This is a genomic window from Cellulomonas sp. 73-92, from assembly GCF_001898175.1.
GTDB lineage: Bacteria > Actinomycetota > Actinomycetes > Actinomycetales > Cellulomonadaceae > Cellulomonas.
On record NZ_MKTH01000018.1, the window covers coordinates 1 to 112,167 of the forward strand.

The 112,167-nt window shown below is 74.4% G+C and carries 109 protein-coding genes, 5 tRNA genes and 1 riboswitch (1 of these 115 only partly in view); of the genes, 41 read left to right on the forward strand and 73 right to left on the reverse strand.

From position 1 onward, the window contains the following. The first annotated feature begins 165 nt into the window (after positions 1 to 165). The 6 genes from BGO37_RS12690 to BGO37_RS12715 are packed head-to-tail and all read left to right on the forward strand — an operon-like array spanning position 166 to position 6,277. Positions 166 to 1,098, forward strand: coding sequence for a carbohydrate ABC transporter permease (locus tag BGO37_RS12690; protein WP_291755424.1), 933 nt, complete (start codon positions 166 to 168; stop codon positions 1,096 to 1,098). Continuing rightward, entirely contained in the window at positions 1,095 to 1,931 is an 837-nt protein-coding gene (locus BGO37_RS12695; RefSeq protein WP_291755426.1) for a carbohydrate ABC transporter permease, read from the forward strand. The genes BGO37_RS12690 and BGO37_RS12695 overlap by 4 nt, the downstream gene beginning before the upstream one ends. 43 nt (positions 1,932 to 1,974) lie before the next feature. Further along, positions 1,975 to 3,273, forward strand: a complete 1,299-nt coding sequence (locus BGO37_RS12700; protein WP_291755428.1) for a D-tagatose-bisphosphate aldolase, class II, non-catalytic subunit — start codon at positions 1,975 to 1,977, stop codon at positions 3,271 to 3,273. Next, a complete protein-coding gene (locus BGO37_RS12705) occupies positions 3,270 to 4,460 on the forward strand; it encodes an SIS domain-containing protein (RefSeq protein ID WP_291755430.1) in 1,191 nt (396 codons plus the stop codon). Before BGO37_RS12700 ends, BGO37_RS12705 begins: the two co-directional genes overlap by 4 nt. Before the next feature lie 3 nt (positions 4,461 to 4,463). After that, positions 4,464 to 5,438 (forward strand): N-acetylglucosamine kinase, encoded by a 975-nt coding sequence (locus tag BGO37_RS12710; protein ID WP_291755432.1) that lies wholly within the window; start codon positions 4,464 to 4,466, stop codon positions 5,436 to 5,438. Next, positions 5,435 to 6,277: a class II fructose-bisphosphate aldolase gene (locus BGO37_RS12715; RefSeq protein ID WP_291755433.1), complete on the forward strand. Its 843-nt coding sequence runs from the start codon at positions 5,435 to 5,437 to the stop codon at positions 6,275 to 6,277. Before BGO37_RS12710 ends, BGO37_RS12715 begins: the two co-directional genes overlap by 4 nt. A 2-nt stretch (positions 6,278 to 6,279) precedes the next feature. Here BGO37_RS12715 and BGO37_RS12720 read toward each other — a convergent pair whose 3' ends face one another. The 17 genes from BGO37_RS12720 to BGO37_RS12800 form a co-directional block, all read right to left on the reverse strand. Continuing rightward, a complete protein-coding gene (locus BGO37_RS12720; RefSeq protein ID WP_291755434.1) occupies positions 6,280 to 6,888 on the reverse strand; it encodes an alkylhydroperoxidase domain protein in 609 nt (202 codons plus the stop codon). A 1-nt stretch (position 6,889) separates the two neighbouring features. Next, positions 6,890 to 7,474, reverse strand: a complete 585-nt coding sequence (locus BGO37_RS12725) for a CMD domain protein (protein WP_291755436.1) — start codon at positions 7,472 to 7,474, stop codon at positions 6,890 to 6,892. After that, positions 7,467 to 8,483, reverse strand: coding sequence for a putative FMN-dependent luciferase-like monooxygenase (locus BGO37_RS12730; protein WP_291755437.1), 1,017 nt, complete (start codon positions 8,481 to 8,483; stop codon positions 7,467 to 7,469). Before BGO37_RS12730 ends, BGO37_RS12725 begins: the two co-directional genes overlap by 8 nt. Beyond that, positions 8,480 to 9,208 (reverse strand): ABC transporter ATP-binding protein, encoded by a 729-nt coding sequence (locus BGO37_RS12735; protein ID WP_291755440.1) that lies wholly within the window; start codon positions 9,206 to 9,208, stop codon positions 8,480 to 8,482. Before BGO37_RS12735 ends, BGO37_RS12730 begins: the two co-directional genes overlap by 4 nt. Next, entirely contained in the window at positions 9,205 to 10,056 is an 852-nt protein-coding gene (locus BGO37_RS12740; protein WP_291755442.1) for an ABC transporter ATP-binding protein, read from the reverse strand. The genes BGO37_RS12735 and BGO37_RS12740 overlap by 4 nt, the downstream gene beginning before the upstream one ends. Beyond that, on the reverse strand, positions 10,053 to 11,855 hold the full coding sequence (locus BGO37_RS12745) for an ABC transporter permease (RefSeq protein WP_291755444.1): 1,803 nt from the start codon (positions 11,853 to 11,855) through the stop codon (positions 10,053 to 10,055). Before BGO37_RS12745 ends, BGO37_RS12740 begins: the two co-directional genes overlap by 4 nt. 6 nt (positions 11,856 to 11,861) lie before the next feature. Then, positions 11,862 to 13,022 (reverse strand): ABC transporter substrate-binding protein, encoded by a 1,161-nt coding sequence (locus BGO37_RS12750; RefSeq protein WP_291755445.1) that lies wholly within the window; start codon positions 13,020 to 13,022, stop codon positions 11,862 to 11,864. A gap of 189 nt (positions 13,023 to 13,211) precedes the next feature. Further along, a riboswitch (SAM riboswitch) is annotated at positions 13,212 to 13,323 on the reverse strand. Positions 13,324 to 13,460: 137 nt separating this feature from the next. After that, the gene (locus BGO37_RS12755; protein ID WP_291755446.1) at positions 13,461 to 14,384 is read right to left on the reverse strand and encodes an EamA family transporter; all 924 of its coding nucleotides are present in this window, start codon (positions 14,382 to 14,384) and stop codon (positions 13,461 to 13,463) included. A 107-nt stretch (positions 14,385 to 14,491) separates the two neighbouring features. Further along, on the reverse strand, positions 14,492 to 14,989 hold the full coding sequence (locus tag BGO37_RS12760) for a hypothetical protein (RefSeq protein ID WP_291755447.1): 498 nt from the start codon (positions 14,987 to 14,989) through the stop codon (positions 14,492 to 14,494). Positions 14,990 to 15,099: 110 nt separating this feature from the next. Then, complete coding sequence (locus BGO37_RS12765; RefSeq protein ID WP_291755449.1) at positions 15,100 to 15,483, reverse strand: RidA family protein; 384 nt, start codon at positions 15,481 to 15,483, stop codon at positions 15,100 to 15,102. Between the two features lie 77 nt (positions 15,484 to 15,560). After that, on the reverse strand, positions 15,561 to 16,364 hold the full coding sequence (locus tag BGO37_RS12770) for a putative protein N(5)-glutamine methyltransferase (protein WP_291755450.1): 804 nt from the start codon (positions 16,362 to 16,364) through the stop codon (positions 15,561 to 15,563). Between the two features lie 216 nt (positions 16,365 to 16,580). Further along, positions 16,581 to 16,654 (reverse strand) — tRNA-Pro (locus tag BGO37_RS12775). A gap of 93 nt (positions 16,655 to 16,747) precedes the next feature. After that, entirely contained in the window at positions 16,748 to 17,743 is a 996-nt protein-coding gene (gene dhaK, locus BGO37_RS12780; RefSeq protein WP_291755829.1) for a dihydroxyacetone kinase subunit DhaK, read from the reverse strand. An 86-nt stretch (positions 17,744 to 17,829) separates the two neighbouring features. Next, on the reverse strand, positions 17,830 to 18,456 hold the full coding sequence (dhaL, locus tag BGO37_RS12785) for a dihydroxyacetone kinase subunit DhaL (protein WP_291755451.1): 627 nt from the start codon (positions 18,454 to 18,456) through the stop codon (positions 17,830 to 17,832). Between the two features lie 24 nt (positions 18,457 to 18,480). Next, entirely contained in the window at positions 18,481 to 19,272 is a 792-nt protein-coding gene (locus BGO37_RS12790; protein ID WP_291755453.1) for an HAD-IA family hydrolase, read from the reverse strand. Then, complete coding sequence (locus BGO37_RS12795) at positions 19,269 to 20,153, reverse strand: class II fructose-bisphosphate aldolase (protein ID WP_291755455.1); 885 nt, start codon at positions 20,151 to 20,153, stop codon at positions 19,269 to 19,271. Before BGO37_RS12795 ends, BGO37_RS12790 begins: the two co-directional genes overlap by 4 nt. Positions 20,154 to 20,217: 64 nt before the next feature. Then, the gene (locus BGO37_RS12800) at positions 20,218 to 21,501 is read right to left on the reverse strand and encodes a transaldolase family protein (RefSeq protein ID WP_291755456.1); all 1,284 of its coding nucleotides are present in this window, start codon (positions 21,499 to 21,501) and stop codon (positions 20,218 to 20,220) included. A gap of 69 nt (positions 21,502 to 21,570) precedes the next feature. Between BGO37_RS12800 and BGO37_RS12805 the strand changes: the two genes are divergently transcribed. Further along, on the forward strand, positions 21,571 to 22,305 hold the full coding sequence (locus BGO37_RS12805) for a GntR family transcriptional regulator (protein ID WP_291755457.1): 735 nt from the start codon (positions 21,571 to 21,573) through the stop codon (positions 22,303 to 22,305). A gap of 25 nt (positions 22,306 to 22,330) precedes the next feature. Here the strand turns inward: BGO37_RS12805 and BGO37_RS12810 are convergent, their stop codons facing one another. Beyond that, positions 22,331 to 23,329, reverse strand: coding sequence for a LacI family DNA-binding transcriptional regulator (locus BGO37_RS12810; RefSeq protein ID WP_291755459.1), 999 nt, complete (start codon positions 23,327 to 23,329; stop codon positions 22,331 to 22,333). A gap of 309 nt (positions 23,330 to 23,638) precedes the next feature. On the opposite strand from BGO37_RS12810, the gene cysK reads away from it, so the two are divergent. From cysK to BGO37_RS12835, 5 genes are all read left to right on the forward strand, one after another. Then, entirely contained in the window at positions 23,639 to 24,574 is a 936-nt protein-coding gene (cysK, locus tag BGO37_RS12815; RefSeq protein ID WP_291755461.1) for a cysteine synthase A, read from the forward strand. 1 nt (position 24,575) lies between these two features. Then, positions 24,576 to 25,154: a serine O-acetyltransferase EpsC gene (epsC, locus tag BGO37_RS12820; RefSeq protein WP_291755462.1), complete on the forward strand. Its 579-nt coding sequence runs from the start codon at positions 24,576 to 24,578 to the stop codon at positions 25,152 to 25,154. Between the two features lie 59 nt (positions 25,155 to 25,213). After that, complete coding sequence (locus tag BGO37_RS12825; RefSeq protein WP_291755464.1) at positions 25,214 to 26,230, forward strand: DUF1648 domain-containing protein; 1,017 nt, start codon at positions 25,214 to 25,216, stop codon at positions 26,228 to 26,230. Between the two features lie 42 nt (positions 26,231 to 26,272). Beyond that, positions 26,273 to 27,535, forward strand: coding sequence for a GNAT family N-acetyltransferase (locus BGO37_RS12830; RefSeq protein ID WP_291755466.1), 1,263 nt, complete (start codon positions 26,273 to 26,275; stop codon positions 27,533 to 27,535). Positions 27,536 to 27,614: 79 nt separating this feature from the next. Then, entirely contained in the window at positions 27,615 to 28,607 is a 993-nt protein-coding gene (locus BGO37_RS12835) for an FKBP-type peptidyl-prolyl cis-trans isomerase (RefSeq protein WP_291755468.1), read from the forward strand. Between the two features lie 6 nt (positions 28,608 to 28,613). On the opposite strand, the gene BGO37_RS12840 is transcribed toward BGO37_RS12835, so the two are convergent. Together BGO37_RS12840 and BGO37_RS12845 are read right to left on the reverse strand one after the other, a co-directional pair. Next, a complete protein-coding gene (locus BGO37_RS12840; protein WP_367188110.1) occupies positions 28,614 to 28,904 on the reverse strand; it encodes an MGMT family protein in 291 nt (96 codons plus the stop codon). A 56-nt stretch (positions 28,905 to 28,960) separates the two neighbouring features. After that, positions 28,961 to 29,410 (reverse strand): ribose-5-phosphate isomerase, encoded by a 450-nt coding sequence (locus BGO37_RS12845; RefSeq protein WP_291755470.1) that lies wholly within the window; start codon positions 29,408 to 29,410, stop codon positions 28,961 to 28,963. Positions 29,411 to 29,468: 58 nt separating this feature from the next. Here BGO37_RS12845 and BGO37_RS12850 point away from each other — a divergent pair, with 58 nt between their 5' ends. After that, positions 29,469 to 31,451, forward strand: coding sequence for a M13-type metalloendopeptidase (locus BGO37_RS12850; protein ID WP_291755471.1), 1,983 nt, complete (start codon positions 29,469 to 29,471; stop codon positions 31,449 to 31,451). 41 nt (positions 31,452 to 31,492) lie between these two features. On the opposite strand, the gene BGO37_RS12855 is transcribed toward BGO37_RS12850, so the two are convergent. After that, positions 31,493 to 32,065 (reverse strand): hypothetical protein, encoded by a 573-nt coding sequence (locus tag BGO37_RS12855; protein WP_291755472.1) that lies wholly within the window; start codon positions 32,063 to 32,065, stop codon positions 31,493 to 31,495. 25 nt (positions 32,066 to 32,090) lie between these two features. Then, complete coding sequence (locus BGO37_RS12860; RefSeq protein ID WP_291755473.1) at positions 32,091 to 32,708, reverse strand: DsbA family protein; 618 nt, start codon at positions 32,706 to 32,708, stop codon at positions 32,091 to 32,093. A 181-nt stretch (positions 32,709 to 32,889) separates the two neighbouring features. Here BGO37_RS12860 and pepN point away from each other — a divergent pair, with 181 nt between their 5' ends. Then, positions 32,890 to 35,493 (forward strand): aminopeptidase N, encoded by a 2,604-nt coding sequence (pepN, locus tag BGO37_RS12865; protein ID WP_291755475.1) that lies wholly within the window; start codon positions 32,890 to 32,892, stop codon positions 35,491 to 35,493. 7 nt (positions 35,494 to 35,500) lie between these two features. On the opposite strand, the gene malQ is transcribed toward pepN, so the two are convergent. The 3 genes from malQ to BGO37_RS12880 are packed head-to-tail and all read right to left on the reverse strand — an operon-like array spanning position 35,501 to position 38,384. Then, on the reverse strand, positions 35,501 to 37,636 hold the full coding sequence (gene malQ / locus BGO37_RS12870; RefSeq protein ID WP_291755476.1) for a 4-alpha-glucanotransferase: 2,136 nt from the start codon (positions 37,634 to 37,636) through the stop codon (positions 35,501 to 35,503). Positions 37,637 to 37,688: 52 nt separating this feature from the next. Next, on the reverse strand, positions 37,689 to 38,144 hold the full coding sequence (locus BGO37_RS12875) for a PTS glucose transporter subunit IIA (RefSeq protein ID WP_291755478.1): 456 nt from the start codon (positions 38,142 to 38,144) through the stop codon (positions 37,689 to 37,691). Between the two features lie 9 nt (positions 38,145 to 38,153). After that, a complete protein-coding gene (locus BGO37_RS12880) occupies positions 38,154 to 38,384 on the reverse strand; it encodes a PTS glucose/sucrose transporter subunit IIB (RefSeq protein WP_291755479.1) in 231 nt (76 codons plus the stop codon). 78 nt (positions 38,385 to 38,462) lie between these two features. On the opposite strand from BGO37_RS12880, the gene BGO37_RS12885 reads away from it, so the two are divergent. Both BGO37_RS12885 and BGO37_RS12890 read left to right on the forward strand, forming a co-directional pair. Continuing rightward, positions 38,463 to 38,846, forward strand: coding sequence for a globin (locus BGO37_RS12885; protein WP_291755481.1), 384 nt, complete (start codon positions 38,463 to 38,465; stop codon positions 38,844 to 38,846). Between the two features lie 26 nt (positions 38,847 to 38,872). Then, positions 38,873 to 39,709, forward strand: coding sequence for an acyl-CoA thioesterase II (locus BGO37_RS12890; RefSeq protein ID WP_291755483.1), 837 nt, complete (start codon positions 38,873 to 38,875; stop codon positions 39,707 to 39,709). A gap of 11 nt (positions 39,710 to 39,720) precedes the next feature. Here BGO37_RS12890 and BGO37_RS12895 read toward each other — a convergent pair whose 3' ends face one another. The 7 genes from BGO37_RS12895 to BGO37_RS12925 form a co-directional block, all read right to left on the reverse strand. Beyond that, positions 39,721 to 40,188 (reverse strand): thioesterase family protein, encoded by a 468-nt coding sequence (locus tag BGO37_RS12895; protein ID WP_291755485.1) that lies wholly within the window; start codon positions 40,186 to 40,188, stop codon positions 39,721 to 39,723. 92 nt (positions 40,189 to 40,280) lie between these two features. Next, entirely contained in the window at positions 40,281 to 41,897 is a 1,617-nt protein-coding gene (locus BGO37_RS12900) for a GTPase (protein ID WP_291755486.1), read from the reverse strand. A 46-nt stretch (positions 41,898 to 41,943) separates the two neighbouring features. Beyond that, on the reverse strand, positions 41,944 to 43,743 hold the full coding sequence (locus tag BGO37_RS12905) for a GTPase domain-containing protein (RefSeq protein WP_291755487.1): 1,800 nt from the start codon (positions 43,741 to 43,743) through the stop codon (positions 41,944 to 41,946). Between the two features lie 49 nt (positions 43,744 to 43,792). Beyond that, on the reverse strand, positions 43,793 to 45,475 hold the full coding sequence (ettA, locus tag BGO37_RS12910) for an energy-dependent translational throttle protein EttA (RefSeq protein WP_291755488.1): 1,683 nt from the start codon (positions 45,473 to 45,475) through the stop codon (positions 43,793 to 43,795). Positions 45,476 to 45,549: 74 nt separating this feature from the next. Further along, on the reverse strand, positions 45,550 to 46,107 hold the full coding sequence (locus tag BGO37_RS12915; protein WP_291755489.1) for a single-stranded DNA-binding protein: 558 nt from the start codon (positions 46,105 to 46,107) through the stop codon (positions 45,550 to 45,552). A 182-nt stretch (positions 46,108 to 46,289) separates the two neighbouring features. Then, positions 46,290 to 47,786, reverse strand: a complete 1,497-nt coding sequence (locus tag BGO37_RS12920; RefSeq protein ID WP_291755490.1) for a GTPase — start codon at positions 47,784 to 47,786, stop codon at positions 46,290 to 46,292. After that, entirely contained in the window at positions 47,783 to 49,486 is a 1,704-nt protein-coding gene (locus tag BGO37_RS12925; RefSeq protein ID WP_291755491.1) for a GTPase, read from the reverse strand. The genes BGO37_RS12920 and BGO37_RS12925 overlap by 4 nt, the downstream gene beginning before the upstream one ends. Positions 49,487 to 49,706: 220 nt before the next feature. On the opposite strand from BGO37_RS12925, the gene BGO37_RS12930 reads away from it, so the two are divergent. Further along, positions 49,707 to 49,871 (forward strand): hypothetical protein, encoded by a 165-nt coding sequence (locus tag BGO37_RS12930; RefSeq protein ID WP_291755492.1) that lies wholly within the window; start codon positions 49,707 to 49,709, stop codon positions 49,869 to 49,871. Positions 49,872 to 49,930: 59 nt separating this feature from the next. On the opposite strand, the gene BGO37_RS12935 is transcribed toward BGO37_RS12930, so the two are convergent. The 7 genes from BGO37_RS12935 to BGO37_RS12965 form a co-directional block, all read right to left on the reverse strand. Then, complete coding sequence (locus BGO37_RS12935; protein ID WP_291755493.1) at positions 49,931 to 52,558, reverse strand: family 78 glycoside hydrolase catalytic domain; 2,628 nt, start codon at positions 52,556 to 52,558, stop codon at positions 49,931 to 49,933. A gap of 8 nt (positions 52,559 to 52,566) precedes the next feature. Further along, the gene (locus BGO37_RS12940) at positions 52,567 to 53,607 is read right to left on the reverse strand and encodes an NAD-dependent epimerase/dehydratase family protein (protein ID WP_291755494.1); all 1,041 of its coding nucleotides are present in this window, start codon (positions 53,605 to 53,607) and stop codon (positions 52,567 to 52,569) included. Next, a complete protein-coding gene (locus BGO37_RS12945; protein WP_291755496.1) occupies positions 53,604 to 53,972 on the reverse strand; it encodes a tautomerase family protein in 369 nt (122 codons plus the stop codon). The genes BGO37_RS12940 and BGO37_RS12945 overlap by 4 nt, the downstream gene beginning before the upstream one ends. Before the next feature lie 18 nt (positions 53,973 to 53,990). Beyond that, positions 53,991 to 54,779 (reverse strand): carbohydrate ABC transporter permease, encoded by a 789-nt coding sequence (locus BGO37_RS12950; RefSeq protein WP_291755497.1) that lies wholly within the window; start codon positions 54,777 to 54,779, stop codon positions 53,991 to 53,993. Next, positions 54,779 to 55,717: a carbohydrate ABC transporter permease gene (locus tag BGO37_RS12955; protein ID WP_291755498.1), complete on the reverse strand. Its 939-nt coding sequence runs from the start codon at positions 55,715 to 55,717 to the stop codon at positions 54,779 to 54,781. The genes BGO37_RS12950 and BGO37_RS12955 overlap by 1 nt, the downstream gene beginning before the upstream one ends. Before the next feature lie 75 nt (positions 55,718 to 55,792). Continuing rightward, a complete protein-coding gene (locus tag BGO37_RS12960) occupies positions 55,793 to 57,175 on the reverse strand; it encodes an ABC transporter substrate-binding protein (protein ID WP_291755499.1) in 1,383 nt (460 codons plus the stop codon). 362 nt (positions 57,176 to 57,537) lie between these two features. Then, a complete protein-coding gene (locus BGO37_RS12965) occupies positions 57,538 to 58,545 on the reverse strand; it encodes a LacI family DNA-binding transcriptional regulator (protein WP_291755501.1) in 1,008 nt (335 codons plus the stop codon). Positions 58,546 to 58,655: 110 nt separating this feature from the next. On the opposite strand from BGO37_RS12965, the gene BGO37_RS12970 reads away from it, so the two are divergent. The 5 genes from BGO37_RS12970 to BGO37_RS12990 are packed head-to-tail and all read left to right on the forward strand — an operon-like array spanning position 58,656 to position 64,340. Then, positions 58,656 to 59,645 (forward strand): Gfo/Idh/MocA family oxidoreductase, encoded by a 990-nt coding sequence (locus tag BGO37_RS12970; protein WP_291755503.1) that lies wholly within the window; start codon positions 58,656 to 58,658, stop codon positions 59,643 to 59,645. Next, on the forward strand, positions 59,645 to 60,388 hold the full coding sequence (locus BGO37_RS12975) for an SDR family oxidoreductase (RefSeq protein ID WP_291755505.1): 744 nt from the start codon (positions 59,645 to 59,647) through the stop codon (positions 60,386 to 60,388). The genes BGO37_RS12970 and BGO37_RS12975 overlap by 1 nt, the downstream gene beginning before the upstream one ends. A gap of 12 nt (positions 60,389 to 60,400) precedes the next feature. Beyond that, on the forward strand, positions 60,401 to 60,772 hold the full coding sequence (locus BGO37_RS12980) for a tautomerase family protein (protein WP_291755507.1): 372 nt from the start codon (positions 60,401 to 60,403) through the stop codon (positions 60,770 to 60,772). A 4-nt stretch (positions 60,773 to 60,776) separates the two neighbouring features. Then, positions 60,777 to 63,050, forward strand: coding sequence for a glycoside hydrolase family 3 N-terminal domain-containing protein (locus BGO37_RS12985; protein ID WP_291755508.1), 2,274 nt, complete (start codon positions 60,777 to 60,779; stop codon positions 63,048 to 63,050). A 12-nt stretch (positions 63,051 to 63,062) separates the two neighbouring features. Then, positions 63,063 to 64,340 (forward strand): endo-1,4-beta-xylanase, encoded by a 1,278-nt coding sequence (locus tag BGO37_RS12990; protein WP_291755510.1) that lies wholly within the window; start codon positions 63,063 to 63,065, stop codon positions 64,338 to 64,340. Positions 64,341 to 64,417: 77 nt separating this feature from the next. Here BGO37_RS12990 and BGO37_RS12995 read toward each other — a convergent pair whose 3' ends face one another. Next, complete coding sequence (locus tag BGO37_RS12995; RefSeq protein WP_291755512.1) at positions 64,418 to 65,791, reverse strand: gluconate:H+ symporter; 1,374 nt, start codon at positions 65,789 to 65,791, stop codon at positions 64,418 to 64,420. A 30-nt stretch (positions 65,792 to 65,821) separates the two neighbouring features. Beyond that, positions 65,822 to 66,310: a gluconokinase gene (locus BGO37_RS13000; RefSeq protein ID WP_291755833.1), complete on the reverse strand. Its 489-nt coding sequence runs from the start codon at positions 66,308 to 66,310 to the stop codon at positions 65,822 to 65,824. 220 nt (positions 66,311 to 66,530) lie between these two features. Here BGO37_RS13000 and BGO37_RS13005 point away from each other — a divergent pair, with 220 nt between their 5' ends. After that, positions 66,531 to 67,223, forward strand: a complete 693-nt coding sequence (locus BGO37_RS13005) for a FadR/GntR family transcriptional regulator (RefSeq protein WP_291755513.1) — start codon at positions 66,531 to 66,533, stop codon at positions 67,221 to 67,223. Positions 67,224 to 67,271: 48 nt separating this feature from the next. Continuing rightward, complete coding sequence (locus BGO37_RS13010) at positions 67,272 to 68,783, forward strand: phosphatase PAP2 family protein (RefSeq protein WP_291755514.1); 1,512 nt, start codon at positions 67,272 to 67,274, stop codon at positions 68,781 to 68,783. Here the strand turns inward: BGO37_RS13010 and BGO37_RS13015 are convergent. Both BGO37_RS13015 and BGO37_RS13020 read right to left on the reverse strand, forming a co-directional pair. Beyond that, positions 68,768 to 69,541 (reverse strand): DUF1206 domain-containing protein, encoded by a 774-nt coding sequence (locus BGO37_RS13015; protein ID WP_291755516.1) that lies wholly within the window; start codon positions 69,539 to 69,541, stop codon positions 68,768 to 68,770. The genes BGO37_RS13010 and BGO37_RS13015 overlap by 16 nt on opposite strands. A gap of 139 nt (positions 69,542 to 69,680) precedes the next feature. Beyond that, positions 69,681 to 70,169 carry a hypothetical protein gene (locus BGO37_RS13020; protein ID WP_291755518.1) on the reverse strand — a complete coding sequence of 163 codons (489 nt, stop codon included), beginning with the start codon at positions 70,167 to 70,169 and terminating at the stop codon, positions 69,681 to 69,683. A gap of 355 nt (positions 70,170 to 70,524) precedes the next feature. Between BGO37_RS13020 and BGO37_RS13025 the strand changes: the two genes are divergently transcribed. The 3 genes from BGO37_RS13025 to orn all read left to right on the forward strand — a co-directional run bounded on the left by BGO37_RS13025 (position 70,525) and on the right by orn (position 71,546). Continuing rightward, a tRNA-Arg gene (locus BGO37_RS13025) sits at positions 70,525 to 70,597 on the forward strand. Position 70,598: 1 nt separating this feature from the next. Continuing rightward, complete coding sequence (locus tag BGO37_RS13030; protein WP_291755519.1) at positions 70,599 to 70,871, forward strand: hypothetical protein; 273 nt, start codon at positions 70,599 to 70,601, stop codon at positions 70,869 to 70,871. 30 nt (positions 70,872 to 70,901) lie between these two features. Then, a complete protein-coding gene (gene orn / locus BGO37_RS13035; protein WP_291755520.1) occupies positions 70,902 to 71,546 on the forward strand; it encodes an oligoribonuclease in 645 nt (214 codons plus the stop codon). 6 nt (positions 71,547 to 71,552) lie between these two features. Here the strand turns inward: orn and BGO37_RS13040 are convergent, their stop codons facing one another. The 6 genes from BGO37_RS13040 to BGO37_RS13065 all read right to left on the reverse strand — a co-directional run bounded on the left by BGO37_RS13040 (position 71,553) and on the right by BGO37_RS13065 (position 75,148). Continuing rightward, positions 71,553 to 72,134 carry a GNAT family N-acetyltransferase gene (locus tag BGO37_RS13040; protein WP_291755522.1) on the reverse strand — a complete coding sequence of 194 codons (582 nt, stop codon included), beginning with the start codon at positions 72,132 to 72,134 and terminating at the stop codon, positions 71,553 to 71,555. Positions 72,135 to 72,192: 58 nt separating this feature from the next. Further along, a tRNA-His gene (locus BGO37_RS13045) sits at positions 72,193 to 72,268 on the reverse strand. A gap of 66 nt (positions 72,269 to 72,334) precedes the next feature. Beyond that, the gene (locus BGO37_RS13050) at positions 72,335 to 73,270 is read right to left on the reverse strand and encodes a hypothetical protein (RefSeq protein ID WP_291755524.1); all 936 of its coding nucleotides are present in this window, start codon (positions 73,268 to 73,270) and stop codon (positions 72,335 to 72,337) included. A 50-nt stretch (positions 73,271 to 73,320) separates the two neighbouring features. After that, entirely contained in the window at positions 73,321 to 74,484 is a 1,164-nt protein-coding gene (locus tag BGO37_RS13055; protein ID WP_291755525.1) for a pyridoxal phosphate-dependent aminotransferase, read from the reverse strand. Positions 74,485 to 74,727: 243 nt separating this feature from the next. Beyond that, positions 74,728 to 74,803 (reverse strand) — tRNA-Lys (locus tag BGO37_RS13060). Between the two features lie 48 nt (positions 74,804 to 74,851). After that, positions 74,852 to 75,148, reverse strand: a complete 297-nt coding sequence (locus BGO37_RS13065; RefSeq protein ID WP_291755834.1) for a co-chaperone GroES — start codon at positions 75,146 to 75,148, stop codon at positions 74,852 to 74,854. 107 nt (positions 75,149 to 75,255) lie between these two features. On the opposite strand from BGO37_RS13065, the gene bcp reads away from it, so the two are divergent. The 3 genes from bcp (at position 75,256) to panD (ending at position 76,253) form a co-directional block, all read left to right on the forward strand. Further along, positions 75,256 to 75,735, forward strand: a complete 480-nt coding sequence (gene bcp / locus BGO37_RS13070) for a thioredoxin-dependent thiol peroxidase (protein WP_291755527.1) — start codon at positions 75,256 to 75,258, stop codon at positions 75,733 to 75,735. Between the two features lie 13 nt (positions 75,736 to 75,748). Then, positions 75,749 to 75,834 (forward strand) — tRNA-Leu (locus BGO37_RS13075). Positions 75,835 to 75,869: 35 nt separating this feature from the next. Beyond that, positions 75,870 to 76,253 carry an aspartate 1-decarboxylase gene (gene panD / locus BGO37_RS13080; protein ID WP_367188111.1) on the forward strand — a complete coding sequence of 128 codons (384 nt, stop codon included), beginning with the start codon at positions 75,870 to 75,872 and terminating at the stop codon, positions 76,251 to 76,253. Positions 76,254 to 76,317: 64 nt separating this feature from the next. Here panD and trxA read toward each other — a convergent pair whose 3' ends face one another. Next, a complete protein-coding gene (gene trxA, locus BGO37_RS13085) occupies positions 76,318 to 76,689 on the reverse strand; it encodes a thioredoxin (protein ID WP_291755528.1) in 372 nt (123 codons plus the stop codon). 122 nt (positions 76,690 to 76,811) lie between these two features. Here trxA and BGO37_RS13090 point away from each other — a divergent pair, with 122 nt between their 5' ends. Beyond that, the gene (locus BGO37_RS13090; RefSeq protein WP_291755530.1) at positions 76,812 to 77,375 is read left to right on the forward strand and encodes an NUDIX hydrolase family protein; all 564 of its coding nucleotides are present in this window, start codon (positions 76,812 to 76,814) and stop codon (positions 77,373 to 77,375) included. A 14-nt stretch (positions 77,376 to 77,389) separates the two neighbouring features. On the opposite strand, the gene BGO37_RS13095 is transcribed toward BGO37_RS13090, so the two are convergent. From BGO37_RS13095 to murI, 6 genes are all read right to left on the reverse strand, one after another. Further along, positions 77,390 to 79,018, reverse strand: a complete 1,629-nt coding sequence (locus BGO37_RS13095; protein WP_291755531.1) for an ABC-F family ATP-binding cassette domain-containing protein — start codon at positions 79,016 to 79,018, stop codon at positions 77,390 to 77,392. Continuing rightward, positions 79,018 to 79,635, reverse strand: coding sequence for an RdgB/HAM1 family non-canonical purine NTP pyrophosphatase (gene rdgB / locus BGO37_RS13100; RefSeq protein WP_291755533.1), 618 nt, complete (start codon positions 79,633 to 79,635; stop codon positions 79,018 to 79,020). The genes BGO37_RS13095 and rdgB overlap by 1 nt, the downstream gene beginning before the upstream one ends. Next, complete coding sequence (gene rph / locus BGO37_RS13105; RefSeq protein ID WP_291755535.1) at positions 79,632 to 80,414, reverse strand: ribonuclease PH; 783 nt, start codon at positions 80,412 to 80,414, stop codon at positions 79,632 to 79,634. Before rph ends, rdgB begins: the two co-directional genes overlap by 4 nt. 190 nt (positions 80,415 to 80,604) lie before the next feature. Beyond that, positions 80,605 to 81,522 carry a hypothetical protein gene (locus BGO37_RS13110; RefSeq protein WP_291755537.1) on the reverse strand — a complete coding sequence of 306 codons (918 nt, stop codon included), beginning with the start codon at positions 81,520 to 81,522 and terminating at the stop codon, positions 80,605 to 80,607. Between the two features lie 171 nt (positions 81,523 to 81,693). After that, entirely contained in the window at positions 81,694 to 82,485 is a 792-nt protein-coding gene (locus BGO37_RS13115) for an MBL fold metallo-hydrolase (RefSeq protein WP_291755538.1), read from the reverse strand. Then, entirely contained in the window at positions 82,482 to 83,294 is an 813-nt protein-coding gene (murI, locus tag BGO37_RS13120) for a glutamate racemase (RefSeq protein ID WP_291755541.1), read from the reverse strand. Before murI ends, BGO37_RS13115 begins: the two co-directional genes overlap by 4 nt. A 90-nt stretch (positions 83,295 to 83,384) precedes the next feature. On the opposite strand from murI, the gene BGO37_RS13125 reads away from it, so the two are divergent. Then, positions 83,385 to 84,725 (forward strand): nicotinate phosphoribosyltransferase, encoded by a 1,341-nt coding sequence (locus tag BGO37_RS13125; protein ID WP_291755543.1) that lies wholly within the window; start codon positions 83,385 to 83,387, stop codon positions 84,723 to 84,725. Between the two features lie 125 nt (positions 84,726 to 84,850). Here BGO37_RS13125 and BGO37_RS13130 read toward each other — a convergent pair whose 3' ends face one another. From BGO37_RS13130 to BGO37_RS13175, 10 genes are all read right to left on the reverse strand, one after another. Continuing rightward, a complete protein-coding gene (locus tag BGO37_RS13130; protein ID WP_291755545.1) occupies positions 84,851 to 85,000 on the reverse strand; it encodes a hypothetical protein in 150 nt (49 codons plus the stop codon). Positions 85,001 to 85,118: 118 nt separating this feature from the next. After that, positions 85,119 to 86,942: a DEAD/DEAH box helicase gene (locus tag BGO37_RS13135; protein WP_367188112.1), complete on the reverse strand. Its 1,824-nt coding sequence runs from the start codon at positions 86,940 to 86,942 to the stop codon at positions 85,119 to 85,121. Then, positions 86,939 to 87,304: a DUF3039 domain-containing protein gene (locus BGO37_RS13140; protein WP_291755546.1), complete on the reverse strand. Its 366-nt coding sequence runs from the start codon at positions 87,302 to 87,304 to the stop codon at positions 86,939 to 86,941. Before BGO37_RS13140 ends, BGO37_RS13135 begins: the two co-directional genes overlap by 4 nt. Before the next feature lie 31 nt (positions 87,305 to 87,335). Then, a complete protein-coding gene (gene nagB / locus BGO37_RS13145; RefSeq protein WP_291755548.1) occupies positions 87,336 to 88,118 on the reverse strand; it encodes a glucosamine-6-phosphate deaminase in 783 nt (260 codons plus the stop codon). Continuing rightward, entirely contained in the window at positions 88,118 to 89,092 is a 975-nt protein-coding gene (locus BGO37_RS13150) for an ROK family protein (RefSeq protein ID WP_291755551.1), read from the reverse strand. The genes nagB and BGO37_RS13150 overlap by 1 nt, the downstream gene beginning before the upstream one ends. 1 nt (position 89,093) lies before the next feature. Then, positions 89,094 to 89,954 (reverse strand): carbohydrate ABC transporter permease, encoded by an 861-nt coding sequence (locus BGO37_RS13155; protein ID WP_291755552.1) that lies wholly within the window; start codon positions 89,952 to 89,954, stop codon positions 89,094 to 89,096. After that, positions 89,951 to 90,949 carry a carbohydrate ABC transporter permease gene (locus BGO37_RS13160; protein WP_291755553.1) on the reverse strand — a complete coding sequence of 333 codons (999 nt, stop codon included), beginning with the start codon at positions 90,947 to 90,949 and terminating at the stop codon, positions 89,951 to 89,953. The genes BGO37_RS13155 and BGO37_RS13160 overlap by 4 nt, the downstream gene beginning before the upstream one ends. A 76-nt stretch (positions 90,950 to 91,025) precedes the next feature. After that, positions 91,026 to 92,405 (reverse strand): extracellular solute-binding protein, encoded by a 1,380-nt coding sequence (locus BGO37_RS13165; RefSeq protein WP_291755555.1) that lies wholly within the window; start codon positions 92,403 to 92,405, stop codon positions 91,026 to 91,028. A gap of 83 nt (positions 92,406 to 92,488) precedes the next feature. Beyond that, positions 92,489 to 93,664: an ROK family transcriptional regulator gene (locus BGO37_RS13170; protein WP_291755557.1), complete on the reverse strand. Its 1,176-nt coding sequence runs from the start codon at positions 93,662 to 93,664 to the stop codon at positions 92,489 to 92,491. A 217-nt stretch (positions 93,665 to 93,881) separates the two neighbouring features. Then, positions 93,882 to 94,790 carry a PfkB family carbohydrate kinase gene (locus tag BGO37_RS13175; protein WP_291755558.1) on the reverse strand — a complete coding sequence of 303 codons (909 nt, stop codon included), beginning with the start codon at positions 94,788 to 94,790 and terminating at the stop codon, positions 93,882 to 93,884. A gap of 100 nt (positions 94,791 to 94,890) precedes the next feature. Between BGO37_RS13175 and pgi the strand changes: the two genes are divergently transcribed. Together pgi and BGO37_RS13185 are read left to right on the forward strand one after the other, a co-directional pair. Next, the gene (gene pgi, locus BGO37_RS13180; protein WP_291755559.1) at positions 94,891 to 96,570 is read left to right on the forward strand and encodes a glucose-6-phosphate isomerase; all 1,680 of its coding nucleotides are present in this window, start codon (positions 94,891 to 94,893) and stop codon (positions 96,568 to 96,570) included. Between the two features lie 185 nt (positions 96,571 to 96,755). Beyond that, positions 96,756 to 97,133 carry an RNA-binding S4 domain-containing protein gene (locus BGO37_RS13185; RefSeq protein WP_291755561.1) on the forward strand — a complete coding sequence of 126 codons (378 nt, stop codon included), beginning with the start codon at positions 96,756 to 96,758 and terminating at the stop codon, positions 97,131 to 97,133. A 175-nt stretch (positions 97,134 to 97,308) separates the two neighbouring features. Here the strand turns inward: BGO37_RS13185 and BGO37_RS13190 are convergent, their stop codons facing one another. Further along, positions 97,309 to 98,136 (reverse strand): DUF72 domain-containing protein, encoded by an 828-nt coding sequence (locus tag BGO37_RS13190; protein WP_291755565.1) that lies wholly within the window; start codon positions 98,134 to 98,136, stop codon positions 97,309 to 97,311. A gap of 51 nt (positions 98,137 to 98,187) precedes the next feature. Between BGO37_RS13190 and BGO37_RS13195 the strand changes: the two genes are divergently transcribed. From BGO37_RS13195 to BGO37_RS13210, 4 genes are all read left to right on the forward strand, one after another. Next, entirely contained in the window at positions 98,188 to 98,640 is a 453-nt protein-coding gene (locus tag BGO37_RS13195; protein WP_291755837.1) for an S-ribosylhomocysteine lyase, read from the forward strand. Then, a complete protein-coding gene (mtnN, locus tag BGO37_RS13200) occupies positions 98,637 to 99,407 on the forward strand; it encodes a 5'-methylthioadenosine/S-adenosylhomocysteine nucleosidase (RefSeq protein ID WP_291755566.1) in 771 nt (256 codons plus the stop codon). Before BGO37_RS13195 ends, mtnN begins: the two co-directional genes overlap by 4 nt. 44 nt (positions 99,408 to 99,451) lie before the next feature. Continuing rightward, on the forward strand, positions 99,452 to 101,194 hold the full coding sequence (locus BGO37_RS13205) for a PQQ-binding-like beta-propeller repeat protein (protein ID WP_291755567.1): 1,743 nt from the start codon (positions 99,452 to 99,454) through the stop codon (positions 101,192 to 101,194). A 442-nt stretch (positions 101,195 to 101,636) separates the two neighbouring features. Further along, positions 101,637 to 102,947: a PQQ-binding-like beta-propeller repeat protein gene (locus BGO37_RS13210; RefSeq protein WP_291755569.1), complete on the forward strand. Its 1,311-nt coding sequence runs from the start codon at positions 101,637 to 101,639 to the stop codon at positions 102,945 to 102,947. Positions 102,948 to 102,978: 31 nt separating this feature from the next. On the opposite strand, the gene BGO37_RS13215 is transcribed toward BGO37_RS13210, so the two are convergent. The 4 genes from BGO37_RS13215 to BGO37_RS13230 are packed head-to-tail and all read right to left on the reverse strand — an operon-like array spanning position 102,979 to position 106,000. Next, positions 102,979 to 104,250 (reverse strand): MFS transporter, encoded by a 1,272-nt coding sequence (locus BGO37_RS13215; protein ID WP_291755570.1) that lies wholly within the window; start codon positions 104,248 to 104,250, stop codon positions 102,979 to 102,981. Then, positions 104,247 to 104,714: an NUDIX domain-containing protein gene (locus tag BGO37_RS13220; protein WP_291755572.1), complete on the reverse strand. Its 468-nt coding sequence runs from the start codon at positions 104,712 to 104,714 to the stop codon at positions 104,247 to 104,249. Before BGO37_RS13220 ends, BGO37_RS13215 begins: the two co-directional genes overlap by 4 nt. An 11-nt stretch (positions 104,715 to 104,725) precedes the next feature. Continuing rightward, entirely contained in the window at positions 104,726 to 104,995 is a 270-nt protein-coding gene (locus tag BGO37_RS13225) for an acylphosphatase (protein WP_291755573.1), read from the reverse strand. A gap of 18 nt (positions 104,996 to 105,013) precedes the next feature. Beyond that, entirely contained in the window at positions 105,014 to 106,000 is a 987-nt protein-coding gene (locus tag BGO37_RS13230; RefSeq protein WP_291755575.1) for a GGDEF domain-containing protein, read from the reverse strand. A 147-nt stretch (positions 106,001 to 106,147) separates the two neighbouring features. Between BGO37_RS13230 and BGO37_RS13235 the strand changes: the two genes are divergently transcribed. Further along, on the forward strand, positions 106,148 to 107,467 hold the full coding sequence (locus BGO37_RS13235; protein WP_291755576.1) for an NYN domain-containing protein: 1,320 nt from the start codon (positions 106,148 to 106,150) through the stop codon (positions 107,465 to 107,467). Here the strand turns inward: BGO37_RS13235 and BGO37_RS13240 are convergent. Further along, on the reverse strand, positions 107,461 to 108,141 hold the full coding sequence (locus BGO37_RS13240) for an alpha/beta hydrolase (RefSeq protein WP_291755577.1): 681 nt from the start codon (positions 108,139 to 108,141) through the stop codon (positions 107,461 to 107,463). The genes BGO37_RS13235 and BGO37_RS13240 overlap by 7 nt on opposite strands. A gap of 84 nt (positions 108,142 to 108,225) precedes the next feature. Further along, positions 108,226 to 109,359 carry a 23S rRNA (uracil(747)-C(5))-methyltransferase RlmC gene (gene rlmC, locus BGO37_RS13245; protein WP_291755579.1) on the reverse strand — a complete coding sequence of 378 codons (1,134 nt, stop codon included), beginning with the start codon at positions 109,357 to 109,359 and terminating at the stop codon, positions 108,226 to 108,228. A 94-nt stretch (positions 109,360 to 109,453) separates the two neighbouring features. Between rlmC and BGO37_RS13250 the strand changes: the two genes are divergently transcribed. Next, entirely contained in the window at positions 109,454 to 110,386 is a 933-nt protein-coding gene (locus tag BGO37_RS13250; RefSeq protein ID WP_291755580.1) for an aldo/keto reductase, read from the forward strand. Between the two features lie 159 nt (positions 110,387 to 110,545). Further along, on the forward strand, positions 110,546 to 112,167 hold the 5' portion of the coding sequence (locus BGO37_RS13255; protein WP_291755582.1) for an accessory Sec system translocase SecA2. The gene runs 511 nt beyond the window's last position; 1,622 of the gene's 2,133 nt are visible here — the first part of the coding sequence; the start codon lies at positions 110,546 to 110,548; its stop codon lies off the right edge, out of view.

Here is a 112,167-nt window from a genome sequence, read left to right on the forward strand (position 1 = left end):
GTTCTCCAACGCCGTCTACACGAACCTGCACGCCGCCGCCACCGGCTCGATGAGCGTCGCCGACGCCATCAAGGCGATCTCCGACGTCGCGAACCAGCAGGCAGGCAATTCGTGATCCCCGCCCCGCGGAGGTCGGCCACGCCGACGCCGCGGGCGGACGACACCGTGCGTGACGAGGTGGTCCTGGCCGGTCGCAACGACCGGCCGGCCCGGACCACCCGTCCGCTGGTGCGGCGCTTCGACGCGCTGCCCTACGTGCTCGTCGCCCCCGTGGCGATCTTCATCGTCGGCCTCGCCATCGTCCCGGCGCTGTTCACGATCATCGAGTCGTTCTTCACGGTCGACGAGCTGAACCCGCCCACGCGCTTCGCCGGCCTGGGGAACTTCGTCCAGCTGCTGCACAACCACGCGGTGACGAACAGCGCGGTCAACACGGCGCTCTACGTCGTCGTCGGCGTCACCCTGTCGACGGTGCTCGGCATGGCCATGGCGGTGCTGCTGCAGCGCCCGTTCCGGGGCCGGGGCCTCGTCATCGCGATCCTCATCCTGCCGTGGGCCCTGCCCGGGGTCGTCGAGGGCATCCTCTGGTCCGGCATCTTCGATCCCAACGCGGGCCTCATCAACTCCCTCATCGCCACGTTCCACCTGGGCGCCGGCGACGGCGTCCTGCTCGGTCAGAACCGGCTCCTGACGGTCGGCCTCATCGGGCTGGTGCAGGTGTGGCAGATGACCCCGCTCTCGACGCTGCTGATCTTCGCCGCGCTCCAGCTGATCCCCGAGGAGCTCTACGAGGCGGCGGTGGTCGACGGCGCGAACCAGTGGCGCCGCTTCACGGCCATCACGCTGCCGCTGGCACGGCCCGGCATCGCGGTCGCGATGGTCCAGGCGCTCATCGCCACGCTCAACATCTTCGACCAGCCCTACGTGCTGAACGGGGCGGCCTCGACGGGGTCCTCCGTGACGATGGAGACCTACTTCGTCAGCTTCCAGAACCTCAACTTCGGTCAGGGCTACGCGCTCTCGCTCGTCGTCGCCCTCGTGACGGTCGCGCTCTCCCTGCTCGTCGTCCGCTTCATCTACCGGAAGGTCGAGCTGTGAAGTCGCGACGCCACCCGCTGCGCACGGTCGGGCTCGTGCTGGTCATCCTGTGGTCGATCGTCCCGATCTACTGGGCGACGAAGTCCAGCCTGCAGACCGAGAGCGCCGCCCGCTCCCGCCCCACCCAGTACGTGCCGCTGCACCCGACGCTCGCCAACTTCCGCGCCCTGCTCGTCGGGCAGGGCAGCGTCGCCACCGGCATCCGCCACTCGCTGGTCAACATCGTCATCGAGTGCGCCGCGGCGACGGTCGTCACGGTGACGCTCGCCGCCCTCGCGGCCTACGCCTTCGCGCGCTTCCGCTTCAAGGGGCACACCGTGCTCTTCTACACGGTGCTGGCCACGATGGCGTTCCCGCCGTACACGACGCTGATCCCGCTCTACCGGATCATGAGCGCGTTCAACCTGGTCAACACCTACACGGGCATCGTCCTGGTGTACGTGTCCGGCTTCCTGCCGCTGGCGGTCTGGGTGCTGCACAACTACTTCGCCAGCATCCCGGCCAGCATCGAGGAGGCCGGCCTCATCGACGGCGCCGGCCGGCTTCAGGTGTTCTGGCACCTCGTCCTGCCGCTGGCGATCCCCGGCGTGATCTCGATCGCCCTCATCACGTTCCTCTTCGGGTGGGCGCAGTTCCTGTTCCCGCTCGTGCTGTCGACCGACCTGTCCACCCAGCCGCTGACCGTGCTCATCGCGGCGCTGCAGGGCCGGCACATCGTGCCGTCCACGCTGATGAGCGCCGCCGGGATCCTCGCCATCGCGGTGCCCGCCGTCATCGCCCTGGCGTTCAACCGCTACATCGTCAACGGCCTGCTCGCCGGGAGCACCAAGTGACCCGGCGGCCGGCCACGGCGACGCACCACGAAGGAGACCTGGCATGACCGACGCCCTCGACGACATCCTCGGCCGCCACCGCGGCGGCGAGGCGGTCGGCATCACCTCGGTGTGCTCGGCCAGCCCGCTGGTGCTGCGGGCCGCCTGCGAGCAGGCCGTGGCCGACGAGGCCGCCGTGCTCATCGAGGCGACGAGCAACCAGGTGGACCAGTTCGGCGGCTACACCGGGATGACGCCGGCGGGCTTCCGGGACCTGGTCGGCGACATCGCCGACCGCGCGGGTCTGCCGCGCAGCCGCATCGTCCTCGGCGGCGACCACCTGGGCCCGAACGTCTGGCGCTCGCGCCCCGCCGCCGAGGCGATGGACCGGGCGGACGACCTGGTGCGCGCCTACGTCGAGGCCGGCTACACCAAGATCCACCTCGACTGCAGCATGGCCTGCGCCGACGACACGCTGCCGCTGACCGACGAGGTCGTCGCGGGCCGCGCCGCACGGCTGGCCCGGGTCGCGGAGGACGCCGCCGAGCGCGCCTTCGGACGCAGCGAGCTGCGGTACGTCGTCGGCACCGAGGTCCCCGTGCCCGGCGGCGCCCACGAGGAGATCGCCGCACTGACGCCGACGTCGCCCACCGCGGCCGCCGCCACGATCGAGGCGCACGCCAAGGCCTTCGCAGCCGCCGGCCTGCACGCCGCGTGGGACCGCGTCGTCGCCCTCGTCGTGCAGCCCGGGGTCGAGTTCGACGCGGTGCAGGTCGTCGACTACGACCGCACCCGGGCGCGCGACCTCAGCCGGATGATCGAGGGCCGGCCCCTGGTCTTCGAGGCGCACTCGACCGACTACCAGACGACCGCGAACCTCGCGGCGCTCGTCGAGGGCCACTGGGCCGTCCTCAAGGTCGGCCCGGGCCTGACGTTCGCGCTCAGGGAGGCGCTCTTCGCGCTGGCCGCCGTCGAGGCGGAGCTCGTGCCGGTCGGCGAGGCCTCGCGGCTGCCCGACGTCGTCGACGACGTGATGGTGCGGCAGCCCGGGTGGTGGCACGGCTACTACGAGGGCGACGAGTCCGCGCAGCGGCTCGCCCGCCGGTACAGCTACAGCGACCGCCTCCGCTACTACTGGCCCGACCCGCGGGTGTCCGCCGCCGTCGAGCGGCTGGTCAGCAACCTGCGCGCGACCCCACCTCCCCTGCCGCTGCTCAGCGCGCACCTGCCCGAGCAGTACGCCCGGGTGCGCGCCGGCGCCCTGTCCCCCGACCCGGTCGCCCTCGCGCTCGACCACGTCCGCGACGTGCTCCGCGCCTACGCGACCGCCTGCACCGCCGAGACCTCTAGGAGACTGTCGTGACCACTCCCTCGAGCACCACCGCATCGGACGGCGCACCCCTCGCCGCGCTGCGGTCGGCGGGCCTGCGTGACGCCCGGGCCGGGGCGACGGGCCGCGAGATCGCCCAGCAGCCCGCGATGTGGCGCCAGGTCGCCGCCGACCTCGCCGCGCGGCGCGACGCCGTCCAGGGCTTCCTGGAGCCTCTCCTGGCGCTGCGGGACCTGCGCATCGTGCTCACGGGCGCGGGCACCTCGGCCTTCGCGGGCGAGCTGCTCGCCCCGGCGCTGACCGCGCGGCTGCGCCGCCGGGTCGACGCCGTGGCCACCACGGACATCGTGTCCAACCCGCGGGAGGCGTTCGCCGAGGACGTCCCGACGCTGCTGGTCTCGTTCGCGCGGTCGGGGGACAGCCCCGAGAGCGTCGCGGCGACGCTGCTCGCCGACCAGTCGCTGCGCGTCGTGCACCACCTCATCGTCACGTGCAACCCCGACGGCGAGCTGGCCCGCGTGCACGGGGACGCCGAGCGCTCCCTCGTGCTCCTCATGCCGCCGGAGACGAACGACGAGGGCTTCGCGATGACCTCGAGCTTCACCTCGATGGTCCTGGCGACCTGGCTCGCGCTGACGGCGGGCGACGGGGCCGACCTCGTCGACCGCGTCGCCGACGCCGGTGCCGGGCTGCTGCGCGAGCGCGCGGACGCCGTGGCCGAGCTCGCGGCGCGGCGCTACCGGCGGATCGTCTACCTCGGCAGCGGCCCCCTCGCCGCGCTGGCACGGGAGTCCGCGCTCAAGGTCCTCGAGCTGAGCGCCGGGAGCGTGATCAGCTACTTCGACTCGTCCCTCGGGTTCCGGCACGGGCCGAAGTCGGTGATCGACGGCGAGAGCCTGGCGATCGTGTACCTGTCCAACGACCCGTACACGCGCCAGTACGACGAGGACATCGCCGCCGAGCTGCGCCAGCAGATGTCGGACGAGCACGTCCTCGTCGTCGACGCGCGTCCCGGCGCAGGTGTCGGGCGCGAGTGGACCGTGCCGGGGCTCGAGGACGCCCCCGACGTCCTGGTGGCCCTACCCTTCCTGCTCGTGGCCCAGCTCTTCGCCCTCGACACGTCGTTGGCGCTCGGGCTGACCCCGGACTCCCCGTCGCCGTCGGGCCAGGTGAACCGCGTCGTCAAGGGCGTCACGGTGCACCCCTACGACGGGCGGTAGCCCGTGTTCCTCGGCGTCGACGGCGGCGGGACCAAGACCGCCCTCTGCCTCGTGGCCGACGACGGCCGGGTGGCGGCCCGGCTGCGGGCGCCCAGCTGCTACTACCTGGGCAAGCGAGAGGGCATCGGCCTGGTCACGCGCGTGCTGACCGAGGCCGTCGCGGAGGTGTGCGGCCTGGCCGGGATCTCCCCCGCGCAGGTCGCGTACGCGTTCGTCGCGCTGCCCGCGTACGGCGAGGTCAGCGCGGACGTCCCGGCGCTGGACGCGGCGCCGCGCGCGGCCCTCGGCCACGACCGGTACGCGTGCGGCAACGACATGGTGGCCGGGTGGGCCGGCTCGCTGGGTGCGGCCGACGGCATCAACGTCGTGGCCGGCACGGGCTCGATCTGCTACGGCGAGCGCGACGGGCGGCGGGTCCGGGTCGGCGGCTGGGGCGAGCTCTTCGGCGACGAGGGATCGGGGCACTGGATCGCGATCCGTGGCCTGCAGGCCTTCTCCCGGATGAGCGACGGCCGGCTGCCGGCCGGCCCGCTGCTCGACGCGGTGCGTGCCCACCTCGAGGTGGCCGCGGACCTCGACGTCATCGACGTCACCATGGGCCGCTGGCACGGCGACCGGCGGCGGGTGGCCGCGCTGTCCACGGTCGTCGCGCAGGCGGCGGAGCGCGGCGACCACGAGGCGGGCGCCATCCTCACCCAGGCGGCGGCCGAGCTCGTGCAGCTCGTCGACACCGCCCGCCGCCGGCTCGGGTACGCCCTGGACGAGCCCGTCGCCGTGTCCCACTCGGGCGGGGTGTTCTCGGCGGCGCCGGTGCGCGACGAGTTCGTCCGGCTCCTGCGCGCGGCGTCGGCCGACTACGAGTTCCGCGAGCCGCTGTACCCCCCGGTCGTCGGCTCGGCGCTGTACGCCGCCCGGCTCGCGGGGACCCCGCTGGCGCCGTCGGCGCTGGCGCGCCTGCGGGACGAGGCGCAGGCGTGAGCCGACCGCTCGAGGACACGGCCGACGAGGTTCGTCGTGCCCGCCGACTGGGCCGCGGCATCGGCGCCTTCAACGTCGTCCTGCTCGAGCACGCCGAGGCGATCGTGGCGGGCGCCGAGCGGGCCGGTCTGCCCGTCGTCCTGCAGATCAGCCAGAACTGCGTCGCCTACCACGGCGCGTTCGCACCGATCGGGCTCGCGGCGCTGGCCCTGGCGCGGCGCGCGAGCGTGCCGGTCGTCGTGCACCTGGACCACGCGGAGGACCCCGACCTGGTGCGGGAGGCCGTCGCGGCCGGCGTGGGCAGCGTGATGTTCGACGGCTCGCGCCTGCCCTACGAGCAGAACCTCGCGGCCACGCGGGCCGTCGTGGCGCACTGCCACGCCCACGGCGTCGTCGTGGAGGCCGAGCTCGGCGAGGTCGGCGGCAAGGACGGCGTGCACGCGCCGGGGGCGCGCACCGACCCGGCGGAGGCCGCCGCGTTCGTCGCCGCAACGGGCGTCGACTGGCTCGCCGTGGCCGTCGGCACGTCGCACGCCATGGTCGAGCGGGTCGCCACCGCCGACGTGGACCTCATCCAGGCGCTGGCCGCCGCGCTCGACGTTCCCCTGGTGCTGCACGGCTCGTCCGGGCTGTCCGACGAGGAGCTGGCCGGGGCGGTGCGCGCCGGGATCACCAAGGTGAACGTCGCCACGCACCTCAACGTGCTCTTCACCACGGCGCTGCGGGCCGCGCTCGACGTCCCCCGGCCGCCGGTCGACCCGCGACGGTACGTCGCCGCGGGCCGCGCGGCGGTGGCGGGCGAGGTGGAACGGCTCCTGCGGCTGCTCGCCGCCGCGTGAGGTCAGCCGGCCTCGGGCACGGCCGGCTCCCCCAGCGACAGCATCAGCCGGTTCGCCCAGGCGAAGAACGCCGCGGACTGCACCACGTCGACGATCGCCTGGTCGTCGAAGCCCTGCGCGCGCAGCGCCGACACGTGCACGGGCCCGAAGCGCGGCGGGGTCGCCGTGAGCGCGGCGGCCGCGTCGACCACCGCCGTCCAGCGGGGGTCCTGCGCCGCGCCGATCCCCTCGTCGAGCAGCCGCTGGACGTCCTGGCGGCGGTCGGACAGCCGGGCCGCCAGCCGGGAGTGGACGCTCGCGCAGTAGACGCAGCCGTTGCTGCGCGACGCCGCGGCCGCGACCAGCTCGCGCTCGGTGCGCGGCAGGCCGGCGTTGACGTTGTAGAAGATGTCGTTGTCGGCGCGGGTCCGGGCGCCGAGGACCACGGGGTCCCGCACGAGCAGCCGGAAGTACGGGCTGGCGACGCGGCTCCGGTCGGTGAGGGCCGCGTAGTCGTCCTCGGTCAGGTCGCCCGTGGCCTTGGGCCGCAGCCACGGCACCCAGTCGAGCTGCGCCTGCGTGAAGGCGTCCGGCCGGCGCAGTCCCCGGTGCTCGATCACCGCTGCGTTCATGTCAGCTCTCCTTGAGGACGGCCAGCCCCGCGACGACGCGGAGCTGGAAGTGGGTGAAGGCGACGAGCTGGGAGATCGTCACGATGCCGTCGACGCTCCAGCCCGCGTCGAGGAGTGCCCGCAGCGCGCCCGGGTCGGCGTCCCGCGGGTGGTAGGTCAGCAGGTGGGCGTGCTCGAGGGCGGCGGCCAGGCGCTCTCCGGCCACGGCCCGCAGCTCGTCGGGCGCGAGCCAGCGCGGGCCGGCCTCGTCCTCGACGCTGAGCGGCCCGGCCGGGTACGAGCCGTACGGCCCACGGGTGACGGCGGCCGGCAGGGCCGCGACCAGGGCGGCGAGCACGGCGGGGTCGAGCGCACCCAGCAGGTCCGCGTGGTGCTCGGCCAGCCCGTCGGCCCCGCTGAGGGCGGCCACCCACCAGGCGATCGCGGCGCGCTCGAGCGCGCCGGCCCGCTCCAGGTCGGCCGGCGCCGCGACGAGGCCGTCGTACGTCGCCTGCGCGTCGCTGCGCGCCACCGGGCGCCGGGAGCGCAGGTCGTCGAGCCGGCTGCCGGGCGTGATCCCGACGAGGGCGTCGATGAGGTCAGCCACGGTGGGCCTCCTTCGTGGGGTCGGGGATCCAGCCGAGGGCGGGGGCGACCTCGCCGGCGATGAGCTCGAGGGACCGCAGCAGCACCTCGTGGGGCGGGTCGATCGGGTGGGACTGGAAGACGAGGTCTGTCGCGGCCAGGAGCACGTCGTCGGCCTTGAGCTCGGCGACGACCCGCTCCGGCGTGCCGACGTGGAGGTCGAAGAGCGCCAGCAGCTCCTCGCGCGAGGCCCCCGCGGGCACCTCGACGCCGAGCGCGCGCGCGGCGCCCAGGCTGCGCTCGATGCCCCGGTCTGCGAGGCGCTCCGCGGTGAGCTCGTCGTCGACGACGACGAGGTTGCGGGAGCCGAAGACCCGCGGGCGGACGCCGGCCGGCAGCGCGGCGCGGTAGGCCTCCACGACGCGGCGCTGGGTGTCGGCCAGCGTGCCTTCGGTGTGGGGCTGCGTCTTGGAGAGCATGAGGCCGAAGCCGGCGGCGCCGATCCGGGTGGCGCCCTCCGCGGAGAACGTCGCCTGCCACAGCGTCTCCAGCAGCCCCGGCGCCGCCGGGTACAGCGCGCCGCCGTCGTTCGTCAGCACGTCGCCGCGCAGCGCGCCGACCAGCTGCTCGGTGTGCCGGGCGAAGATCGCCGAGCGGTCCGTCGGGTCATGCCCGAACGGCGGGAAGGAGCTGGGCGTGCCGCCGCTGCCGATCCCGACCTCGAGGCGGCCGCCGGACAGCAGCCACAGCACCGCGGCGTCCTCGGCGACCCGCAGCGGGGCCTCGAGCGGCAAGGTGATGATGCTCGTCCCCAGCACGATCCGGGAGGTCTGCGCCGCCGCGTGCGACAGCAGGACGAGCGGCGAGGGCAGCCCGCCCTCGTGCTCGTGGAAGTGGTGCTGGGCCACCCACGCGGTGTCGAAGCCGAGGAGCTCGGCGCTGCGGACCTGGTCGAGGGCGAGCCGGTACCGCTCGTCGGCCGTCGTCTCGTCGAGCACCCGGGTGAAGAAGCCGAGCCGTTGCCGTGTCATGCGGGGACCGCCTTTCCGAGGTAGGCCTCGTGGATCCGGGGGTCGTCGAGCAGCTCGGCCGCGGTGCCCCGCAGCGCGATCTGCCCGGTGGCGAGCACGTACCCCCGCGAGGCGATGGACAGGGCGAGCTCCGCCTGCTGCTCGACGAGCAGCACGGCGACGCCGAGCTCGCGGTTGAGCCGCGCGATCTCGTCGAGCACCTGGTCGACGAGCCGGGGCGCCAGGCCCATCGTCGGCTCGTCCATGCAGACCAGCCGCGGCCGGCTCATCAGCGCGCGGGCGACCGCGAGCATCTGCTGCTCGCCGCCGGACAGCGTCCCGGCCTGCTGCCGGCGGCGCTCGGCCAGCCGTGGGAAGAGCTCCCGCATGCGGTCGAGGTCGTCGGCCACGCCCGCCCGGTCGCGCCGCGTGTAGGCGCCGGCGCGCAGGTTCTCGTCGACGGTCATCTCGGGGAACACCCGGCGGGCCTCGGGGACCGACGAGATCCCGGCCCGCACGCGGTGGGCGGTCGACCGGTGGGTGACGTCCTCGCCGGCGAGCCGGACGACGCCGGCCCTCACCCTCGTCAGGCCGAGGATCGCCTTCATCGTCGTCGACTTGCCGCTGGCGTTGCCGCCGAGCAGCGAGACGATCTCGCCCTCGCCGACCGTCAGGCCGACGCCGCGCAGCGCGTGGAACGGGCCGTAGGAGACGTGGACGTCCTCGAGCGCCAGCAGGTCGCTCATGCTCGCTCCTCCGCGGCGACGCGGCGGCGGCCGAGGTAGGCCTCGATCACCGCGGGGTCGGCCCGCACCTCGTCCGGCGCCCCCTGCGCGACGATCCGGCCGCCGTCCATGACGATCACCCGGTCGGACACGGTCATGACGAGGTCGAGCTTGTGCTCGACGAGGAGCATCGCCTGCCCCTCGGCCTTGAGCTCGAGCAGCTGGCCCAGCACCTCGGCCGTCTCGGACGGGTTCATGCCGGCCGTCGGCTCGTCGAGCACCAGCAGCTTCGGGCGCGGCGCCAGGGCGCGGGCGATCTCGGTGCGGCGGCGGTTGGCGTAGCTGAGCGAGTACGCCGGGTCGTCGCGCCGCGGGCCGAGCCGCGCCTCGAACCGCTCGATCTCCGCCGCCACCGTGGCGTCGATCGCCCGCCGCTCGCGCCGGGCGGCCGGCGTGCCGACGACCGCGACGACCAGCTCGCCCAGCAGGGCGACCCAGCGCAGCCCGACCAGGTGCGACAGCCGATGGAAGGGCCGGTGCGCGCGCAGCGTGGTGTGGAGCCCCACCTCGACGTTGTCCGCGACGGACAGGGCGGCGAACACGCGCCCGTTCTGGAACGTGCGCGCGATGCCGTGCTCGGCGATCCGCGCCGGGTCCGCAACGTCGATCCGCGTGCCGTCGAGGACGATCGAGCCGCCGTGGGCGGGGATCGCCCCCGTCACCAGGTTGAGGGTCGTCGTCTTGCCCGACCCGTTGGGGCCGATGATCGAGACGACCTCGTGCGGGCCGACGGTGAACGAGACGCCGTCCACCGCCGCCAGGCCGGCGAAGTGCCGGCGCAGGCCGGTGACCTCCAGCACGGCGGTCATGCGGTCCTCACCAGGATCCCGCCGGGCCGGAACCGCACCACGAGGATGAGCACCAGGCCGTACGCGATGATCCGCAGCTCCGGGGTGAACCGCAGCAGCTCCATCGCGCCGATGAGGACGAGCGAGCCGACGACCGCGCCGTACGGCAGGGAGACCCCGCCCATGATGACGATCGTCACGACGAGGAGGGACATGAGCATCGTGAAGATCGTCGGGTCGATGTACGTGTACTGGTGCGCCAGCAGCGAGCCGCCGATCCCGGCGAAGAACGCCGACACGGCGAACGCGAGGGCCTTGTAGTCGCGCACGCGGACGCCGGAGGCCAGCGCCGCGACCTCGTCGGACCCCACGGAGGAGATGACCTTGCCCAGGTGCGAGGCGCGCAGCCGCCACGTCACCAGGAGCGTGAGGGCGAGCACGCCGGCGTCGACGAGGTAGTAGGCGCGCGGCGTCGACAGCGGCGTGCCGGCCCAGGTCGGCACGGGGATCCCGTAGATGCCCTGCGGCAGCACCAGCTGGATGACGGCGACGATCGCGGTGCCGACCCCCAGCGTCGCGATCGACACGTAGTGGCCCTTCACGCCCCAGACGGGCGACGAGAGGATCGACGCGATGACGGCCGCGACCAGGCCGGCGACCGGCAGGGCCACCCAGAACGAGACGTGCAGGTGCAGGGTGAGCAGCGCGGACGTGTAGGCGCCGATCGCGATCGGCCCGGCCTGGCCCAGCGCGACGACCCCGGCCTGCCCGGCCGTGACGGTGAACCCCGCCGCGATGACCGCGTAGACGAGCACCTGGGTGCCGGTGGTCAGCACGTAGTCGTCCGCGACGAACGGGACGACGATCCCGCCCAGCACGAACGCCGCCGGCCAGACCCACCGCGGGACCCGCAGCGGCCGGCCCTTGCCGAGGAACGTGCCCGTCAGCGGCTCCGTGGCGATGAGCGGCACCTTGCCGAGCAGGCCGCCGGGCCGCACGACGAGGACGACGACGAGGACGGCGAACACGATGATCTGCCGGGCCGTGTCCCCGGCGAGGCTGATGCCGAAGGCCTCGACGATCCCGAGCACGAAGCCGCCGACCACGGCGCCGACGAGCGAGCCCAGGCCGCCGAGCGCGGCCGCGACGAACGCCGTCATGCCCGTCGTCAGGCCCGACGTCGGGTTGGCGACCCCGACGTAGAGCGAGACGAAGACGCCGGCGAGTCCGCCGAGGGCGGACGCGATGACGAACGAGAGGTGCTGCACCAGCCCGACGGGGATGCCCACCTGCAGCGCGGCCTCCTGGTCCTGCGCCGTCGCGCGGATCGCCTGGCCCACCTTGCCGTACCTGAGGAACGCCGACATGCCGAGCATCACCGTCGCCGTCACCCCGAGCATCACGAGGTCCGAGGTGCCGAAGCGCATGGACCCGACGTGCAGGTTCGAGGTCGGCAGCACCTTCGGGAACACCCGGAACTGCGCGGTGAACGCCAGCTGCGAGGCGTTGTCGAGGATCTGCGAGACCGCGTACGTGGACAGCATCGCCGCCAGCGGCAGGAACCTCGCCAGGGGCCGCACGACGGCGACGTTGACGAGCAGGCCGAGGCCCGCGCACACGACGAGGACCAGGGGCAGCGCCAACCAGAAGGGCAGCCCCTCCTGGGCCACGAAGAACCAGGCCAGCATGGCGCCCAGCCCGAAGAACGAGAACTGGGCGAAGTTGACGACGTTCATGACGCCGAAGACGAGGGAGATCCCGACCGCTCCGAGGGCGTACACGTTCCCTCGGAGCAGGCCGGCGACCAGGGTGTCGAGCACGGCGGCTCAGCCGTGGAGGGCGACCCACGTGCCGCCCCGCAAGACGGTCGGCGTGAGCTGCGGCGAGGCGACCCGGCGCGTCGCCGGGTCGAAGGTGATCGAGCCGTAGACGACGCTCGGCACGTCCTTCAGCTGCTGGAACCCCTGGAGGATGCCCTCGCGCGTCGCGCCGCCGAGCCGGGCGGCCGCGACCGCGACGTTCAGGGCGTCGTAGGCCCCGGCCTCGAAGCCCGTGACGGTCTTCTCGTTCGGGTACCTCGCCTTGAACGCCGTGACGAACGCCTGCACCGCCGGGTCCGGGTTGCTGGCCAGGAACTGCGCGCCGACCACCGACCCCTCCGCGTCCGGCGTGCCGTCGAACGACTGCTCGTCCTGCCCGCCGTAGAACGTGCCCTGGTACCCGATCGAGCGCAGCTGCGAGACGAGCTTCGCGGCGTCCGGGCCGTAGCCGATGTGGACGAACGCGTCCGGCTTGCCGGCCACGGCCTTCGTCAGCGACGGCCGGTAGTCGTCGGAGCTGTCGAGGACGCCCTCGGCGTCGGTGATCGTCAGGCCGACCTTGTCCGCCTCGGCCTTGAAGGCGGCGAACGCGGGGATGCCCCAGTCCGCCGTGTCGAGGTACGTGACGCCGACCGAGCTGACGCCCTGCTTCTTGATGTAGTCGGCCGTCCACTGGTACGTCGCGCTGGTGGTGATCGACGTGGACCACTGGTACTGCGAGCCCTTGGTGGTGAAGCTCGGGTTGGAGTTGTTGAAGCCGTACTGCAGCAGCTTGCCGGCCGTGTAGATCGGCGAGGCCGGGATGGACGCCGCCGACGAGTAGTCGCCGAAGACGAGGACGACGTCCTTGTCCCCCACGAACTTCTGGGCGACGGACACCGACTGCTTGGGGTCGGACTGCGAGTCCTCGTACTTCAGGGCCACCGGGTGGCCGTCGATCCCACCCTTGGCGTTGACCTGGTCGAGCGCGAGATCGAAGCCCTCCTTGAACTGCTCGCCGTACTGCGCGTACTGGCCCGTGATGGCGGCCGAGACGCCGAAGTAGACGGTGCCGCTGCCCGGTGTGGATGCGGCCGCGGAGTCGTTGAGGCCGCAGCCCGCGAGCAGGGCCGCGGAACCGAGGGCCGCGACGCCGGCCAGCAGGGCGCGGCGCGTGATGGTGGTCATGGAGGGGTCCTTCTAGTCGTGGGCGGGCACGGGCCCGGCCAGGGGTGTGGGGGGCGCGCCGGCCCGCGTCGCACGCGGGCCGTGGTGGGTCAGGCGGTGCCGGGAGGTCCCGGCGGCGGCCGCACGCGCCGAGGGCGCGTGGGCGGGGGCTGGTCAGCCGCGACAGCGCATTCGCACGGTGGTCCTCCGGGGCTCGGCTTGCCCGCGCCGGACGTCGGCGCAGGCCTGGTCGTCACCCGGAGCACCCCGTCGGAAGGGTTGCCGGCCAGCAAGCCGGGGCTGTGCGCTGGCGCTCATGACCGTCGAGAGGACCGTAAGCGGCCGGGCCAGCGCCTGGCGACGGGGCATTCAGTTCCCGACACCGTGTAACGAAAGTCACTGGCCCCGCGGCGGCACCGTCGTGCACGCCTGACGACGGTCCGCGGGCGCGGCCCGCCGCTACGCCGCCAGCGCGCCCTCGGCGGCCGGCCGGGCCGGCTCCGGCTCGCCCGCGGCAACGGTGCGACGCGACGGCCGGGTGACGAGGAACGACCCGCCGATGACGAGGGCGAACCCCACCACGGTCCAGGCCGTGACCCGCTCCCCGAGGAGCGTGGCACCGACGACCACGGCAACCGCCGGGTTGACGTAGGTGACCGCCGTGGCGCGCATCGGACCGATCTCGGCCACGAGCCAGACCATGAGCGTGAACGCCGCCGCGCTGCACACCACGCCGAGCGTGACGATCGAGGCGATCGCACCGCCGGACGGCCACTTCGCCGGCCACGCGCCCGTGAGCCCGACGATCGGCGCGTAGACGATCGCCGCGAGCGCCAGCGAGGCGCCGGCCAGGCCGATCCCGGGAGCGGTCGGCATCCAGCGGGCGATGATCGCGGGGCCGAGCGCGTAGCCGAAGGCCACCACGGCCAGCCGCGCCACCGAGCCCAGGTCGGTCCCCGCCACGTCGAGCCCCACGATGGCCGCGACGCCGGCCATGCCGAGCGCGATCCCCAGCCAGTTGGCCCACGACAGGTGGGCGCGGCGGCCGAGGAGCACGCCGACGAGGACCCCGGCGAGCGGGACCGTCGCCACGAGGAGCCCGGTCGTCGAGCTCGGCAGGTGCTGCTCGGCGGTGTTGAGGAAGTACCAGGGGACGACGATCTCGACGACCGTGTAGACGAGCAGCGGGCGCCACAGCGCGAGGATGCGGGGCAGCTCACCGCGGGCGGCGGCCAGCGGCAGGAGCACTACGGCGCCGATCGCGGTCCGGGCGAGGATGAGCATGGCGGGCGACACCTCGGCCACGGCGATCTTGATGAGCGCGTACGGGATGCCCCAGGCGATGCCGAGGGTGACGAACAGGAGCAGGCCGCGTCGAGTCACCCGCCTATCCTCCGGCATGCCACCGACACGGCCGGCGGTGCACCGGATGGCCGTGGCGGACGGCCGGCGTCCTCACCGGGAGCCGGCCGTCCGGCGTCGGGCCGCCGTCAGCTGACGGTCGCGCTGGCCGCCGACGCGGTGGCCGCCTTGTTGCCCATGAAGGACGCGGTCCACATGCCGGCGCCGCTGGCCGACGAGGTGGACGAGAAGGCGCCGTTCGCGTCCGTCGTGACGGCCGAGATCGTCGCGTCGCCACCGCCGGTGGGGCGGAAGACGAGGGTGACCTCGGCGTCGGCGACGCCCTGGTCCGTGCCCTTGACGACGACGCGTCCGGTCGCCTTGCCGTCAGCGACGGTCAGGGTGAGGGTCGACGGCTGCGCCGGCCCGGTCGCCTCGGCGCTGGCGGTCGCCGCAGCCGTGCTCGTCGCGATGGCGGTCGCGGTCGGCTCGGCCGACGGTGTGGCAGCGGCCGACTGCGTGGCGGACTGCGTGGTCGAGGCCGTCGTGGCCGGGCTCTGGGGCGTGGTGCCCGAGGAGCAGGCGGCCAGCAGGCCGGCCGCCAGCAGGACGCCGGCGGCGGTGGCGGAAATCGTGCGGATGGTCATTCGTCACTCCAGGATTGCTCTCCGGCGGCACGCCGGACATGGGTCTCCGTCGAGACTCGTGATGGTGTGATGCCACCCTAGTCACCCGGCGGGGGGCCCTGCCGGGACGGTCAGGCAGGCAGCGCGGCGATCGCGTCGACCTCCACGAGGGCGCCGGGCGGACCGACGCGCGAGACGAAGAGGACGGTCACGGCCGTGCGGTGGACGCCCCACGCGCCGACCGCCGCCCGGTAGGCCTCCGCCGCGTCGACCGAGTCGGCGAGGTGGATCGTCAGCTTCACGACGTCGTCCGGGGTCGCCCCCGCGGCCTCGAGGACCGCGCGTACGTTGGCGATCGCCTGGGCGGTCTGGGCCACGATCCCGTCCGCGACGGCGCCCGACGCGTCGATCCCGTCCTGCCCCCCGACGTAGAGCGTGCGGCCCGCGGGGGCGATGGTGCCCTGCGAGAACGCGGGGCTGGCCGCCATCGACGGCGGGTTGACGTGCTCGATCACGGTGAACCTCCTCCGGGACGCGGGAGCGTGCACCACCGACGGTAGGAACGGCCACCGACATCGGCCCGCCGCCCCGCTCAGGACCGGGCGCCGCCCGCGGCCGGGAGCGTGCCGACGAGCACCACGGTCTCGTCGTCGTCCTCCGGCTCGACCGTCCGCACGACGAGCCCTCCGGCCGCCAGCGCGGCCGACGCCGCCGGGACCTGCGCCGGGTTGACCTCGCTCACCAGGGACCCTCCGGGCGCGAGCCACGCGGCCGCCTCCGCCGCCATCCGCCGCAGCAGGTCGAGCCCGTCGGCACCGCCGTCGAGGGCCACCGCCGGCTCGTGGTCCCGCGCCTCGCGCGGCATGAGACCCAGCTCGTCGTGCGGCACGTAGGGCACGTTCGCGACGACCAGGTCGAGCGTGCGGCGCAGCGCCGCCGGCAGGGCGCCGAACAGGTCGCCCTGGTGCACCCGGCCCCCGACCGGCTCGAGGTTGCCCCGCGCGACGCGCACGGCGACCGGGTCCACGTCCGCGGCGTGCAGCGCGACCCCGGGCACGCGCGTGGCCACCGCCAGCCCCAGCGCGCCTGAGCCGCAGCACAGGTCGAGCACCGTCGCGCCGCGTCCGACGAGCCCGGCGGCGACCGCCACGAGCGCCTCCGACCGCCGGCGCGGGACGAACACGCCCGGCTCCACCGCCACCCGCAGCCCGTCGAACGCGGCCCAGCCGACCACGTGCTCGAGCGGCTCCCCCGCCACCCGCCGGGCGAGGAGGGCGGCCAGCTCCTCGTCGTCGGACGCCGCCTGCCGCAGGAGCTCGGCCTCGTCCTCCGCGAACACGCAGCCGGCGGCGCGCAGCGCGGTGACGAGCGCGGCGAGGTGGTCGTCTTCGGGCATCGGGCCGGTGGTCCCCTCGGGTCAGGCAGCTGGGTGTCAACAATGTCGCCGGAGAGTTGCCCCCGCGACGCGAGACACGCTCCCGGCGCGGGCCGGCGCGCCTCGTTCGTGCATGCGTGCGTCGTGCGTGCGTCGTCGGGGTGCTCGCGCTGCGCGCTTCGACCCCTTCCTCCTCGGACGCCTCGAGCGAGCTCGCTCGCTCGAGCGTCCTCGTCGTCGGGGTGGCGGGATTTGAACCCGCGGCCTTCCGCTCCCAAAGCGGATGCGCTACCAAGCTGCGCTACACCCCGTGGCTGCCCAGCGTACGGGCACGCGGTGCCCACGCGACGAGGGGCCGTGGGCGGCGCCCCTGACCGCCGCCCACGGCCCCTCGTCGGCCGGCCTCAGAACACCCGGATGGCGATCTCCGCCGGAGCGGTGAGGAGCTGCTTGATCTCGTCGTCCACCTTGACCAGCGTGAGCGACGCGCCCGCCATCTCCAGCGAGGTGCAGTACTCCCCGACGTAGCTGCGCCACACCGAGATGCCCTTGGCGGCCAGCTTCTCGTGCGCGATGCCGTAGAGCAGGTAGAGCTCGCTGATCGGCGTCCCGCCGAGGCCGTTGATCATCAGCGCGACCTCGTCGCCCGACGAGTACGGCAGGTCGGGCACGACGGCGTCGAGCAGGGTGTCGACGATCGCGTTCGCGTCGCGGATCTTCTCGCGGCGCCGGCCCGGCTCACCGTGGATGCCGATGCCGATCTCGATCTCGTCGTCGCCCAGCTGGAACAGCGGCTCGCCCTTGGCGGGCGGGGTGCAGGCCGACAGCGCGATGCCCATGGTCCGGGTCACCGAGTTGACCTTCTCCCCGATGCGTGCGCACTCCTGGAGGTCGGCGCCTGCCTCGGCCGCCGCCCCCACGGCCTTCATGACGAAGAAGTTCCCCGCCACGCCGCGCCGGCCGATGGTGTACAGCGAGTCCTGCACCGCGACGTCGTCGTTGATGAACAGCGTCTTGACGGTGATGCCCTCGGCCTCGGCCAGCTCGGAGGCCATCTCGAAGGCCATCTTGTCGCCGGTGTAGTTGTTGACCAGCAGCAGCACGCCCTTGTCGGACTTCAGCAGCTTGGTGGTCTCCAGCACGTACTCCATGGGCGGTGCCGAGAAGACGTCGCCGGGGCAGGCCGCGTCGAGCATGCCCTTGCCGACGACCATGACGTGCGCCGGCTCGTGGCCCGAGCCGGAGCCCTGGACGATCGAGACCTTGTCGTTGCGCGGCCCCTCGGCCCGCATGATGAGGTTGTACTCCGGCACGTACTTCAGCGTGCCGGGGTTGGCCAGGGCGATGCCCTTGAGCATCTCCGGGACGAAGTTCTTGGGGTCGTTGACAAACTTCTTCATTGCCGCCTCCCACATCGTCGTGTTGTCCAGCATGAGGAGCTCGCGCTCCCCTTGGTTCCCCCGCCGAGACGGCCCGGGGAATGCCATCACCAGGTCTCGGCGACCTTCTCCGCGAGCACCGCGACGGCGATCGCGCCCGGGTCCACCGAGCCGATCGACCGCTCGCCCGTGTACGCCGCGCGGCCGCGCTTGGCCTCCAGCTCCTTGGTCGCGTCCGCCGCGGTGCGTGCGGCGACGGCGGCCGCCTTCACGACGTCCGCGGCGGCGTCGCCCGCGGCCAGCCGCTCCTCGATGGTGTCGGTCATCGGCACGAGGGCGTCGAGCAGGGTCTTCTCCCCGAGCGACGCGCCACCGCGCGCCTTGATGCCCTCGATCGCGGCGCGCAGCATCGCCACGACGTCCTCGCCCGTGAGGTCGACCTTGCCCTTGACCGTGCCGCCGGCCCGCAGGAAGGCCGTGCCCCAGATGGGTCCCGAGGTGCCACCGACGCGGCTCGTGATGACGATCGCGATCTTCGACAGGAAGGTGCCGACGTCCGTGCGGTCGAAGGTGTCCCACCCCTCGTCGACGCGTTCGAAGCCGCGGGCGAGCGAGAACCCGAAGTCGCCGTCGCCGACGACCGAGTCCAGGTCTCCGAAGTACTTCTCGTTGGCGATGCAGGTGTCCGTGATGGTGCGCACCACGGACTCGACGCGGTCGAAGGATGACGTCACTGTCTCGCTCCTGTCGTTCGGTTCTCAGGGGGTGGGTGCACCTGCGGCGGTCCGCAGGCGTTCGACGTCGTCCAGGTGGACCTCGGTGCCGATCGCGAGCCCGTACGGGTCGGCCAGCACGGCGGCCGGCTCGTCGGGCAGCTCGCCGAGCGACGTCACGACGAGCCCGGCACCGGTGAAGTCCTCGTCGACGGTGTAGCTGCTGACCGTGACGAGCGTGGTCAGCCCCGCGGCGCGCGCGGCGGCCAGGCCGTTGCCGCTGTCCTCGACGACGACGACGTCGGCCGGGTCGGCGCCCAGCTCGCGCAGCGCCAGCAGGTAGATGTCCGGCGCCGGCTTCTTGCGCGGCACGACGTCGCCGGCGAAGACGGCGAAGTGCTCGGCCATCTCGGCGCCGACGGCGTGCTCCAGGACGGCCCGTACCGACGGCTCCGCCGAGGTGGAGGCCACCGCCAGCCGCCAGCCCGCCGCGTACGCCTCCCGCGAGATCCGGGCGATCCCGGGCCGGCCGGGCAGCGCGCCCGAGCCGATGAAGGCCGTGTACCGGGCGGTCTTCGCCTTGTGCCAGCGCGCGACGAGCTCCTGCTGCTCCGCCGGGTCGGTGGGCAGGCCCCAGGCCGCGACGTTCTCGGGCGTGAGCAGGGTCGACAGCCGCTCCTTGCCACCCCCGATCGCCAGCAGCCGGCCGTACTCCGCCACGCTCCAGCGCACCGGCAGCCCGAACTCCGCGAACGTGGCGTTGAACGCCGGCAGGTGGCCGTCCCGCTCGGTGTCCGCCAGCACGCCGTCGCAGTCGAAGACCAGGGCGGGGCTCACCGGCCCACCCCCGCCGCGAGCGCACCCGCCGCGTGGCCGGTGGCGCCGAACCACTCGATGTGGGTGGCGATGGCCTCCGTCACGGCGCCCTGGATCTGGCGGAACATCGTCGGCGGGTCCCACTTGTCCTTCGCGCGGGCGACGTCGAGGTGGTCCGCGGCCGCCTTCATGTAGGCCATCTTCACGGCGGTGGAGATGTTGATCTTCGAGACGCCGGCCGCGATGAACGCGTGGAAGTCCTCGGCCGTCAGGCCCGTCCCCCCGTGCAGGACGATCGGGATGTCGACGAGCTCGGCCAGCCGGCGGACCCGGTCCGGCAGGAGCACGGGGCGGGCCTTGTACTGGCCGTGGGCGGTGCCGAGCTGCGGCGCCAGGAGGTCGACGCCGGTGCGCTTGGCGATGTCGGCGAGCTGTTCCACCGAGTACGCGTGCAGGGCGACGTCGGAACCCACGCCGTCCTCGACGCCGACGATGTTCTCGATCTCCGACTCCACGTCGACCCCGGCCGCGTGGGCCTGCGCGACGACCTCACAGGTCTCGCGCTCGGCGTCGGCCAGGTCCCGGTCGGAGGCGTCGAAGAGCACCGACGACCAGCCGGCCGCCACCACGTCCGAGATGACGGCGCGGTCGGGGCAGTGGTCCAGGTGCAGCGCGACCGGGATCGGCGCGTCCTGCGCGGCCAGGCGGAAGGTCGTCGTCGTCAGCTCCGTGCCGAGCTGCTTCACGGTCTTCACCGAGATCTGGACGATGAGCGGCGCGGAGGCCTCGACGGCGGCCGCGACCACCGCCCGCAGGCTGATGTCGTCCAGCACGTTGACGGCCGGGACGGCGTAGCCGTGCTCCCGGGCGTGGGCAGCCATCGCCGACGTCGACGCGATCATCCCCGACCCCCTCGTCGTTGGCTCGGCGGTGAACCCCGCCGGGATGGCCGCAGTCTAGACATGTCTACTCAGAGCGCGCAGCGCGAGCGTCCCTCGTCTTGGCGGCGGCCCGCAGGAACCGGCGCTGGTACGAGACGACCTGGTTCGTCGACGCGAAGCGCGCGAGGTAGCCCGGCTCCGCGGTGATGACCACGCGGTGCGCCATGTCGGCCAGGTCGGGCTCGGTGAGCATCCGGTCGATGTCGGGGTAGTTCCGGTCCCCCTCCATCGAGCAGATGATCAGCCGGGTGTCGGGCAGGTTGGCATCGCGCAGCACCCGCAGGTTGTGGCGGGCGTGGTCGAGGCCGTCGGCGCCCTCCGGCTCGCGGATGCGCCGGTAGGCGACGACGCGCTCGGCGATCCGCCGGCACTCCGCCAGGTCGAGACCGGCGTCCTTGGTCGACAGGTAGTCGTTGTCCAGCAGGTAGCCGCGCAGGGCGACGAGCGGGGCGTCGTCGCCGGTCGTCGCGTGCTCGTCGAGCAGGGCGGCCATCCGCTGCGACTGGAAGGCCCGGTGCCGCACGAACGAGTTGATGAAGTACGGCCTGGCCTGCAGCGCGAGGCGTGCCTGGTACGGCTCGAACATCAGCGTGAAGTTGATGCGGAAGCCGTGCTCGCGCAGGAGGAGCGCCAGCCGGTGGCCCCGGAAGGCGTCGCCGGTCGCGGGCTCGTCGTAGCGCACGTCGAGGTGCCCGTCGCCGGCCAGCAGCTGCGGGGCGTTGCCGGCGTTCACCGGCCCGGTGTGCGGCACCTTGACGACCAGGCGGTAGTCCGAGACGAGCTCGCGCAGGTGCTCGGCCTCGTCCAGCACCCGCTCGACGTCGTCGAACGGGTCCTCGAGCTCGATGCTCATGTCCGCACCGGGGCCGAGGATCCGGGCGATCTCGGTCATCACCTCGTCGCGGTCCTTGAACACCCCGCCGACGTTCGCGTTGGGGTCGGACAGGAACAGGTCCCAGATGATCGACGGGTTGCACGTCAGGTTGGCGACGAGCGGCGCGACGCCCGCGATCTCGTACGGGTTGGCGCTGTCGACGGAGAACAGCTGGCCGGTCGGGCGCAGGGCCCCGTCCCCGTCGTAGGAGATGTCGCGGCGCAGGTCGAAGCGCACCGTGCCGTCGGCCTCGAGCTCGCAGCGCACGCGGAACCCGGCGGGCGTGTGGCCGGGCGGCGTCCCGAAGAGCCGCACCACGTGGGCCAGCTCGTCGGACACCCCCACGCACCGTGCGAAGCGCCGCAGCTCGCCTGCGGCGGCCGCGTCGAGCGGGTGGTCGAGCACGCGCTCGACGTCGGCCTCCTGGCCGCGCACGGCCGCCCGGTCGGTCCCCGTCGACCACCCGCACGCTCGCTACGATGCGCCAGCAGGAGGGAGGGTCCGATGACCGAGGTGCTGGAGCGCGACTCGGCGGTGCCGCTCTACGCGCAGCTCGAGCAGATCCTGTCGGGCAAAATCACCAGCGGCGAGTGGCAGCCGAACCAGCGCATCCCCTCCGAGAACGAGCTCAACCGGATGTACGGGCTGAGCCGGATGACCGTGCGGGGCGTGCTGACCAAGCTCGTCAACGACGGCCTGCTGCTGCGGGTCCCCGGCAAGGGCACGTACGTCGCCCCGAGCAAGATCAACGCCGTCTCCCCCGCCTACCGCGGCATCCGCGAACAGCTCGAGGCCCTCGGCTACTCCACCACCACCCGGCTGGTGTCCTTCGAGCGCGAGGCCGCCTCCTCCGTGGTGCGCGAGCGGCTCGGCCTGGCGCGCGGTGACGAGGTGTACGTCATCGTCCGGGTCCGGTCCGTGCAGGGCGAGCCGATCAGCCTGCACCGCTCGCACGTCCCGGCGACCCTCGCCCCGGGGCTCGACGAGCACGACGTCGTCTCCGAACAGCTCTGCGTCATCCTCGAGAAGGACTACGGCCTGCCGATGCGGCACGTGAGCGAGCACCTCGAGGCGGTGGCCGTCAGCCTCGCCGAGGCGCGCCAGCTCGACATGCACCGCGGCGACCCGGCGCTGCTGCTGCACGACGTCATCGCCGACGAGGGCGGCCGGCCCTTCGAGTACTCGACGATCGTCTTCCGCGGCGACCGGCTGCGGCTCGCCTTCGACTACTCGCTCTGAGCCCCGACGGGCCGCCGGCGCCGGTCTACCGCGGGCCGGTCGACCCGCGCACGTGGAGCCGTGGGCCGAGGAGGCCGTCCTGCTCGGGTGGCTCGCCGCGCAGCAGCGACCTCATCCGCAGCCACGCCTCCTTGCCCATCAGCTCGTAGGGCGCCGAGGCGGTGGTCAGGGCGGGCACCAGGAAGCGCGCGAACGGGATGTCGTCGAACCCGACGACCGAGAGGTCCCCCGGGACGTGCACGCCCAGGCCCCGCAGCCCGTGGACGAGGCCGACGGCCCCCAGGTCGTTGAAGGCCATGACGGCCGAGACGCCGCTCGCCCTGACCTCCGCCGCGGCGGCCAGGCCGTCCTCCGCCGAGGCGCCGCCGGCCATCCGCCGCACCCGGAGCCCGGGCAGCGTGGCCTCGGCGTCCGCCAGCCCCAGCAGCCGGTCCCTCGTGGAGGCGCTGGCCTGCGGGCCGTCGAGGTAGGCGACCTCCCGGTGCCCCAGCGCGTGCAGGTGCCGCGCCAGGTCGAGGACGCCGCTGCGGTAGTCGATGGCCACCGAGGGCGCGCCCACGTCCCGGCCGGACCGGTTGACCAGGACGAGCGGGCGCAGGCTCTCGGCCAGCCCCGCGAGCACGGCGTCGGTCATGCGCGGGCTGCACAGCACGATCGCGTCGCACCGACGGCGCGTCTCCGTCGCCAGCGGCGGCTCCTCCTCCGCGGAGTCGCCCGAGTCGGCGACGAGCACGCGGTACCGGTCGTCGGCCGCGGCCCTCGTCAGGCCCGCCAGCACCGCCTGGAACGCCGGGTTCGCCAGGTCGGGCACGACGAGCGCGACGGCCCTCGTCTCGCCGAGAGCGAGCGAGCGGGCGAGGTGGCTGGGCGAGTAGCGGAGCTCGGCCGCCACGCGGCGCACCCGCTCGGCGATCTCCGCCTCGCCGGCGAAGCGCCCGTTCATCACGCGCGAGACCGTCGCGGGCGAGACCCTCGCCGCGAGCGCCACGTCGACGATCGTCGCCCTGCCGGACTTGTTCGCCATCGAACCTCCTGGTGGCGAGCACGATAGTGGAGCGCCCGGGAACCTTTGCGCTCCCTGCGGTGTTACGGCTAGCGTCGACCGGGACGGGGACCGACCCCGCCAGTCCCGAGGAGGAGAGCGATGGGCGTGCAGCGCACTGCCGGCTCCCTTCCGCGCACCCTCGTCGTGCGCTGCTGTCGCTGTCTGTAGAGCGCTGACCGGCCCGGGCCCTTCGCAGGCGCCGGGCACTGGTGGGGCCAGGCCCCTCGCGATCAGCGCTCGCCCTCCGGTGCACGTCCCCGGCCACCCAGACCAGCGAAGAGGAATCCCATGTCCCGGATCTACGACGACGCGACCAAGCTCATCGGCAACACCCCGCTCGTGCGGATCAACAAGATCTCCGACGGCGCACCGGCGACCATCGTCGCCAAGCTCGAGTTCTACAACCCCGCCAGCTCCGTGAAGGACCGCATCGGCGTCGCGATCGTCGACGCCGCCGAGGCCGCGGGCGAGCTGCCGCCCGGCGGCACCATCGTCGAGGCGACCAGCGGCAACACCGGCATCGCGCTCGCCTTCGTCGGGGCCGCGCGCGGGTACCACGTGGTGCTGACCATGCCGGAGTCCATGAGCAAGGAGCGTCGCGCCCTGCTCCGGGCCTACGGCGCCGAGCTGATCCTCACGCCGGCGGCCGAGGGCATGAAGGGCGCCGTCACCCGCGCCGAGCAGGTGGCCGCCGAGCGTCCCGGGGCGATCCTGGCGCGCCAGTTCGCCAACAAGGCGAACCCCGAGATCCACCGCCGCACCACCGCCGAGGAGATCTGGGCGGACACCGACGGCCAGGTCGACATCCTCGTCGCCGGCATCGGCACCGGTGGCACCATCACCGGCGTCGGCCAGGTGCTCAAGGCGCGCAAGCCCGGCGTGCAGATCGTCGGCGTCGAGCCCAAGGAGTCGCCGATCCTCAACGGCGGCGTGCCCGGCCCGCACAAGATCCAGGGGCTCGGCGCCAACTTCGTCCCCGAGGTCCTCGACACTACGGTGTACGACGAGGTCATCGACATCGACGGCGACACCGCGATCGCCCTCGCCCGCCGGGCCGCCAAGGAGGAGGGCCTGCTGGTCGGCATCTCGTCCGGCGCGGCGCTCGCCGCCGCGATCCAGCTCGCCAACCGCCCCGAGAACGCCGGCAAGCTCATCGTGACGATCATCCCGAGCTTCGGCGAGCGCTACCTGTCCACGGTGCTCTACCAGGACCTGCTCGACTGAGATGACACACACCCCCCTGCGCGTCGCCTTCCGCGAGGACCTCGAGGCGGCCCACTCCCACGACCCCGCGGCGCGCTCGCGCCTCGAGGTCGCCCTGGGCTACCCCGGGGTCCACGCGGTGTGGGGCTATCGGGTGACCCACCGGATGTGGCAGGAACCGTCGCTGCGCCTGCCGGCGCGGCTGCTGTCCCAGCTGGTCCGCGGCATCACCGGCATCGAGATCCACCCCGGCGCCCGCATCGGGCGGCGGCTGTTCATCGACCACGGCATGGGCGTGGTCATCGGCGAGACCGCCGAGGTCGGCGACGACGTGGTGATGTTCCACGGCGCCACCCTCGGCGGCACGTCGATGCGGCACGGCAAGCGGCACCCGACGATCGGCGACCGCGTGATGATCGGCACGGGCGCCAAGGTGCTCGGGCCGATCTACGTCGGCGACGACGCGCGGATCGGGGCCAACGCCGTCGTCGTGCACGACGTGCCCCCGGGCGCCTCGGCCGTCGGCGTGCCGGCGAAGGTGCGCTTCCACACGCGCCCGGCCGCCGACGACTACGCGGACGACCCGGCGATCTACATCTGAGTCGCAAGGCTCATCGCCGGGCGCGGCGGCGGTGGTTGGCTGGGGGCGGAGGTTCGCCGATGCCCGCTCGCCCCACCGCCGCCCGCCCCACCGCAGGTCTCCTTCCCGCTCACCGGGTCGCCACGACCCTCGGTGCGCTCGTCGTACCGCTCGCCGTGCTCGGCGCCGCCGTGGCGCTCGCGCTCTCGTGGCGGGACACCCTTCCGAACCCCGTCGCCTCGAGCTGGGGGTCGGCCGGCACGGTCACCGGCACCTCGTCCCTGACCGGTGTCCTGGTCGCCATGGCGGTGCCGACCGGCACGATCTCCCTGACGGCGTGGCTCGTCGGGATGCTCATGGGGCGCAGCGCGGCCATCCGCCGGGTGACCGCCGGATTCGCCACCGGGCTGGCGGTGTTCGTCTGCGGGCTCGTCGTCGCCTCGCTCGCCGGCCAGCGCGGGCTCGCCGACGCCCGGCACGCGGCGCCGCTCGGGGCGCTGCCGGCCGTCGCGGTCGTCGCCGCGCTCGTCCTCGCGCTGCTCGTGGCGGCCGCGATGCCCGGCGACACCCGCCTGCCGGCGACGGGCCGCGTACCGGTGGACGCGCCGCGCGCCCGGCTCGCCGGGACGGCCGGGGCCTCGTGGACCGGCGTGGCCGAGTTCGGCCACCTGACTCCGGTCGTCGTGATCGGCGTGCTGCTCGTCGCGGGGGTCGGGGCGCTGAGCAGGTCGGTGTGGCCCACGCTGCTGGTCGCCGCGACCCTCGCGCTCGTCGTCGTCATGATGTGGCGCTGGACCGTGACGGTCGACGACCGCGGCGTCGTCGCGCGCACCGTGCTGCCCTGGCCCACCGTGACGGTGCCGCTCGACGAGGTCGAGTCCGCCGACGTGACGACGGTCGACCCGGTGCGTGACTTCGGGGGCTGGGGCTACCGGCTCGGACGCGGGGGCCGCAGCGGGATCGTGCTGCGCCCCGGCGAGGCGCTCGTCGTCCACCGCTCCGGCGCCCGCCAGCTCGTCGTCACCGTGGACGGCGCCCAGCGCGGCGCCGCCCTGCTCAACGCGCTCGTGGAGCGAAGCCGCAGGTCGGCTCGCTAAAGGGGTCGCGCCGCGCGGCAGGTGACCGGCACGATGGGGTGCATGAGCCTTCCCGAGGGGTACCGGATCGTCGTCGTCCCCGACGAGCGCAGGGACGAGTTCCTCGCCGCCGACCAGCTGACGTGGGCGCAGGGTCTCGAGCCCGAGGCGCTCACCGAGGCGCCCCCCGCGCTCGAGTGGGGCGTCCGCACGGTCGGCGTCGAGAAGGACGACCAGCTGGTCGCCGTCCACGGGTCGTACTCGTTCGCCGCGCCCGTGCCCGGCGGCACGGTGCCGTGCTCGGGCCTCACCTGGGTCGGCGTGCGGCCCGACCACCGGCGCCGCGGCCTGCTCTCGGCGATGATCGACGCACACTTCGAGCGCTCGCTGCAGCGGGGCGAGCCCGTCTCCGCGCTGTTCGCCGCCGAGGCGGCGATCTACGGCCGGTTCGGCTACGGCTGCGCCGCCGACGAGCTGGGCGTCGAGGTGCCGCGGGGTGCGGCGCTGCGGCCGGTCGCGGGGTCCGACGAGCTGACCGTGCGGTTCGACACCGCCGACCGCACCCGGCACGCGGACCTGGTCGACGCCGTCCACCGCGCCGCGGGTGGCGGGCGCCCTGGGTGGATGACCCGGGACTCGGCTCAGCAGCGCGCCAACCAGGTCGCCGACCCGCCGACGTGGCGCCACGGCGGGGAGCCGCTGCGCATCGCGACCGTGCACGCGCCCGACGGCAGCCCCCGCGGCTACGCCCTGGTGCGGCGCAAGGAGAAGTGGGGCGACGCCGGCCCGGAGTACGCGGTGACGCTGCGCGAGCTCGTCGCGGTCGACGCGGCGGCCGCGCACCGCCTGTGGTCGTTCGTCCTCGACCTCGACCTGACGAAGTCCGTGGCCGCCTCCCACCTGGCCGTCGACGACCCGCTGACGCACCTGCTCGTCGACCGGCGCGCCGCCGTGCCCAAGCTCGGCGACAACGTCTGGGTGCGGCTGCTCGACCTGGCCACCGCGCTGCAGGTGCGCCGCTACGCCGCGCCCGTCGACGTCACCCTCGAGGTGACCGACACCCGGCTGCCCGCCAACGCCGGTCGCTGGCGCCTGGCGACCACCGCGGCGTCCGGCGACGGCTGGGTGGCGCAGGTGACGCGGACCGACGCCCCGGCCGACCTCGCGCTCGACGTCCGCGAGCTCGGCGCCGCCTACCTCGGCGGCCGGTCCATCGGCGCCCAGGCGAGGGCCGGCCTCGTGCGCGAGCTGCGCCCCGGCGCCGCGGCGGCCGCGACCGCGGCGTTCGGCTGGCCGCTCGCGCCGGTGTGCAGCTGGGTCTTCTAGCCTCCGCCCGGCACAGGATCGTCGCGTACCGTCGTCGGGCCCAGCCGACGAGCCGGACCAGACATCCCGGAGGAGCACCGTGCGACGCCCGACGACCGTCCGACCCGGCCTCGCCGCCGCCCTCGCCCTCGCGCTGGGCGCCCTCGCGGCCTGCTCGGGCGGCACCACGCCGCCGGCGCCGACGACCACGGCGGGACCGACCGTCGCCGCCTCCGCGGCCCCCTCGGCCACGCCGTCCGCCGCCACCGCGGCGGACCGGGCGGCGCTCGCCGCCATCACCGTCAGCGGCGCGGCGGGGGCCAAGCCGACGGTCACGCTGCCGTCGACGCCCTTCAGCGTGACAGCCGGTGTGGCGCGGACCGTCTCCCAGGGCACCGGCGAGGCGGTCGCCCAGGGCAACCTCGTGACGCTCCACATCCTCGAGCTCTCCGGCGTCACCGGCGGCGAGCTGAGCAGCACGTGGGCCGACGGCGCCCCGTTGGTGACCCTGGCCGACCCCGGCTCGCTGTTCGGCCAGCTCTACCAGGAGCTGGTGACCGCCCGCGTCGGCGCGCGCCTCGTCGTGGCGGCGCCGCAGGGTGACTCCACCCTGCCGATGACGATCGTCGACGTCGTCGACGTCGTCGCCGCACGGCCCGTGCCGGCGCGGGCCAGCGGGGCGCCCGTCGCCCCCGTGGTCGGGCTGCCCACCGTCACGCTGGACGGCACCGGGAAGCCGGCGCTGACCGCGGCGACCGGACCCGCGCCGACCGGCCTGGTGGCCCAGCCCCTCGTCCAGGGCACCGGGCCGAAGGTGGCGTCGGGCCAGACCGTGGTCGTCAACTACACGGGCTGGCTGTGGGACGGCACGAAGTTCGACTCCTCGTGGGACCGCGGCGCGCCCTACGCGGTGCAGAAGATCGGGCAGGCGCAGGTGATCGACGGCTGGAACCAAGGGTTGGTCGGGCAGACCGTCGGCTCCCAGGTGCTGCTCGTCGTGCCGCCGAACCTCGGCTACGGCGCCACCGCCCAGGGCAGCATCCCGGCGAGCTCGACGCTCGTCTTCGTCGTCGACATCCTCGCCGCGGGCTGAGCGCCGCTAGTCCTGCTCCGGCCACCACACCGCGCGGCGCAGCGCGACGCGGGTGCCGTCGGCCGTCAGGGGCGCGCCCTCGGCACGCAGCCGGTCGAGGGCCTCGCGCGCGTACGGCGCCGGCGGCGCGCCGGCGGCGTTGACCACCCGCCACCACGGCACCGAGCCACCCGAGCCGGCCAGCACGTGGCCCACCTGGCGCGGCCCGCCGCGCCCCAGCCGCTCGGCGAGCACCTCCGCGACGAGGCCGTACGTCATGGCCCGGCCCGCCGGGATGCGCTCGACGAGGTCCAGCACGGCCTCGGCGTACTCCTCGGCGTGTGCGGCGGGCGCGGCGCGCCGCCCGGGACCGTTCAGCGCGCGGCCTCGTACGCCGCGAGCTGGTCGATGCGCCGCTGGTGGCGCGGGTCGCCGCTGAAGGGCTCGCCGACGAACGCGTCGACCAGCGCGATCGCCTCGTCGAGCGAGTGCTGCCGGGCGCCGACGGCCACGACGTTGGCGTCGTTGTGCTGGCGGGCCAGGCGGGCCGTCTCGTCGTTCCACGCGAGCGCCGCGCGCACGCCCGTCACCTTGTTCGCCGCGATCTGCTCACCGTTGCCCGAGCCGCCGATGACCACGCCGAGCGTCCCCGGCTCCGCGACGACCGCCTCGCCGGCCGCGAAGCAGAACGCCGGGTAGTCGTCCTGCGCGTCGTAGGCGTGGGCGCCGTGGTCGACGACGTCGTGACCGGCCTCCTGCAGGTGCGCGACGAGCGCGGCCTTCAGCTCGAACCCGGCGTGGTCGGAGGCGACGTGGATGCGCATGACGCCATCCTGCCGCACCCCCCGCCGACCTGTCCGACGCCGCCCGTAGGCTGGGCCCATGACCTCAAGCGGCATCGCCCTGACCGACCTCGACCCGTCCGTCCGCCCGGCCGACGACCTGTTCCGCCACGTCAACGGCCAGTGGCTCGCCACGCACGTCATCCCGGCCGACCGTGCCGTCGACGGGTCGTTCCGCACGCTGCACGACGAGGCGCAGGAGCACGTCCGCGACATCATCACCGACCTCGGTGAGCAGGTTGCGGCGGGCGCGGCGGACGCCGAGAAGGCGAAGATCGGCGCCGCCTACGCGTCCTTCATGGACACCGAGCGGATCGAGTCCGTCGGGCTGGCGCCGCTCGAGGAGGACCTGGCGCCCGTCCGGGCCGCCGGCGACAAGGACGCGCTGCTGCACGCGCTGGCCGCGCTCCAGCGCACCGGCGCCGTCGCGGCGGTGGCGTTCTTCGTCGACAACGACGCGATGGACCCGGAGCGGTACGTCGTGCACCTGACGCAGTCCGGCCTGGGGCTGCCCGACGAGGCCTACTACCGCGACCCGCAGTACGCCGCCGTGCTGGCCAAGTACCGCCCGCACGTGGCGCGGATGCTCGCGCTCGCCGGCTGGAGCGGCGAGGAGGAGGCCGACGCGGCGGCCGGCCGGGTCCTCGACCTGGAGACGAAGCTCGCCTCCCACCACTGGGACGTCGTCAAGGACCGCGACGCCGAGCTCACCTACAACGCCGCGACGCTCGCCTCCCTCGTCGCGGACGCCCCCGGCTTCGCGTGGCGCACGTGGGTCGCCGCGCTCGGCGCGGTCGAGGGGTCGATGGACTCCCTCGTCGTGCGCGAGCCGGGGTTCACGGTCGGGTTCGCCGCGCTCTGGGAGAGCGAGGACCTGGCGGCGTGGCGCGACTGGCTCGCCTACCACGTGATCTCCTCGCGCGCGCCGTACCTGTACGAGGAGCTGACGGAGGCCAACTTCGACTTCTACGGCCGCACCCTGACGGGGGCGCAGGAGTTGCGCGAGCGGTGGCGGCGCGGCGTCAGCTTCGTCGAGGGCGCCCTGGGCGAGGCCGTCGGCAAGGTGTACGTCGAGCGGCACTTCCCGCCGGCGCACAAGGCGCGGATGGACGCGCTGGTCGCCAACCTCGTCGCGGCGTACCGGACGTCGATCGCGGGGCTGGGCTGGATGGGCGACGAGACGAAGGCCAAGGCCCTGGCCAAGCTCGACACGTTCACGCCGAAGATCGGCTACCCGGCGAGGTGGCGCGACTACTCGGCGCTGGAGATGGCGGCCGACGACCTCGTCGGGAACGTCCGGCGGGCCAACGCCTTCGAGCAGGACTACGAGCTGGCGAAGATCGGCCGGCCGATCGACCGCGACGAGTGGTTCATGACCCCGCAGACGGTGAACGCCTACTACAACCCGGGGATGAACGAGATCGTCTTCCCGGCCGCGATCCTCCAGCCGCCGTTCTTCGACGCGGAGGCCGACGACGCCGTCAACTACGGCGGCATCGGCGCGGTCATCGGGCACGAGATCGGGCACGGCTTCGACGACCAGGGCAGCAAGTACGACGGCGACGGCCGGCTCGTCGACTGGTGGACGGCGCAGGACCGGGCGGCGTTCGAGGAGCGCACCAAGGCCCTCATCGACCAGTACTCGTCGTTCTCGCCGAAGCAGCTGGACGGCAGCCACCACGTCAACGGTGCGCTGACGATCGGCGAGAACATCGGGGACCTCGGCGGGCTCGCGATCGCCCTCAAGGCCTACCAGCTGGCGCTCGGGGGCCCCGTCGAGGACGCGCCCGTGCTCGACGGGCTGACCGCCGCGCAGCGCGTGTTCGTCGGCTGGGCGCAGTCGTGGCGCACCAAGGCGCGCGACGAGGAGATGATCCGCCGGCTGGCGACCGACCCGCACTCCCCCGACGAGTTCCGGTGCAACGGCGTGGCGCGCAACCTCGACGCGTTCCACGAGGCGTTCGGCGTGCGGCCCGGCGACGGGCTGTACCTGGCGCCGGAGGAGCGCGTCAGCATCTGGTGACCTGGACCCGGCCGGCGGGCGACCCGCCGGCCGGGTCCAGGTCAGGGCAGCGTGACGAGCTCCTGGCGGGCGAGCCGGAAGCCGACGCCCTGCGCGGTGGTGCACGTGACGCCGTTCGTCGCGCTCGTGCACGTGTACGGGCCGACGGTGCTCGTCCCGCCGTAGTCGAGGACGGGCACCTGGCCCCCGACGCGCGACGGGGCGCCCCGGACGCACGGCACCGAGACGCCGTGCGCGTCGAGCACCACGGTGTGGCCGACGGAGCCGCCCTCGCAGTTCGCGACCGGCGGTGGCGTGAAGGTCTCGCTCGCGATGGTGCACGTGACGCCGCCGGCGGTCATGTCGCAGGCGATGTTGCCGCTCGGCAGCTGGAACTGCGGCGGTCCGGGAGTCGCGGTCGGCGTCGGCGTCGCCCCGGCGGTCGCCGTCCCCGTCCCGCTGGCGCCCGGCAGCGGCGGCGTCCCACCCGGCAGCGTGACGAGCAGCACGACGACGAGCACCGCCGCGACCAGCACGGCGTCGAGCGCGACGAGCCTGGGGATCAGCCGACGCCGGCGCGCCGCGCGTGCGAGCGCCGCGGCGTCCGGGGGCGTGGCCGCGCCCGGCGTCGTCATCGTGCCGGCCCTCCCGCCACCGGCCTCACGCCGGGCCCCCGTCGTCGAACACGGGTCCCGAGGTGCGGCTCCGCTTGAGCTCGTAGAAGCCGGGCACGCTCGTCATGAGGGCCAGGCCGTCGAACATCGCGAGCGCCCGCTCGCCGCGCGGGGCCGGTGTCACCACCGGCCCGAAGAAGCCGACGCCGTCGATCGCCACGACCGGCGTGCCGACGTCGTCCCCGACCAGCGCCTGCGCCGCGGCGGTCGAGGCGCGCAGCGCCGCGTCGTGCTCGTCGGTCGTCGCCGCCGCGGCGAGCGCCGCGGGGAGCCCGACCTCCGCGAGCGACTCCGCGACGATCGCCTCGGCGTCCGTGCGCCCGCCGGGGTGACGGCGGGAGCCCATCGCGTCGTAGAGCGGCTTGAGCACGCCGTCGCCGTGCGCCTCCGCCGCCGCGACGAGCACCCGCACCGGCCCCCAGGCCGCGTCCATCTCGCGGCGGTACGACGGCGAGAGCTCGCGACCCTCGTTGACCACCGACAGGCTCATCACGTGCCAGCGGACGTCGACGTCGCGGTGCCGGGCCACCTCGTCGATCCAGCGCGACGCCATCCACGCCCACGGGCAGGCGGGATCGAACCAGAAGTCGACCGTCTGGGGCACGGTGGCGTCTCCTCTCGCGGGGGATGGCACGCGGACGTCCCGAGTCTGCCCACCTCGGCCGCCGCGCGCACACCGATCCACCGATCGCGCGGTGTGTCCTCGCTCACGCGATCGGCCGGTGGGCACCCGGCGACGTGCCATGATCGGCAACGGTCCATATCGCCTCGTCAGGGAGTCATCCGTGCCCGGTCAGAACCTCACCCGTGCCGAGGCGCGCGAGCGCGCCGGGATCGTCCAGGCGCGGTCGTACGACGTCGAGCTCGACCTGACGACCTCGGCCACGACCTTCGCCTCGCGCACAACGATCCGGTTCGGGGCCACGCCGGGGGCGTCCACCTTCGTCGACCTCATCGCGCCCGCGGTGCACGCGGTGCGGCTCAACGGCCGCGACCTCGACCCCGCCGCGGTGTTCGCCGACTCCCGCATCACGCTGGACGGTCTCGCGGCCGACAACGAGCTGGTCGTGGCGGCCGACTGCGCCTACATGAACACCGGCGAGGGGCTGCACCGGTTCGTCGACCCGGTCGACGGCGAGGTGTACCTCTACTCGCAGTTCGAGGTCGCCGACTCGCGGCGCGTGTTCGCGGTGTTCGAGCAGCCGGACCTCAAGGCGACGTTCACGTTCACCGTCACCGCGCCCGCCCACTGGACGGTCATCTCCAACTCCCCCGCCGCGGCCGAGCCGGAGCCGGTCCCCGGGGCCGTGAACCGCAACGGCCGCGACACGGGCGCGCGGCGCTGGGCGTTCGCGCCGACGCCGCCGATCTCGTCGTACATCACCGCCGTCGTCGCGGGGCCCTACGCCGAGGAGCGCCGGGAGCTGACGAGCGTCGACGGGCGCACCATCCCGTTGGGCGTGTACTGCCGGGCGTCGCTGGCGCAGCACCTCGAGGCCGACGAGATCGCGGACATCACGCGGGCCGGCTTCGCCTTCTACGAGCGCGTCTTCGACCGCCCGTACCCCTTCGAGAAGTACGACCAGATCTTCGTGCCGGAGTTCAACGCCGGTGCCATGGAGAACGCGGGCGCGGTGACGTTCGTCGAGTCGTACGTGTTCCGGTCCGCGGTCCCGCAGGCGACCGTCGAACGGCGTGCGGTGACGGTGCTGCACGAGCTCGCGCACATGTGGTTCGGCGACCTGGTGACGATGCGCTGGTGGGACGACCTGTGGCTGAACGAGTCGTTCGCCGAGTTCCAGTCGACGCGCGCGACGGCCGAGGCGACGCGCTGGGCGAGCGCGTGGACCACGTTCCAGTCCCTCGAGAAGCGCTGGGCCTACGCGCAGGACCAGCTGCCCTCGACCCACCCCATCGCGGCGGACATCCGCGACCTCGAGGACGTCGAGGTCAACTTCGACGGCATCACCTACGCCAAGGGCGCGTCGGTGCTGCGCCAGCTCGTCGCGTGGGTGGGGCAGGACGAGTTCGACGCCGGCGTGCGCGCGTACTTCGCCAAGCACGCGTGGGGCAACACGTCGCTGGCCGACCTGCTGTCCGAGCTGGAGACGACGAGCGGGCGCGACCTGTCCGCGTGGTCCCGGCTGTGGCTCGAGCAGGCGGGCGTCACGCTGCTGCGCCCGCGCATCGCGACCGACGCGGACGGCGTCATCACCGCGTTCGACGTGCTCCAGGAGGTGCCCGACGAGCACCCGGTCGCCCGCCCGCACCGCCTGGCGATCGGCGGCTACGACGTGGCCGCCGACGGCACGCTCGTGCGCGCGTGGCGCGAGGAGCTCGACGTCGACGGGCCGGTCACCCCGGTGCCGGCGCTCGTCGGGCGGCCGCGCCCCGCGCTCGTCCTGGTCAACGACGACGACCTGGCCTACGCCCGGATCCGGCTCGACGAGCCCTCGCGCGCGACGGCCGCGGCCCACCTCGCCGGCTTCACCTCGTCGCTGCCGCGCTCGCTCGTCCTCGCCGCGGCCTGGGACGGGACGCGCGACGGCGAGATGTCGGCGCGCGACTACGTCGACATGATGCTGCGGTACCTGCCGCACGAGACCGACTCGACCGTGGTGCAGGTGCAGCTGCGCCAGCTGCGCACCGCGCTCGACCTCTACGTCGCGCCGGAGCACCGGGCGCAGGCGGCCGCTGCCGCGGCGGACCGGCTCGCCGCGCTGCTCGGCGACGACAGCGAGGTGGCCGGCGGCTCCGACACCCAGCTACAGCTGCTCAAGGCGTTCGCGATCCACGCGTCGACGCCCGCCCAGCTCGACCTCGTCGCCGACCTGCTCGACGGCCGCCGCACCCTGCCGGACCGCACCATCGACACGGACCTGCGCTGGGAGCTGCTGACCTCCCTGGTGGTCGGCGGGCGGGCCGGCGAGGCCGAGATCGCCGCGCAGCTGACGGCCGACGCCACGGCCACCGGCGAGCGCGCCGCCGCCGCCGCCCGTGCCGCCCTGCCGACGCCCGAGGCCAAGGCCGCCGCGTGGGCGAACCTGCTCGACAGGGACGACCTGCCGAACGCGGTCCAGGCGGCGACGATCGCCGGCTTCGGCCGGGTCCAGGACCTGTCGCTGCTGCTGCCGTTCGTCGAGCCGTACTTCGCGTCGCTCGAGCGGGTGTGGGCGAGCCGGACCAACGAGATCGCGCAGAACATCGCCTTCGGACTGCACCCGCTGGAGCTGACCGGGGACGCCCGCGTCGACGTGGTGGCTCGCACCGAGCGGTGGCTGGCCGAGCACCCCGACGCCGCCCCCGCGCTGCGCCGCATCGTGGCCGAGCAGGGCGACGACGCGCGCCGCGCGCTGGCCGCCCAGGAGGCCGACCGCCGCCGCGGCTGAGGTGGCCTCAGCCGCGGTCCATCACCGCGGCCAGCGAGGCGAGCCGGGCGTTGTCGAACAGGTCCTCGACCAGCACGACGCGCCCGGCGGAGTCGGCCAGCGGGACCTTCCAGTTGGGGTACTCGCGGTCCGTGCCGGGCTGGTTCTGCGCGCGGCGCTCCCCCACCGAGTCGGTGAGGGCGACCCCGACGAGGACCGCCGGCGTGGCCAGGACCCAGCGGTGCAGCGCCTCGACGACCTCACGCTCCGAGGGCTGGTCGCCGAGCAGCCCGCGGCCGCGCAGCGCGGCGATCATCCGCTCGCGCTCGTCGTCGGCCTCGGCCGCGACCTCCTCGACGGGCTTGGTCAGCAGCCCGAGGCGTGCCCGCAGGGCCACGTGCTCGCCGGCGAGGTAGCCGGCGGTCGGCGGCAGGTCGTGCGTGGTCACGCTCGCCAGGGTGAGGCGGCGGTACTGCTCGGGCGGCAGGGGGTTGCCGAGGTGGTCCTTCTCGAACCACAGCACGGACGTGCCGAGGATGCCGCGCTCGGCCAGGTAGTCGCGCACCCACGGCTCGACCGTGCCGAGGTCCTCCCCGATCACCACCGCGCCGGCGCGGTGCGCCTCGAGCGCGAGGATGCCGACGAGCGCCTCGTGGTCGTAGCGGACGTAGGCGCCTTCGGTCGCGGGGTGGCCCCGCGGGACCCACCACAGCCGGAACAGCCCGATGACGTGGTCGATCCGCAACGCGCCCGCGTGCCGCAGCAGGGTGCGGATCATGTCCCGGTAGGGGCGGTAGCCGGCGCGCGCGAGCGCGTCGGGGTGCCACGGCGGCTGCGACCAGTCCTGCCCCTGCTGGTTGTACATGTCCGGCGGCGCGCCCACGGTGGCGCCGGTGGCCATCACCTCGCCGAGCGCCCACGCGTCGGCCCCCTCGGGATGGGCGCCCACCGCGAGGTCGTGCATGATGCCGATCCGCATCCCGGCCTCGCGGGCCGCCCGCTGCGCGGCCGCGAGCTGCTCGTCGGCCACCCACTGCAGCCACTCGTGGAAGACGACCCGGTCGGCCAGCTCGGCACGCGCGGCGGCCACGAGGTCCGACGTGACGTCCCGCGCCGCGTCCGGCCAGCCCGTGATCCCGCCGTACCGCTCGGTGAGCGCGCACCACAGCGCGAAGGTCTCCAGGCCCGGGCTCTCGGCGGCGACGTAGTCGTCGAACGCCTGCTGCCGGGCGGGCGAGCGCGGCGCGGCGAAGACGACCTCGAGCGCCGCCTTCTTCGCCGTCCAGGCGACGTCGCGGTCGATCTGGCGCGGGTCGTCGCCGAGCGCGAGGGCCGGCTCGGCGGCCCACTCGACGAGCGCGCGGTCGGCCGACGAGAGGTACGCCGCCTCCCGCACGTCCTCGACCCGGATGTAGAGCGGGTTGACGAACCGGCGCGTCGCCGGGAGGTAGGGGCTCGGCGTCATCGGCGTCGTCGGCTCGGCGGCGGCCAGGGGGTTGACCAGGACGAAGTCGGCGCCGGAGCGCCGGCCCGCCAGGGCGACGACCTCCGCCAGGTCGCTGAGGTCGCCAACGCCCCAGGAGGCCCGTGACCGGATCGAGTACAGCTGCGCCAGGTAGCCCCACGCGCGGCGCCGCTCGAGCCCGCCGATCAGCTCGAGCCGGTCCGGGGTGACGACGACGGGGGCGTGCGCGGTCGTGTCGGGCAGCCGCGCGTACATCTCGTGCCAGCCGAGCGGCAGGTCCGCCGGCAGCGTGAACGTCGCGCGGCCGACGAGACGGCCGTCCACCGCCCGCGGCTCCACCCAGACGTCGGCCTGCACCAGGTCGCGGCGGCCGCCACCGGCCTCGTCGTCCAGCTCGATCCAGGCCGTGACCGCCTCGCCGTGCGAGACGTGCACCGGCACGTGGACCTGCCGTCCGGCGCGCACGACGACGACGGGCGGCAGCACCCGGCGCCAGGGCGCGTGGTCGACGTTCTGGAGCGCCAGCGCGATCCGCTCGGGCGACGAGGCGTCGACGCCGAGCGCGGCGAGCACCGCCACGAGCGTCTGCGCCGACGCGGCGTGGTGCCCGCCGTCGTGCCCGTGGTAGTCCGGGACCACGCCGTACGCGGCGGCGAGCCGCAGCAGCGACTCGTCGGGAGGCGTGACCGCGTCGGGCATGCGGACATCCTTCCATCGGGCACCGGGGAGCGGCTCACGGCCCGCCGGGGCGTCAGTCGACCCAGTCCAGCAGCGGCTGACCGGCGGCGACCGTCTCCCCCGGCTCGAGGAGCAGGTGGACGTCCTCGGGCACCGCCTGGAGCGCGATCACCGGGCAGATCGTCGCGTGCCCGCCGGCGGCCACGTCGAGCGGGGACCAGGTGACGATCCGCTCCCCGGCGCGCACCTGCTGGCCCGCGGCCACGTGCGGCTCGAACCCGGCACCGGCCAGCGTCACGGTGTCGATGCCGAGGTGGACCAGCACGGACCGCTCGTCGGACACCCGGATGGCGAAGGCGTGCGGGTGCAGGGCCGCGACCACCCCGTCCACTGGCGACACGACGTGCTGCACGGCCGTGCGCACCGGCTCCACGGCCACCCCGGGGCCGACCATCCCCTGCGCGAACACGACGTCCGGCACCGCGTCGAGCGCGCGGACGGTCCCGGCCACGGGGCTCGCGAGCCGCACGGCGGTCCTCTAGCGGATCGAGTCGATCTCGGCGGCGAGCCCGTCGGCCTCGGGTCCGACGATGACCTGCACCACGTGCCCGGACCGGACGACGCCGAACGCCCCCGAGGCCCGCAGCCTGGTCTCGTCGACCGCGCCCGTGTCGGTGACCTCGACGCGCAGCCGCGTGATGCACGGCTCGACGCCGACGACGTTCCCGGCGCCACCGAGCGCGGCGAGGATCTGCTCTGCCTTGCTCATCGGCCCTCCGTGTCGCTCGACGTCTGCCCAGCGTAGGGCGGTGCCGGGAGCGGCGCGAGGGCGTGTGAGGATGGGCGGGTGCGTACCGGCTCCTTCTACGAGGCGGTCGGCGGCCACGACACCTTCGTCCGGCTGGTCGACGAGTTCTACCGCGGCGTCGCGACGGACCCGGTGCTCCGCCCGCTGTACCCGGAGGAGGACCTCGCCCCGGCGGCGCAGCGGCTCACCCTCTTCCTCGAGCAGTACTGGGGCGGACCGACGACCTACTCGCAGACCCGCGGCCACCCGCGGTTGCGCCTGCGGCACGCGCCCTTCGCGGTGAACCCGGAGGCCCGGGACCGGTGGCTCATGCACATGCGCGCCGCGCTCGACACACTCGGTCTCGCGCCCCTGCCGAAGGCGGAGCTGTGGGACTACCTGGAGCGGGCCGCGCACTCACTCGTCAACACCTTCGAGGAGTAGCGACGAACGACGACCCGATCCAGCCGGTGCTGGACGCGCTCGACCTGCGGCCCGGGGACGCGCCGGACACGTTCACGGGCGACAACCTGCGGGTGCCGACCCGGCGGGTGTTCGGCGGGCAGGTCCTCGCCCAGTCGCTGCTCGCGGCCGGCCGCACGGTCGACCCCGGCCGGCTGCCCCACTCGCTGCACGGCTACTTCCTTCGCCCGGGCGACGTCGCCGCGCCGATCCGGTTCGACGTGGAGCGCCTGCGCGACGGGCGCTCCTTCAGCGCCCGGCGCACCCACGCGCGGCAGGGCGAGGGCCCGATCCTGTCGATGAGCGCCTCGTTCCAGGAGGAGCAGCCCGGCATCGACTTCGCCGAGCGGCCGCCCCGCGGGATCCCCGGACCCGAGGACGTCCCCTCGGCGGCCGAGCACCTCGCGGCGGTCGACCACCCCGTCGCCCGGTTCTGGACCGAGAGCGCCTTCGACCTGCGGCACGTGGGCGGCGCCGTCTACGTGCACCCGGACCGCGAGCGCACCGGCCGCCAGCTCGTCTGGCTGCGGACGCGCGGCGCGGTCCCGGACGACCAGCTGCTCCACCGCGCCCTCCTCGCCTACGCGTGCGACCAGGTGATGCTCGAGCCGATCCTGCGGCACGCCGGCCTGTCCTGGTCGTCGGACGGCCTGTCGATCGCGTCGCTCGACCACGCGATGTGGTGGCACCGGGACGTCCGCGTCGACGACTGGCTGCTCTTCGTCCAGAACTCCCCGTCCGGGCAGGGCGGGCGCGGCCTGGGCGCCGCGCGCGTGTTCGACCGGGACGGCGTGCTCGTCGCGTCCATCGCGCAGGAAGGCATGGTGCGGGTGCCGCTCGGGTAGCCGTCGCGCCCCTAGTGCCGGCGCCGGAAGACGATCGGCTCCCCGACGTACGGCTCCCACGCCCTGCGCTGCTCCTCCTGGATCCGGCGCGGCCGGCCGGTCGAAGCCTCCACGAGGACGATCGTCGCCGTCGAGCGGGCGTACACGGCCGGGTCCGGCCCCTCGTCGCGCACCTCGTAGCAGACGTCGATGCTCGCGCCGCCGAGCCGCCCGATCCACAGGTCGACGATCACGGGCGTGCGCCGGTAGCCCAGCGGCAGGAGGTACTCGATCTCCTGGCGTGCGACGAGCGTCGCCAGCTCCGCGCCGGGGCCGCCGTCCAGCACCGCGGTCGGCCAGGCGTCCTCGCGCTCGTCGTGCCGCCAGAACGCCTCGATCCGCGCCTCCTCCAGCAGCTGGAGCATCGCCGCGTTGTTGACGTGCCGGTACGCATCGACGTCGCCCCAGCGCAGCTGCACCGGGACCGCGAGCCTGGCCATGGTTCCCCCTTCGTCGTCGAGCGCCATCCTGCCCCTGCCCGTGCCCGACGAACGAACGCGCCCACCCCGCGAACGGCCGGCCCGAGGGCGCGTCAGGCGCGGGTCGCGGCGCGGGCGGCCTGGCGTCGGCACGTGTCCAGGGCGGCCAGCTCGTCCGCCACCGGTGCCAGCACGCGCTCGCGGGCGACGCGGCCGACCGCCGCCGTCAGCCGTCGGCGGGCGGCCCGGGCCCGGCGGCGCCCGGCCAGGCGGGCCACCAGCGCCGCGAGGCCCGCGACGAGCCAGCCGGCCACGACGCCGCCGACCGCCAGCCACGTCGGCACCGGCAGGGCACCCCAGTGGGGCATCGCGAGGGGCGGCAGGCGCAGGTAGCCCACGAGCCAGACGGCCCCGAGCCACGCCAGCCCCGCGACCGCCGCCGCGAGCAGCAGCCACTGCACCCCTCCGACCACCCGCCACCACGCCGCGGGACGGTCGGCGAGCAGGGGCGTGCCGGCGACCGCGCGGTCGAGGTCGTCGGCGAGGCCGTCGGTCGTCGTGCGCTCGCGCGCGGCGACCTGCCAGGCCTCGGGCGCGTCCGCCATCGCCTCACCGACCAGGTCGCGGGCGGCGACGGCCGCGCGGGCCCTGGCCGTCGCTCCCGCCGGCGGCAGCGACGTGGGCTCGGGCAGCCCGCTCGGGACGCCGCCGAGGTGGAGCCGGCGCAGCGGATCCGGTCGGAACCGGGCCAACCACCGCAGCGGCGGCCAGCCCGTCCGGGCTCCGGCCCGCCGGACCGTCGCGCGACGAACCGCGTCGGTCACCAGGTCGACACCCGCGACCTGCGCGAACGCGGCCACGAGCCGGTCCGTCGCGGCGGCCCTGACCGTCGGCGGGGTCCCCGAGCCGCAGGCCGCGACCACCCGCTCGGCCACCGCGCGCTCGTCGGCCGCCCACCGCCCGGCGGCCGCATGCCGCCGGGCCGTCGCCTGCGCGAGGACGCCGCGCAGGTCGTCGACGCCCTGACCGGTCCGCGCCGAGACCGCGAGCGTGCGCACGTCGCCGAGGCCGTCGGCGGCGGCCAGCCGCCGCAGGTCGACGAGGACGGCCGAGGTCTGCGCCGCGTCGAGCCGGTCCGCCTGGTTGAGCACCAGCACGGTCACCGACTCGTGCCCGGCCCAGCCGCGCAGGTAGCGCGTGTGCAGCGCCGCGTCGGCGTACTTCTGGGGGTCGACGACCCACACCAGCAGGTCGGCGCGCTGCACCAGCCGGTCGGCCCGCACCCGGTGCTCCTCGACGATCGAGTCGAGGTCGGGCAGGTCGAGGAGCACCAGGCCGGCGGCCTGCGCCGCGCCGGCCGCGCCGCGACGCCGCAGCCGTGCGGCGACCCCCGGTCCCATGTCGCGGCGCTCCCGCACGGCCAGCCAGTCGAGCAGCGGGCCCGCGCCCGGCCCCCACACGGCCGCGAGCGCGTGCGCGGTCGTCGGGCGCTGCACCCCCGTCCTCGCCAGGTCGACCCCCGCCAGCGCGTTGAGCAGCGACGACTTGCCGGACCCGGTGGCCCCGGCGAGCGCGACGACCGTGTGCTCGGCGGACAGGCCCGCCCGCTCGGTGGCCCGCTGCACCACCGCACGCCCCTCCGCGACGAGGTCGGCCGGCAGGCGCCCCTCGCCCGCGTCGAGCGCGGCGGTGAGCGCCTCCCCCCGCTCCGCGAGCGTCAGCGCCGCCACGGTGGCCCCCCGGCATCGGGACCGGCCGGGCCCCGTCGAGCCGGCGTCATCGCCGACCCCGTCCGAACAGCCGGCGCCACAGCCCGCCCGGGCCGGGCCCGCCGTCGCGCCCACCGCCGGCGCCCCGCAGCACGGTGGCGGCGCCCCGCCGTGGCGTCTCGGCCGCCGGGCGCGCGCTCCGCTCGTCGTGCGCCGCCACCTCGACGGCGTGCGCGGCGGCCCGCAGCGCGTCGCCGCCCGCGATCGCGCCGTGCGCGTGGAGCAGCGCGGTGTAGCGCGCCGCCTCCGCACCCAGCACCAGCCGCACCCGCTCGTCGAGCCGCTCCCGCGCCAGGGTGGTGAGCCGCCGCACGGCGTCGTCGCCGAACACGGCCTCGAGGAGCTTCTGCGCCACGACCGCGGTGCCGCCGGCGATCCCGACCTCGACGCCCGTCAGGCCGCCCGTCGACGCGAACGCCACGACCATGAGCGCCACGCCCGCCGCGTTGACCCCGAAGGACAGGTAGCGCGCCGTGCCGCGCCGGGAGGCCCCTTGCTCCCGGACGAGCTCGAGGACGTCGCCCTGCCACCCGCGCACCTGCTCGGCGGCGCCCGCGCGCAGCCCGGCGGACGACCGCGCGAGGTCCGCGCCGACCACGAGCGGCCCGCCGGCGGGGTCCGTGCGCCACGCCGCGTGGGTCCGCTCCGCGGCCTCGTCGGCCGCGTCGAGCAGCACCCCCTCCAGTCCCGAGGCGATCGCCTGCTCCACGCGCGGCTGGGCCGGCCGGCCACGGACCAGGTCGGTGAGCCGGTCCCGCAGCCGGCCCACGCCCTGCTCGATCGACCGGAACAGCTCCCCGGTGCCGACGAGCTCCTGCCACCGTGACAGCACCTCGCCCCGCAGCATGGCGCCGTCCGAGGTGACGGCCTCGACGCGCGCCACCGCCTCGGCGTAGCGCCGCTCCACGACGCGCCGCAACCGCTCGTCGGCCACCACCTGCTCGTCGGCGGCGCGCGCGAGCGCGAGCCCCCGCCGCACCAGGTCCTCCACCACGCCGTCCCGGGTCGCCTGCGCCACCGCCCGGCGCGCGGGCGCATCCGCGCCGAGCTCGGACAGCCACCGGGCGATCGGGCCGACGACCTCCTCCGGCAGCAGGCCCTCGGCCAGCTCGGTCTCGGGCAGGACGAACAGCGGCGCCCCGGCCAGGTCGTTGCCGTCCATCAGGCGGCGCAGGTCGTCGACGACCGCCTCCGCGCCCCGGTCGACCCGGTCGACGACGAGCGCCACCTGGGCGTGCCGCAGGGCCGCCCCGCGCAGGAGCGCCCACGGCACCGCATCGGCGTAGCGGGCGGCGGTCGTGACGAACAGCCAGAGGTCGGCCGCCGCCAGCAGGCGCTCCGCCAGGGCTCGGTTCGCCTCCTCGACCGAGTCGATGTCCGGGGCGTCGAGCAGCGCCAACCCGGGCGGCAGGGCCGCCGAGGCGACGAGCCGCACGCCGGAGGGCAGCGACGCCGCGCCCTGCCCGCCGTACCACGGCCCGTCCTGCGGGTGGTGCACGAGGACCGGGGACCGGGTCGTCGGCCGCAGCACGCCCGGCGCCGAGACCTCCTCGCCGAGCAGGGAGTTGACGAGGGTCGACTTGCCGGCGCCGGTCGAGCCGCCGACGACGACGAGCAGCGGCGCCGCGGGCGCGGCCAGCCGCGGCAGCACGTACGCGTCGAGCTGGAAGACGGCGGCCTGGCGGTCGGCGCGCGCCGCAACGACACCGGGCGTCTGCAGCGGCAGGCGCAGCGCAGCCAGCAGCTCACGCAGCTCGTTCAGCGACGTGACGAGGGCTGCGTCCGCCGGCCGCGCGCCCTCCGTCATGGGCACAGTGTGCCCATGACCACCGAACGCCGCAGGTCAGGAGCGGACGTCAGTCACGGCGCAGCTTGCGGTACGTCACGCGGTGGGGGCGCGCCGCGTCCTGGCCGAGCCGGGCCACCTTGTTCTCCTCGTACGAGGCGAAGTTCCCCTCGAACCAGTACCACCGCGCGGGGTCGTCCTCGGTGCCCTCGTAGGCCAGGATGTGCGTCGCGACACGGTCGAGGAACCACCGGTCGTGCGAGACGACGACGGCGCAGCCGGGGAACTCGAGCAGGGCGTTCTCCAGGGAGGCCAGCGTGTCCACGTCGAGGTCGTTCGTCGGCTCGTCGAGCAGCAGCAGGTTGCCGCCCTGCTTGAGCGTCAGCGCCAGGTTCAGCCGGTTGCGCTCGCCGCCGGACAGGACGCCGGCCGGCTTCTGCTGGTCCGGGCCCTTGAACCCGAACGACGCGACGTAGGCCCGCGACGGGATCTCGACGTTGCCGACCTTGATGATGTCCAGGCCGTCGGAGACGACCTCCCACAGGGTCTTCTTGGGGTCGATGCCCGCGCGGCTCTGGTCGACGTACGAGATCGAGACGGTCTCGCCGACCTTGAGGGCGCCGGCGTCCAGGGGCTCGAGCCCGACGATCGTCTTGAAGAGCGTCGTCTTGCCGACGCCGTTGGGGCCGATGACGCCGACGATGCCGTTGCGCGGCAGCGTGAACGACAGGTCCTCGATGAGCTGGCGGTCGCCGAAGCCCTTCTCGAGCTTCGTCGCCTCGAGCACCACCGAGCCGAGCCGCGGCCCCGGCGGGATCTGGATCTCCTCGAAGTCGAGCTTGCGCGTGCGGTCGGCCTCGGCGGCCATCTCCTCGTACCGCTGGAGGCGGGCCTTGCTCTTGGCCTGCCGGCCCTTGGCGCTCTGGCGCACCCACTCCAGCTCCTCCGAGAGGCGCTTGGCGAGCTTGGCGTCCTTGCGGCCCTGGACCTCGAGGCGCTGGGCCTTCTTCTCCAGGTAGGTGGAGTAGTTGCCCTCGTACGGGTACAGGCGTCCGCGGTCGACCTCGCAGATCCACCCGGCGACGTTGTCCAGGAAGTAGCGGTCGTGGGTGACCGCCAGCACGGCGCCGTGGTAGGAGGCGAGGTGCTGCTCCAGCCACTGCACCGACTCGGCGTCGAGGTGGTTCGTCGGCTCGTCGAGCAGCAGCAGGTCGGGCTTCTCCAGCAGCAGCTTGCACAGCGCGACGCGGCGCCGCTCGCCGCCGGAGAGCACCTTGACGTCGGTGTCCGGCGGCGGGCAGCGCAGCGCGTCCATCGCCTGCTCGAGCTGGGAGTCGAGGTCCCAGGCGTCCGCGTGGTCGATCGCCTCCTGCAGGTGGCCCATCTCGGTGAGCAGCGCGTCGTAGTCGGCGTCCGGGTCGGCCATGAGGGCGGAGATCTCGTTGAAGCGGTCGACCTTGGCCTTGATCTCGGCGACGCCCTCCTGGACGTTGCCGAGCACGGTCTTGTCGTCGTTGAGCGGGGGCTCCTGCTGCAGGATCCCGACGCTGAACCCCGGCGCGAGCCGCGCCTCGCCGTTGGAGGGCGTGTCCAGGCCCGCCATGATGCGCAGGATCGTCGACTTGCCGGCGCCGTTGGGCCCGACGACGCCGATCTTGGCGCCGGGCAGGAAGTTCAGCGAGACGTCGTCGAGGATGACCTTGTCGCCGTGCGCCTTGCGCGCCTTGTACATGGTGTAGATGAACTCAGCCACGCCTGATCGTCCGCTCCGGGGGTTCGGTGGGGGTTCGCGCGGGCCACGCCGCGCCGGTCCACCAGCGTAGGCGATCAGCCGGCGAACGCCTCGGCCAGGTCCTCCTCGTCAACGTCCCGGTCCACGTCCCGATCCACGTCCCGGTCCACGGCGAGGTCGTCCTCGTCGAGCTCGTCGTCCGGCTCGTCGTCCCCGTCCTGGTCGGCGGGGGCCTCGACGAGCGCCGAGACGTCCACGGCCGGCGCCTCGGACGGTCCGTGCGAGCCGCCGAGCGTCCGCTCGAGCCTCGTCGTGCCGAACACGAGGTCGTGGCCGAGCGCCGTCGCCTCGATGACCAGCGTCGTGTGCGTCCCCTCCGGGTTCACCCACTCCTGCGTGCGGAGCTTGCCGGTGACGACGACGGGCTCGCCCTTGCGCAGCGACTGCACGACGTTGGCGGCCACGTGCCGCCAGACCTTGACCGTGTACCACTGGGTCGGGGTGTCCTTGTACGCCTGGGTCGCGCGGTCGAAGACGCGCTGCGTGCTGCCGAGCCGGAAGGACGCGTACGGGACGCCGCCCTCCTTGCCGACCGAGAACCGGACCGACGAGCCGACGAAGCCGGTGACCGTCAGCGTGGACTGGGTGCTCATGGTGCCTCCCTCGCGTGGCCCCGACCGTCGCGGGGCCTGTGGGTGGCACCCTTGCGGGCGGCGCGCGGGGCGCCGGCTCGGCGCGACCCGCCCGGTGCGACGTGGCACCCCGCCGTCGGGCTGTGGGCGGCTCGGACGACGGCGCCGCCGGCCCCGCGCCCGCGCGGCGCGGTCGGCGGAGGTCAGGCGCGCGTCGCCGCGGTCCGGGCCGCGGCGACGAGCTCGCGGGCCCGCCGGTGCTCGGCCATGACCTCCTGCGTCGGCTCGACGAGCCCGGACACGGCCACCGCCTCCACCGCGGCCCGCCCGTCGGCCGTGACGGTCGCCGCGCGGCGCCGGCCCGCACGGGCCCGCAGCCCCGCCGCCGACCACAGCGCGACCAGCGCCGCGACGACGGCGCCCACGGCGCCGCCGACGAGCGCCCAGGACAGGGCGCCGCCACCCAGCCGGAGCCCGGTGGCCAGCCCGCCGAGCGCCAGCGCGAGGACCCCGAGCACGCCGGCCAGGACCACCAGCGCCGCGGCCCCACGCGACGGTCGCGCCGCGAGCGTCACCCGGGCCAGGGCGGCCGTGAGGGCGTCGCGCAGCTCGTCGACCCCCGCGACGCGCCTCGTCACGTCCAGGCCCCAGGCGCGCGGCAGCCCGTCGGTGGCGGTGTCCAGCCAGGACGAGCGGACCAGCCCGACCGCGTCGGCCGGGACCGCCCCGAGCTCGGGCACGCCGCCCGACCCGCCGCGCACCACGGCACCGACGGCGTCGGAGACGGCCGGCAGGCCGACCGCGTCGGTCAGCGCGTCGACGACGGGCGTCACCGCGAGCCGGGCCGGCGCCGGCTCCGCCGCACCGAGCCGGCCGCCCAGCTCGCGCGCCGCGTCGTCGACCTCGGTGCCCGCGCGCAGGGCCGCCGACGACCGCTGACCCACGACGCCCGCGAGCTCGGCCCGCACCGTGTCGATCCCCTCGCCGGTCCGGGCGGAGGCCCGGAGCACCCCGACCCCCGGCAGCCCGTCCTCGACGAGCAGCCGCCGCAGGTCGTCGGCCAGCTCGCCGCGCACCTCCGGGGCCAGCGTGTCCAGCTGGTTGAGCACGACGACCATGGACGCCTGGTGCCCGACGAGCCGCTGCAGGTAGCCCGTGTGCAGGGCATCGTCGGCGTACTTCTGCGGGTCGACCACCCACACGAGCAGGTCGGCGAGCGGCACCACGCGGTCGACCACCTGGCGGTGCTCGGGCGAGACCGAGTCGTGGTCGGGCAGGTCCAGCAGCACCAGACCCCGCAGCGGGGCCTGGTCGTCGGCGTCGAGCTCGCTCTCCCGCTGGATCCGGTCGTCGGGACCGACGCCCAGCCAGTCGAGCAGCGGCTCCCCGTCGGCGCCCCACACGCAGGCCGTGACGCGCGACGTCGTCGGGCGCTTGACCCCGACCTCGGCGAACTCGAGTCCGGCGATCGCGTTGAACAGCGAGGACTTGCCGGAGCCGGTGCCCCCGGCGAGCGCCACCACGGTCTGGTCCACGCCGAGCTCGAGCCGCTCGCGCACCTGCGCGGCGGTCCGGCGGACCCGCGCCGCGACGGCGCCCGGGACCCGGGAGCCCGCGACGTCGAGCGCCTCGAGCAGCGCCTCGACCCGGCGCTGCAGGTCCGCGGTGTCGGCGCCGTGCACCGCGCCGGTGGTGGTCACGTGAGCCCCTTGAGCACGGCCAGGCGCAGCCGCAGCCGGGAGGACGCGTCGGCCGCCAGGTCGGGGTCCGCCAGCGGGGCGCCGAACGTCGCCCGCTCCAGGTCGACCTGGGCCGCCGCGAGCGACGCCAGCTCGTCGCGCAGCGAGGCGACCGCCGCGGTGCCGGCCTCCCCGAGGAGGGCCTGCAGCAGGTCCGCCGCCTCGGACAACCCGCCGGCAGCGGCGAGCGCCACCGGTGCCAGCACGCCGTCGCCGGTGACCGCGAGCGCCTTGGCGCGGCGGCGGGCCTGGCGGCCCCGCACCGGCGGGTGCGCGGCGAGCGCCGCCGTGACGGTCCGGGTCCCCTGCGCCACCCACGCGCGGGCCGCAGCCTCCGCGGCCGAGTCGCGGTCCTGGCCGCGCGAGCCGACCGGTGTCCCGGCCAGGACGACCGACGCCCCCGCCGGCGCGTCCGGGGCGCCCAGCGCCGCCCGCAGCGCCTCCTCGGCCCGTTCCCCCGCCACGACCAGGGTCGCGGCGGCGGACCGCACCAGGTCGTCGAGCAGCGGAGCGCACGCCGCCCGGCGCCCCGCGGCCTTCCGGGCGGAGCCCCGCGGTGCGCCCGACGCGGACAGCAGGCCCGCGAGCGGCCCACCCACCGCCGTCAGCTGCGCCCACCGGGCCCGCACCGCACCGTCGGCCACGACACCCGACAGCGCGTGCGCCCTGGACCGCTCGCGCGGGGCGGCGACCGCGGTGTCGAGCGTCGCGCCGATCGCGCCGGCCGCGTCCGCCTGGCGCTGCACCGCGTCGGCCAGCTCGTCGACCCAGGACCGGAGCGCCGTCAGCGAGCCCCGCAGCGTGCGGGCGATCACCGTGCGCGCCCGGTCGGGTCCCGCGAGCATCGCCAGCCAGCGCCGGATCGGGGCGATGACGGCCGGCGGCAACATCGCCACCTCGCGGCCCAGGTCGGGCACGACGAAGAGCGGCGAGCCCTCCAGCCCGTGCGTGCGCAGCCGGTCGAGCAGGTCGCCGCGCACCGTCGGCAGCGACTCGGTCGGCACGCGGTTGAGCACCATCGCGACCGTGGTGCTGCGCTCGACGGCGTCCTCGAGCACGCGCCAGGGCAGGGCGTCGCCGTAGCGGGCGGCCGTGGTCACGAACAGCCAGAGGTCGGCGGCCTCCATGAGGCGGTGCGCCGTCTCACGGTTGGACTCCAGCACGGAGTCGAGGTCCGGCGCGTCGAGCAGCGCGATGCCACGCGGCACGGCCTCGTCGGAGGCGACCGTCACCTCGGCGAGCACGGGGTGGTGCGCGAGCAGCTCCGCGTCGGCCGGGTTGTGCACCAGCACCGGGCGCTTGGTCGTCGGCCGCAGCACGCCGGCCGCGGTGACCTCGGCGCCGACCAGGGAGTTGACCAGCGTGGACTTCCCCGCGCCCGTGGACCCGGACAGCACGACGACGGCCGGGGCCGACAGCTCCGTCAGCCGCGGGATGAGGTGCTCCGTCAGCTGGTCGACGAGGCGCGCCCGCGACGCGCGCGCGGACGCGACGTCGTCGAGCTCGAGCGGGAACGAGGTGTCGTCGACGTCCCGGCGCAGGTCCTTGATCGCGTCGAGGAGGGACGTCGCCGCCAGCGGCCGCTCGAGCACCGACGCCGGGTCCTCGCTCCGGTGCCGGGCATGGTCCACCGTCGCGGCTGACGGATCGGACCCACTCACGGGCTCATTGTCGTGGCGCATGGCTGATCAGGCCAAACATGGTGCCGACGGTGTCGCGGCCCGTGATGACCGGCCGACGGAAAAAGGCGTGACGCGCGCCACAGCCAGATGGTGTGGTGGTCCCACCGCAACGAACAACCGGGCTCCTGAGATGGGCCTGGCACCGCCACGCCCACGAGGCGCAGTGCGAGACCCCAGCCATCCCACGAGGAGCACCGTCATGAACCCACAGATCGCCTTCGAGCTGGCCGTGCTCGAGCACGTCGCCCGCGTCGAGGAGACGCGTCGCGAGCTCCGGCGCCGGCGCCTTGCCCGTCGTCGACCGCGATGGCACGCCTTCTGGCGCCCGCCGTCCGGCCGCGACTCGCAGGCGCTCGCCGCCTAGCAGGGCCAGGGCAGCACACGGACCCGCCGCACCCGTCCGGGGCGGCGGGTCCGGGTGCGTCACGCGTCGTGCACTCGCTCCGCGGCGACGTGCGCGTGCGCGCCCCAGGGACCCGTGTCGGCGTCGCGCGGCACCTGCCGCGCCGGGCACGCGAAGCTGTGGGCGCCCGACCCGACGCGCCGCACCTCGTCGGCGCCCGGCAACACCACCTCCGCCGACGCCCCGGGCGGCACCGCCAGGTCGAGGCGGAACTCGTCGTCGTCGAGCCGCCACGCGACGTCGACGCGGCCGTACGGGGTGTCCTGCGCCACCGTCGCCCACGTCACGCCACCGCCGGGCCGCGGGGCCACCCGCACCACGCGGTAGCCGGGAGCCGCGGGCGCGAGGCCGCCGAGCACGCGGCGCATCCAGTCGGCGATGCCGGCGAACACGGGGTGGTTGAACGACAGCATGTCGCCGGGGTTGAGCGAGCCGTCCGCGACCAGCGAGTCCCAGCGTTCCCAGAACGTCGTCGCGCCCCGCCGCACCGCCCAGCGCCAGCCCGGGATCCCGTCGTAGGCCAGCAGCCGGTACGCCAGGTGCACCAGGCCGCGCTCGGCCAGCACGTCCATGAGCGCGTACGTGCCGGGGTAGCCGGCCTGCACCTTCCCCCGTCGCCGGAGCAGCAGCACGAGACGGTCCAGCGCGGCGCCGCGCTTGCCCTCCGCGAGCGCACCCACGGCCAGCGCCAGGGCGTACGCCGTCTGGGAGTCGGAGACGACGAGCCCGTCCGCGGTGGTGTAGCGCGCGTCGAAGAACGCGAGGAGGCGGTCGAGCACGCTCGACATCTCCCCGCGGACGGCCTCGTCGCCCACGCTCGCCGCGGCGGCCGCCGCCAGCCGGGCCGAGCGGATGGCGCCGAGCGTCATCACCACGTCGTACTCGGTGAGCCCGTTCTCCGGGTTGTCCGGCGGCGCCGTCGGGTCGAGCCAGTCGCCGAACTGGAAGCCGGGCGAGGGGAACCCGGCGAGGACCTCTCCACTCACGCAGCGGACCCACGCCGCCATCGACGGGAGCTGGCGCGCGAGCGCCCCGAGGTCCCCGAAGCGCTCGACCATGGTCGCCGGTGCCATGCAGGCGGCGTCGCTGAACACGGCCACCGGGTAGTCACCGGGGAACGGCTCCAGCGGGACCGCGGGGACCACCATGGTCGGCGAGCCGTTGGGCCGCTGGTCGCAGGCGAGGTCCTCCAGCCAGGAGTCGAGCAGGCCGGAGGTGTCGTACAGCGACGCCGCGGTGGGCGCGTAGTGCGCGGCGTCGCCGATCCAGCCGAGCCGCTCGTCCCGCAGCATGCAGTCGGTGGGCACGTCGAGCATGTTGTCGCCGATGCCCCGCACGGCGTTCTCGTGCAGCCGGGTCAGCTCGTCGTCGGAGGACGAGAACCAGCCCGTGCGCCGCACCGCGTTGCGCACCAGGCGCCCGACGAGCTCGTCGCGCACCACCACCCCGGCCGGGTCGTCGACCTGGACGTAGCGGAACGAGCGGAACGTGAAGGACGGCTCCCACACGAGCTCGCCGGCGGCGCCCACCGTCACGCGGTCCGTGTTGCGGGCGGTGCGCTGGGGGCGCACCCCCAGCTCGCCGTCGTCGAGCACCTCGGCGAAGCGGAGCGTCACGACGCTGCCGGGCCGGCCGCGCAGCCGCAGGCGGACGTGCCCGGTGATCACCTGGCCCAGGTCGGCGACCGTCGCGCCCGAGGGGGTGGACAGCCACGCCCGGACCGCCACGGCGGCGACCGCGCGGATGGCCGGGAACTGCGGCCCGACGAGGCGCGCCGGCGGCAGGGGCCCGAGGTCGACCGGCCGCCACCGCGAGTCGTCGAACCCCGGCCGGTCCCATCCGGCCGGCTCGTCGTCGGCGACGAAGGTCTCGCCGTCGTAGAACGACGTTGCGGCGATGCCGCCGCTGCCGGCTCGCCACGCGCCGTCGCTCGTCACCACGGTGACGGTGCCGTCCGCGGCGGTGAGCTCGAGCTGGACGACGAGCCCGGTGCGGTCGCCCGAGGTGTGCCGCAGCCCGCCCTGCCACCACCCGAGCCGGCCGGCGAACCAGCCGTCCGCCAGGCGCGCACCGATCGCGTTCGCCCCTGCGTGCACCAGGTCCGTCACGTCGTGGACCTGGTAGCGCAGCCGGTGCCGGTAGCTGGTCCACCCCGGCGCCAGCCGGTCCTCGCCGACGCGCACGCCGTTGAGGAACAGCTCGTACACGCCGTGCGCGGTCGTGTACAGGCGCGCGCGCACCACGTCGCCGACGACGAAGTCGCGCCGCAGGTAGGAGCAGCGGTCGTCGCCGTCCCGGGCCGGCAGGACGAGGCTTGCGTGCCAATCGCCGCGCTCCAGCAGCCCCGCCTCGATCCGCAGCGGCGCCGACCAGTCGCCCGTCCCGTCCGGGCCCGTGACCCGCACCGCCACGTCGACGACGTCGCGCGACGCGAGCGGCTCGAACGGCCACGCGACGAGCACCTGGTCCGGCCCGGTGGCCGGCGGCGCCTCGCGCCACGGCTCCCCCGGCCGCCGGATGCGCGCCTGATGGGCGCTCTGCACCCACCCGTCGGTGCCGCCGGCCACCTGCCAGGACAGGCGGGGCCGGGCGACGCCGACCACCCCGTCGGTGACGTGCTCGGCGCGCAGCGCCGTGACGTGCGGCATGCGGTCCCCTAGCCGGCGACGACGGCGGCCCGGGCCCGCTCGTAGGCGGCCACGAGCCGTGCCTGCACCGCCACCTCGGCCGGATCGGCCACCGCGAGGTCCGGGTGCTCCCGGCGCCAGGCGAGGATCTGGTAGACCTCCCGCTCGAACACGCGGCTCGGCCGGAAGCCCGGGACGTAGCTGCGGATCTTCGTGGTGTCGTAGACCTCCGAGTGCGACAGGTCGCCGTCGAGCAGGCCCGACCAGAACCAGTCCGGCTCGGCCAGCATGATGAGGTCGGTCGGCAGGTGGAGGATCGTCGGCTCGACACCGAGCGCGTGCCCGATCGCCTGGTAGATCTGGTTCCAGCTGAGGACGTCGTCGCTCGTGATGTGGAACGCCTCGCCGAACGCGCTGCGCCGTCCCAGCAGCCCGACGAGCCCGACCGCCAGGTCGGCGGCGTGCGTGAAGGTCCACAGCGACGTGCCGTCGCCCTGCACCACGACGGGCTCGCCGCGCTCGATCCGGTCCACGACCGCCCAGCCCCCCGCGAGCGGCGCGATCGCCTCGTCGTAGGTGTGCGCGGGCCGCACGATCGTCACCGGGAACCCCTGGCGCGCGAACGCGTCAAGGAAGACCTTCTCGGCCTCGACCTTGTCGCGCATGTAGGCGTGCTCGGGGTTGTGCGCGTAGGTGGACTCGCTGACCGGACCCTTCGGCAGCGGCCGGTGGTAGACCGACGCCGACGAGATGTGCACGTAGTGGCTGTTGACGCCGGTGAACAGCTCGACGTTGCGCGCCGCGCCCTCGGCATCGAAGCAGAGGAAGTTGACGACGGCGTCGAAGTGCCGGTCCCGCAGCGCCGCGCGGACGCTCGCCGGGTCCGTGATGTCGCCGGTCAGCACCTCGACCCCCGCGGGCAGGGGGCGGAGCCGCGAGCTGCGCCCGCGGTTGAGCACGCTCACCGCGAGCCCCTGGGAGACGGCCTCCGCGACGCAGGAGCCGCTGATCGCGCCCGTGCCGCCGACGAAGAGGACGGAGAAGTAGTCGCTCATGGCCGTGGCGCTCACTCGCTCAGCGGGGCGCCGGAGTACCAGTCCTCGAACCCGACCTCGACGACGCTGATGAGCACGTCGTCGTGCCGGACGCCGGCGGCCTCGAGGTGGCGCGCCACGGCGGTGTACATCCGCTGCTTCACGTCCGCCGGGAACATGTGGACCATCGTCACGCGGATGAGCACCAGGTCCCGGCGGTCGGCCCCGCCGAAGTCGGGAGAGAAGACGATCTCGCCCTCGTCGTGCGGTCGGTAGACCTGGAACAGGTCGTCGGCGGGCATGTCGAGACCCTCGATGAGTCCGGCGTGGATCGCCTTCGAGATCGCCTCGCCCTTGGCCTGGAAGAGGTCGCGCCGGAGGTCGACTTGGATCATGGGCATCGTGCTGTGTCTCCTTGGTTACTTGAGGGCGCCGGCGGACAGGCCGCGCTCGAAGTTCTTCTGCATGAGGACGTAGGCCAGGACGGTCGGGACGGCGGTCATGACGGCGGCGGCGAGGATCTTCGTCTGGTCGTTCGTGTACTCCCCGACGAAGAACTGGGGCAGCAGCGTGACCACCTGCCTGCTGCGGTCCTGGAGGAACACCAGCGGGAGCAGGTAGCTGTTCCAGGAGTTGATGAGCGTCAGGACGACGACGGCCGACGCGATCGGCCTGGTCAGCGGCAGGACGATGTGCCAGAACGTCTGGACCACGCTGGCGCCGTCGATGCGCCCGGCGTCGATGAGCTCCGTCGGGATCCCGTCGAAGTAGTTGCGCGTGAGCAGGATGACGAACGGCAGCTGGAGCGCGGCCAGCGGCAGCACCACGGCGGTGAGCGTGTTGTACAGGTGCAGCTGCGTCGCCGTGACGAACAGCGGCGACAGCAGGATGACCTCGGGCAGCGTCAGCGCCGCCAGCATCAGCCAGAAGTAGACCTCCTTGCCGAAGATGTGGAGCTTGGAGAACCCGAACGACGCCGTCATCGACAGCACGTAGACGATCGCGATGACGCTTGCGGCGAGGATCGCCGAGTTGCGGAAGAACGTCGGGATCACCCCGGTGTCCCAGACGACGACGAAGTTGCGCCAGCCGATGCCGCCCAGCGCGCCGATGACCATCTGCACCAGGGGCAGCAGGAACGGGACCGTCAGGAGGAACAGGACGACCTGGAGGATGACCCGCGAGCTGCGACGACGGAGCTCGAACATCAGGCGCTCGCCCCCTTCCGGTTGGCGCGGCCGATGACGAGGGCGCCGGCCACCGCGAGCACGAGCAGGACGATCGAGATCGCCGCCGCGTAGCCGATGTGCGCCTGCCGGATGCCCATCCGGTAGATGTACGTGCCGAGGAACTCGGTCGAGTGGTAGGGCCCGCCCGTCGTGACCAGGTAGGGGATGTCGAAGGTCTTGAGGGCCCCGATGAAGCCGAGCATCGCGAGCGACACGGTGGTGCCCCGGCAGCCGGGCCACACGATGTACCACAGCGTCCGCAGGTTGCCGGCCCGGTCGAGCCGGGCGGCCTCGAGCAGCTCGGGCTCGATCTGGCTCATCGCGGCGTAGTAGAGGATGAAGGTCAGGCCGGTCCACTGCCACACCGTGATGAGCATGAGCGCGGGCAGTGCTGTCTTGCCGTCCGCGAGCCACGGGTGGGCCAGCGACCCGAGCCCCACGTGGCGCAGGATCCAGTTCGCCATGCCGTCGTCGGCGTAGATGAGCCGGAACACCGGCGCCATCGTCGCCGGCGCGAGCACGGTCGGGATGAAGATGACGACCTTGTGCAGCATCGCGAACCTCACCCGCGAGTGCATGATCGCCGCCAGGACGAAGCCCAGGGCCGTCTGGACGGTGAAGGTCACCACGTAGAAGACGGCGGTGTGCCGCAGCGCCGCCCAGAACACCGGGTCGGCGAACATCTTGGTGAAGTTGCCCAGGCCCACCGCCTTCGCCGTAGGGGCCAGGCCGTCCCAGTCCAGCGTCGAGATGTAGCCGGTGTAGAAGACCGAGTAGTAGATGAGCCCGACCACGAAGACGAAGGCGGGCAGGATCCAGGGCAGGCCGTTGAGATGCGTGCCGTGCTTGCGGCGGCGCCCGTCCGCTTCGGCGGCGCGGCCGGCTGTCGTCGTGGTCGTCAGTGACGTCGTCGTCATGGTGTCCCCTCCAGGCCGGCGCTCCGGCCGGGCGCGCGCAGGGTGACCCGCGCCCGGCCGGAGCCCCGAGGTCCGTCAGCCGTTGCTCTGCTGCGCCTGCTGCAGGGTCTTGGTGGCCTGGTCCGGCGTGGCCTGGCCGGCCGCGACGGTGGACAGGGCCTGCATGAGCGCCTGGTTCATGTCGGCGTTGATCGTCGCGAACCGGGGGTTGTCGGTGACCGCGGAGGCGCGCTGGACGAGGTCCTTCTCCGGGCCCTGCTGCTTGTCGGGGTTGACGAGCTTGACGTTGTCCCAGTTGGGCGTGACCGACTTGAGCGCCGGGATGAGGTTGAGGCTGTCGGCGATGGCCTGCTGGCCCGCGGTCGACGTGCCCATCCAGACGGCGAACGCGGTGGCCGCCTCCTGGTTGGACGACTTGGCGCTGACGCCCTGGCCGTAGTCCACGTCACCGAAGAGGCTGCCGGTGTTGCCCGTGCCCGCGATGTCCGGGAAGTTGATCGGGATCATCGTGAACGGCTTGTCGGTCGAGCCGGCCGCCTGCATCGCGGACTGCATGACGTTCGGGATGAGGTACTGGCTGTACCACGTGCCCATCATGACCATCGCGTACTTCTGGGACATGAAGGCGTTGTTGGCGTCCGGGTACTGCATCTGGCCGAGCGCACCGTCCTGCATGATCCCGTCCGTGAACAGGCCCTTCCAGAGCTGGAAGGCCTTGACGAGGTTCGGGTCGGTCCACGGCACCTCGCCGCGCGTCGCCTTGATGAACGTCCCCGGGGAGACGTTGTCGGCGATCGCGTGGAGCGTGTCGATGTTGAACGCGCCCTGGTTGGCGCCCTGGACGAAGCAGCCGACGTTGTTCTTCTTGAACGTCGCGCAGACGTTCTTCCAGTCGTCGTACGTCTTGGGCGGCGTGAGGCCGTACTTGTCGAAGAGGTCCTGGTTGATCCAGATGGTGCCGGCGAACACGGCGCCGGCGGCCAGGGCCTTGAGCTGCCCGTCGACGGTCAGCGCGGAGACGCCGGTGGTGGCGAGCTTGCTCTTCCAGTCCGACCCGAGGGCGGCCTGGACGGCGGGGGTGAGGTCGATCGCGCTGCCGCCGAACACGGCGACGCCGCCGTTCGCCGAGCCCGCGGACATCTGGTAGACGTCCAGGCCCGAGCTGTTGCCGAGCGCCGGGCGCACGGCCGCGTCGTAGTCGTCGATCGAGGTCTGCTTCCAGGTGACCTTGATGTTCGGGTAGTCCTTGTTGAACTGGGCGATGTACTGCTCGTTCACCGGCGAACCGGGCGTGTAGCCCCACCACACGACGTTGCCCGACAGGTCCTTCGGCGCCACCCCGCCGCCGGTGGTCACCGCGGTGGGAGCCCCGGTCGAGGTGCCCGTGCCGTTGGTGCTCGTGCTCACGCAGCCGGCCAGGGCGGCCATGGCGAGCGACGCGACGGCTCCGAGGGCCACCGCCTTCGTCCTGCCTGCTCGTGGTGCTAGCGACATCTCGCTTCCCTTTCTCGTCATTGAGGCATTCGCTGCGGGGAGAGATCTCCGCGGATCTGGTCGAGCGCGGGGCTGCGGCACCGTGGGTACCGCGCCTCAGCCCGTCCTCCTCGACGGGCATGGAAACTTTCGTTTCGGCTTTCTGTGGACGTCACGCTAGCCGAGGGCGCCCGCGGGGGCAAGAGGCACAAACCCGACACGCCCCGAAACGTTGCCGGATCGCAACATGAAGGGACGAGGCGCGGTGGACGGCTCGTCCGACGCGGCGGGCGCACGCCGGCTGGCGGCCGACCGGCGGCCGTTCGCGCGAAGGTCAGGCGGGAGCGCTACCGCGGGACGCGGGCGGTGGACTCGCGGACGATCACCGAGGAGGCGAGCTCGATGTGCTGCGCCGGACGCGACGGGTCGCGGGACAGCTCGATGACGATCCGCGTGGCCTCGCGGGCCATGTCCGCCAGCGGCTGGTGCACCGTCGTCAGCTGCGGGGAGATCCACTGGCACAGCTCGACGTCGTCGAAGCCGACGACGGACAGGTCCTTGGGGATCCGCAGGCCGCTCTGGCGGGCGGCCTGGTAGACGCCGTACGCCTGCTCGTCCGAGCCGCTGATGATCGCGGTGGGCCGCTCCGGCAGCGCCAGCAGGTCCAGGCCGTGGCGCACGCCGCCGCTGACGAGCGAGTCGCCGTACCGCACCAGCGCCGGGTCGTAGGCGATGCCCGCCCGCTGGAGCGCCGAGCGGTAGCCGTCGAGGCGGTCCTGGTGGCAGGACAGGTCGATCGGCCCGGTGATGACGGCGATCCGGCGGTGCCCGAGGCCGATGAGGTGCTCGGTCGCGTCGCGCGCACCCGCCCAGTCGGTCGCCGCCACGGTCGTCAGGTTCTGGTCGCCGGCGCCCACGGGGTCGACGAGGACGATCGGCATCCGCAGCCGGTCGAGCTCGGCCTGCGCGGCGGGCAGCAGGCGTGACACGACGAGGACCACGCCGTCCGAGCCGCGCTCCGCGAGGTGGTCCAGCCAGTCCGGCGCGCCCACGGGGTTGCCGTGGGTCGTCGTGACGACGAGGTCGAAACCGAGGCGCGCGGCCTCGTTCTGCGCGCCGCGCAGCAGCGCGGTGGCCCACTGCGTGTCGAGGCTGGAGATGACGAAGTCGATGAGTCCCGAGCCCTGGACGCCACGGCCCCGACGCCGGTACCCGTGCTCCGACAGGAGGCGCTCCACCTCGCTGCGGGTGTGCGGCGAGACCCCCTTGCGTCCGTTGAGCACCTTCGAGACGGTCGGCACCGAGACGCCCGCCACCGCCGCGATCTCGGCGATCGTGACCGGACGGCCGTTCATGCGAGGACCCCCTTGCCGCAGGTCGGGCGGAGGTTGACGCCCGGCATCACGCTGCTATCGTAGCGGCCGGAAACTTCCGACGAAAGTTGCTCTACTGGCAAGGGGGCCAGATGGTCCGGGCGGTGCGCTGGGGGATCCTCGGAGCCGGCGGCATCGCCGCCACGGTCGGGGCCGACGTCGTGGCCTCCCCCGGCAGCCTGGTGGCGGCCGTGGCCTCCCGGGACCTCGACCGAGCCGTCGCCCTCGCCGAGCGCCTGGGAGCGGCCCGCGAGTACGGGTCGTACGACGAGCTCGTCGCCGACCCCGGCGTCGACGTCGTCTACGTCGCCACCACCCACGCCCAGCACCACGCGGCCGCCCTGGCGGCGCTGCACGCCGGCAAGCCCGTGCTCGTCGAGAAGCCGCTCGCGCTCAACGCCCGCCAGGGTCACCAGATCGCCGAGGCAGCGGCCCGGCGCGGGCTGCTGTGCCTCGAGGGCATGTGGACCAGGCTCAACCCGACCGTCCGGCGGATCCGGCAGATCGTCGAGTCCGGCGAGATCGGCGAGCTGAGGGCGGTCCGGGCGGACCTCTCGCACACGTTCGACTACCACCCCGCCCACCGCCTCTTCGACCCCGCGGTCGGCGGCGGCGCGCTGCTCGACCTGGGGGTCTACCCCGCCGCGGTGGCGTGGCTGCTGCTCGGCCGTCCCGACGACGTCAGCGCACGCGCCACGCCGGCGCCCACCGGCGTCGACGCAGCGGACAGCATGCTGTGGACCTACGCGGACGGCCGGTGCGCGCAGCTGACGTGCTCGGCGGTGAGCGAGGCGGGGTCGACCGCGACGGTGATCGGCACCCGGGGCTGGATCGAGGCCGCCGGGCCGATCTTCCGCACCGAGGAGATCACGGTGGCCACCGCGCAGGGGTCGCGGACGGAGCGCCACCCGCTGCCCGCCGGGAACGGCTACGGGCTCGAGGTGGCCGAGGTGGAGCGGTGCCTGCACGCGGGCGCCACCGACAGCCCCGACATGCCGCTGGCGGCGAGCCTCGGCGTGCTCGAGGTGCTCGACGAGGTGCGTCGCCAGACCGGCGTCCACTACCCGGGTGAGGAGGAGTGATGGGACTGCTCGAGGGCAGGCTCGCCGTGGTGACGGCGGGCACCGCCGGCATCGGCCGCGCCACGGCGCGCCGGTTCATCGCCGAGGGCGCGGACGTCGTCGTCGTCTCGCCGTTCCGGACCGAGCTCGACGAGACGGTCGCGGCCCTGGGGCCGCACGCGATCGCCGGGCCGGCGGACGCGGCGGACCCGGACGACCTGGACCGTCTCGCCGCGCAGCTGCGGGGGCTGGGGCGGCCGGTGGACACGCTGTTCGTCAACGCCGGCCGCGACGTGCCGGCCACCGCCGTCGTCGACACCACGCCGGAGCAGTTCGACCGCGTGAGCGACCTCAACTTCCGCGGCGCGTTCTTCACCACGAAGGCCCTCGTCCCGCTCATGCGCGACGGCGGCACGATCGTGCTCACCGCCTCCATCGCGGGCAGCAACGGCGGCCCGGGCCACGCCGTGTACAACGCGACGAAGGCGGCGGTGCGCTCGCTGGCCCGCACGCTCACCGCGGAGCTGCGCGACCGGCGCATCCGCGCCAACGCGATCAGCCCGGGGCCCACCGGCACCGCCGGGTTCTCCGACTTCTTCGCCGGCGACGCGGAGGTCATCGCGCAGGTCGCGGCGCAGATCCCGGTGGGGCGCATCGCCGACCCGAGCGAGATCGCCGCCGCGGTGCTCTTCCTGGCGTGCGACGAGTCGAGCTTCGTCGCCGGCGCGGAGCTCGTCGTCGACGGCGGCATGAGCCAGGTCTAGGAGGATCGCACCATGCCGCTCGTGACGCTCGAGGTCGCCGACACCGTCCCGCCGGCCACGCGCCTCGCCTACGCCGACGCCGTGCACCGCGGGCTCGTGGAGGGCCTCCACCTGGACGCGGGTGACCGCTTCTGCGTGATCCACCCGCTGCCGGAGGACCACCTCATCGCCGACCGGCACTACCTTGGCGGCGAGCGCCGTCACCCCCTGTACGTGCGCGTCCAGGCGACGCACGGCTGGGGCGTCGCCGACAAGGAGGCGGCGTTCCAGGCGATCGCACGCAACCTGCAGGCCGAGGGCGTTCGCCCCGACGACGTCTTCGTCGTCATCACCGACAACCACGTCGGGGACTGGTACCCCGGCGCCCGTGGCACGAAGGGCTGATGCTGTGACCAACCACGAGGAGCGAGCGCGCGAGGTCCTGGCGGGCCTGTCGCTCGAGGAGAAGCTGGCCCAGCTGGTCGGCGTGTGGGTCGAGGCCGGCGGCGGCGCCGAGGTCGCCCCGATGCAGGACGCGATGGAGCAGGACACCCCGCCCTTCGAGGAGTTCGCCAAGCACGGGCTCGGCCAGATCACGCGGTTCTACGGCACCCGGCCGCTCGAGCCCGTGGCCGCCGCGAAGGCGCTGCGCGAGCGCCAGCGCTGGCTCGTCGAGCACACCCGTCCCGGCATCCCCGCCATGGTGCACGAGGAGTGCCTGACCGGCCTGTCCGCCTGGCAGGCCGCGACCTTCCCCGCTCCGCTGGCGTGGGGCGCGTCGTTCGACGCCGACCTGGTGCAGGCGATGGGCCGCGCGATCGGCGACACCATGCGCTCGCTCGGCGTGCACCAGGGCCTGGCCCCGCTGCTGGACGTCGTCCGCGACGCCCGCTGGGGTCGCGTCGAGGAGTGCATCGGCGAGGACCCCTACCTTGTCGGCACGGTGGGCACCGCCTACGTGCGCGGTCTGCAGGACGCCGGGATCGTCGCGACGCTCAAGCACTTCGTCGGCTACTCGGCCTCGCGCGCGGGCCGCAACCTCGCCCCGGTGTCGGCCGGGCCGCGGGAGGTGGCGGACGTGCTGCTGCCCCCGTTCGAGATGGCCGTCCTCGACGGCGGGGCGCGCTCGGTGATGAACTCGTACGCCGAGATCGACGGGCTGCCGGTCGCCGCGAGCCGGGAGCTGCTGACGCAGACCCTGCGCGACCGATGGGGCTTCACCGGCGTCGTCGTCGCCGACTACTTCGCGGTGGCCTTCCTGGCCACGCTGCACGGCGTCGCGGACGGCCTGGCCGACGCGGCGGTGCAGGCGCTGACGGCCGGGATCGACGTCGAGCTGCCGACCGGCAACGCGTACCTCCAGCTGGCCGACGCGGTGCGCTCCGGCGCGCTCGACGAGGCGCTGATCGACCGGGCAGCGCTGCGCGTCCTGACCCAGAAGGCCGAGCTCGGGCTGCTCGACGAGCGGTTCGACGAGGCCGGCGCCGACCCGGGACCTCTCGACCCGGCGGAGCACCGCGCGCTGGCGTCCCGGCTGGCGGAGGAGAGCGTCGTCCTCGTCGCGAACGACGGGACGCTGCCGCTGGCGCAGGCCGCGCGCGTGGCCGTCATCGGCCCCAACGCCGACCGCGCCGAGGCGCTCTTCGGCTGCTACTCCTTCACCAACCACGTGCTGCCGAACTTCCCCGACGTCACGCTCGGCATCGACGTGCCGACGGTGCTCGCCGCGGTGCGGGACGAGGTGGCCGACGTCACGTACGCGCGCGGCTGCGGCGTGAGCGAGGCGGACCGCTCCGGGTTCGACGAGGCGGTCGCCGCCGCCGCGGCGGCCGACGTCGCCGTCGTGGTCGTCGGCGACCAGGCCGGCCTGTTCGGGCGCGGCACGTGCGGCGAGGGCTGCGACACCGACGACCTCGAGCTGCCCGGCGTGCAGCGCCCGCTCGTCGAGGCTGTGCTCGCGACGGGCACGCCCGTCGTGCTCGTCCTCGTCACCGGCCGGCCCTACGCCGTGGGCTGGGCCCTGGACCGGTGCGCGGCCGTGCTGCAGGCGTTCTTCCCCGGCGAGGAGGGCGCGGCGGCGATCGCCGGCGTGCTCACCGGACGGGTCAACCCCTCCGGCCGGCTGCCCGTCAGCCTGCCGGGCTCAGGCGGCGCGCAGCCCTACTCCTACCTGCACCCGCCGCTCGGCGGCGCGTCGTCGGTGTCCAACCTCGACCCGGCGCCGGCCCGGCCGTTCGGCTTCGGCCTCTCGTACACCACCTTCACGCACGAGGACCTCGTCGCCGTCCCGAGCGTCGCCACGGACGGCGTCATCGAGGCCACGGTGCGGGTGAGGAACACCGGCACCCGGGCCGGCGCGGACGTGGTGCAGCTCTACGCGCACGACCCGGTCGCCTCCATCACGCGGCCCGCGGCCCAGCTGCTCGGGTACGCACGCGTGGAGCTCGAGGCCGGGCAGTCGACGGAGGTCCGCTTCCGCGTGCCGACCGCCCGCCTGGCCTTCTCCGGTCGCGACCTGGTGCGCGCCGTCGAGCCGGGTGCGATCGAGCTGTGGGTGGGGCCGTCGTGCGAGGTCCGGGAGACGCAGGCGGGCACCGAGCTCGTCGGCGACCGGCACCCCGTGACGACGGCGGACGCCCGCTGGACCGAGGTCGCCGCCGGCACCCCGGCGCCCGTCGCCTGAGAGGACGTCATCGTGCACGAGGTCGTCGTCCCCCGCCCCGACCGCTACGCCCACCGCACGTCCCGCACCGTGGTCACGGTGCTCGACGCCGCCGGCCGGCCCGTCGCGGACGCGCAGGTGCAGGTGGAGCAGCGCCGCCACGAGTTCGGCTTCGGCAACATCGGGTTCGACCTGATCCCCCTGGCCAACCACGAGCGGGAGGTCCGCCGCAACGTCTTCGGGGGTGCGCACGAGAACCTCGAGCGGCTCGCCGAGCTCTACCTGGACCTCTTCAACGCCGCGACGCTGCCGTTCTACTGGCGCTCGTTCGAGCCCGAGCGCGGCCGGCCCGACACGGCACGCCTGCGCGCCACGGCCGAGTGGTTCGCCGCCCACGGCGTAATGGTCAAGGGCCACCCGCTGCTGTGGCACACGCTCGCCCCGCAGTGGCTGCTGCCGCTGTCGGACGACGAGGTGGAGGCCGCGATCCGGGCGCGCATCACCCGGGACGTCACCGACTTCGCCGGCGTCATCCGCACGTGGGACGCCATCAACGAGGCCGTCATCCTGCCCGTGTTCACGGCGGAGGAGAACGCCGTAACGCGCCTCGCGCAGCGCGAGGGCCGCCTCGCCATGGTGCGGCTGGCGTTCGAGACGGCGCGGGCCGCCGACCCGGGCGTGACGCTGCTGCTCAACGACTTCAACATGTCGCCGCCGTACGAGCGCCTGGTCGAGGAGTGCCTGGCGGCGGGCGTCCGGATCGACGCCCTGGGGCTGCAGTCGCACATGCACCAGGGGTACTGGGGTGAGGAGAAGACCCTCGACGTGCTCGAGCGCTTCTCGCGGTTCGGGCTCCCGCTCCACATGACGGAGACGACGCTGCTCTCGGGCCACCTCATGCCGCCCGAGATCGAGGACCTCAACGACTACCAGGTGCCGGACTGGCCCTCCACGCCGGAGGGCGAGGAACGGCAGGCCGACGAGGTGGTGCGGCACTACACGACGCTCTTCGCCCACCCCGCGGTGCAGGCGGCCACGTACTGGGGCCTCACCGACGACGGCTCGTGGCTGGGCGCTCCCTCGGGCTTCGTCCGCAGGGATGCGACCACCAAGCCGTCGTACGACGCGCTGCACGCCCTGGTCAAGGGCGAGTGGTGGCTGCCGGCGCACGCGGTGGCCACCGACGCCGCGGGGAGCTTCGTCCTCGACGCCTACCGCGGCGACTACACCGTCACCGCCGCCGGCGACGTCGGTTCCGTCACGCTGGCCGCGGGCTCGCCCGCCGTGACGGCCCGCCTGGCGCCGCGCTGAGACGGCGGCGGGCGGGCCCCCTGCGCTCCCCCCCTCGCGCAGGAGGCCCGCCCGTCGCAGGGCGTGCCCGCAGGCCGCTAGACCACCAGGCCGAGCAGCATGACGAAGGCGAGCCCGACCACGGAGAGCACGGACTCCATGAGCGACCACGTCTTGAAGGTCTGCCCGACGGTCATCCCGAAGTACTCCTTGACCAGCCAGAACCCCGCGTCGTTGACGTGGCTGAGGAACACCGAGCCGGCGCCGATCGCCAGCACCATGAGCGCGACGTGCGTCGGGCTGAGGCCGGCCGCCAGCGGCGCGACGATGCCGGAGGCCGTCACCGTCGCCACCGTGGCCGAGCCGGTGGCGATGCGGATGAGCACCGCGACGAGCCACGCGGCAAGGAGCACCGGCAGGCCGGAGTGAGCCAGGCCGTTCGCGATGACGCCGCCCACCCCGGTGTCGACGAGGGTCTGCTTGAAACCACCGCCGGCGCCGACGATGAGCAGGATGCCGGCGATCGGCGCGAACGACGAGCCGACCGTCGACGAGACCTCCGACAGGGAGCCCCCGAGCGCGGTGCCGAGCAACACGATCGCCAGCAGCGTCGTGATGAGCATGGCGACCAGCGGGGTCCCGACGAAGACGAGCACCTTGCCGGCCGCCGAGGTGTCGACCTTGGCGATCTCGACGACCGTCGCCAGCAGCATGAGGATCACCGGCAGCAGCACGACGAGCAGGGCGACGGAGAACCGCGGGCGCTTGCGGCCCTCGACGACGGTCGCGTCGCCGAGCAGCGCGGGCGCCTGGATCGGCACCCACTTGGCCATGGTCCTGGCCAGCAGCGGCCCGGAGATGGCGACGGTCGGGATGGCGACGAGCAGGCCGAGGCCGAGGGTGGTGCCGAGGTTGGCGTTGAGCGCGGAGATCGCGATCAGCGGCCCGGGGTGCGGCGGTACCAGACCGTGCAGCGCGGACAGGCCGGCCAGGGCCGGGATGCCGAGCAGGACGACGGGCAGCTTGGCGCGGCGCGCCGCGAGCATGACGACGGGGATGAGCAGCACCACGCCGACCTCGAAGAACAGCGGGATGCCGATGACGAACGCCGCGAGCGCCAGCGCCCAGGGCAGCCGCTTCGCCGGGGTCTTGGCGAGGATGGAGTCGACCACCTCGTCGGCCCCGCCCGAGCGCACCAGCAGCGTGCCGATGATCGCGCCGAGGGCGATGAGGACGCCGGTGCTGCCGACGGTCGAGCCGAGGCCGGTGGTGAAGCTGGCGAACGCCTTCCCGAAGGGGACGCCGGCGACGACGGCCATGAGGCCGGCGCCGACCGTCAGGGACAGGAACGGGTGCAGCTTCAGCCACACGATGAGCAGCACGATCGCTGCGATGGCCACGACCGCGGCGACGACCAGCTGCGGCGTGCCCGCAGTGGTCGTCCGGTCGGCCGCCTGGAGCAAGGACAACATCACGACTCCTTCGTCTTCGTTGGGTGGTGCTCAGCGGGGCATGAGGTCGAGGGCGCGCAGCACCTCGTCGGCGACGGACTCGGGCGTGGCGTCGACCGTGACGGTGACGCCGTCCTCGCCGGGCTGCAGCGGCTCGAGGGTGGCGAACTGCGAGGGCAGCAGGGTCGTCGGCATGAAGTGGCCGGAGCGGTGGCCCATCCGCTCGGCGATGAGCGCCGGGTCGCCGGTCAGGTGGACGAAGCGGACCCGCCCGGGGGCGGCGGCGAGCACGTCGCGGTAGGAGCGCTTGAGGGCTGAGCACGTCACGATCGAGCTGCGACCGGCCTCGTCCTGCGCGCCGATCCAGGCGGCGATCGCGCGCAGCCACGGCCAGCGGTCGTCGTCGGTCAGCGGGGTGCCGGCGGCCATCTTGGCGACGTTGGCGGCCGGGTGGAACTCGTCGGCCTCCGCGGTGGGCCACCCCAGCCGCTCGGCGAGCAGTGCCGCCACGGTCGTCTTGCCGGACCCGGCCACGCCCATGAGCACGAGGTGCTGTCGCTCCTCCACGAGGACCCCTCCTGACGTCGTCGTCGCTGTCGTCGATGACCGCCACACTCTGAGGCAAAGGTCATACCTTTCGCAAGTGAAAGGTATGACCTTTGGTGTGGTGTTCGTCACACCCGTGGGACGGACGGGCCATGCTGCGGGGGCCCGCACGGCGCTAACCTCACGTGGAACCGCACGTCGGAGGGGGGTCTCGGTGCTGCACGACGAGCTGCTCGACACCCTCGGCCGCGAGATCACCGGCGGCGACACTCCACCCGGCACGGTCCTGACCCTGGAACAGATCGGATCACGGTTCGGCGTCTCCCGCACGGTCGCCCGCGAGGCGATGCGGATGCTGGAGTCGATGCGCCTCATCACGTCGCGCCGGCGCGTGGGGCTCGTCGTCCGCCCGCGGGCCGACTGGGACGTCTACGCGCCGCGCCTCATCCGCTGGCGGCTCGACGGCCCGCAGCGGGCCGGGCAGCTGCGCACGCTGACCGAGCTGCGGATCGCCGTCGAGCCGATCGCGGCGCGTGCCGCCGCCGCGGTCGTCGGCCGGCGTGACGGCGCCGAGCTGGTCCTCATGACGGCCCGGATGCGCGAGCTGGGCGAGGCGGGCCGGCTCGCCGAGTTCATGGACCTCGACATCGAGTTCCACGCACGGCTGCTGCGGACCTGCGGAAACGAGATGTTCGCGGCCCTGACCGACGTGGTCGCCGAGGTGCTGCGCGGGCGCACCGAGCACGGCCTCATGCCCCCGCATCCCGAGGAGGAGGCGCTGGCGGCGCACGAGGCCGTCGCGGCGGCCGTGCGGGACGGCGACCCGGCGGCCGCCGAGGAGGCGATGGCGCGGATCGTCAACGAGGTTCGCCGCGCCCTGGCGCCCGACGAGCCGGCGGCCGGCTGACAGACGCTTCGCCGCGCGCCCTTCCGACCCGACCCCTAGCGTGCACGGATGACCCCCGCGTCACCGTCCCGTCGGCAGCGGCTGCTGCGAGCCGTCGGCTTCTCGCTCCTGTTCGCCGTCCCGGTCGCGGCGCTGGCGTTCGTCGTCCGCGTCGGGGTGCCGGCCGTGCTGGCCGCCGACGAGGCGGCCGTCCGCGCCGCGACGTCCGTGACGCGGAGCAGCGGCACGCTGCGCTCCGTGCTGCTCGTCGTGCAGGCGGCGTTCCTGCCCCTCGGCGTGAACGCCGTCGTCGGGCTCGTCTGCCTGTGGGCGTGGCGACGGCGCGGGCTGGGCACCCGCGCCGTGTGGGCGGTGATCACCGTCGCGATCGGCTGGGCGCTGGGGAATCTCGTGAAGCAGCTGGTCGGGCGCGCCCGCCCCGTGGTCGAGGATGCCGTCACCCATCTCCCGGGCTACAGCTTCCCGTCCGGCCATTCCACGAACACCACGGTCGCGGCGATCGCGCTCCTCGTCCTGCTGTGGCCGCTGTGGCGGCGCCGCGGGCGCGCCGTCGCCACGGCGGTGGCCGTCACGGGCGCCCTCGTCGTCGGGCTCGACCGGGTGCTGCTCGGCGTCCACTTCCCCTCGGACGTCCTCGGTGGCTACCTGCTGGGCGGCGCGGTCGCGCTCGGCTCGGCGCTGGGATACCTCGGGCGCGGGCCGGCCGCGCCCGCGGACGACGACGTCCGGGCCGCCCCGGCCCCACCGGGCGAACCCGGAGCAGCGACGGGTCCGGCCCGGACGGACGAGCCCCGAGCCGCGGCGCCCGCCGCTCGGGCCACCCTGCGCCCGGCCACGGTGGCCACCCCTGCGGACCACGGCGCCGAGCCGAGCCCCCGCCGGGTCACGCGGGACGTCCTGTTCCGTGCCGCGCTCCCTACGGTCGCGCTCTTCGCGCTGGTCCTCGGCATCGGCCTGGTCATCACCGGCCCGCTGCACGGACTGCCAGCCGAGCGGGCGGTCAACAGCTCCCTGGCCGCGGGCCGGACGCCGACGATGGACCGGCTGACCGCCTTCGGCACCCTCGCCGGCAGCACCCTGATCATCATGCTCAGCGCGGTGCTGGCGATCGTGCTGGTGTGGTGGTGGAGCCGCCGGTGGTGGTGGGCGATCGTCCCCGGGATCGCCGTCGTGCTCGAGCTGGCCGTCTTCCTCGGCACCACCGCGATCGTCAGGCGCCCACGGCCCGATGTCTCCCACCTGGACCAGGCCCCGCCAACGTCGAGCTTCCCGAGCGGCCACACCGGCGCCGCCACCGCCCTCTGGTTCAGCCTCGCGCTCCTCGCCCAGCGGATCCACATCAGGTGGCTGAGGGTCGTCGTGACCGTGGTGTGCGTGCTCGTGCCCCTCGGGGTCGGCTACTCACGGCTCTACCGCGGCATGCACCACGTGACGGATGTGGTCGTCGGCCTCCTCGTCGGTGCCGTGTGCGCCGGCCTGGCGTACGCGAGCCTGCGCCGGCTCGACGCGCCGACGGCCGTCACCGACGACCGCCCGCTGCCGACTCAGACGCGCGCGTAGCGGGCCCGCGCGAACGAGTAGACGCCGTACGCGGCGAACCCGACGGCGACCACGGTCAGCGCCAACCGGCCCAGCAGAAGCCGGAGCAGCGTCCGCAGCGCACCGTCGAGCCCCTGGGCCTTCTGCGGATCCGCCGTGACCGCCGCCGTCACGAAGAGCCCGCCGACCAGCAGCAGCGCGATGCCCTTGGCGACGTAGCCGAGGCGCCCAGCGGCGACGACCCAGCGCCCGGGGTGCTCGCGCAGGTCGGCGAGGAATCGCGCGCCGAAGCCCTTGACCAGGTGGTGCAGGCCGACGCCGACGATCAGCACGCCCACCACCCCCACGGCGGGGCGTCCGCCCGGGTGCGACATCAGCGTGGCCGCCGTGCCGGCGGACTGCTGGTTCCCGCTCGTCGCCGCGCCGTGCAGCACGCGGAACGCCATCCACCCCAGGGCCAGGTAGACGACGGCCTTCGCGGCCGGGGTGACGCGCTTCCGACCGCGGCGGGCGACGGCCTCGGCGAGCTGCCATACGGCGAGCAGGACGAAGCCGACGAGCAGGATCCAGAGCAGTGCCTTGCCCAGGCCGGTCGCGGCAAGCGCTGCCAGCGCCCCGGTCTGGTCCGCGGTCGCCGCGTGCCCGAGGACCAGCTGCAGCGCCAGCCAGCCCAACAGCAGGTGGAGCAGCCCGCTCGCGGCGTAGCCCAGCCGTGCGCCCTTCTCCACGGCGGGGCTGCGCTGTGCCCTGGCCGCCGACGCACGCACCGTGTCGTCCATGCCTTGCAGACTCGCACTGGCGGCAGGCCCGCGCGCGGCGAGGTCCGCGCGGGGCCGTTCCAGGCCGCCAAGCGCCGCCGGAGCCTGACACGGCGGTTCGAGCCGACGGTGTTTGTGAGACCTCCGAACGAGTCGGCCTTCATGACCCGTCGGTGGGCAGCTGGAGAGCGGCTTGCGCGGCCTCGCGCAGCTGGACAACCGTGAGGTGGACGCGACGAACGTCCTTCGTGCGCTCGGGCCAGGCGAGGACGATGTCCGGCTCGAGAGCATCGGGCTGTGACAGGTCCCAAGGCAGCCACAGCTCGAACGTGGCTCGGACCACAGGCTGACTGCTGTCGGGGTAACCCTCGTGGCCCGAGACGATGTTCGACAGCACGACCTGTCCGCCGCCCTCCGCCCACAGGGACAGGCTTGGGCGCCCGGGGGCGCCCAAGCCAGCCAGGTCTCCGAGCTGAGCCGCTCGCAGGGCCAGGACCTCGAGGTGGACGACGAGTCCTTCCGTTGAGGCGCGGAAGAACCCCATGCACGCCACGAAGCCCTCTCCGTGCAGCGGCGCCACCGGAGCGGCAGCGACCTGGCCGGGGATGACGAATGGATCCGGGCTGAGCCGCTGTCGCTGCCGCTCCATGCCAAGCACTCCTCAGGGCCAGACGGAGCGGGAGTCGGGTGCCGCGAGACATCTCCTGTCACCGGCCTTGCCGGCCCCGCCTGACGTCATGATGCCGTCGACAGTCGCCGGGTGCTCCCTCTTCCGCAACGAGACTTGCTCAGCCTCGCCGACGGTTGACACCGGCCAACGTGCTCCTGACAGGTGCGTGCCTGGTTGGTCGGTCACCAGCGCTCGGCCTCCCGCCCGAGCCACTCCGCTCAGCAGCGAACGTGCCCCGGGGCGCACCCCGGTAGCCTTGCCCGTTGATGGCCGAACGGACCGAGGTTCTCCCTGGTTTCGCCCTAGGGTCGCCCCAGCTGATTCCCCATCCCCCGCGCCCGTAGCTCAATGGATAGAGCAGCGGCCTTCTAATCCGCTGGTTGGGAGTTCGAGTCTCCCCGGGCGCACATGGCTCGTCACCGCACCCGGCTGACCCCGCGCGAGCGCGCGGACGTCGCGCTGCGCTGGGCCCGGCGCGCGGCGCTGTGGCTGGCGCTCGGCGTCGTCGTCGGCGTCGCGGCGCTCGGCGCCCTGGTCTGGGCGGGGTCCCTCCCCGGCGTGCGGGTGTGGGTCGCCGTCGCGGCGGGCGTCCTGGCGACGGCGGCCGCCGGCGTGGCCAGCACCGTCCCCGGACCGGGTTCGGGGGCCGACGAGCCCACGGACGGACCTTCGCCGGGCTGACGTCTCGTCGGCTCGCCGTAGGCTGACGTCGTGACCAGCACCGCCGCCAACGGGACCAGCGACCGGATCGTCTGGATCGACTGCGAGATGACCGGGCTGGACCTCGTGGCCGACGCCCTGGTCGAGGTCGCCGTGATCGTCACCGACTCCGAGCTGCGTGCGCTCGACGGCGGGATCGACGTCGTCATCGCACCGCCGGCGGAAGCCCTCGCGCAGATGAACGACTACGTGCGCGCGATGCACACCTCGTCGGGCCTCCTCGAGGAGCTGGCCGCCGGCATGACGCTCGACGAGGCGCAGCGGGTCGTCGTCGAGTACGTGCGCCGATGGGTCCCGGACGCCGGGAAGGCGCCGCTCGCCGGCAACTCGGTCGGCACGGACAAGACGTTCCTGGACCGTGACATGCCGGAGCTGGTCGGGCACCTGCACTACCGGATCATCGACGTGTCGAGCATCAAGGAGCTCGCCCGCCGCTGGTACCCGCGCGTGTACTTCAACGCCCCCACCAAGCGCGGCGGCCACCGTGCGCTGGCCGACATCCTCGAGAGCATCGACGAGCTGCGCTACTACCGCGCCGCCCTCATGCCGCCGGAGCCCGGCCCCGACTCGGCCACCGCCAAGGCGATCGCCGCCCAGATCGTCGAGACCTCGGTCGCCGGCACCCAGCCCGCGTAGGCAAGGTCAGCCGAAGTCCAGTCGCATGAGCACACGCGGCGCGCCGGCCGAGACCGAGTCGGTGTCGCAGATCTTGCTGAAGCCCGCCTTCTCGAACATCGAGCGGGTACCGACGTAGCCCCCGGACGCGTTGATCCGGGCGCCGGCGTTGTCCACCGGATAGCCCTCGAGGGCTGGGGCGCCGTGTCCGCGGGCGAACTCGACCCCGCCGGCGAGCAGTGCGCTCGCGACGCCCTGTCGCCGGTGGCCGCCCAGCACGCGGAAGCAGAACACCGACCACACCGGGCGCTCGTCGATCCACGGGACCCGCCCACCGCGTCGGAACGCGAAGAGCTCCGAGCGCGGTGCCACGCCCGCCCACCCCACGGCGAGACCCTTGTCGTACGCCAGGAGACCCGGCGCCAGGTCGCGGCTGCACAGGTCTCGGACGTAGGCCTCCTGGCCGCCCGGACCGAGCGCCGACCGCTCGGGCGACCGGAGCCGGTTGGCCAGGCACCAGCACGCCTGCCCGCCGGGGACGGGGGGCCCGACGATCGTCGCCACGTCGGCGAAGCGCTCGGCTGTGGCGGGAACCACCTCGATAGCCATGCGGGCACGGTAGCGCCGAGAACCGACAAGGCGCCGACCGTGGGGTCGACGCCTTGGATGGGGTGGCTGACGGGACTTGAACCCGCGACCCCCTGGACCACAACCAGGTGCTCTACCAACTGAGCTACAGCCACCACGGACCGCCGCAGCGGCGGGCCGACGAGAAGTGTAACGGCCCGCGGGGTCCGCGCAGAACGCGGTCAGAGCCGGGCGGCGATGGCGTCGGCGGCGCGCTCCGCCGAGCCGGGGCCGTGCTGGAAGAACAGCGACGGCTCGGTCAGCTCGACCTCGAGGATCACCGGCTTCCCCTCCTCGTCCGGGATGACGTCCACGCGCGTGTACAGGAACGGCTGCCGGGCCCCGGGGAAGATGTCGGCGAGCGCCTCGACCACGCGGCCGCCGACCTCGCGCTCCTCGGCGCTCGGCTCACGCGGGGCGATGACCTCGCCGCGGTAGAGCGCGCCGTCGAGGTCGGCCGGGCGGAACGGCCCGGAGAGCAGCGCGCTCTTGCGCACCGCGTGGCTGAAGACCCCGTCGAGGAACACCAGCCCGGTCTCCCCCACGGTGTCCACCCCCCGCAGGTAGCGCTGCAGCATGACGTGCCGGCCGACGGCCATGAGGTTCTTGGCGTGGGTGATCGCGAGCATCCGCTGCTGCGTGGCGGAGGCGTCGTAGCGACCGGTGTCGCGCGAGCCGGCGCTGATGGTCGGCTTGATGACGAACTCGCCGAACGCCGGCAGCCGCGAGTTGATGGCGCGGGACGTCATGTTGGTGGCCGGGTCGAGCCAGATCGTCGGCACGATCGGCAGCCCGCGCTCCTCGAGGTCCGCCAGGTAGGTCTTGTCCGTGTTCCAGGCGATGACGTCGGCGGGGTTGAGCAGCTCGCTCGTCTGCTCCACGCGGCGCGTCCAGTCGACGAACTGCGCCTGGCGCTCGGTGTAGTCCCAGGTGCTGCGCACGACGACGTGCTGGTACGACGCCCAGTCGATCGTCGGGTCGTCCCACACGGCGACGTCGACGGGGATGCCACGCCCGACGAGCTCGTCGCGCAGCAGCTGGTCGTCGGGGTCGAGGTCGGGCAGCTCCGCGCAGGTCGCGAGCGCCAGTCGGGCTGATCCGGAAGGCGGCGTCGTCACCCGGGAAGCGTACCTAGGCGCCCGACGAGGCCGGGGAAGGCGTCCGGCGCTCAGGCGCCGAGGGCGTCCACGGCGGCGCGAAGCCGTCGGCACCCCTCGGCGAAGGCCGCGGGCTCCGGCAGCAGGGACAGCGCGAGGGCACCCGGCGTCGGCAGGTCGTAGAACCAGCCGGGGTGCACGGACAGGTGGGCCTCGCGCAGCAGGTGGAGGGCGAGCTCGTCGTCGGGCCGCCACCGCGGCGCGTCGACCAGCACGGTCCAGCCGCCCTCGCAGCGGCGCACGCGCCAGCCGCCGTCGTCGAGCAGGGCGCGGGCGGTGGCGAGGTTCCCGACGAGCCGTTCGCGGGTCGCCGCCACCGCGTCGTCCGCCAGGGCGAGCAGGTCCGGCAGCGCCAGGGCGACCGGCGCCCCCACCGACAGATACGTGTCGGCGATGGTCTCCAGCGCGGCGACAGCCGCCGCGGCCTCGTCGTGCGGCCCGGACACCCGCACCCAGCCGAGCTTGAGCTGCGGCGCGCACAGGAGCTTGGACAGCCCGTCGAGCGCGAACGTCGGCACGCGCTCCTCGCCGGCGAGGGTGCGCGGCCGGCCGTCGAGGTGGAAGGGGCCGAAGACCTCGTCGGAGACCAGCGCCGCTCCCCCGGCCCGCGCGGCCTCGACGAGCGGGGCGCGCTCGTCGTCGGCCACGTAGGCGCCCGTCGGGTTGCCCGGGTTGACGACGACGACCCCGCGAACCTCGTCGCGCGCGGCCACCCGGGCCAGCGCCGTGGTGTCCGTCGACCAACCGTAGGGGTGCACGTAGTGCAGCGGGTACTCGGTGGTCCGGACCGCCGCGAGGCGGGCGAGCGGCTCGACGAGCGGGTAGCCGGGTGCCGGGATCGCGACGGTCTCACCGGGGTCCGCCAGGAGCGTCAGCAGCCAGCCGTACGCCTCGGACGTGCTGGCGGTGAGGAAGTAGTCGTCGGGACCGCCGCCGAACCGGGCGGCCAGGGCCTCCCGCGCGACGACCGGCCCCCGGGGGTCCGGCGCGTAGCGACCCGCGCGCGACGTGGCCCGCCGCACCGCCTCCAGCACGCCGGGGTGCGTCAGGCCGTGGCGGGTGGGGTTGGAGTCGGTGAGGTCGAGGACATCGACGCCCCTGGCCCGCAGCTCCGCCCGGGCCACCGCGAGGGCGTTGGGGGTGCCGTCGGCGGTGGCGCGGGCGGCGAGGTGCACCGGCCCAGCGTAGGGCGGTGCGTTCCTCGGCTGGAGCCTCGTCCTCGTCGGCGGCGTCCTCATCGGCATCGGGGTGTACCGCCTGGTGCAGCACGCGGACCGTGCCGCGGGCGTGCGGTTCACCCGCGACCCGCTGGCCCGGACCGTCTGGACCACCGCTCAGGCCGCCGACGTGCTGCCGCCCGACCCGTCCAGCACGGAATGACGAAGGCCGCCATCCGGAACGGACGACGGCCTCGTGAGTGGTACACCGCCAGGGACTTGAACCCTGAACCCGCTGATTAAGAGTCAGCTGCTCTGCCAGTTGAGCTAGCGGTGCGCGGTGAAGAAGATTACCAGCCCCGGTCGACCGACGCGAAACCGCTGGTCACAGGTACAGCCCCGTGCCCTGCCCCTCGCCGTGGGGCTCGGCCACGGCGTGCACGTCCTTCTCCCGCAGCAGCAGGTAGGTGTCGCCCGCGAGCTCCACCTCGGCCCGGTCCTCGGGGTCGAACAGGATGCGGTCGCCGACGGCCACCTGGCGCACGTGCTGGCCCACCGCCACGACCCTCGCCCACGCCAGCCGGCGACCGACCGCGGCGGTCGCGGGGATGACGATCCCGCTGGCCGAACGCCGCTCGGCCGCCTCGCCGTCGACGGCGACGAGCACCCTGTCGTTGAGCATCCGGATCGGCAGCTCGTCGTGCGCCGGGTCGGTCGAGGCGGTCACAGACGGGACCGTACCCGCACCCCCTAGGCTGGTCGAAAACGGCCCTTCCCCGAGGAGTCCCCGTGCCGCGACTGACCGCCGGCGACCTCGCCCCCGACTTCACCCTGCCCACCGCGGACGGCGGGTCCGTCACGCTGTCCGACCTGCGGGGGACGCACGTCATCGTGTACTTCTACCCCGCCGCCGGCACCCCGGGCTGCACCCTGGAGGCGGTGAACTTCCGCGACGCGTCCGCAGTCCTGGCGGCCGCCGGCTACCGGCTCGTCGGCGTCTCGCCGGACAGCCCGGCGCGGCTCGCGTCGTTCGCGGCCGACGAGACCCTGCAGTACCCGCTGCTTTCCGACGAGGACCACGCGGTGCTCGAGGAATGGGGCGCCTGGGGCGAGAAGACCCTCTACGGGCGGCTCATCACCGGCGTGATCCGCTCGACGGTGGTCGTCGACCCGGACGGCCACGTCGAGCTGGCGCAGTACAACGTGCGCGCCACCGGGCACGTCGGGCGCCTGCTGGCCGACCTCGGCCTGCCGGTCGCCACCTCCTGAGACAATCGGCCGCGCGGGAGTGGTGAAACGGTAGCCACGCCAGGTTTAGGTCCTGGTGCCCGAGAGGGCGTGCGGGTTCGAGTCCCGTCTCCCGCACCACGGCGACCCGCGCCGCCGCGCCTAGGATCGTGGGTGTGAGCACGCTGCAACGCCCCATGATGCTGTCGAAGATCCACCGGGCCACCGTGACCCAGGCCGACCTCGAGTACGTCGGCTCCATCACGATCGACCCGGACCTCATGGAGGCCGCGGACATCCTGGCGAACCAGCAGGTGGACGTCCTCGACATCGACAACGGCGCGCGCCTGACCACCTACGCGATCCCCGGCCCGCGCGGGGCGCGTGACGTCAAGATCAACGGTGCCGCCGCCCACCTGGTGACGGTCGGCGACCGCGTGATCGTCATCGCCTACGGCGTGATGAGCGACGCCGAGGCCCACGAGCACAGGCCGATCGTCGTCGTGGTCGACGAGCACAACGACGTCGTGGAGCACGCCCCGGCGACCGACCGCCTCTGACCCCCCGCACGACGAACGCCCTGCCCCCGTCACCGGGGCAGGGCGTTCGCGGCTGATCGGCCGGTCAGGCCTTGGCGGTCTCCCGCTCGGAGATCTGCTTGCGGACCTCGTCCATGTCGAGGTCCTTCACGGCGCTGATCACCTGCTCCAGCGCGGGGGCGGGCAGCGCGCCGGGCTGGTTGTAGACGAGGATCCCGTCGCGGAACGCCATCAGCGTCGGGATCGACGTGATCTGCAGCTCCGCCGCGAGCTCCTGCTCGGCGTCCGTGTCGACCTTGCCGAACACGATGCCCTCGTGCTTCTCGGACGCCTGCTCGAAGATCGGGCCGAACATCCGGCAGGGCGGGCACCAGGTAGCCCAGAAGTCGACGAGCACGATGTCGTTGTCCTTGACGGTGGCGCCGATCGTGTCGCCGGTCAGGATGGTGGTGGCCATACGGTTGCTCTCCTCGGTTCCGTGGTACTCGCCTCTTCAGCGCGCCGGGCCCCGCGGCTATTCCGCATCTCGTCGTGCGCGCCGCCCTCCCGGCCGTGCCCGCCTCACGGTAGAACAGCACGGTGACCGACACCTTCGAGTTCCCGAGCGACCCGGGGGAACCGGAGCAACCCTCCGGCTGGCTCTCCGAGCGCGACCTCGCCCAGGCCCGGGCGACGCTCCCGATGCTGTACGTCGACGTCGTCCCGGTGCGCGTGGACGACAGCGGGGACGTCATCGCCGTCGGCCTGCTGCTGCGCGTCACGGGCTCGGGCGCGATGACCCGCGACCTGGTCTCGGGACGCGTCATGTTCCACGAGCGGGTGCGCGACGCCCTGCTGCGGCACATCGAGAAGGACCTCGGCCCGATGGCGCTGCCGCAGATCCCGTCCTCGCCGCAGCCGTTCACCGTCGCCGAGTACCTGCCGACGCTCGGCGTGACCTCGTACCACGACCCGCGGCAGCACGCGGTGTCGCTCGCCTACGTGGTGCCGATGCTCGGCGACTGCCGCCCGCAGCAGGACGCCCTCGACCTCGCCTGGCTCACACCGGAGGAGGCGTGCGCCGACACCGCGCAGGTGGAGATGGCGGGCGGGCGGGGCCTGCTGCTGCGCCAGGCGATGGCCTGGGTCGGCCGCATGCCGTAGGACACCCCGGCCGGTCAGCCGAGGTCGAGGTGCGGCCAGTCGGCCAGGTCGGCGCGCATCTTCCGGTCGTGCGTGGCGACGACGACGGCCGCGCTGGTGGCGCGCAGCGCCGCCGTCAGCTCGTCGACCAGCGCGACGGACAGGTGGTTCGTCGGCTCGTCGAGGACGAGCACGTGCGGCGCGTGCAGCAGCGCCCGTGCCAGCTCGAAGCGGCGGCGCTGGCCCACCGAGAGGTCGCCGAGCGGACGGTCGAGGTCCTCCTCCGACAGGAGCCCCAGCGCCGCCACGGGGACCAGCTCGTCGGGGTCGAGCGCCCCGGCGTCGAGGAGCCGCAGCGCGTGGCTCGCGTACGCGTCGAACGACGAGCCCGCGGGTTCGTCGTCCCGCTCCTGGACGAGCACGCCGAGCCGGGTGCCCGGCGCCACCGCGCGGGTCCCGCGGTCCGGCACGAGCGAGCCTGCCAGCACGGCCAGCAGCGTCGACTTGCCCGAGCCGTTGGGGCCCGTGACGAGCAGCCGGCCGCACGGCGGCAGCGCGATGCGGCGACCCGGCAGGTCGAGGCGGCCGCGGACGCGCGGGGCCCGCACGTCGAGCAGAGGCCCGCCGGTGTAGACGCGTGGCGTCGCCGGCAGGTCGGGGAACGCCATCGCCGGGGGCGGCACCGGCACCGCGACCGCCTCGGCCTCCAGCTTCTGGATGCGCCGGTCCACGGTCTTCACCTGCGAGCGCGCCCGCGTGGCCCGACGGTGGCCCTGGCTGCCCTTCGGCGGGCGCCACGCGTCGGACAGCCCCTCGTAGGACTCGTCGAGCCGCTCGGCGAGCGCCCCTGCCTTCTTGCGCTCCATCCGGTACCGCGCCCGCCAGCGCCGCAGCATCTGGTCCTTGGCGAACCGGTAGTCGGCGTAGCGGGTCGCGCCGTAGAGCGCGGGGCGCCCGTCCATCGCAGGGTCGAGGTCGAGGATCCCGGTCATGACGTCGTCGAGCAGCTGGCGGTCGTGCGTGACGACGACCAGTGCGCCCGGCCAGTCGCGCAGCTGCGCCGTGAGGTAGGCCACGCCGGCGTCGTCGAGGTGGTTCGTCGGCTCGTCGAGCAGCAGCAGGTCGGCGCGCTCGCTGATCCGCGCGGCCAGGCGCACGCGGTAACGCTCGCCGACGGACAGCGTGGCGAGCTCCCTGCCCGGGTCGCGCGGGGCGCCGAACCTGGTCAGCGCCTCGTCGGCGCGGCGGTCCGCGTCCCAGGCGGCCAGGTGCTCGTAGCGCGCGACGGCGGCCGCGAGCCAGCCGGTGTCGCCCGCCTCGTGGTCGAACACCGCGATCGCGGCCGCCAGCTCGTCGGACGCGGTGCGGGCGGCCGCGAGCGAGCGCTCGAGGACGTCGTCGATCGTGGCGCCGTCCGGAGCCTCGAGCTCCTGCTCGACGACCGCGAGCGTGCCCTGCCGGCGCACCTCGCCGCGCTGCGGCGCCAGCTCGCCGGCGAGGACGCGGAGCAGCGTCGTCTTGCCCGCGCCGTTCTCCCCCACCAGCCCCAGCCGGGTCCCGGCGGGCACGACGAGGTCGAGGTCGTCGAGCACGACGCGACCCGGGTAGCCGAACGTCACGTGCTCGGCGACCAGCTGGACCTGTGCCGGGTCCGCGCCGGTCATCAGCCGCCCAGCGCCCGCGTCACCGCGGGGACGAGCGCGCGGAACGCCTGCCCGCGGTGGCTGATCGCGTTCTTCTCGTCGGGCGCCAGCTCCGCGCACGTGCGGGTGTCGCCCAGCGGGACGAGGACCGGGTCGTAGCCGAACCCGTTGCGGCCGCGAGGTGCCGCCGCGAGCGTGCCGACGAGGGCGCCGTGCTCGACGACCTCCACGCCGTCCGGGGTGACCAGCGCGGCGGCGCAGACGAAGCGGGCACCCCGGTGCGGTTCCTCGATGTCCGCGAGCTGCGCGAGGAGCAGGTCGAGGTTGGCCTTGTCGTCGCCGTGCCGCCCCGCCCAGCGCGCCGAGAAGATGCCGGGGGCGCCCCCGAGGACGTCGACGGCCAGGCCGGAGTCGTCCGCCACCGCCGGCAGGCCCGTCGCGCGAGCCACGGCACGGGCCTTGATCAGGGCGTTCTCCTCGAAGGTGACGCCGTCCTCGCGGGGATCGCTCACGCCGAGGTCGCCCGCGGTGACGACCGCCTCAAGGTCCAGGCCGGGCAGCGCGGGGTGGAGGATCGCGCGCAGCTCGCCGAGCTTGTGCCGGTTGTGCGTCGCCAGCACGAGCCGAGGGTCGGTCACGCCTCGCCCGTCGTCGTGCTGACGCGGGTGCCGGGGGCGGCGGCCAGCGCCTCGGCCTGCAGCGCCGCGAGGCGGGCGTTGCCGCCGAGGGCGAGGTCGAGGAGGGCGTTCAGCTCGTCGCGGTCGAAGGGCGCGTGCTCTGCGGTGCCCTGCACCTCGACGAACCGGCCGGCGCCCGTGACGACGACGTTCATGTCGGTCTCGGCGCGGACGTCCTCGACGTAGGGCAGGTCGAGCATCGGCACGCCGTCGATGATGCCGACGCTGACCGCCGACACCGAGTCGTGCAGCACGTCGGCGCCGGCCCGCACGAGCCCCCGGGTCGCCGCCCACGCCACGGCGTCCGCGAGCGCCACGTACGCGCCCGTGATCGACGCGGTGCGCGTGCCGCCGTCGGCCTGGAGCACGTCGCAGTCGAGCACGACCGTGTTCTCGCCCAGCGCCGCGATGTCGATGATCGCCCGCAGGCTGCGCCCGACGAGGCGCGAGATCTCATGGGTGCGCCCGCCGACGCGGCCCTTGACCGACTCCCGCTCGGAGCGCGTGCTCGTCGCGCGGGGCAGCATCGCGTACTCGGCCGTCACCCAGCCCTCGCCGGAGCCCTTCTTCCACCGCGGCACCCCCTCGGTGAAGCTGGCGACGCAGAGCACCGTGGTGCCGCCGAACTCGACGAGGACGCTGCCCTCGCCGGCGTCGAGGTAGTGGCGGGTGATGGCGACGGGACGCAGCTCGTCGGGCCGCCGCCCGTCGACGCGAAGCCCTGCGGGCGACTGACTCATGCCACCGAGCCTATCGGCCGCCCCGGACACCCCCGCCCGCCGTCGGCCGCCCGCCACGGCGCCGGCACACCGCCCCTCCCCCTCCCCTCCCACGGCCCGCCGCGATTCGCCGAGCGCCGCACTCGTTCACCGAGCGCCATGGAAACGAGTGCGGCGCTCGGTGAAGGACACCGGCGCTCGACGCGCGCACCTACCGGACGCCGCCCGCGCGGAGCAGGCGGGCCATCGGTTCGCCACGCCAGGCGTCGTCCCAGGTCCAGCGCACCACGGTGAGCCCGAGCGCACGAAGGCGGTCCTCGCGGAGCTTCTCCTGCCACAGGCGTTCGCCGGCCGCGGTCAGATCACCCGCCAGGCCGTACTTCGCCCGCCCGTCGAACTCACCGACGACACCGAGCCGTGGCCACCAGAAGTCGACGCGCGCGACGAAGCCGTCGGCGTCGCGGAGCTCGTGCTGGAGCACGGGCGGCGGCATGCCCAGCTCCGCCATCCGGACACGACTCAGCGACTCGCCCGGGGACTCCGCCGACGGGTCCATCAGGGCGACCGCGCGGCGCGCGGCACGGACGCCGCGGCACCGGCCGAGCGGCGCGACCTCGGCGGCCAGATCACCCGCCGTGACCCGGGCCGCGTGCAGCGCGGCATCCCCCGCGACGACTGCTGCCAGCACGCCGGCGTCCCGTGCGAGGTCCACCAGCGTCCGGGCCACGGGGGTCACGCGGATCCCGTCGACGACGTGGGCATTGGCGCGCGCGGCGACCTGATGGCGGCGCACGCCCGGGGTCGAGCGCCCGCCGCTCGACGGCGCGATGGTCAGGTGCACGTCCACGTCTCGTCGGCCGACGAGCGGGAGCCCGAGAACAGCCGCAGCCGACCAGTGCGAGACGGTCGCGCCCGGCTGCGAGGCGAGCGCCGCGCGAACGGCAAGGACGTGACGCGCCACCTCGTCGAGCGACGCCCAGTGGTCGACCCCGACGTACGCGCCGCGGCGGATGCGGCGCACCTGTCCGCGAGCCTCCGCGCGGATGAGGGCGCTGGTGTCGACGACGCCCCTCGATCCGGGGTCCCCGGCGGCGATGAGGAGTCCGGCGCTGCGCAAGGTCTCGAGCATGCCCGCACGCTGCCACCGCGCGCCCGGCCCACTCGCCACCCATCCACAGGCCCGTGCCGGGCACCCTCGAGCGCCGCACTCATGCACCGAGCGCCACCGCAACGTCACCGGCACTCGGACGACGACTGCGGCGCTCGGCGAATCAGGGGGCAGCCGGCGATCCGGCGGCGACTACAGGTAGAAGCGGTCGCCGGGGGCGGCGAGCGTCGTCAGGCCGTCGTACACCGCACGGGCCTCGGCCTCCGTGGCGGCGGGGTCGTTCCACGCCGGCAGGTGCGTCAGCACCAGGTGGCGGGTGCCGCCACGGGCAGCGGCCTCCCCGGCCCGCCGCGCCGTCAGGTGGATGCCGCGGAACGCGTCGTCGCGCCCCTCGTGGAACGCCGCCTCGGCCAGCAGCAGGTCGGCGTCGGTGGCCAGGGCGTCGAGGCCGGCGCCCGCATCGGTGTCACCCGTGTACGCCACCGTCACCGACCGGTCCGCGGCGCCCTCCGAGGGTCCCGTCACGCGCACGCCGAAGCACGGCACCGAGTGGGTCATCGCCACGGGCGTCAACGTCATCGGCCCGACGACCACGGGCGCGGCCGGGTCCCACGTGTGGACGTCGAACTGCCCGTCGGTGCTCGCCGCGGGGTCGTCGTCCCCCGCGAGCTCCACCAGCCGCGCGGCCGTCCCCGTCGGCCCCCACACGGGGAGCGCCGGCAGGGGGCCGGAGGGCCGGTACCGGCGGGCCACCGACAGCACCGCCATGTCGGCGACGTGGTCGGAGTGGAGGTGGCTCAGCCCGATCGCGTCGAGCGCGGCGACGTCGCCGTACCGCTGCAACGGCCCCAGCGCGCCGTTGCCGAGGTCGAGGAGCACGGTCCAGGTGCGGCCGGCCTCGTCGTCCGCCTGGACGAGGTACGCCGAGCACGCCGAGGCGGCGGACGGGAAGGAGCCCGCGCAGCCGAGGACGACGAGCCTCACCGGATCGCCGCCAGGGACTCCACCCGGTCCACCTCGGGCCCGAGGAACCGGCGCGCCAGCGTCGCGAACGAGACCGGGTCGCCCGTGGCGAGGAACCGGTGCGTCGGGTCTCCGGCCGACGAGCTCCGCGCCAGGTCGTGCGCGACGAGCGTGCGGTACACGTCCTTGGCGGCCTCCTCCGAGGAGGAGACGAGCGTGACGTCCTCGCCCATGACGTAGGAGATCGCGCCGGTGAGCAGCGGGTAGTGCGTGCAGCCGAGCACGAGCGTGTCGACGCCCGCGTCCCGCACCGGGTCGAGGTACTCGTGGGCGACGGCCAGCACCTCCGGCCCGCTCGTCTGGCCCGCCTCGACAAGCTCGACGAAGCGTGGGCACGCCCGTGAGACGAGCTGGACCTGCGACACGGCGAAGGCGTCGTCGTACGCCCGGGAGTCGATCGTGGCGCGGGTGCCGATGACGCCGACCTTCCCGTTCCGGGTCGCGGCGACCGCACGACGAGCGGCGGGGAGGATCACCTCGACCACCGGGATGCCGTGCCGCACCGTGTACCGCTCCCGCGCGTCGCGCAGCATGGCCGACGAGGCCGTGTTGCAGGCGATGACCAGCATCTTCACGCCGGCCTCGACGAGCTCGTCGAGCGCCGCGAGCGCGAACGCGCGGACGGCGGCCAGGGGCTTGGGCCCGTAGGGCGTGTTGAGGGTGTCGCCGAGGTAGAGCACCGACTCGTGCGGCAGCTGGTCGATGATCGCCCTGGCCACGGTCAGGCCCCCGACGCCGGAGTCGAAGATGCCGATCGGTGCGCCGTTCACGCCGACCACCCTAACCGCCCGCCCCCGGCCCGTTCGCCGCCACTCCTGGCCGTCGACCGGTGCCGCCACCGCCCGCGCTAGGTTCGCCTCATGACGCCGAGCACCGCGCTGCTCACCGACCGCTACGAGCTGACGATGCTGCAGGCCGCGCTCGCCGACGGCACCGCGCACCGGCGCTGCATCTTCGAGGTGTTCACGCGCCGGCTGCCGCACGGGCGCCGCTACGGCGTGCTCGCCGGCACCGGCCGGGTCCTCGAGGCGCTGGCCGACTTCCGCTTCGGCGAGGCGGAGCTGGCATGGCTGGAGCACGAGAGGGTGGTCGACGAACCGACGCTCGCCTGGCTGGCGGACTACCGGTTCACCGGCGACATCGTCGGCTACGCGGAGGGCGAGGCGTTCTTCCCGCTCTCGCCCGTCATGGTGGTCGAGGGCACGTTCGCCGAGGCGGTGCTGCTCGAGACGCTCGTGCTGTCGATCCTCAACTACGACTCCGCGGTGGCGTCCGCCGCCAGCCGCATGACGAGCGCCGCGGTGGACCGGCCGGTGCTGGAGATGGGCGCGCGCCGCGCGCACGAGGACGCCGCGGTGGCCGCCGCCCGGGCCGCGATCATCGGCGGCTTCGTCGGCACCTCCAACCTCGAGGCGGGGCGCCGCTACGGGCTCCCGACGATCGGCACCGCCGCGCACGCCTTCACGCTGCTGCACGACGACGAGGTGTCCGCCTTCGCCTCGCAGGTGGCGCAGGCGGGGGTCGGCACCACGCTCCTGGTCGACACGTACGACGTCAAGAAGGGCGTGCAGCACGCGCTCGAGATCGCCGGCCCCGGCCTGGGCGCGGTGCGTCTCGACTCCGGCGACCTGGCGGTGCAGGCGCAGGAGGTCCGCGCCCAGCTGGACGCGGCCGGCGCGCACGCCACGAAGATCGTCGTCACCTCCGACCTCGACGAGTACGCGATCGCCGCCCTCGCGGTCGCGCCGGTGGACTCGTACGGCGTCGGGACGTCGCTCGTCACGGGCTCGGGCGCGCCCACGTGCGGCATGGTCTACAAGCTCGTCAGCCGCGAGCGGGCCGACGGCACCATGCAGCCGGTCGCGAAGGTGTCGCAGTCGAAGGCGAGCGTCGGCGGCCTGAAGGCGGCCGCGCGCCGGCTCGGGCCGGACGGGCGCGCCACCGAGGAGGTGCTCGTCACGGGCGCCGAACCGACGGTGCGCGCGTGGCGCGAGCGCGCGCGGACGGAGCCCGACGAGGCGCTGCGCCCGCTGCACGTGCCGCTGGTGACCGCCGGCGTGCCCGACGAGCGGTGGACCGGCGTGGCCGGGGTGGCCACCGCCACCGCCCGCCACCACGCCTCCCGCGAGGAGCTGCCGCGCGGCGCGCGGCGCCTGTCGTCCGACGAGGCGGCCCTGCCGACGGTGACGCTGACCCTGTAGCGGCTCTGTCCCCCCGCCGCGCGGAGCGACGACGGTGACGCTGACCCTCGTGCGGCTCCGTCCGGCCGTGCGGCCTGCCGGCGGCGGCGCGGACGCCGGGCGTCACGCGCCACCGCCGGCCGTCGCTACACGCGGCTGCGTCTGGCCAGCCCCATGATCAGGCTGACGACCAGCACGGCGATGCCGATCCAGATGAGGAACTTCGCCGCCGTGATGGCGACGCCCAGGATCAGCAGCACCACTCCGACGATGATGAGAAGAAGCCAGGCCGGCATGACGGCCTCCTTCCGGGTCTACCCCACGAAAGGCGCCGGGACGGTCCCGCCCGGGTCCAGCCCCTCGAGCCTGGCAGGTGCGCGCGGATCCCGCTCGCCGAGGCGCCGTCGCCGCAGGTCAGGCCCGCCCGACGAACCACTCGCGCAGCATGCTCACGCGCGCCTCGATCTGGTCGGCGGTCGCCAGGGCCACCTCCGGCCCGCCACACCGGCGCCGCAGCTCGGCGTGCACCGCGCCGTGCGGCTGGCCCGATCGCCGGGCCCACGCGGAGACCAGCTGCGAGAGCTCCTTGCGGAGCGTCGCGTGGCGGCGGTGCTCGGCCTCCGCGACGGCCGTCGCGTCGGCCGCCCGGTCGCGGCGGCGGGCGCGCAGCTGGTCGGCCTGGCGCTGGCGCAGCAGCGTCGCCACCTGGTCGGCGTCCAGCAGGCCGGGCAGGCCGAGGAAGTCCAGCTCCTCGTCCGAGCCGACGGCCGCCTCGAGCCCGAACTCGTCGCCGTCGAACAGCACCCGGTCGAACGAGGCCTGCGCCTCCAGCGCCTGGAAGCTGCCGACGACCCCGTCGGCGCCGACCTCGTCGGACGCCCGCTCCTCGCGGTTGGCGTCGGCGAGCAACGCGTCCTCGGGGACGAAGTCGCCCTCGGGGACGGGTCGGTCCAGCGCGTGGTCGCGCTCGACCTCCATCGAGTTGGCCAGCGCCAGCAGCTGCGGCACGTTGGGGAGGAACACCGACGCGGTCTCGCCGCGCTTGCGGGCGCGGACGAACCGGCCGATCGCCTGGGCGAAGAACAGCGGCGTCGCGGCGCTCGTCGCGTAGACGCCCACCGCCAGCCGTGGCACGTCCACGCCCTCGGACACCATCCGCACGGCCACGAGCCAGCGCTCGTCGGAGGCCGAGAACTCCTCGATGCGGGCGCCCGCGCCCTCGTCGTCGGACAGCACGACCGTGGGCGAGGACCCCGTCAGCCGCGCGAGGTGCCCGGCGTACGCCCGGGCGTCGGCCTGGTCGGTGGCGATGACCATCGCACCGGCGTCCGGGACGGTGCGGCGCACCTCGGTCAGTCGGCGGTCGGCCGCCGCGAGCACCGAGCCGATCCACTCGCCGTCCGGCGCCAGGGCGGTGCGCCAGGCCTGGGCGGTGACGTCCTTCGTCGTCGGCTCCCCCAGCCGGGCCGCGACCTCGTCGCCGGCGCGCGTGCGCCACCGCATCGACCCGCCGTAGGACAGGAAGATCACCGGCCGCACCACGTGGTCGCGCAGCGCCTGCTCGTAGCCGTAGGAGTAGTCGGCCACCGAGCGGCGGATGCCCTCGCCGTCCGGCTCGTAGCGGACGAACGGGATCGCGGCGGTGTCGGAGCGGAACGGCGTGCCGGTGAGCGCGAGTCGTCTCGTCGCCCCCTCGAACGCCTCCCGGACGGCGTCGCCCCAGGTCAGCGCGTCGCCGCCGTGGTGCACCTCGTCGAGCACGACGAGCGTCGGGGCCGCCGCGGTGCGCGCCGCGTGCAGCGCGGGCCGGCTGGCCACCTGCGCGTAGGTGACGGCGACGCCGTCGAACCCGTGCCCGTGCCGGCCCTGCGCGTTGCGGAACCCGGGGTCGATCCGGATCCCGACGCGGGCCGCCGCATCCGCCCACTGGTGCTTGAGGTGCTCGGTCGGCGCCACCACGGTGACCCGGCGCACCACGCGCGAGGCCAGGAGCTCGGCGGCGATCCGCAGCGCGAACGTCGTCTTGCCCGCGCCGGGCGTGGCCACCGCGAGGAAGTCACGCGGGGCGGCCGCCCGGTACTGCTCGATCGCCTCGGCCTGCCAGGCCCGCAGCCGGTCCGCGGTCCCCCACGGCGCACGACCAGGGAACGCCGGTGGCAGCTGCGATGCCGCCGCCGTCGAGGCGTGCGTGCTGTAGGGGGTGGGACCGGACGACGGGATCTCGTCCGGGGCGCTCACTTGCCGCGGCCGCCGAACCAGCCGCGCCGGCCGCCGCCGGACCCGCCGGGGCCACCCGAACCGCCCGAGTCGTCACCGTCCTGCGGCCCGCGCAGCCCCTCGTAGATCTCCTTGCACACGGGGCACACGGGGAACCGGGACGGGTCGCGGCCCGGCACCCAGACCTTGCCGCAGAGCGCGACGACGGGCTTGCCGCTCACGGCGGACTCGAGGATCTTCTCCTTGCGCACGTAGTGCGCGAACCGCTCGTGGTCGCCGGGCTCGAGCTCCTCCCGGACCTCCTCGCGCTCCAGCACCGAGGTGGCGCGGCCCGTGTCGGGCGCGTCGTCGGGTCCGGGCACGGGGGGAAGGGGCTCGCTCACTGTCCGATCCTAAGCACGCCGCGGACGCTCGCTAGATCGTCTGCCAGGCGGGCTTGTCGGCGTAGGTCTGCCGGAAGTAGTCGGCCAGCTGGAGTCGGCCGGCGGCGGCGTCGTCGACCAGGACGGTGGCGTGCGGGTGGTGCTGCATGATCGTCGCCGGCCACATCGCGCTCACCGGCCCCTCCACCAGCTGGTGCACCGCCTCGGCCTTGTGCCGGCCGGTGGCCAGCAGCACCAGGTGCCGGGCCGACATGATCGTGCCCAGCCCCTGCGTCAGGCAGTGGTGCGGCACCGCCTCCAGGTCGCCGCCGAAGAACCGCGCGTTGTCCTCGCGCGTCTGCCGCGTCAACGTCTTGATCCTCGTCCGGCTGGCCAGCGACGAGCCCGGCTCGTTGAACCCGATGTGCCCGTCGGTGCCGATCCCCAGGATCTGCAGGTCCACCCCGCCGGCATCGGCGATCGCCGCCTCGTACGTCGCGCACGCCGCCGCCAGGTCCTCGGCCAGGCCGTCCGGGCCCTGCACCGCCCCCGGCGCGAAGTCCACCCGGGAGGCGATCTCCCGCTCGATGACGGTGCGGTACCGCTCCGGGTGGTCGGCCGGCAGGCCCACGTACTCGTCGAGCATGAAGCCCCGCGCCGCCGCGAACGACAACCCGTTCTCCGTGTGCCGGCGCGCCAGCTCGTCGTACACCCGCAGCGGGCTCGACCCCGTCGCCAGACCCAGCACCGCCGCCGGCTTGACCCGCAGCAGCCGCTCCACCGCATCGGCCGCCAGCGCCGCCAGCTGCGCCTCCGGCGCGATCACGACCTCCATCAGACCTCCCTCGACCCGACCAGCGCGGCGCCGACCGCGCCGACCGGCACGCCGGCAGGCGCCAGCGCCACGCGCCGTGCCATGCCCATGGACGCGAGGAACTCCGAGTCCCCGGCCTCCCGCTCCAGCTCGGCGCGCACCAGCCCGGCCAGCCTCTCACCCAGCTCGCTCACCCCGCCGCCGAGGACCACGCGTTCCACGTCGTCGGTGAGCACGAGCACGCGCACGGCCGCGGCGACGGCGCGGATGAACTCGTCGCGCACCTCGAGCGCCGCGGCGACGCCGGCGTCCGCCGCGTCGAAGAGTGCCAAGGGCGCCGGGACACCGGCCCCCGTCGGCCATCGCGCCGCGAGCGCCGAGCCCGAGGCGTACCGCTCGAGGCACCCGCGCTGCCCGCACGGGCACGCCCGGCCGTCGGGGATGTAGACGAGGTGGCCGATCTCCCCCGCCGCGCGGTGCGCGCCGCGGCGCAGCGTGCCGTCCAGCAGCAGGCCGGCGGCGAGCCCGGTGCCGAGGGCGAGGAACGCCAGGTCTCCGTCCTGGCGGCCCGACAGGTGCGCCGCGCCGAGTGCCGCGCAGTTGAGGTCGTTCTCGAGGCGCACCGGCAGGTCCGCGACGCCCGCCGAGACCAGCGAGGCCAGCGGCACGCCGTCGCCGATCCCCAGGTTGACCGCGTGGGCCACCGAGCCGCGCGTCGGGTCGACGATGCCCGGCAGGCCGATCCCCACGCCGCTGAGCGCGGCCAGGTCCACCCCGGCCTCGTCGGCCAGGGCCTGCGTGGCCTCCACGGCGGTCCGCGCGATCCCGTCACCGCCGTGCCGGCTGGGCAGCCGGACGCTCGTCACCAGCTCGCCGTCGGGGCCCACGAGGACGCCCAGCACCTTGCTGCCGCCGACGTCGAGGCCGACGGACCACCCGGGGCGCGGCCCGGCGACGACCCACGCCGCACGCGGGTCCGTGTCGGAGACGCTCACGTCAGCCCTTCACCGCCCCGGACACCAGTCCCGAGGTCATCCGGCCCTGCACGAACAGGAAGAACACGATCACCGGCAGGGCGATGAGCGTCGAGGCCGCCATCACCTGGCCCCAGTCGATGTCGCGCGCGGCACTCGTCTGGATGAAGCCGCGCAGCCACAGGGGCAACGTTCGCACGTTGTCGGCCTGGAGGACGACGAGCGCGGTGGTGAACTCGTTCCACGCCTGCAGGAACGCGTACACGCCGGACGCGACGAGGCCGGGGGCCAGCAGCGGGAACGTGATGCGCAGGAAGGCCCCGAACCGCGACAGGCCGTCGACCATCCCGGCCTCCTCCAGCTCCAGCGGGACGCCGGCGACGAAGCCGCGCAGCATCCACACGGTGAAGGGGACCACCATGCCCACGTAGATGATCGAGATGCCGACCACGGTGTTGAGCAGGTGCAGCGTGCCCATGAGGCGGTACTGGGCGATGAACAGGCCCTCCGCCGGGAGCATCTGGATGACCAGGACCGCGAGGATGAAGCTCGTCCGCCCCCGGAACCGGAACCGGCTGATGGCGAGCGAGGCGAGGAACGCGAACAGCAGCGTGCAGACGACGGTCAGCGCCGTCACGGCCAGCGACATCCGCAGCGCCGGCAGGAACGTGCCGCCGCCCCACACGGACGCGTAGTTGTCGAACGAGGGGTTGACCGGCCAGAACTTGGGCGCCCCCGCGCTGAGCCGGACGTTGGACATCAGCGACGAGCTGATCATCCAGTACACGGGGAACGCCCAGACGAGCGCGACGAGCACGGCGACGACGGTGAGCACCGCGCGCCCGGGCCGGGCCCGGTGCTTGGTGGCGGTGGTGGCGGTCATGCCTGGGCCTCGTCCGTCAGAAGGCGCCGCACGTAGAACCACGAGAGCGCGATGGTGAGCAGCAGGACGAAGATCGACACGGCCGACGCCTTGCCGAAGTCACCCGAACCGATGCCCAGCTGGTAGATGTACGTGCCGAGCAGGTTGGTCTGCGACGGCGTGCCGCCGGCGTCCTGCAGCAGCCGGATCTGCGCGAACACCCGCAGGTCCCAGATGATCTGCAGCAGCAGGACGATCGACAGCACCGGCCGGATCATCGGGAGGATGATCCAGCGGAACCGGCCGAGGGAGCCGGCGCCGTCGATCTGCGCCGCCTCGAGCACGTCGCCCGGCACCTGGGTCAGGCCGGCGTAGGCCGAGAAGGCGACGAAGGGCACCGACGCCCACACGATGATGACGGTGGCGACGAAGAAGAACGACAGCGGGCTCTCCAGCCACGAGTGCCCGACGTAGTCGAGGCCCAGCTGGGTCAGCAGGTAGTTGACGACACCGCGCCGGTAGTCGAAGAGCCAGCGCCACACGGCCATCGCCGTGATGACCGGCATCGCCCACGCCAGCAGCATGGAGACCTGGACCGAGATGCGCGCCCAGCCGGGCACCGCCTTCATCAGCAGCGCGACGAGCATCCCGATGAGCAGCGTCGCCAGCGCGTTGACCAGGCAGAAGACGAGCGACCGTCCGACGACGGTCCACAGGTAGGGGTCCTTGGCCAGCGCCACGTAGTTGCCGAGGCCGACCCACGCGGCCGGCTTGCCGAACTGCTGCGCGAGGCCGAACTTCTTCAGCGAGGTGAGGACCTGCCAGACCACCGGGTAGCCGAGCGCGAGCAGGAGGATCGCGACGGACGGGATCAGCAGCAGGTACGGCAGGCCCGGGCTGCGGCGGCTGCGCAGGCGGGCCGGCCGGTGCGTCCTGGGCGCCGGCGGGGCCGACGAGCCGTGGGTGACCACGGGGACGGAGTCGGCGGAGGCCGCCGGCAGGGGTTGGGAAGACATCACCGCTCCTCGCGAGGTCGGGCGATCGGGAACGGGGTGCGGCGGCGCCGCCGCGAGGCGGCGCCGCCGCAGGGCGTCAGGACTGCCCGTTGAGCATCGGCGTGATGTCGGCGTCGAAGGCCTTGGCCGTCGAGTCGATGTCGGCGCCGGAGGCGATCTTCTGGAAGAACTCCTCGAGCTTCTTGCTGTTCTCGAGCGCCGCCCAGCCCGGGGCGGCCGGGGTGAGCTTGGCGTTGAGGGCGGACTGGCTCAGCGCCGTGGCGAACTGGTCGGTGCCGAGCGAGCTGACGTAGTCGGTGTTCGCCGGGCCGAGGCCCGCCTTGCCGAGCATCTGCTGGTACTCCGGGGAGAAGATGATCTTCAGGAGGTTCTTCGCCAGCTGCGGGTGCTGCGACTTGGCCGAGATGCCGATGTTGGAGCCGCCGGCGAACACGGGGGCGGCGCCGCCGTCCACGCCCGGCAGGACGAAGACGCCGAACGTGGCGTCGTTCCAGTTGCGGACGTCCTTGCCGTCCTTCTGGGCCAGGTCGCCGATGGACCAGTGGGCCCATCCGGGGGCCAGGATGGTCGCCGCGTCGAGCGAGTAGCTCGTCAGGGTGCCGTCAGCCGCCTTAACCGAGTCGGAGTCGTTCAGGTGGTTGTACGTGTTGGCGTCCGTGGCGTCCTTCGGGGCCTTCGACGCGGTGGTCCAGATGGCCTGCAGCTGCTTGAGGCCTTCCTCGGTCTTCGGGTCCTCGAACGTGGCCTTCCACGAGCTGCCGTCCTTGACGGCGATCTCGCCACCGTTGGCGAAGATCCACGAGATGCCGTTGCGCCAGTCCTGGCCACCCAGCCACAGGCCCGAGAGGTTCTTGACGCCCTTCGGGTCCTTCTGGGCGATCGTCGCGACGTCCGCATTGAACTCGGCGAGCGTCTTCGGCGGCGTGGTGATGCCGGCGGCCGCCCAGAGGTCCTTGCGGTAGAACACGTAGCGCGAGCCGAAGTAGTAGGGCAGCGTGTAGTTCTTGCCGTCGACGACGCCGGCCTCGACGAAGCCCTTGAGCAGCTTGTCGCCGCCGAGGGACGCGACCTGGTCGGTGATGTCGAGGAACGCGCCCACGTTGGTGAACGTCGAGGACTGGGTGTTGCCGAGCTCGGTGACGTCGGGGGTGTTGGCGGCGTCGGGCAGCGCGGTGGTGAGCTTGGTGACCAGGTCGCCCCAGCCCTGCTCCTCGATCGTGAGCGTCGAGCCCGGGTTCTCCTTGGCGAACTCGGTCTTCAGGTACGTCCGCAGATCGTCGGGCGTGTCGCTGCCGACCAGCCACAGCTTGATGTTGGCAGCCTCCGCGGCCGCGGGCGTGGTGGGCCCGGCGGCGGTGCCGGTCCCCGTGGCCTGGGGGGTGCTCGGGTTCGACGAGCACGCTGCCAGCGCGAGCGCTGCCAGCGACCCCACGGCCACGATGCGTAGCTTCTTCACGTTGGGTTCCTTCCTGGATTGCTGGCGAGCGCCGGACGGCGCCGCCGTGTCCCTTCGACCTGCAACGCGCCGGCTCGGGATCGTCACGTGACCCCGAGCTGGCCCGACAGCACGAGCACCGCCGCCCCCGAGAGGGCCCGGTCCTCGCCGATCGATGCCGTCCGCATCTCGAGGTCACGCCCGATGACGGGCATGGTCCGCGAGCGGACGGTGCTCAGCGCCGCCTCCCGGAGGGCGCCGCCGACCAGCTCACGCGGTCCGGACAGCACGACCTCGGCGAGGTTGAGCGCACTGACGACGGGAGCGAGGGCCAGGCCCAGCTTCCGTCCGACCGACGCCAGCTGGGCGTCGGAGTCCTCCGGGGACAGCCCCGCCACGCGACGACGCAGCGCGGGCACGGAGAGCACGGTCTCGAGGCAGCCCGCGCGGCCGCACACGCACGGCAGCGGTGCCGGCTCGCCGAGGAGCACGTCGCGCTCGTCGACCACGGTCACGTGCCCGATCTCGCCCGCGGCGTCGTGCCGGCCGCGGACGAGCGCGCCGTCCAGCACGATGCCGGCGCCGACGCCCTGCCCGATCGTCACGACCATGAGCGACCCACCGGCGCCGCCGTACGTGTACTCGCCGAGCGCCTGGACGTTGGCGTCGTTGGCCACGTGCACCGGCACGCCGAGCGCGGCCTGCAGCCGCGCCGCCAGCGGCACGCCGAACCAGCCGCGGTTCGGTGCCTCCAGCACCACGCCGTCGGCGTCGATGACGCCGGGCGAGCCGATCCCGATGCCGATGACCGGCTGGGTCGCGGCCGCGAGCAGGTCGCGGCACAGCCCCTCGAGCACCGCCACCGCCTCGTCGCCGGTGCGCCCGTCGAGCGCCGCGGTGCGGCGGGCGACGACGTCGCTGGCCAGCGTCATGACGGCACCCGTCAGCGCGGCGTCGTCCGTGAGGTCGACCGCGACGATGTGGAACGCCTCGGTCTGCATCCCCACGAGCGTCGCCGGCTTGCCGACCCGCCCCCCGCCGGCGCGCACACCCAGCTCGGCGACGAGGTTCTCCCCGATGAGCTCGGCGACCAGGTCCGAGACCGTCACCCGGGTCAGGCCGGTGCTGCGCGCGATGTCGGCGCGCGACGTCGGGCCGGAGTGGAAGAGGTGGGCGAGGACGAGCGACCGGTTGTGGGCCCGCGCGTGCTCGGGCAGCACCTTCTCGGTGGGCCGCAGGGCCGGACCCAGCCTGATGGCCCGGGACGTCGTCGTCGTCACGTTTGTTAGTAGAGCGTCCTTACAAATTCGTGTCAACGCCCGTCGGGACGCCGTGACCACATCGTGATCAAGTGCCCACGCTCGCGATTCATGGGATGTCTCGCCTGGTCAGGGCATCGCGCCGGACACGTCTCCGGCCATCTCCCGTGAACCTGGGACCGTCCGGGACGATCCCACGTTCACGCAAGTCGGGCCGGCACGGGCGATCCCCCCGGCCTCAGCGGTGGGCCGCCCAGCCGAGCGCGCCCGGGTGGCGCACGGACTCCGTGGCGGCCGCGACCCCCTCCCGGAGGGCGGCCAGCGGGTCCAGGCCCCGGGCCAGCGCGGCGCCGGCCGCGCCGTGCAGCACGTCGCCGGCCCCGAGCGTGTCGACGACCTCGTCGGGCCGCAGGCGTGGCGGTGCGACCTCGTCGTACGCCCCGGAGGGCAGCCGCACGCGGACCGGGGCCGCCCCGGCGGAGCGCGCGACGAACATGGGCCCGAGCGCCGCGACGGACGCCAGCACGTCCTCGGCCGCACCGGGCTCGCGTGCCAGGGCCACGGCGGGCACGACGAGGTCCGCCGACAGGATCGCGACGTCGACCTGCGCCAGCAGGTGCTCCAGCCCGGGCTTCCAGGAGCCGGCGTCCGCCACCACCGGGATCCCCCGCCGCCGCGCCGCGGCCGCCACGGCGACGCCTGCCGCGAGGTGGTGCCCGTCGACGAGCACCGCCCCGGCCGCCGCGAGCACGTCGTCGGCCGCACGGGTGGCCGCCGGGCCCAGGTCGTCCGGCCGCAGCGTCGCGTTCGTCGAGACCACCGCGCGCTGCCCGGTCGAGGCCGTGACCAGCACCGTCGACACCGGCGGGTCCCCGGGCGAGCCGGCCGCGAGGTCGACGACGCGCACGCCCGCCGCGACCAGGCCGTCGCGCACCAGCCGCGCGATGGGCCCGCTGCCGAGGGCCGTGAGGAGCACCGCCGGCACCCCCAGGGCGGCGGCCGTGGCCGCCGCGTTCGCCGCCGGGCCGCCGAAGGTCACGTCCAGGCCACGCGCCACGAGCTTCTCGTCGGCCCCCGGGACGCGGTCGACGCGCTGGACGACGTCGAGCGTCGCCAGCCCGCAGCACACGAGCGGCGGCGCGGTCACGCCGGTCAGCGTAGGGGCGGGACGATCGGCGTGCGGCACCGGCCCGTGGCGCTGGCTACGGTGGGTCCGTCAGACCACCTCCTCGACCTGGGAGACCGCCGTGTCGTCGCCGATCGACCCCACCACCACCGCCGCCTGGGCCGCCCTGTCGGACCACGAGAGCACCCTGCGGCCGGACCTGCGCGGCTGGTTCGCCACCGACCCCGGCCGGGCGGAGCGCCTGACCTTCGGGGTCGGCGACCTGACGGTCGACCTGTCGAAGAACCTCGTCACCGACACGACCCTCGCCCTGCTCGTCGAGCTCGCCGAGCAGGTGGGGGTCGCGGACCGCTTCGGCGCGATGCTGCGCGGCGAGCACATCAACGTCACCGAGAACCGGGCCGTGCTCCACACGGCGCTGCGCCGGCCGGCGGGGACCTCACCGGAGCTGGTCGTCGACGGGCAGCACGTCGACGCCGACGTGCAGGCGGTGCTGGCGAAGATGTACGCCTTCGCGGAGCGCGTGCGCTCGGGCGCGTGGACCGGGGCCACCGGCGAGCGCGTCAAGACCGTCGTCAACATCGGCATCGGCGGCTCCGACCTCGGGCCGGCCATGGCCTACCTCGCCTTGCAGCCCTACGTCCAGGAGGGCCTGGAGCTGCGGTTCGTCTCCAACATCGACCCCACCGACCTGGCGGAGAAGACGAAGGACCTCGACCCCGCGACGACGCTGTTCATCGTCGCGTCGAAGACCTTCGGGACCCTCGAGACGCTGACCAACGCTCGTCTGGCGCGCGACTGGCTGTGGGACCGGCTCGTCGCCGAGGGCCGGATCGACGACAGCGACGCGGCGCGGAAGTCCGCGGTGGCCCACCACTTCGTCGCGGTCTCCACCGCGCTGGACAAGGTCGCGGCCTTCGGGATCGACACCGACAACGCGTTCGGGTTCTGGGACTGGGTCGGCGGGCGCTACTCGGTGGACTCGGCGATCGGGCTGTCGCTGGCGATCGCCATCGGGCCGGAGGGCTTCGCCGGCTTCCTGCACGGCTTCCACCTGGTCGACGAGCACGTCGCGACGACCCCGCTCGCGTCGAACGTGCCGGTGCTCATGGGGCTGCTCAACGTCTGGTACGTCAACTTCCTCGGGGCGCACACGCACGCCGTGCTCCCCTACGACCAGTTCCTCTCCCGGTTCCCGGCCTACCTGCAGCAGCTGACCATGGAGTCGAACGGCAAGTCGGTGCGCTGGGACGGCACGCCCGTCACCACCGGCACCGGCGAGATCTTCTGGGGCGAGCCGGGCACCAACGGCCAGCACGCCTTCTACCAGCTGATCCACCAGGGCACGCGGCTCATCCCCGCCGACTTCATCGCGATGGCCAACCCGGCGCACCCGCTGCACGACGGCGACACGGACGTCCACTCGCTCTTCCTCGCGAACTACTTCGCGCAGACGAAGGCGCTCGCGTTCGGCAAGACCGCCGACGAGGTGCGCGCCGAGGGCACCGCCGAGGAGATCGTGCCGGCGCGCGTGTTCAGCGGGAACCGGCCGACGACGTCGATCCTCGCCCCGTCGCTGACGCCGTCCGTGCTGGGCCAGCTCATCGCCCTGTACGAGCACATCACGTTCGTCGAGGGCGTCGTCTGGGGCATCGACTCGTTCGACCAGTGGGGCGTCGAGCTCGGCAAGAAGCTCGCGCTGGAGATCGCGCCGGCCCTCACCGGCGACGCCGCCGCACTGGCGTCGCAGGACCCGTCGACGAAGGCGCTCATCGAGCGGTACCTGTCGCTGCGCCACTGACGCCGGCGCACCGGTTCGGTGTGTCGGCGCCACCTCGGTGCATCGATGCACCGATCGGGCGCGGAACCACCGAATCGGCGGCCTCGTCGGTCAGTTGCCGCCTCGTCGGTCCGGCGCCGGCTCGTCGGTGCGAACCGTCGAACCGGCTGTCGAGCCGACGAGTCGGCCGGTGAGAGGCTGGGCGGGTGAGCGAGCCGGTCGTCAGGGCGCGGGTGGATGCCTGGACCTGGGCCGTGCGGCTGTTCCCGACGCGGTCGCAGGCGGCGGCCGCCGTGCGGGCGGGGCACGTCCGTGTCAACGGCGAACGGGCGAAGCCCGCGACCCTCGTCGTGCCCGGGGACGAGGTGCACGTGCGCGGCGGCGACATGCGCGAGCGGCTCGTCGTCGTCGAGCGGCTCATCGTCAAGCGCGTGGGCGCGGACGTGGCGGCCGCGTGCTACCTGGACCGCTCCCCGGCGCCGATCCCCCGCGAGCGGATGGCGCTGCTGGCGGTCCGCGACCGCGGCGGCGGGCGCCCGACGAAGCGCGAGCGGCGCCTCACCGACCGCCTGCGCGGCCGCTGAGCTGCGCGCCCGCCGGCCGACCGGTGGGCCCAGCCCGGCCGATCGGTGGGCCCAGCCCGGCCGATCGGTGGGCTCACGCGACGTCGACAGCTGCCTGCGAGGTCGACACCCCCCGCCATCGACGCCGCAGGGTGCTATCGACGTGGCGTGGCGCCGAGGCCGACGGCGCACGTCGCTAGCGACCTGGCGTGGCGCCGAGGCGCTCGGCCAGGGACATCGCGTCGAACGGGGCACGGACCTTGACGTCGTTGTCGAAGTAGACGAGCACGTCACGGCCGGCCTGCGCCCAGCCGCGCACGCGGGCCGCCCACCGGTCGAGCGCGGGCTCGTCGTACCCGGAGGTGTAGAGCTCGGCGTCGCCGTGCAGGCGCACGTACACGACGTCGGCGGTCGGCTCGTCGAGCAGCGGCCAGCGGCCGGCGGTGTCGGCGACGACGACGGCGACGCCGTGCCGGCGGGCGAGCGCGGTGAAGGCCGGGTCGCGGAAGCTGGCGTGGCGCACCTCGATCGCGTGGCGCACCGGCCGGTCCCCGTCCACGCGCAGCCAGGCGCGGTCCGTGAGCCTGTCGTCGTGATGCTGGGCCAGCGCGGACGCGGCGCGGGTGTCGTGCGGGAGCAGGGCGAGGAAGGCGTCGAGGACCTCGGGCTCGAAGGTCGTCGTCGGCGGCAGCTGCCACAGGATCGGGCCCAGCCGCGGCCCGAGGGCCAGGACGCCGCTCGCGAAGAAGTTGGCCAGCGCGGTCTCGACGCCGCGCAACCGCTTCATGTGCGTGACGAAGCGGCCGCCCTTGACGGAGAACAGGAAGTCGTCCGGCGTCTGGTCCGCCCACGCCCGGTACCGCTCGGGCCGCTGCAGCGAGTAGAAGGACCCGTTGATCTCGACCGTGCGCAGCCGCTGCGCGACGTACTCCAGCTCGCGCTGCTGCGGCAGCCCCGCGGGGTAGAAGACGCCGCGCCACGGCGCGTAGCGCCATCCTGAGATTCCCACGCGGACGTCGGCCATGACGGCAGTCTGGGCACGAGGCGCGACACTTGTCCCGTGGACACCCCCCGCATGAACGTCGAGTCGTTCAACCTCGACCACCGCACCGTCAAGGCCCCCTACGTCCGCCTCGCGGACCGCAAGGTGCTCCCCCACGGCGACGTGCTCGTCAAGTACGACATCCGCTTCGCCCAGCCGAACAAGGCCCACCTCGAGATGGACACGGTCCACTCGATCGAGCACCTGTTCGCGGAGAAGAGCCGGAACCACTCGGACAAGGTCGTCGACTTCTCGCCCATGGGCTGCCAGACGGGGTTCTACCTCATCCTCGCCGACGAGTGGGCGTACGACGACGTGCTCGACCTCGTCGAGGCGACGCTCGGCGACATCCTCGAGGCGACGGAGGTGCCGGCCGCCAACGAGGTCCAGTGCGGGTGGGGCGCGCACCACACGCTGACCGGCGCGCAGGACGCCGCCCGGGAGTTCCTCGCGCACCGCGACGAGTGGGCGCAGGTGACCGCGTGAGCGAGGACGCCGCCGGGGAGCAGGCGGCGCCGCAGGCCGCCACCCGCCGGGAGCGGAACGCCGGGCGCAACGCCGGGAGGGCCGCCGGACGGCCCGTGGCGGTCTTCGTCGCGATGGACGAGGAGGCGCAGCCGTTCGTCGCCCGCGCACAGGCGCAGGGGGACGACGAGGTCGTCGGCGGCGCCCGGGTGCGAACCCTGCAGATCGCGGGACGGGACGTGCTCCTGGTCACCACCGGGATCGGTCTCGTCAACGCCGCGGCCGCCGGTGCGGTGGTCGCCAGCGGGCTCAAGCCGACCGCGTTCGTCAGCGCGGGCAGCGCCGGCGGGCTCGGCGACGGCGTGGGCGTGGGCGACGTCGTCGTCGGCGTGTCCTACGCCTACGCGCGGGCCGACGCCCGGGCGTTCGGGTACGTCATCGGGCAGGTGCCGGGCATGCCCGCGACGTTCGCGGCGGACCAGCGGCTGGTCGACGCGGCGCGGTCGTCGGCGGGCGGGCACACGGTGCACGCCGGCGAGGTGGTCTCGGGCGACACGTTCGTCGCCGGCGAGATCGTCGACGAGGTGCGGCGCGACTTCCCCGGCGTGCTGGCCACCGACATGGAGTCGGCCGCGCTCGCCCACACGGCGCACCTGTTCGGCGTGCCCTTCGTCGCGGTGCGCGGCATCAGCGACCTGTGCGGCGCGGCCGAGTTCAGCGCACACGTGGACGACGCCGCCGACCGGGCCGCGGACGTCGTCGTCGGGCTGCTGCAGACGCTGGACTGACGCTCGTCCGGTGGGCGCGGCACCGGCTCGGCTACGGTGAGGTGATGGTGCGGCGCAAGGGGGCGCCCGAACGCGTCGTCGTGGACCTCGGCGCATTCGGCGACGTCGGTGCGAGCGGGACGCCGCCCGACGCCGGTCGGGAGGCCGCGGCGCGTCACGGCGGCATCGGGCTCGACCAGGCCGGGCGCGAGCGGGGCGGGCCTCGCGCCGACGGGGCCGTCTCGTCGTCGGCCGACGAAGAGGTCGGCGCACAGGCTGCGGCGCGAGCACGCGGACCGCGGGCCCGCGGGCTGGTCGCCGTCGGCACGGCGGCGTTCCTCGCCCTGTCCGCGTGGGGCACGTCCACGGAGATCCGCGACCACGAGCGTGCCCGGCAGCTGATGACCGCACCCGGCGGTGTCCTGTCGCTGGCGGAGGCGCCCCGGGTGACCTGGTCGGCGCCGACCGAGTCCGCGGACGACACCGCCTACCTGCCGGGCCTGGTCGTCGTGCGGCGCGGCACCGTGCTGCACGCCCTGGACGCCGGCACGGGCGTCGAGCGCTGGCAGGTGCCCGTCGGCGGGGACCCGACGTGCCGCGTCGCCGCGTCCGGGACGGGCGGTGCCGCGGTCGTCGACCCGATCGTCTGCTGGGGCGGCCTCAACGCGTCGCCGCAGGTGACGGTGGTCCCTGCGGACGGGAGCTCGACGACCCGCGCCCTGGGCCAGGACGTCTCCTGGGCTACCGGCACCACGGACGGCGGCCTGGCGACCGTGCGGGCGATCGGTCCCGAGCCGCCCGCCGGCCAGGTCACGATGACCCCGGCCGACGGCGGCGGCTACTCCCTCGACGGCACCGTCACGCAGGGGCAGGACGTCGTCGTCCGGCTCGAGGACGCCGCGACGGGGGCGCTGCGGTGGGAGCGGACGATCGCGTTCCACCCCGACGGCAACCTCGGGCGCTGCGGCACGGTGGCCGAGGACCGTACGGGCACCCAGCCGACCTACACGTACACGGTGCGGCGGCCGTCGGTCGACGCCTTCGGCGCGTTCCTCGCGGTCTCCGGCTGCGGCGTCGAGGCGACCATCTCCCCCGACGGCGTGGTCACCGGCGCACGGGCCTCGGAGTGGTCGTACGCGACGCCCTACGTCGACGGCGGCGTCCTCGACATCGGCGGGTCGGGCGCGGGGGTCGTCAGCGTGCTGCACGGGTCCGGCGGCGCGGTGACGTTCCCCGGGCAGGTGCTCAACCCGCGGGCGACCGACGGCACGCCCTCCGACGTGGTGCTCGTCGGCTCCGCCACCGTGCCGCTGCGGGCGTTCGGGACGGACGGCGCCGAGCGCTGGCACAACGTCGCGCCCTACGGGGAGCTCCTGGTGCGAACGCGCGACGTCGCGGTGCTGTCGCTGCCCGAGGGAGGCGCCGCCGGGGTCGACCTGCGCACCGGGGAGCGCCTGTGGACGGTGTCGACACTCGTGCCGGGCGCCCAGGGGGCGGAGACCGTGCCGGTCGGCGCGTTCACGGACGGGCACGTGGCGGCCCTGGTCATGGGCCACTACCCGTCCACCGTCGACGACTCCGGTGGCTCGATCACCCTCGGCTCCACGACCGCCGACCTCGTCGGGCTCGACCTCACGACGGGCGCGGTCCGCTGGCGCACGCTCCTGCCGGGCGCGGGCACGTCGATCGACGCGGTCGAGGGGCACCTGGTGCGCAGCGCGCAGGCGGACAGCACGGTCCTCGGGGCCGACGGCCCCGGCGGCGGCTTCGTCCGCCACGCGCCCGGCACGGTGTACGCGCTCGGCTGAGGCCGCGAGCGCGCCGGGCCGACGCTCCGGGCGCTCGCGCCGGCGGCGCGGGTTACCGTTCGACGATGTCGCGTCGCCGCCGCCCGGCGGCCGGCCGCGTGCTCGTCGACCTCGGCGAGCTCGGCCGGCCCGGGACCGGTCACGCGCGGTGGCACGACGATCCGGACCCCCGGGCCACCACGGCGACGGACGACGCAGCCGACGCGGACGACGCCGACCGCCACGCGCACCGCGCCGTGCAGCGCACCCACGGGATCCGGGCGACGGTCGCCGCCGGCACGGTGGCGTTCCTCGCGCTCGCCGCCTGGGGTGCCACCAGCGAGATCGCCGACCACGACCGCGCCCGGCGCCTCGCGGCGGCCCCCGGGGGGTCCTCTCGCTGGCCGAGCCGCCGCGCGTCACCTGGTCGGCGGACACCGAGTCCGCCGACGCGACCGTTGCCATGCCGGGGCTCGTCGTCGTGCGCCGCGGCACGGTGCTGCACGCCCTGGAGGCGGGCACCGGCGTCGAGCGCTGGCAGGTCGAGGTCGGCGGCGACCCGCGCTGCGGCCCCTTCGCGGTGGCGCCCGGCGCCGCGGTGGTCGTCGACCCGCTCGTCTGCTGGAGCGGGTCCGAGGGCGCCGGATCCCGCGTGACCGTGGTGCACGCGGACGGGTCGGCGACCGTGCGCCGGCTCGACCCCGCCGTCGCCGCGGCCGCCGGCACGGCCGACGGCGGCGTCGTCACCGTGCGCCTCGTCGGGCCGAGCCCGGCCACCGACCAGGTGAGCGTCACGCCGACCGGCGGGCTCGACGGGACGCCGGTGACCGGCCAGGACGCCGTCGTGACCCTCGAGGACGCGGTGACCGGCGCCCGGCTGTGGCAGCACACGGTGGCCCACCAGCAGGTCCTGGACCCGGCGAGCTGCGGCTCGGTCACCGTGGACCGCAGCGGGCCGGAGCCGACCTACACCCTCGCGGCCTCACCCCCGTCGGTGTTCGCCTACGCGGGCCTCGTGGAGGTCTACGGCTGCGGCCTGCAGGCGGCGTTCCGCCTCGACGGGACCGTCGTCGCCGACCCCGGGGCGTCGCCCTGGTGGTACGCCCAGCCCTACGTCGACGGCGGCGTGCTCGAGCAGGTCGGCGGGTACCGCGGCGACACCGAGGTCGCCAGCGTGCTCCACGGACCCGGCGGCGTCGTGACGTACCCGAAGCAGGTGCTCGACCCGTGGGCGACCGACGGCACGTCGCCGGGGCTGGTGCTCGCCGGCTCCGCAGGCGTGCCGCTGACCGCCTACGGCCCCGACGGCGGGGTGCGCTGGCAGGCCACGCACGTCTACAGCACCCTGCTGGTGCGGACCGCCCGGGTCGCCGTCCTCACGCGGACGTACGGGGGGATCGCCGGCGTCGACCTCCGGACCGGCAGGGAGCTGTGGGTGGACCCGGACCTCGTGGCGGTGGACGCGGGCACCGTCCCGCCACGGGCCGCGTTCACCGACGGGCGCCGTGCCGCCCTCGTCGTCGACGTCGACGCGACGAACGCCCACGCCGCGTCCGGCGAGTCCACCGTCGCCACCACGGTCCTCGTCGCCCTCGACCTCGCGACGGGCGCGGTCCGCTGGCGGACCACGCTGCCCGAGGGTGGCTCGTCGGTGGTCGCGGTCGAGGGCCACCTGATCGACACGGCGCGCGCCAGCTTCACGTTCGTCGCGCCGGACGGCCCGGGCGGCGGGGCCGTCAACCACTCGCCCGGCACGGTGCACGCGCTCGGCTGACGGCCCCCGCGCCGCCGCCGACCGGCCGGCGCTAGCGGCGCTCGACCACCACCGGGTGGCCGTCGGGCCGGAGCCCGGCCGCCACGCGCGTGCGGGCGTTGGCGTGGACCGACCAGCGCGGCACGGTGGCGCGCAGCACGCCGGCGGCCACGATCCCCATCACGCCCATGACGACCGCGCCCCCGGCGAGGCTGCCCAGGCCGGCACCGGCGGCGACCGCGAGCGGCCCCGCGGCTCCCCCGGCGTCCGAGAACAGCCGCCACACCCCGAGGAACTGCGGCCGGACGCCCGGCGGCGCCACGTCCGCCCCGAGCGTCATGATCATCCCGGCGCCGATGCCGTTGGCCAGGCCCATCGCCATGGCGATCACGGCCAGCCACGCGGCCGACGAGGCCAGGGGCAGCAGCATGAGGGTCGCACCCAGCGCCACCATGGACGGCACGGCCACCGCCAGCCGCCCGCGCCGGTCCATGAGCTTGCCAGCGGGGTAGAACACCACCGTGTCCACCAGCCCGGACAGCCCGTAGACCAGGCTCGTCGTCGCCGGCGCGAGCCCGAGGTGCTCGCCCCACAGCGGGATGACCACCTGGCGGGCGGCCCGCGTCGCGCCGACGAGCAGCACCGCGATGCCGAGCTGGACGAACACCGCGCGGTGCTCGACGAGCACACGCCGCAGGGACACGGGCGCGCCGCCGCGGACCGCGGCGACCCCCGCCCCCTCGACGTCCGGGACCACGGCGACGACGACGCCGGCGACCACCGTGACGGCCAGCCCGAACCAGAACACGCCGACCGTGCCGAACAGGTGCACCACACCGGCACCGAGGAACGGCCCGACGAACATCCCGATGCGCCCCACGCCGCCCAGCGTCGACAGGGCCCGCGCCCGGTACAGGGGCGGCGTGATCTCCGTGAGGTAGGCCTGCCGGGCGAGCATGTACACCGAGTTCGTCGCGCCCGTCAGCAGCACCGCGAGGCCGAAGAGCAGCGGGCCGCCCGCCAGCGCGCAGCCGACGAGCGTCACGCTCGTCGCCACCGCCGCGATGAGCAGCGCCCGCCGGTCGCCGACGCGGGCCGCGAGAGCGCCCGCCGGCGCGTCGCCGAGGATCTGCCCCACCGCGAGCATCGCGGCCAGCAGGCCGGCTACGCCCAGGGACGTGCCGAGCTGGACGGCGCGGATGGCGACCATCGGCGTGACGGCCCCGATGCCCGTCTCGAAGCACAGCGCCGGCAGGAAGACCCCGAGCAGCGCCTGCCGGGACAGGAAGCCACCGGTCGCGTCCTCGGTCCGGGCGGAGCTCATCGTTCGAAGGCCGCCGCGGGGTCGTCCGACAGCGCGCTGGCGAGGCGGCCGTGCATGTGGGCCTGCATCGGCGGCAGGTCGTCGAGGTCGAACCAGGCGGCGTCGGTGTTCTCGCCGTCGGCGGGGTGGGGCTCGCCGGAGACGTACGCGCAACGGAACGTCAGGTCGATGTACTGCGAGCGATCGCCGTTGGCGTAGGTGACGGGCTCGGTGACCCCGACGGACGCCAGCCGTGTCGCCGTCGCGACGACGTTCGCCTCCTCGAGCACCTCGCGCACGGCCGCGACGGCGGGCTGCTCCCCCGGGTCGACGATGCCGGTGACGGGCGTCCACTGGCCGTTGTCGGCCCGCCGCACCAGCAGCACCTGGCGCCCACGGAGCACCACCGCGGTGACGCCGGCGAGCCAGAGGGGGTCGTGCCCGATCTTCGCGCGCAGGGCGAGGACGAAGTCAGGGGTGGCCACGGGAGGCGATGCTACGGCTCCACCTCGAAGCCCGACCAACCCGCCGGGTCGTCGTCGGCGACGACCACCCGGGCGACCCGGGCCCAGCGCGGGCCCTCGCCCAACGCGCTGACCAGCGCGTCGACCGCCGCCGCATCGCCCTCGGCGTGGACCTCGACGCTCCCGTCGTCCCGGTTGGACACCCAGCCGCGGACGCCGAGGCGCTGCGCCTCGCGCGCGGTCCACCACCGGTAGCCGACGCCCTGCACGTCCCCGTGCACCACGGCCCGACGAGCGATCACACCCCCATGGTGACGGCGTCAGCCCTGCTGAGGCGAGGCGAGGGGTGCCTCCGCCCGGCGTGCCGCCGCCTTCGCCCGGCGCAGGCGGGCCTCGGCCTCGCGGACGAGCTCGTCGGGTGCCGCCGTGCCGGGGACCGACCACGCCACCGCCGAGTGAAGCCACGGCCAGGCCGCCGGCGGGATGCCACCCGAGGGGGTCAGCAGCGCCGTCACTGCCTGCTGCCGCACCGCGTCGGCCTGGGCGGCGGCGCGCAGGTCGTCGGCCGGCGGCAGGGTCGCCAGGACCGCGAACCGGTCGCCGTCCACGCGCCCCGCCTCGCAGCCGGGTGGCAGGGACTCGCCGAGCCGGCTCGCCAGCTCGGCCAGCAGCGCGTCGCCGTTGGCCTGCCCGTAGCGGGCGTTCGTGTCGGCCATGCCGCGCACGTCGAGCAGCACGAGCACCACGCGCGCCTGCGTGCGCGCGGCCATCTCGCACCGGCGGGTCAGCGAGTGCCACGTGCTGGGCCGGCCGGGCAGGCGGGTGAGGGGGTCGTGCGTGGACCGCTGCGCCAGGGCGCCGACCAGGGCGAGCACCAGGTCGGCGGCGCTCGCCGAGCCCCACGCCTCGCCACGCACGAGGACCTCGTCGTACCGGCGCTCGCCGGGACGCTCCATCGCGCGGGTGGCCACCTCCGCGACGGGGGCCTCGGGTGCGACCACGAGCGCCGACCAGTCCGTGACGTCGCCCGTCGCGCGGCGCTCCAGCACCGCCCGCCCGTACCCCAGCCGGCCGGTCATCGCGCCGGTGAACCTGCTGCGCGTGACGAGGCCGACCCGTCCGTCGCCGTCGTCGAGCACCGCGACGCAGGGCAGGTCCTCGTCGCGGAAGACCACCTCGAGGTCGGCCACCGGCAGGCCAGAGCCGACGACGAGGACGGGCCGGGCCAGGTCGCGGGCGACCCCGGCCAGCCGGCCCCGGCCCGGTGCGGCCGTGTGCTGCGCCACCGCGGTGAGCTCGTCGTGCATGCCGGAAGTGTCGGCGCGCGCGACGAGCGGAACCGGACCAAGCGGACACGACCGGTGAGTGTTGGCCGGACGTTCACGCGGGGGTCACCTGCGGTGACGGCGCTCGAAACACGGGCCGCCGGGACGAATGCCCGGCAGGATGGGCGGGTGACTGTGACCGAGCCGGCATCCGGCGACACCAGGCGGCTGCGCTGCGCCCTCTTCGTGGACTTCGACAACGTGCTCATCGGGCTGCAGCAGCTCGACGCGCGGCTCGCCGACCGCTTCGCGACCGACCCCGGGCACTGGCTGGGCGAGCTGGCCACCGGGGCCGACGACGACGGCACGTTCACCCGCCGCTTCCTCGTCCTCAACTGCTACCTCAACCCGGCGCGGTTCTCCGAGTTCCGGCCGCACTTCACGCGGGCGGGCTTCCAGGTGGTCGACTGCCCGTCGCTGACGCAGCAGGGCAAGTCGAGCGCCGACATCAACCTGGTCCTCGACGCGGTCGACGCCCTGGCGGCCCCGACGCGGTACGACGAGTTCGTCATCCTCTCGGCCGACGCCGACTTCACGCCGCTGATCCAGCGCTGCCGCGCCAACGACCGGCGGGTCACCGTCGTCACGGCGAGCCCCGCCGCCAGCGCCTACCGGGCCGTCGCGGACACCGTGATGGACGCCACCGCCTTCGTCGAGCTCGTCACCCAGACCGGCGCCCTCGCCGGCGAGGACGCCTCCGGAACGGCACCGACGATCGCCGTCCCGGCGCAGCGGGCACCCGAGCCCTCGGGCGAGGCCAGGACGGCCGCCGCGCCGAAGCGACCGGCCTCGTCGGCGGGCTCGCAGAAGGGACGCCGCGCCATCGTGCGGCTGCTGCAGACCGCCGACCGCCCGGTCCCCCTGTCCGCCGCGGCCCAGGCGGCCCAGCAGGCCGACCCGAACCTGCCGGGCTCGAAGTGGGAGTCGGCCGGCACGTTCAGCGCCTGGCTGGCACGCGAGCTCCCGGACCTGCGGACGACGAAGGAGCAGCCCGGCGGCTACGTCTGGGACCCGACGCGGTTCGACGACGCCGACCTGCCGGCCGCCCCCGCCAGCCCGAAGGACGTCACCGAGGTCCAGCAGCGCGTCATCAGGGTCACCGACATCCCGGGGCTCACCCAGGCGACGTACGGGGTGCTGCTCGGCCGGCTCGCCGCCGACGTCCACACCCACCCCTTCGACACCACCGCCACCGCCCGCCGCGTGTACGAGGCCTGCCAGAAGGCGGGCGCCAAGGTCGGCCAGGCGACCGTGCGCCAGGTGATCGCCGGGATCCTCTACTCCGGTCTCAAGCTGACGGCCAGCAAGCCCGACGCCCGCCAGCTGGCCAAGGCCTGGGCGGACAACGTCATCGGCCTGTGCCGCGGGGCGCAGATGCAGCTGAGCAAGGCCGACGAGAAGAACATCCGCACGTGGGTGACCGGCGGGCTCCTCGAACCGTCTCACTGACCGTCGAGGAAGTGCTCCACGAGGCGGGCCAGCGGCTTGGGGTGCGTGATCGGCAGCATGTGACCGGCGCGCTCCACCGTGGCCAGCCGCGCGTTCGGCAGGCTCGTCGCGATGAGCCGGCTGTGCCGGGGCCGGACCACGTCGCGCCGGCCGACGACGACCAGCGCGGGGATGTCGACCCGCACGAGGTCGGACGGCTCGATGTGGGGGTCCTCCGTCATCAGCGCCAGCCGCTCCGCGAGGGCCTGCGCCCGCGGGTGGGCGGCGAGGCGCACGGCGCGGTGAAGCAGGCGCGTCGAGGCCAGGCTCGACGCCCGCAGGCCGTCCGGGAACAGGTTGGCGCCGACGACGACGAGCCGCCCGATCCGCCCGGTGTGCCGCAGCGCCAGCTCGAGGGCGATGTTCCCGCCGTCGGAGAAGCCGAGCAGGTCGACGCTCGCCAGCGCGAGCGCCGCGAGGGCGTCGTCGACGTCGTCGGCCATCCGGGCGATCGTCAGCGGCCCGTCGCCGCGGGGCGACCCGCCGCCGCCGCGCGAGTCCAGCGCCACCAGCCGGTGGTGCGGCGCCAGGATCGGCACCATCCGGTCGAAGACGTGGTGCGTCTCGCCGTTGCCGTGGAGCAGCACGAGGGCGCGGCCGTGGCCCGTCTGCTCGGCCCACAGAGGCCCGGCCATCACACCCACGACTCGACCTTAGGCACGTTCCCCGACGAACCTCGAGGAACGCCCGGGATCGGGCGCGGCGCTCACCGCACGGCGTCAGGCGCCGCGGCGGAGCTCCACCAGCACCTCGTCGTGCGCGGTCTGGGGGAACATGTCCAGCAGCCGGCCCCGAACCGGCCGCAGCGACGGCATCGCCGCCAGGTCCGTGGCCAGGGACTCCGCGTGGCACGACGAGTAGAGGACGCGGGGCACCCCGGACGCCTCGAGCCAGCCCGCGAGGGCCGCACCGATCCCCCGCCGGGGCGGGTTAACGACGACGACCTCGGGCACGTCGGCGGCCGGTGCGCCCAGCGCGAACGCGGTCGCGTCCCCGGCGACGAACTCGGCGTCCAGCCCGGCGGACGCCGCCGACGAACGGGCACCGGCGACGGCGGCCTCGCTCGTCTCGACACCGAGCACGCGCGCCCGGGTCGCGGCGGCCGCGTGCAGCGCGAAGCCGCCCACCCCGCAGTAGAGGTCCCAGAGGGACGCGGGCGGATCGTCGGCCAGCCAGGTGGCCGCCTGCCGGTAGAGGGCGGCCGCCACGGCCGAGTTCGTCTGGAAGAAGCCCTGCGGGCGCAGCCACAGGTCGATGCCGCCCAGCCGCATCCGCAGCGCCGACGCCTCCGTGAGGAGGATCTCGCGCTCGCCCTCGAGGAGGGCGGCGTGCGCGGGCAGCACGTTGACCGAGGCGACCGCGACCTGCGGCAGCTCGGCCAGCAGCGCCGGCAGGTGCTTGCGGATCCGCGCCAGCGACTCGGTGGAGCGGAGCACGAACCGGACCATGAGCTCGCCGTCGGGCGACACCGTCACCAGGAGGTGCTTGAGCTCGCCGGACCGTTCCGGCACGGCGTACGGGACCAGCCCGGCACGGGTGACGAACGCGGCCAGCACCGGGAACGTCGCCGCGAGCCGCTCCTCGTACAGCAGGCAGTCCTGCAGGTCGACGCCGCGGTGGTCCACGTCGAGGATGCCGAGCGTCGGCGCGTCGAGGGTGCCGCCGACCACGAGCTTCGCCTTGTTCCGGTACCCGGCCGGGGCGCTGGGCACCGGCGCCTCCCAGGCGATGTCGCCGAACGGCGCCAGCAGCCCCGCGGTGTGCGCGGCCTTGCCGGCGAGCTGCTCGTGGTACGGGACCGCGAGCAGCGTGCACGAACGGCAGCGGCCGTCGTCGTACGCAGGGCAGAACACCCCCCGAGCGTACGGAACGACCACGGGACGGACGGCCCGCGGGCGGCCCGCGGCCCCGGCGCAGGATGGGGCCGACGACGACGAAGGAGACCTCATGGTGCGGATCGGCGACTCGGACCTGGACGTCCTGCCGCTGGCGGTGGGCGGGAACGTGTTCGGCTGGACGGCCGACGAGCCGACGAGCTTCGCGCTGCTCGACGCGTTCGCGGAGGCACCCGGGCTGTCGATCGACACCGCCGACGGGTACAACCGGTGGGTTCCCGGCCACGTCGGCGGCGAGAGCGAGGCGATCATCGGCCATTGGCTCGCCGCCCGCCCGGGCAAGCGCGACGACGTGGTGATCGCGACGAAGGCCGGCCGGCACGCCGACCTGCAAGGCCTCGCCCCCGCGACGGTCGCCGCCGCGGCGCGTGCCTCCCTGGCGCGCCTGGGCACCGATCGCATCGACCTGTACTGGGCACACTTCGACGACCCGGAGGTGCCGCTGGAGGAGACCGCCGCCGCGTTCTCGCGGCTCGTCGACGAGGGCCTGGTGCGCTGGATCGGCCTCTCGAACTACTCGGCCGAGCGGATCGACGAGTGGTTCGCGATCGCGGCGCGGGACCACCTGCACGCGCCCGTAGCGCACCAGCCCGGCTACAGCCTGGTCGAGCGCGGGTTCGAGACCGGCACGCGCGACGCCGCCGCCCGCCACCACCTCGGGGTGCTGCCCTACTACGCCCTGGCCTCCGGGTTCCTCTCGGGCAAGTACCGCCCCGGCCACCAGCCGGAGGGAGAGCGCCTGGGCCGGGCCTCGCAGTACTTCACCGAGCGGGGCTGGCGCGTGCTCGCGACGCTCGACGAGGTCGCCGCGGCGCACGGCGCCGCGGTGGCGTCGGTCGCCCTGGCCTGGCTGCGGGCGCAGCCGACCGTGGTGGCACCGATCGCCTCGGCGAGCCGGGTGGACCAGGTGCCGGCCCTCCTCGCGTCGACCACGCTCGAGCTGACCCCCGACGAGCTCGCCGCCCTGACGTCCGCCTCCGCCTGACCCTGAGCCCGCCCGCCTCCCCGCCCCCGGACTCGCCGCCCACCTCTGCCGAGCGCCCACCTCGTCACCCAGACCGGGCCTTCCGACGTCCGCAAGGCACGGTTTCGGCGATGAAGTGGGCGCTCGGCGGTGCGCGTCACGGCCGGTAGCGTCGGCGGGGTGCGGCTGACGCAGTGGGTGGGCGAGCAGGACGAGCGGACGGCACTGCGCCGGCTTCGTCGGGCGCTGCCGCGCCGGGGCGACGCCGGCACCGCCCTGGGCCGCACCCGCGCCGAGCTCGACGAGATCGTCCGGCGAACGCTGGGCCTCGAGGTGCACGACGAGCAGTGGCTGGCCGTCCTCGCGATGCAGGACGGACGGGTCGTCGACCTCGACACCGGCGAGGGCAAGACGCTCGTCGGCGCGCTGGCCGCGGTGCTGGCGGTGCGCGACGGACGGCGCCTCCACGTCGCCACGGTCAACGACTACCTCGCGGCGCGCGACGCGCAGTGGATGCGCCCCGTCTACGAGGCCGCCGGCGTGAGCGTCGCCTCGGTCACGTCGCTCACGCCGCCCGACGAGCGCCGCGCCGCCTACCGCCACGACGTCGTCTACGCCCCGCTGACCGAGATCGGCTTCGACCTGCTGCGCGACGGCCTCGTCGAACGCCCGGCCGACCGGGTCCTCGACGGCCTCGACCACCTGGCCGTCGACGAGATCGACGCCCTCCTCGTGGACCAGGCGCGGATCCCCCTGGTCATCGCGGGCGCGTGGGGCGAGCGCGAGGGCGACCTCGCGGTGCGGGCCGCCGAGGTGGTCGAGGCCCTCACCCCGGGGGACGACTTCGAGGTCGACGAGGGCCGCACGGCCGTGTGGCTCACCGAGCGCGGCACGCGCCGCGTCGAGCGGTCGTTCGGGGGGATCCGGCTGTACGACGAGGGCGGCGCACCGACCCTGACGGCCGTCAACCTCGCGCTGCACGCCCGCGAGCTCGTCGTGCGCGACGTGGACTACCTCGTCGTGGACGGCGCCGTCAAGCTCGTCGACATCGCCCGGGGCCGCGTCGCGCACCAGCGGCGCTGGCCCGACGGGCTGCAGGAGGCGGTCGAGGTCCGCGAGCGCCTGCAGCGGTCGGAGGCGGGCGTCGTCCTCGACCAGACGACCGTGCCGGCACTGACGCTCGCCTACCGCTCCGTGACCGGCATGAGCGGCACCGCCGCCGGCGCCCGGGAGGAGCTCGACACGCTGTACCGGCTCCAGGTGGTGCGGATCGCACCGCACCGGCCGTGCGTGCGGAAGGACGAGCCGGTGTGCGTCTACGCCGGCGCGCAGGACGCGGACCGGGGCCTCGTCGCGCGCGCCGCGCAGGCGCACCGGTCCGGCCGGCCGGTGCTGGTCGGCACGCAGTCGGTCGCGGCGTCCGAGCAGGTCGCGGCGCTGCTGGACGAGGCGGGCGTGCCGAACGTCGTGCTCAACGCGAAGAACGACGCGGCCGAGGCGCACCTCGTCGCCCGCGCCGGTGAGGTCGGCACCGTCACGGTGTCGACGCAGATGGCCGGGCGCGGCACGGACATCCGGCTCGGCCCGGGGGCCGCGGAGGCCGGCGGCCTGCTCGTGCTGGCGCGGGGCCTCTACCCGAGCTCACGCCTCGACGACCAGCTCCGGGGCCGCTCCGGCCGGCAGGGCGACCCCGGCGGCTCCGCGGTCTACGCCGCGCTGGACGACGAGGTCGTCGCGACCGCCGCCGACGCGGACTGGTCGGGGCAGGCCGGGCCGGACGGGCTGGTGGCGGCGCGCTCCGC

What these genes read in the sequence shown, in the direction of transcription:
- BGO37_RS12970 (WP_291755503.1), top strand. Translation starts at nt 58,656, where the DNA reads ATGGTCCGGGCGGTGCGCTGGGGGATCCTCGGAGCCGGCGGCATCGCC.
- BGO37_RS12965 (WP_291755501.1), bottom strand. Translation starts at nt 58,545, where the DNA reads ATGAACGGCCGTCCGGTCACGATCGCCGAGATCGCGGCGGTGGCGGGC.
- BGO37_RS12915 (WP_291755489.1), bottom strand. Translation starts at nt 46,107, where the DNA reads ATGAGCACCCAGTCCACGCTGACGGTCACCGGCTTCGTCGGCTCGTCG.
- BGO37_RS13040 (WP_291755522.1), bottom strand. Translation starts at nt 72,134, where the DNA reads ATGGCTATCGAGGTGGTTCCCGCCACAGCCGAGCGCTTCGCCGACGTG.
- BGO37_RS12825 (WP_291755464.1), top strand. Translation starts at nt 25,214, where the DNA reads ATGCCCGCTCGCCCCACCGCCGCCCGCCCCACCGCAGGTCTCCTTCCC.
- BGO37_RS12730 (WP_291755437.1), bottom strand. Translation starts at nt 8,483, where the DNA reads ATGACACGGCAACGGCTCGGCTTCTTCACCCGGGTGCTCGACGAGACG.
- BGO37_RS12770 (WP_291755450.1), bottom strand. Translation starts at nt 16,364, where the DNA reads ATGCCCGAAGACGACCACCTCGCCGCGCTCGTCACCGCGCTGCGCGCC.
- BGO37_RS13010 (WP_291755514.1), top strand. Translation starts at nt 67,272, where the DNA reads ATGACCCCCGCGTCACCGTCCCGTCGGCAGCGGCTGCTGCGAGCCGTC.
- BGO37_RS12810 (WP_291755459.1), bottom strand. Translation starts at nt 23,329, where the DNA reads ATGGCGAACAAGTCCGGCAGGGCGACGATCGTCGACGTGGCGCTCGCG.
- trxA (WP_291755528.1), bottom strand. Translation starts at nt 76,689, where the DNA reads ATGGCCACCACCATCCTGACCGGCGACACGATCGGCGCCACCGTCAAG.
- BGO37_RS13015 (WP_291755516.1), bottom strand. Translation starts at nt 69,541, where the DNA reads ATGGACGACACGGTGCGTGCGTCGGCGGCCAGGGCACAGCGCAGCCCC.
- BGO37_RS12740 (WP_291755442.1), bottom strand. Translation starts at nt 10,056, where the DNA reads ATGACCGCCGTGCTGGAGGTCACCGGCCTGCGCCGGCACTTCGCCGGC.
- BGO37_RS13130 (WP_291755545.1), bottom strand. Translation starts at nt 85,000, where the DNA reads ATGCCGGCCTGGCTTCTTCTCATCATCGTCGGAGTGGTGCTGCTGATC.
- BGO37_RS12980 (WP_291755507.1), top strand. Translation starts at nt 60,401, where the DNA reads ATGCCGCTCGTGACGCTCGAGGTCGCCGACACCGTCCCGCCGGCCACG.
- BGO37_RS13190 (WP_291755565.1), bottom strand. Translation starts at nt 98,136, where the DNA reads ATGGCCGACGTCCGCGTGGGAATCTCAGGATGGCGCTACGCGCCGTGG.
- BGO37_RS13110 (WP_291755537.1), bottom strand. Translation starts at nt 81,522, where the DNA reads ATGCTCGAGACCTTGCGCAGCGCCGGACTCCTCATCGCCGCCGGGGAC.
- BGO37_RS13160 (WP_291755553.1), bottom strand. Translation starts at nt 90,949, where the DNA reads ATGTCTTCCCAACCCCTGCCGGCGGCCTCCGCCGACTCCGTCCCCGTG.
- BGO37_RS12735 (WP_291755440.1), bottom strand. Translation starts at nt 9,208, where the DNA reads ATGAGCGACCTGCTGGCGCTCGAGGACGTCCACGTCTCCTACGGCCCG.
- BGO37_RS12700 (WP_291755428.1), top strand. Translation starts at nt 1,975, where the DNA reads ATGACCGACGCCCTCGACGACATCCTCGGCCGCCACCGCGGCGGCGAG.
- BGO37_RS13125 (WP_291755543.1), top strand. Translation starts at nt 83,385, where the DNA reads ATGACGCCGAGCACCGCGCTGCTCACCGACCGCTACGAGCTGACGATG.
- BGO37_RS12975 (WP_291755505.1), top strand. Translation starts at nt 59,645, where the DNA reads ATGGGACTGCTCGAGGGCAGGCTCGCCGTGGTGACGGCGGGCACCGCC.
- BGO37_RS12895 (WP_291755485.1), bottom strand. Translation starts at nt 40,188, where the DNA reads ATGGCCAGGCTCGCGGTCCCGGTGCAGCTGCGCTGGGGCGACGTCGAT.
- BGO37_RS12995 (WP_291755512.1), bottom strand. Translation starts at nt 65,791, where the DNA reads ATGTTGTCCTTGCTCCAGGCGGCCGACCGGACGACCACTGCGGGCACG.
- BGO37_RS12805 (WP_291755457.1), top strand. Translation starts at nt 21,571, where the DNA reads ATGACCGAGGTGCTGGAGCGCGACTCGGCGGTGCCGCTCTACGCGCAG.
- BGO37_RS13030 (WP_291755519.1), top strand. Translation starts at nt 70,599, where the DNA reads ATGGCTCGTCACCGCACCCGGCTGACCCCGCGCGAGCGCGCGGACGTC.
- nagB (WP_291755548.1), bottom strand. Translation starts at nt 88,118, where the DNA reads ATGGAGGTCGTGATCGCGCCGGAGGCGCAGCTGGCGGCGCTGGCGGCC.
- BGO37_RS12850 (WP_291755471.1), top strand. Translation starts at nt 29,469, where the DNA reads ATGACCTCAAGCGGCATCGCCCTGACCGACCTCGACCCGTCCGTCCGC.
- malQ (WP_291755476.1), bottom strand. Translation starts at nt 37,636, where the DNA reads ATGCCCGACGCGGTCACGCCTCCCGACGAGTCGCTGCTGCGGCTCGCC.
- BGO37_RS12855 (WP_291755472.1), bottom strand. Translation starts at nt 32,065, where the DNA reads ATGACGACGCCGGGCGCGGCCACGCCCCCGGACGCCGCGGCGCTCGCA.
- BGO37_RS13215 (WP_291755570.1), bottom strand. Translation starts at nt 104,250, where the DNA reads ATGAGCTCCGCCCGGACCGAGGACGCGACCGGTGGCTTCCTGTCCCGG.
- BGO37_RS13250 (WP_291755580.1), top strand. Translation starts at nt 109,454, where the DNA reads ATGGTGCGGATCGGCGACTCGGACCTGGACGTCCTGCCGCTGGCGGTG.
- BGO37_RS12955 (WP_291755498.1), bottom strand. Translation starts at nt 55,717, where the DNA reads ATGACGACGACGTCACTGACGACCACGACGACAGCCGGCCGCGCCGCC.
- BGO37_RS13065 (WP_291755834.1), bottom strand. Translation starts at nt 75,148, where the DNA reads ATGCTCAACGACAGGGTGCTCGTCGCCGTCGACGGCGAGGCGGCCGAG.
- cysK (WP_291755461.1), top strand. Translation starts at nt 23,639, where the DNA reads ATGTCCCGGATCTACGACGACGCGACCAAGCTCATCGGCAACACCCCG.
- BGO37_RS12930 (WP_291755492.1), top strand. Translation starts at nt 49,707, where the DNA reads ATGAACCCACAGATCGCCTTCGAGCTGGCCGTGCTCGAGCACGTCGCC.
- BGO37_RS12950 (WP_291755497.1), bottom strand. Translation starts at nt 54,779, where the DNA reads ATGTTCGAGCTCCGTCGTCGCAGCTCGCGGGTCATCCTCCAGGTCGTC.
- BGO37_RS13205 (WP_291755567.1), top strand. Translation starts at nt 99,452, where the DNA reads ATGGTGCGGCGCAAGGGGGCGCCCGAACGCGTCGTCGTGGACCTCGGC.
- BGO37_RS12935 (WP_291755493.1), bottom strand. Translation starts at nt 52,558, where the DNA reads ATGCCGCACGTCACGGCGCTGCGCGCCGAGCACGTCACCGACGGGGTG.
- BGO37_RS12720 (WP_291755434.1), bottom strand. Translation starts at nt 6,888, where the DNA reads ATGAACGCAGCGGTGATCGAGCACCGGGGACTGCGCCGGCCGGACGCC.
- BGO37_RS13240 (WP_291755577.1), bottom strand. Translation starts at nt 108,141, where the DNA reads ATGGCCGGGCCTCTGTGGGCCGAGCAGACGGGCCACGGCCGCGCCCTC.
- rph (WP_291755535.1), bottom strand. Translation starts at nt 80,414, where the DNA reads ATGAGTCAGTCGCCCGCAGGGCTTCGCGTCGACGGGCGGCGGCCCGAC.
- BGO37_RS12760 (WP_291755447.1), bottom strand. Translation starts at nt 14,989, where the DNA reads ATGACCATCCGCACGATTTCCGCCACCGCCGCCGGCGTCCTGCTGGCG.
- BGO37_RS13095 (WP_291755531.1), bottom strand. Translation starts at nt 79,018, where the DNA reads ATGACCGGCGCGGACCCGGCACAGGTCCAGCTGGTCGCCGAGCACGTG.
- BGO37_RS12880 (WP_291755479.1), bottom strand. Translation starts at nt 38,384, where the DNA reads ATGAGCAAGGCAGAGCAGATCCTCGCCGCGCTCGGTGGCGCCGGGAAC.
- BGO37_RS13210 (WP_291755569.1), top strand. Translation starts at nt 101,637, where the DNA reads ATGCCGGGGCTCGTCGTCGTGCGCCGCGGCACGGTGCTGCACGCCCTG.
- BGO37_RS12795 (WP_291755455.1), bottom strand. Translation starts at nt 20,153, where the DNA reads ATGATCGCGTCGACGTCGGCGATGGCTGCCCACGCCCGGGAGCACGGC.
- epsC (WP_291755462.1), top strand. Translation starts at nt 24,576, where the DNA reads ATGACACACACCCCCCTGCGCGTCGCCTTCCGCGAGGACCTCGAGGCG.
- dhaK (WP_291755829.1), bottom strand. Translation starts at nt 17,743, where the DNA reads ATGAAGAAGTTTGTCAACGACCCCAAGAACTTCGTCCCGGAGATGCTC.
- BGO37_RS13195 (WP_291755837.1), top strand. Translation starts at nt 98,188, where the DNA reads ATGAACGTCGAGTCGTTCAACCTCGACCACCGCACCGTCAAGGCCCCC.
- BGO37_RS13020 (WP_291755518.1), bottom strand. Translation starts at nt 70,169, where the DNA reads ATGGAGCGGCAGCGACAGCGGCTCAGCCCGGATCCATTCGTCATCCCC.
- BGO37_RS12945 (WP_291755496.1), bottom strand. Translation starts at nt 53,972, where the DNA reads ATGCCCATGATCCAAGTCGACCTCCGGCGCGACCTCTTCCAGGCCAAG.
- BGO37_RS13000 (WP_291755833.1), bottom strand. Translation starts at nt 66,310, where the DNA reads ATGGGCGTGGCCGGGTCCGGCAAGACGACCGTGGCGGCACTGCTCGCC.
- BGO37_RS12750 (WP_291755445.1), bottom strand. Translation starts at nt 13,022, where the DNA reads ATGACCACCATCACGCGCCGCGCCCTGCTGGCCGGCGTCGCGGCCCTC.
- BGO37_RS12830 (WP_291755466.1), top strand. Translation starts at nt 26,273, where the DNA reads ATGAGCCTTCCCGAGGGGTACCGGATCGTCGTCGTCCCCGACGAGCGC.
- BGO37_RS13155 (WP_291755552.1), bottom strand. Translation starts at nt 89,954, where the DNA reads ATGACCGCCACCACCGCCACCAAGCACCGGGCCCGGCCCGGGCGCGCG.
- BGO37_RS12905 (WP_291755487.1), bottom strand. Translation starts at nt 43,743, where the DNA reads ATGACGGAGGGCGCGCGGCCGGCGGACGCAGCCCTCGTCACGTCGCTG.
- BGO37_RS12845 (WP_291755470.1), bottom strand. Translation starts at nt 29,410, where the DNA reads ATGCGCATCCACGTCGCCTCCGACCACGCCGGGTTCGAGCTGAAGGCC.
- BGO37_RS13230 (WP_291755575.1), bottom strand. Translation starts at nt 106,000, where the DNA reads ATGCACGACGAGCTCACCGCGGTGGCGCAGCACACGGCCGCACCGGGC.